Annotated in this window: 101 protein-coding genes, 1 tRNA gene, 1 other RNA gene and 5 pseudogenes (2 of these 108 cut by a window edge); 42 read left to right on the forward strand and 66 right to left on the reverse strand. The window is 59.1% G+C overall.

The features are described from left to right. The 25 genes from EL199_RS01180 to pcnB form a co-directional block, all read right to left on the reverse strand. Positions 1–804, reverse strand: partial view of an alpha-D-glucose phosphate-specific phosphoglucomutase gene (locus tag EL199_RS01180; protein ID WP_004141122.1) — the 5' portion only. It extends 819 nt beyond the left edge of the window; the window shows 804 of its 1,623 coding nt (coding positions 1–804); it begins with the start codon at positions 802–804; the stop codon falls past the left edge of the window. A 133-nt stretch (positions 805–937) separates the two neighbouring features. After that, on the reverse strand, positions 938–1,804 hold the full coding sequence (gene gluQRS, locus EL199_RS01185) for a tRNA glutamyl-Q(34) synthetase GluQRS (RefSeq protein ID WP_169306928.1): 867 nt from the start codon (positions 1,802–1,804) through the stop codon (positions 938–940). 89 nt (positions 1,805–1,893) lie between these two features. Beyond that, entirely contained in the window at positions 1,894–3,663 is a 1,770-nt protein-coding gene (cysI, locus tag EL199_RS01190; RefSeq protein ID WP_004141120.1) for an assimilatory sulfite reductase (NADPH) hemoprotein subunit, read from the reverse strand. 44 nt (positions 3,664–3,707) lie between these two features. After that, positions 3,708–3,953 (reverse strand): hypothetical protein, encoded by a 246-nt coding sequence (locus EL199_RS01195; protein WP_004141119.1) that lies wholly within the window; start codon positions 3,951–3,953, stop codon positions 3,708–3,710. Between the two features lie 12 nt (positions 3,954–3,965). Continuing rightward, complete coding sequence (locus EL199_RS01200) at positions 3,966–5,357, reverse strand: YeiH family protein (RefSeq protein WP_004141118.1); 1,392 nt, start codon at positions 5,355–5,357, stop codon at positions 3,966–3,968. Between the two features lie 177 nt (positions 5,358–5,534). After that, positions 5,535–7,292: an assimilatory sulfite reductase (NADPH) flavoprotein subunit gene (locus tag EL199_RS01205; protein ID WP_004141116.1), complete on the reverse strand. Its 1,758-nt coding sequence runs from the start codon at positions 7,290–7,292 to the stop codon at positions 5,535–5,537. A 166-nt stretch (positions 7,293–7,458) separates the two neighbouring features. Further along, complete coding sequence (gene cysG / locus EL199_RS01210; RefSeq protein ID WP_004141114.1) at positions 7,459–8,847, reverse strand: siroheme synthase CysG; 1,389 nt, start codon at positions 8,845–8,847, stop codon at positions 7,459–7,461. A 145-nt stretch (positions 8,848–8,992) separates the two neighbouring features. Next, a complete protein-coding gene (locus tag EL199_RS01215; protein WP_004141113.1) occupies positions 8,993–9,970 on the reverse strand; it encodes a zinc ABC transporter substrate-binding protein in 978 nt (325 codons plus the stop codon). Between the two features lie 167 nt (positions 9,971–10,137). Next, positions 10,138–10,839 carry an ABC transporter ATP-binding protein gene (locus EL199_RS01220; RefSeq protein WP_004141112.1) on the reverse strand — a complete coding sequence of 234 codons (702 nt, stop codon included), beginning with the start codon at positions 10,837–10,839 and terminating at the stop codon, positions 10,138–10,140. Positions 10,840–10,842: 3 nt separating this feature from the next. Further along, positions 10,843–12,090, reverse strand: a complete 1,248-nt coding sequence (locus EL199_RS01225) for a lipoprotein-releasing ABC transporter permease subunit (protein ID WP_004141111.1) — start codon at positions 12,088–12,090, stop codon at positions 10,843–10,845. 3 nt (positions 12,091–12,093) lie between these two features. Next, positions 12,094–12,351, reverse strand: a complete 258-nt coding sequence (grxC, locus tag EL199_RS01230; protein ID WP_004141110.1) for a glutaredoxin 3 — start codon at positions 12,349–12,351, stop codon at positions 12,094–12,096. A 10-nt stretch (positions 12,352–12,361) separates the two neighbouring features. Continuing rightward, a complete protein-coding gene (locus EL199_RS01235; RefSeq protein ID WP_004141109.1) occupies positions 12,362–12,781 on the reverse strand; it encodes a rhodanese-like domain-containing protein in 420 nt (139 codons plus the stop codon). Between the two features lie 327 nt (positions 12,782–13,108). Then, positions 13,109–14,545 carry a PepSY-associated TM helix domain-containing protein gene (locus EL199_RS01240; RefSeq protein ID WP_004141108.1) on the reverse strand — a complete coding sequence of 479 codons (1,437 nt, stop codon included), beginning with the start codon at positions 14,543–14,545 and terminating at the stop codon, positions 13,109–13,111. After that, the gene (locus EL199_RS01245; protein ID WP_004141105.1) at positions 14,542–15,090 is read right to left on the reverse strand and encodes a hypothetical protein; all 549 of its coding nucleotides are present in this window, start codon (positions 15,088–15,090) and stop codon (positions 14,542–14,544) included. Before EL199_RS01245 ends, EL199_RS01240 begins: the two co-directional genes overlap by 4 nt. Before the next feature lie 75 nt (positions 15,091–15,165). Beyond that, the gene (locus tag EL199_RS01250) at positions 15,166–16,140 is read right to left on the reverse strand and encodes an Acg family FMN-binding oxidoreductase (RefSeq protein WP_004141103.1); all 975 of its coding nucleotides are present in this window, start codon (positions 16,138–16,140) and stop codon (positions 15,166–15,168) included. A gap of 174 nt (positions 16,141–16,314) precedes the next feature. Beyond that, entirely contained in the window at positions 16,315–18,477 is a 2,163-nt protein-coding gene (locus EL199_RS01255) for a TonB-dependent siderophore receptor (protein ID WP_004141100.1), read from the reverse strand. An 88-nt stretch (positions 18,478–18,565) separates the two neighbouring features. Continuing rightward, on the reverse strand, positions 18,566–19,057 hold the full coding sequence (locus EL199_RS01260) for a TPM domain-containing protein (protein WP_004141099.1): 492 nt from the start codon (positions 19,055–19,057) through the stop codon (positions 18,566–18,568). A gap of 146 nt (positions 19,058–19,203) precedes the next feature. Then, a complete protein-coding gene (gene nrdD, locus EL199_RS01265) occupies positions 19,204–21,012 on the reverse strand; it encodes an anaerobic ribonucleoside-triphosphate reductase (protein ID WP_004141097.1) in 1,809 nt (602 codons plus the stop codon). A 4-nt stretch (positions 21,013–21,016) separates the two neighbouring features. Continuing rightward, positions 21,017–21,466, reverse strand: a complete 450-nt coding sequence (nrdG, locus tag EL199_RS01270) for an anaerobic ribonucleoside-triphosphate reductase activating protein (RefSeq protein WP_004141095.1) — start codon at positions 21,464–21,466, stop codon at positions 21,017–21,019. 241 nt (positions 21,467–21,707) lie between these two features. Continuing rightward, positions 21,708–21,889: non-coding RNA, 6S RNA (gene ssrS, locus EL199_RS01275), on the reverse strand. 360 nt (positions 21,890–22,249) lie between these two features. Next, positions 22,250–22,342 (reverse strand) — tRNA-Ser (locus EL199_RS01280). Between the two features lie 51 nt (positions 22,343–22,393). Then, positions 22,394–22,585 carry a carbon storage regulator CsrA gene (csrA, locus tag EL199_RS01285; protein ID WP_004141086.1) on the reverse strand — a complete coding sequence of 64 codons (192 nt, stop codon included), beginning with the start codon at positions 22,583–22,585 and terminating at the stop codon, positions 22,394–22,396. A 625-nt stretch (positions 22,586–23,210) separates the two neighbouring features. After that, the gene (locus EL199_RS01290; RefSeq protein WP_004141083.1) at positions 23,211–23,438 is read right to left on the reverse strand and encodes a hypothetical protein; all 228 of its coding nucleotides are present in this window, start codon (positions 23,436–23,438) and stop codon (positions 23,211–23,213) included. Further along, positions 23,428–23,943 carry a 2-amino-4-hydroxy-6-hydroxymethyldihydropteridine diphosphokinase gene (gene folK, locus EL199_RS01295; protein WP_004141081.1) on the reverse strand — a complete coding sequence of 172 codons (516 nt, stop codon included), beginning with the start codon at positions 23,941–23,943 and terminating at the stop codon, positions 23,428–23,430. Before folK ends, EL199_RS01290 begins: the two co-directional genes overlap by 11 nt. Before the next feature lie 39 nt (positions 23,944–23,982). After that, the gene (pcnB, locus tag EL199_RS01300) at positions 23,983–25,317 is read right to left on the reverse strand and encodes a polynucleotide adenylyltransferase PcnB (RefSeq protein ID WP_004141079.1); all 1,335 of its coding nucleotides are present in this window, start codon (positions 25,315–25,317) and stop codon (positions 23,983–23,985) included. A 236-nt stretch (positions 25,318–25,553) separates the two neighbouring features. Between pcnB and EL199_RS01305 the strand changes: the two genes are divergently transcribed. Next, the gene (locus tag EL199_RS01305) at positions 25,554–26,324 is read left to right on the forward strand and encodes a formate/nitrite transporter family protein (RefSeq protein WP_004141072.1); all 771 of its coding nucleotides are present in this window, start codon (positions 25,554–25,556) and stop codon (positions 26,322–26,324) included. On the opposite strand, the gene EL199_RS01310 is transcribed toward EL199_RS01305, so the two are convergent. The 4 genes from EL199_RS01310 to xseA all read right to left on the reverse strand — a co-directional run bounded on the left by EL199_RS01310 (position 26,321) and on the right by xseA (position 29,996). Further along, positions 26,321–27,202, reverse strand: a complete 882-nt coding sequence (locus EL199_RS01310; protein ID WP_040355147.1) for a DMT family transporter — start codon at positions 27,200–27,202, stop codon at positions 26,321–26,323. The two genes, EL199_RS01305 and EL199_RS01310, sit on opposite strands and share 4 nt — an antisense overlap. Positions 27,203–27,384: 182 nt before the next feature. Further along, entirely contained in the window at positions 27,385–28,182 is a 798-nt protein-coding gene (locus EL199_RS01315) for a DUF4198 domain-containing protein (RefSeq protein WP_004141068.1), read from the reverse strand. Between the two features lie 12 nt (positions 28,183–28,194). Beyond that, positions 28,195–28,713 (reverse strand): DUF2271 domain-containing protein, encoded by a 519-nt coding sequence (locus tag EL199_RS01320; RefSeq protein WP_004141066.1) that lies wholly within the window; start codon positions 28,711–28,713, stop codon positions 28,195–28,197. An 80-nt stretch (positions 28,714–28,793) separates the two neighbouring features. Continuing rightward, a complete protein-coding gene (xseA, locus tag EL199_RS01325; protein WP_004141065.1) occupies positions 28,794–29,996 on the reverse strand; it encodes an exodeoxyribonuclease VII large subunit in 1,203 nt (400 codons plus the stop codon). Positions 29,997–30,061: 65 nt separating this feature from the next. On the opposite strand from xseA, the gene EL199_RS12760 reads away from it, so the two are divergent. Continuing rightward, on the forward strand, positions 30,062–30,223 hold the full coding sequence (locus EL199_RS12760; RefSeq protein ID WP_004141063.1) for a hypothetical protein: 162 nt from the start codon (positions 30,062–30,064) through the stop codon (positions 30,221–30,223). Between the two features lie 48 nt (positions 30,224–30,271). Here the strand turns inward: EL199_RS12760 and tatC are convergent, their stop codons facing one another. The 7 genes from tatC to fumC all read right to left on the reverse strand — a co-directional run bounded on the left by tatC (position 30,272) and on the right by fumC (position 37,693). After that, positions 30,272–31,045 (reverse strand): twin-arginine translocase subunit TatC, encoded by a 774-nt coding sequence (tatC, locus tag EL199_RS01330; protein ID WP_004141061.1) that lies wholly within the window; start codon positions 31,043–31,045, stop codon positions 30,272–30,274. Positions 31,046–31,305: 260 nt separating this feature from the next. Continuing rightward, positions 31,306–31,740, reverse strand: coding sequence for a Sec-independent protein translocase protein TatB (gene tatB / locus EL199_RS01335; RefSeq protein WP_004141059.1), 435 nt, complete (start codon positions 31,738–31,740; stop codon positions 31,306–31,308). Between the two features lie 9 nt (positions 31,741–31,749). Further along, on the reverse strand, positions 31,750–31,983 hold the full coding sequence (locus tag EL199_RS01340; RefSeq protein WP_004141058.1) for a Sec-independent protein translocase subunit TatA: 234 nt from the start codon (positions 31,981–31,983) through the stop codon (positions 31,750–31,752). 151 nt (positions 31,984–32,134) lie between these two features. Beyond that, positions 32,135–34,222: a phosphate acetyltransferase gene (gene pta, locus EL199_RS01345; RefSeq protein WP_040355142.1), complete on the reverse strand. Its 2,088-nt coding sequence runs from the start codon at positions 34,220–34,222 to the stop codon at positions 32,135–32,137. A 10-nt stretch (positions 34,223–34,232) separates the two neighbouring features. Then, positions 34,233–35,417, reverse strand: coding sequence for an acetate/propionate family kinase (locus EL199_RS01350; RefSeq protein ID WP_004141055.1), 1,185 nt, complete (start codon positions 35,415–35,417; stop codon positions 34,233–34,235). Between the two features lie 276 nt (positions 35,418–35,693). After that, the gene (locus EL199_RS01355) at positions 35,694–36,245 is read right to left on the reverse strand and encodes a hypothetical protein (RefSeq protein ID WP_004141053.1); all 552 of its coding nucleotides are present in this window, start codon (positions 36,243–36,245) and stop codon (positions 35,694–35,696) included. 59 nt (positions 36,246–36,304) lie between these two features. Then, positions 36,305–37,693: a class II fumarate hydratase gene (fumC, locus tag EL199_RS01360; RefSeq protein ID WP_004141050.1), complete on the reverse strand. Its 1,389-nt coding sequence runs from the start codon at positions 37,691–37,693 to the stop codon at positions 36,305–36,307. 116 nt (positions 37,694–37,809) lie between these two features. On the opposite strand from fumC, the gene rapZ reads away from it, so the two are divergent. After that, positions 37,810–38,667, forward strand: a complete 858-nt coding sequence (gene rapZ, locus EL199_RS01365; RefSeq protein ID WP_040355138.1) for an RNase adapter RapZ — start codon at positions 37,810–37,812, stop codon at positions 38,665–38,667. Positions 38,668–38,712: 45 nt separating this feature from the next. On the opposite strand, the gene EL199_RS01370 is transcribed toward rapZ, so the two are convergent. Next, positions 38,713–39,687, reverse strand: coding sequence for an IS30 family transposase (locus EL199_RS01370; RefSeq protein ID WP_126315954.1), 975 nt, complete (start codon positions 39,685–39,687; stop codon positions 38,713–38,715). 126 nt (positions 39,688–39,813) lie between these two features. Between EL199_RS01370 and grxB the strand changes: the two genes are divergently transcribed. After that, positions 39,814–40,461, forward strand: coding sequence for a glutaredoxin 2 (gene grxB, locus EL199_RS01375; protein ID WP_040355344.1), 648 nt, complete (start codon positions 39,814–39,816; stop codon positions 40,459–40,461). 82 nt (positions 40,462–40,543) lie between these two features. Here grxB and EL199_RS01380 read toward each other — a convergent pair. Together EL199_RS01380 and ffh are read right to left on the reverse strand one after the other, a co-directional pair. Continuing rightward, a pseudogene (locus EL199_RS01380) lies at positions 40,544–40,786 on the reverse strand (TonB-denpendent receptor); the annotation flags it as partial. A gap of 91 nt (positions 40,787–40,877) precedes the next feature. Continuing rightward, positions 40,878–42,239 (reverse strand): signal recognition particle protein, encoded by a 1,362-nt coding sequence (gene ffh, locus EL199_RS01385; protein WP_004141043.1) that lies wholly within the window; start codon positions 42,237–42,239, stop codon positions 40,878–40,880. A 74-nt stretch (positions 42,240–42,313) separates the two neighbouring features. Here ffh and EL199_RS01390 point away from each other — a divergent pair, with 74 nt between their 5' ends. Beyond that, entirely contained in the window at positions 42,314–43,108 is a 795-nt protein-coding gene (locus EL199_RS01390) for a cytochrome C assembly family protein (RefSeq protein ID WP_004141042.1), read from the forward strand. A 9-nt stretch (positions 43,109–43,117) separates the two neighbouring features. Further along, complete coding sequence (locus tag EL199_RS01395) at positions 43,118–44,410, forward strand: HlyC/CorC family transporter (RefSeq protein WP_004141041.1); 1,293 nt, start codon at positions 43,118–43,120, stop codon at positions 44,408–44,410. A gap of 212 nt (positions 44,411–44,622) precedes the next feature. On the opposite strand, the gene ettA is transcribed toward EL199_RS01395, so the two are convergent. The 3 genes from ettA to EL199_RS01410 all read right to left on the reverse strand — a co-directional run bounded on the left by ettA (position 44,623) and on the right by EL199_RS01410 (position 48,101). Continuing rightward, positions 44,623–46,287: an energy-dependent translational throttle protein EttA gene (ettA, locus tag EL199_RS01400; protein ID WP_004141031.1), complete on the reverse strand. Its 1,665-nt coding sequence runs from the start codon at positions 46,285–46,287 to the stop codon at positions 44,623–44,625. A 185-nt stretch (positions 46,288–46,472) separates the two neighbouring features. Next, on the reverse strand, positions 46,473–47,138 hold the full coding sequence (locus EL199_RS01405; RefSeq protein ID WP_004141028.1) for a type 1 glutamine amidotransferase domain-containing protein: 666 nt from the start codon (positions 47,136–47,138) through the stop codon (positions 46,473–46,475). Positions 47,139–47,162: 24 nt separating this feature from the next. Beyond that, positions 47,163–48,101: an MBL fold metallo-hydrolase gene (locus EL199_RS01410; protein WP_004141024.1), complete on the reverse strand. Its 939-nt coding sequence runs from the start codon at positions 48,099–48,101 to the stop codon at positions 47,163–47,165. A gap of 88 nt (positions 48,102–48,189) precedes the next feature. Between EL199_RS01410 and EL199_RS01415 the strand changes: the two genes are divergently transcribed. The 9 genes from EL199_RS01415 to EL199_RS01455 all read left to right on the forward strand — a co-directional run bounded on the left by EL199_RS01415 (position 48,190) and on the right by EL199_RS01455 (position 57,084). After that, a complete protein-coding gene (locus EL199_RS01415; protein WP_004141022.1) occupies positions 48,190–49,101 on the forward strand; it encodes a LysR family transcriptional regulator in 912 nt (303 codons plus the stop codon). Between the two features lie 374 nt (positions 49,102–49,475). Continuing rightward, positions 49,476–50,045 (forward strand): XAC2610-related protein, encoded by a 570-nt coding sequence (locus EL199_RS01420; RefSeq protein WP_004141020.1) that lies wholly within the window; start codon positions 49,476–49,478, stop codon positions 50,043–50,045. Between the two features lie 191 nt (positions 50,046–50,236). Beyond that, positions 50,237–51,085, forward strand: a complete 849-nt coding sequence (gene ubiA / locus EL199_RS01425; RefSeq protein WP_004141016.1) for a 4-hydroxybenzoate octaprenyltransferase — start codon at positions 50,237–50,239, stop codon at positions 51,083–51,085. 45 nt (positions 51,086–51,130) lie between these two features. After that, positions 51,131–51,946 carry a Cof-type HAD-IIB family hydrolase gene (locus EL199_RS01430; RefSeq protein WP_040355341.1) on the forward strand — a complete coding sequence of 272 codons (816 nt, stop codon included), beginning with the start codon at positions 51,131–51,133 and terminating at the stop codon, positions 51,944–51,946. A 76-nt stretch (positions 51,947–52,022) separates the two neighbouring features. Then, the gene (miaB, locus tag EL199_RS01435; RefSeq protein ID WP_004141013.1) at positions 52,023–53,393 is read left to right on the forward strand and encodes a tRNA (N6-isopentenyl adenosine(37)-C2)-methylthiotransferase MiaB; all 1,371 of its coding nucleotides are present in this window, start codon (positions 52,023–52,025) and stop codon (positions 53,391–53,393) included. 4 nt (positions 53,394–53,397) lie between these two features. Then, positions 53,398–54,384 (forward strand): PhoH family protein, encoded by a 987-nt coding sequence (locus EL199_RS01440; RefSeq protein ID WP_004141012.1) that lies wholly within the window; start codon positions 53,398–53,400, stop codon positions 54,382–54,384. Beyond that, positions 54,381–54,866 carry an rRNA maturation RNase YbeY gene (ybeY, locus tag EL199_RS01445; protein WP_004141010.1) on the forward strand — a complete coding sequence of 162 codons (486 nt, stop codon included), beginning with the start codon at positions 54,381–54,383 and terminating at the stop codon, positions 54,864–54,866. The genes EL199_RS01440 and ybeY overlap by 4 nt, the downstream gene beginning before the upstream one ends. 2 nt (positions 54,867–54,868) lie before the next feature. Continuing rightward, the gene (locus EL199_RS01450; RefSeq protein ID WP_004141009.1) at positions 54,869–55,756 is read left to right on the forward strand and encodes a DUF808 domain-containing protein; all 888 of its coding nucleotides are present in this window, start codon (positions 54,869–54,871) and stop codon (positions 55,754–55,756) included. A gap of 137 nt (positions 55,757–55,893) precedes the next feature. Then, on the forward strand, positions 55,894–57,084 hold the full coding sequence (locus EL199_RS01455) for a transferrin-binding protein-like solute binding protein (RefSeq protein ID WP_232008322.1): 1,191 nt from the start codon (positions 55,894–55,896) through the stop codon (positions 57,082–57,084). A gap of 58 nt (positions 57,085–57,142) precedes the next feature. On the opposite strand, the gene yhbY is transcribed toward EL199_RS01455, so the two are convergent. After that, positions 57,143–57,439 (reverse strand): ribosome assembly RNA-binding protein YhbY, encoded by a 297-nt coding sequence (yhbY, locus tag EL199_RS01460; RefSeq protein ID WP_004141006.1) that lies wholly within the window; start codon positions 57,437–57,439, stop codon positions 57,143–57,145. 37 nt (positions 57,440–57,476) lie between these two features. On the opposite strand from yhbY, the gene rlmE reads away from it, so the two are divergent. The 3 genes from rlmE to folP are packed head-to-tail and all read left to right on the forward strand — an operon-like array spanning position 57,477 to position 60,872. Continuing rightward, positions 57,477–58,103 carry a 23S rRNA (uridine(2552)-2'-O)-methyltransferase RlmE gene (gene rlmE / locus EL199_RS01465; RefSeq protein WP_004141004.1) on the forward strand — a complete coding sequence of 209 codons (627 nt, stop codon included), beginning with the start codon at positions 57,477–57,479 and terminating at the stop codon, positions 58,101–58,103. A gap of 25 nt (positions 58,104–58,128) precedes the next feature. Next, positions 58,129–60,042: an ATP-dependent zinc metalloprotease FtsH gene (gene ftsH, locus EL199_RS01470; protein ID WP_004141002.1), complete on the forward strand. Its 1,914-nt coding sequence runs from the start codon at positions 58,129–58,131 to the stop codon at positions 60,040–60,042. Beyond that, on the forward strand, positions 60,042–60,872 hold the full coding sequence (gene folP / locus EL199_RS01475; RefSeq protein WP_004141001.1) for a dihydropteroate synthase: 831 nt from the start codon (positions 60,042–60,044) through the stop codon (positions 60,870–60,872). Before ftsH ends, folP begins: the two co-directional genes overlap by 1 nt. Positions 60,873–61,027: 155 nt before the next feature. Here the strand turns inward: folP and EL199_RS01480 are convergent, their stop codons facing one another. From EL199_RS01480 to EL199_RS13445, 8 genes and pseudogenes are all read right to left on the reverse strand, one after another. Further along, a complete protein-coding gene (locus tag EL199_RS01480; RefSeq protein WP_004140999.1) occupies positions 61,028–61,276 on the reverse strand; it encodes a hypothetical protein in 249 nt (82 codons plus the stop codon). A gap of 76 nt (positions 61,277–61,352) precedes the next feature. Further along, a pseudogene (locus EL199_RS01485) lies at positions 61,353–61,703 on the reverse strand (pseudouridine synthase); the annotation flags it as partial. A 64-nt stretch (positions 61,704–61,767) separates the two neighbouring features. Then, positions 61,768–62,181 carry a DUF302 domain-containing protein gene (locus tag EL199_RS01490; RefSeq protein ID WP_345921044.1) on the reverse strand — a complete coding sequence of 138 codons (414 nt, stop codon included), beginning with the start codon at positions 62,179–62,181 and terminating at the stop codon, positions 61,768–61,770. Positions 62,182–62,243: 62 nt separating this feature from the next. Next, complete coding sequence (locus EL199_RS01495; RefSeq protein WP_004140994.1) at positions 62,244–63,407, reverse strand: M20 metallopeptidase family protein; 1,164 nt, start codon at positions 63,405–63,407, stop codon at positions 62,244–62,246. A 16-nt stretch (positions 63,408–63,423) separates the two neighbouring features. Then, positions 63,424–64,950: an AbgT family transporter gene (locus EL199_RS01500; RefSeq protein ID WP_004140993.1), complete on the reverse strand. Its 1,527-nt coding sequence runs from the start codon at positions 64,948–64,950 to the stop codon at positions 63,424–63,426. 407 nt (positions 64,951–65,357) lie between these two features. Further along, positions 65,358–66,269: a DMT family transporter gene (locus EL199_RS01505; RefSeq protein WP_004140991.1), complete on the reverse strand. Its 912-nt coding sequence runs from the start codon at positions 66,267–66,269 to the stop codon at positions 65,358–65,360. Between the two features lie 487 nt (positions 66,270–66,756). After that, complete coding sequence (locus EL199_RS01510; protein WP_040355333.1) at positions 66,757–67,305, reverse strand: vWA domain-containing protein; 549 nt, start codon at positions 67,303–67,305, stop codon at positions 66,757–66,759. Between the two features lie 19 nt (positions 67,306–67,324). Then, positions 67,325–67,870, reverse strand: coding sequence for a tetratricopeptide repeat protein (locus EL199_RS13445; protein ID WP_197719348.1), 546 nt, complete (start codon positions 67,868–67,870; stop codon positions 67,325–67,327). A gap of 112 nt (positions 67,871–67,982) precedes the next feature. Between EL199_RS13445 and EL199_RS13135 the strand changes: the two are divergent. Then, positions 67,983–68,858: pseudogene (locus tag EL199_RS13135) on the forward strand (IS256 family transposase, variant Zn-binding type); the annotation flags it as partial. 180 nt (positions 68,859–69,038) lie between these two features. Here EL199_RS13135 and EL199_RS01535 read toward each other — a convergent pair. Genes EL199_RS01535 through ltnD form a run of 6 tightly spaced genes read right to left on the reverse strand, consistent with a single transcriptional unit; the run spans position 69,039 to position 75,091 of the window. Next, entirely contained in the window at positions 69,039–70,565 is a 1,527-nt protein-coding gene (locus tag EL199_RS01535) for a GntP family permease (protein WP_004140980.1), read from the reverse strand. Between the two features lie 3 nt (positions 70,566–70,568). Further along, positions 70,569–71,516 carry a D-erythronate dehydrogenase gene (denD, locus tag EL199_RS01540; protein ID WP_004140979.1) on the reverse strand — a complete coding sequence of 316 codons (948 nt, stop codon included), beginning with the start codon at positions 71,514–71,516 and terminating at the stop codon, positions 70,569–70,571. An 18-nt stretch (positions 71,517–71,534) separates the two neighbouring features. Then, positions 71,535–72,311 (reverse strand): 2-oxo-tetronate isomerase, encoded by a 777-nt coding sequence (gene otnI / locus EL199_RS01545; protein ID WP_004140976.1) that lies wholly within the window; start codon positions 72,309–72,311, stop codon positions 71,535–71,537. Positions 72,312–72,313: 2 nt separating this feature from the next. Next, on the reverse strand, positions 72,314–72,946 hold the full coding sequence (gene otnC / locus EL199_RS01550; protein WP_004140974.1) for a 3-oxo-tetronate 4-phosphate decarboxylase: 633 nt from the start codon (positions 72,944–72,946) through the stop codon (positions 72,314–72,316). Beyond that, positions 72,943–74,193, reverse strand: a complete 1,251-nt coding sequence (gene otnK, locus EL199_RS01555; protein WP_004140973.1) for a 3-oxo-tetronate kinase — start codon at positions 74,191–74,193, stop codon at positions 72,943–72,945. Before otnK ends, otnC begins: the two co-directional genes overlap by 4 nt. A 1-nt stretch (position 74,194) precedes the next feature. Further along, the gene (ltnD, locus tag EL199_RS01560; protein WP_004140972.1) at positions 74,195–75,091 is read right to left on the reverse strand and encodes an L-threonate dehydrogenase; all 897 of its coding nucleotides are present in this window, start codon (positions 75,089–75,091) and stop codon (positions 74,195–74,197) included. Between the two features lie 381 nt (positions 75,092–75,472). On the opposite strand from ltnD, the gene EL199_RS01565 reads away from it, so the two are divergent. From EL199_RS01565 to EL199_RS01600, 8 genes are all read left to right on the forward strand, one after another. Beyond that, positions 75,473–76,447, forward strand: coding sequence for a peptidoglycan-binding domain-containing protein (locus tag EL199_RS01565; protein WP_004140971.1), 975 nt, complete (start codon positions 75,473–75,475; stop codon positions 76,445–76,447). Between the two features lie 48 nt (positions 76,448–76,495). Next, positions 76,496–77,602, forward strand: coding sequence for a tRNA guanosine(34) transglycosylase Tgt (tgt, locus tag EL199_RS01570; RefSeq protein ID WP_004140970.1), 1,107 nt, complete (start codon positions 76,496–76,498; stop codon positions 77,600–77,602). Between the two features lie 46 nt (positions 77,603–77,648). Continuing rightward, on the forward strand, positions 77,649–78,065 hold the full coding sequence (gene yajC / locus EL199_RS01575; protein ID WP_004140969.1) for a preprotein translocase subunit YajC: 417 nt from the start codon (positions 77,649–77,651) through the stop codon (positions 78,063–78,065). A 65-nt stretch (positions 78,066–78,130) separates the two neighbouring features. Continuing rightward, entirely contained in the window at positions 78,131–79,990 is a 1,860-nt protein-coding gene (secD, locus tag EL199_RS01580) for a protein translocase subunit SecD (protein WP_004140968.1), read from the forward strand. A 9-nt stretch (positions 79,991–79,999) separates the two neighbouring features. Further along, positions 80,000–80,920 (forward strand): protein translocase subunit SecF, encoded by a 921-nt coding sequence (gene secF, locus EL199_RS01585; RefSeq protein WP_004140967.1) that lies wholly within the window; start codon positions 80,000–80,002, stop codon positions 80,918–80,920. 125 nt (positions 80,921–81,045) lie between these two features. Continuing rightward, positions 81,046–81,927, forward strand: coding sequence for a DMT family transporter (locus EL199_RS01590; RefSeq protein WP_004140966.1), 882 nt, complete (start codon positions 81,046–81,048; stop codon positions 81,925–81,927). Beyond that, entirely contained in the window at positions 81,924–82,742 is an 819-nt protein-coding gene (murI, locus tag EL199_RS01595) for a glutamate racemase (protein ID WP_004140965.1), read from the forward strand. The genes EL199_RS01590 and murI overlap by 4 nt, the downstream gene beginning before the upstream one ends. A 122-nt stretch (positions 82,743–82,864) precedes the next feature. Beyond that, a complete protein-coding gene (locus EL199_RS01600) occupies positions 82,865–83,455 on the forward strand; it encodes a Slam-dependent surface lipoprotein (RefSeq protein ID WP_004140963.1) in 591 nt (196 codons plus the stop codon). A gap of 351 nt (positions 83,456–83,806) precedes the next feature. Here the strand turns inward: EL199_RS01600 and EL199_RS01605 are convergent, their stop codons facing one another. From EL199_RS01605 to EL199_RS01615, 3 genes are all read right to left on the reverse strand, one after another. Then, complete coding sequence (locus EL199_RS01605; RefSeq protein WP_004140962.1) at positions 83,807–84,577, reverse strand: FKBP-type peptidyl-prolyl cis-trans isomerase; 771 nt, start codon at positions 84,575–84,577, stop codon at positions 83,807–83,809. A 73-nt stretch (positions 84,578–84,650) separates the two neighbouring features. After that, complete coding sequence (locus EL199_RS01610) at positions 84,651–85,139, reverse strand: hypothetical protein (protein WP_004140960.1); 489 nt, start codon at positions 85,137–85,139, stop codon at positions 84,651–84,653. Continuing rightward, entirely contained in the window at positions 85,136–85,579 is a 444-nt protein-coding gene (locus tag EL199_RS01615) for a universal stress protein (RefSeq protein ID WP_004140958.1), read from the reverse strand. The genes EL199_RS01610 and EL199_RS01615 overlap by 4 nt, the downstream gene beginning before the upstream one ends. A 392-nt stretch (positions 85,580–85,971) precedes the next feature. On the opposite strand from EL199_RS01615, the gene EL199_RS01620 reads away from it, so the two are divergent. The 4 genes from EL199_RS01620 (at position 85,972) to tfpZ (ending at position 91,507) form a co-directional block, all read left to right on the forward strand. Beyond that, positions 85,972–86,412, forward strand: a complete 441-nt coding sequence (locus EL199_RS01620) for a pilin (protein WP_004140956.1) — start codon at positions 85,972–85,974, stop codon at positions 86,410–86,412. 75 nt (positions 86,413–86,487) lie between these two features. Then, complete coding sequence (locus tag EL199_RS01625) at positions 86,488–86,931, forward strand: pilin (protein WP_004140954.1); 444 nt, start codon at positions 86,488–86,490, stop codon at positions 86,929–86,931. 63 nt (positions 86,932–86,994) lie between these two features. Further along, complete coding sequence (locus tag EL199_RS01630; RefSeq protein ID WP_081447822.1) at positions 86,995–90,795, forward strand: fused MFS/spermidine synthase; 3,801 nt, start codon at positions 86,995–86,997, stop codon at positions 90,793–90,795. Then, complete coding sequence (gene tfpZ / locus EL199_RS01635; protein WP_004140948.1) at positions 90,785–91,507, forward strand: TfpX/TfpZ family type IV pilin accessory protein; 723 nt, start codon at positions 90,785–90,787, stop codon at positions 91,505–91,507. Before EL199_RS01630 ends, tfpZ begins: the two co-directional genes overlap by 11 nt. A gap of 4 nt (positions 91,508–91,511) precedes the next feature. Here the strand turns inward: tfpZ and rlmKL are convergent, their stop codons facing one another. Both rlmKL and upp read right to left on the reverse strand, forming a co-directional pair. Beyond that, positions 91,512–93,677, reverse strand: a complete 2,166-nt coding sequence (rlmKL, locus tag EL199_RS01640; RefSeq protein WP_004140946.1) for a bifunctional 23S rRNA (guanine(2069)-N(7))-methyltransferase RlmK/23S rRNA (guanine(2445)-N(2))-methyltransferase RlmL — start codon at positions 93,675–93,677, stop codon at positions 91,512–91,514. A gap of 79 nt (positions 93,678–93,756) precedes the next feature. Beyond that, complete coding sequence (gene upp, locus EL199_RS01645; RefSeq protein ID WP_040355129.1) at positions 93,757–94,389, reverse strand: uracil phosphoribosyltransferase; 633 nt, start codon at positions 94,387–94,389, stop codon at positions 93,757–93,759. Between the two features lie 66 nt (positions 94,390–94,455). Here upp and EL199_RS12935 point away from each other — a divergent pair, with 66 nt between their 5' ends. From EL199_RS12935 to rhuM (EL199_RS01660), 3 genes are read left to right on the forward strand one after another with little or no spacing between them, the layout of a single operon-like run. Then, positions 94,456–95,781: a J domain-containing protein gene (locus EL199_RS12935; protein WP_004140942.1), complete on the forward strand. Its 1,326-nt coding sequence runs from the start codon at positions 94,456–94,458 to the stop codon at positions 95,779–95,781. 13 nt (positions 95,782–95,794) lie between these two features. After that, entirely contained in the window at positions 95,795–96,244 is a 450-nt protein-coding gene (locus EL199_RS01655; protein ID WP_126315958.1) for a DNA polymerase III subunit chi, read from the forward strand. A gap of 20 nt (positions 96,245–96,264) precedes the next feature. After that, positions 96,265–97,251, forward strand: coding sequence for a virulence protein RhuM/Fic/DOC family protein (gene rhuM, locus EL199_RS01660; RefSeq protein ID WP_004140939.1), 987 nt, complete (start codon positions 96,265–96,267; stop codon positions 97,249–97,251). A gap of 66 nt (positions 97,252–97,317) precedes the next feature. Here rhuM (EL199_RS01660) and EL199_RS01665 read toward each other — a convergent pair whose 3' ends face one another. Further along, a complete protein-coding gene (locus tag EL199_RS01665) occupies positions 97,318–98,784 on the reverse strand; it encodes a DUF4139 domain-containing protein (protein WP_004140937.1) in 1,467 nt (488 codons plus the stop codon). A gap of 167 nt (positions 98,785–98,951) precedes the next feature. On the opposite strand from EL199_RS01665, the gene EL199_RS01670 reads away from it, so the two are divergent. Continuing rightward, positions 98,952–99,371 carry a PepSY domain-containing protein gene (locus tag EL199_RS01670; RefSeq protein ID WP_004140935.1) on the forward strand — a complete coding sequence of 140 codons (420 nt, stop codon included), beginning with the start codon at positions 98,952–98,954 and terminating at the stop codon, positions 99,369–99,371. Between the two features lie 256 nt (positions 99,372–99,627). Continuing rightward, positions 99,628–100,884, forward strand: coding sequence for an NRAMP family divalent metal transporter (locus EL199_RS01675; RefSeq protein WP_004140933.1), 1,257 nt, complete (start codon positions 99,628–99,630; stop codon positions 100,882–100,884). Between the two features lie 60 nt (positions 100,885–100,944). Here the strand turns inward: EL199_RS01675 and rhuM (EL199_RS01680) are convergent. The 3 genes and pseudogenes from rhuM (EL199_RS01680) to EL199_RS01690 form a co-directional block, all read right to left on the reverse strand. Further along, a pseudogene (gene rhuM / locus EL199_RS01680) lies at positions 100,945–101,459 on the reverse strand (RhuM family protein); the annotation flags it as partial. Positions 101,460–101,916: 457 nt separating this feature from the next. Continuing rightward, a complete protein-coding gene (locus EL199_RS01685) occupies positions 101,917–102,948 on the reverse strand; it encodes a putative phage abortive infection protein (RefSeq protein ID WP_004140928.1) in 1,032 nt (343 codons plus the stop codon). Between the two features lie 283 nt (positions 102,949–103,231). Further along, entirely contained in the window at positions 103,232–105,481 is a 2,250-nt protein-coding gene (locus tag EL199_RS01690; protein WP_040355127.1) for a Tex family protein, read from the reverse strand. A 96-nt stretch (positions 105,482–105,577) separates the two neighbouring features. On the opposite strand from EL199_RS01690, the pseudogene bioB reads away from it, so the two are divergent. From bioB to EL199_RS01720, 6 genes and pseudogenes are all read left to right on the forward strand, one after another. Then, positions 105,578–106,519: pseudogene (gene bioB, locus EL199_RS01695) on the forward strand (biotin synthase BioB); the annotation flags it as partial. 113 nt (positions 106,520–106,632) lie between these two features. Further along, a complete protein-coding gene (hemW, locus tag EL199_RS01700) occupies positions 106,633–107,763 on the forward strand; it encodes a radical SAM family heme chaperone HemW (protein WP_004140921.1) in 1,131 nt (376 codons plus the stop codon). A 276-nt stretch (positions 107,764–108,039) separates the two neighbouring features. Next, a complete protein-coding gene (gene nhaC, locus EL199_RS01705) occupies positions 108,040–109,506 on the forward strand; it encodes a Na+/H+ antiporter NhaC (protein ID WP_004140920.1) in 1,467 nt (488 codons plus the stop codon). 11 nt (positions 109,507–109,517) lie between these two features. Continuing rightward, positions 109,518–110,774: a sarcosine oxidase subunit beta family protein gene (locus tag EL199_RS01710; RefSeq protein WP_040355125.1), complete on the forward strand. Its 1,257-nt coding sequence runs from the start codon at positions 109,518–109,520 to the stop codon at positions 110,772–110,774. Between the two features lie 9 nt (positions 110,775–110,783). Further along, entirely contained in the window at positions 110,784–111,077 is a 294-nt protein-coding gene (locus EL199_RS01715; RefSeq protein WP_004140916.1) for a sarcosine oxidase subunit delta, read from the forward strand. Next, positions 111,074–113,965: the 5' portion of a sarcosine oxidase subunit alpha family protein gene (locus EL199_RS01720; RefSeq protein WP_004140913.1), read on the forward strand. Its footprint extends 108 nt past the window's final position; only the first 2,892 of its 3,000 coding nucleotides appear in the window; the start codon lies at positions 111,074–111,076; its stop codon lies beyond the right edge, outside the window. Before EL199_RS01715 ends, EL199_RS01720 begins: the two co-directional genes overlap by 4 nt.

Genomic DNA, 113,965 nt, shown 5'->3' on the forward strand with positions numbered 1-113,965 from the left:
CGCTTCATCGGCCGCCATTGCCGCTTTCAATTCATCAATATGCGCCGGGGACGGATCGGGATGGCCGCCGCCAAAATCGGGGAGCGGCTTGGTGTTGAGCAGGTATTTCTGCGGCAGGCCGAGGCGGTGGGCAAACACCTCCACCGCATACGGGCCGGTCGCGGCGTGCATCGCATCAAACACAAAGGGATGCTTGGCGATATGCGCGCGAATCGCCGGGAAATCAAACAGCGTTTCCATCAAATCCGCATAATCGGCGGTGCTGCTGATGACGCGCACCTCGGTGTCGCCGATGCGGTAACTGCCCGCCTTGTCGAGCGGCGGCAGTTCCACCGCGGCAATCGTGTACTCCGTCAAGGACTTGGACACGGCATAAGCGGCTTCGGTGGCATGCTCCGGCGCGGGTTGCCCGGCGGCGAGGTTAAACTTGATGCCAAAATCGCCGTCCTTGCCGCCCGGGTTGTGGCTGGCGGACAAAATAATGCCGAAATCCGCCTGATAGTGGCGGATGACGTGCGAAGCGGCAGGCGTGGACAAGAGGCCGTTTTCGCCGAGCAACACCAGTTTCGCGCCCTGCGCCACCGCCATTTTCAGCACAATGGCAACCGCTTCATCGCAGTAATAGCGGCCATCGCCACCGAGGACGAGCGTCTTGCCCGCCACTCCGCCGAGCGAGGTGAAAATCGACTGGATAAAACTCTCGGTGTAGTGCGGTTGCTGATAATGTGGCACCGGCTTGCGCAGCCCGGAAGTTCCCGGACGCTGGTCGGTGAATGTGGCGAATTTTATCGTCTTGATTTCCATACAAATACCTCATCAGTGGTTAGTGGGTTTACCGTATTTTAACGCTAACCCTGTGTATTTGGTATCGGTGATTTCACACGTTAATGTGGATTGCTGTGGATGACTGAAAGTACGCCATTAACTGGGAAAACGGCTATCGCACCGGTACGCGCCAGCGCCGCACCGCCTCCTCCAACAGCGCATCTACCGGCATCGTATCGCTAAAGCCGCTATCGTCCTGCTGCAAATGGCGCAAGGCGGCGCGCAGATTGGCGGCGGGCGTCGCGTCGTCAAGCGCGGGGGCGTGATTTTGCTTGCTCAACTTGCTGCCGTCGGCATTTAACACCAGCGGGAGATGCAAATAACGCGGCGGCGGCAAGCCGAGCATATCCTGCAACACCAGATGAATGGCGGTCGCCGCCACCAAATCCTGACCGCGCACCACATCCGTCACCCCTTGCAAACCGTCATCGACGACCACCGCCAGCGCATAGGCAATATCACCATCGCGGCGGCGCAGCACCGGGTCGCCAATCTCGCGCGCAAGCACAAAGCGGCATTCGCCCAACCAGCGGTCGGCAAACGCCACCGTCTCCTCCGGCAGGCGCAGGCGAATCGCCGCATCATCCGGCGCGAGCGAATCCAGCACCCTGCCACGACAACAGCCGGGATAGACCAGCCCCAAAGCGCCCATCTGCGCCTGCGCGTGCCAATACTTGCGGCTGCAATCGCAAGGGTAGAGATGCGGGCGCAACTGCGCGAGCGCCGCCTGATAATCGGCGAGATGCGCCGATTGCACGCGGATTTCGCCGTCATGATGCAGGCCGTGCGCGCGCAGCGATTGCAACTGCGCCGCGATGTAGTCGGTGCGGCTGCGCGTGCGGTCAACATCCTCCACGCGCAACAGCCAGCGCCCGCCATGCGCGCGGGCATCAAGATAACTGCCAAGCGCCGCCACCAGCGAGCCGAGATGCAAGGGGCCGCTGGGCGTCGGCGCAAAGCGGCCAATGTAGGGTTTCATGTTCATCGCGGCTTTGTACCACATTGGCGCCGATTGGCGTAGGGCGGATGCGATTCCCCGTTCTGCCGCCTATTGCCGCGATGCGCCCCTCATGCCGCCCAGAAGTCGCGCGGTGCGTCCAGCACGGGCAAGACGATGCCGCGGCGGATGGCGTAGTCGCCGAAGCCTTCGTTCGCCTCACGTTCGCGCGCCCAGGCGCCGATCCAGTCGTCGAGGATGGCAAGGATTTCCGCCTCGGTGATGTTTTCTTTGTACAAACGCGGGATGCGTGTGCCTTCGCGGTTGCCACCGGCGAAGAGGTTGTAACGGCCGACGGCTTTGCCAACCAGGCCGATTTCGGCGAGCATCGCCCGGCCGCAGCCGTTCGGGCAACCGGTGACGCGCAGGATGATGTGTTCGTCGGGGATGCCGTGTTTTGCAAGGAGCGCGTCCACTTGGTCGATGAAGCCGGGGAGGAAGCGCTCGGCTTCTGCCATTGCCAGCGGGCAGGTGGGCAGCGCCACGCATGCCATGCTGTTTTCCCGCTGTTTGCTGGTTTTTGGGTCAATCAGCCCGTGTTCGCGCGCGATGGTCTCGATGCGTTTTTTGTCGCGCGGCGGCACGCCGGCGACGATGAGGTTCTGGTTGGCGGTCAGGCGGAAGTCGCCTTTGTGGATTTCCGCGATTTTGCGCAGGCCGGTTTTGAGTTGTTTGCCGCCCGGCTGGTCGGTGATGCGGCCGTTTTCGATGAATAAGGTCAGGTGCCAGTTGCCTTCTTCGCCTTTGACCCAGCCGATGCGGTCGCCCCGGGTGGTGAATTTGTAGGGGCGGATGGGCGCGAACTTTATGCCCATGCGTTTTTCGACTTCTGCCTTGAAGTTTTCGACGCCGACGCGCTCTAGGGTGTAGCGGGTGCGCGCGTGTTTGCGGTCGCTTCTGTCGCCCCAGTCGCGCTGGGTGGTGACGACGGCTTCGGCGCAGTGCAGGGTGTGGCTGAGCGGCACGTAGCCGAATTCGTAGGATTTGTTGGGGAAGGTGGTGGTGTTGCCGTGTTCGCTGGAGAGGCCGCCGCCGACCAGCACGTTAAAGCCGACGAGGTGGCCATCTTCTTCGATGGCGACGAAGCCGAGGTCGTTGGAGTGGATATCGACTTCGTTGTCCGGCGGGATGACGACGGCGGTTTTGAATTTGCGCGGCAGGTAGGTTTTGCCGAGGATGGGCTCGACGTCGTCGGCGATTTCTTTGTTGAGCGGTTTCGGCGGCTCGCTGGAAAAGACTTTTTCGCCATCAAGCCAGATGTCGGCATAGGCGCTGGTGCGCGGCAGCAGTTGCATGCTGATTTTTTTCGCCCATTCGTAGGCCTCTTTGTGCAGGCTGCTTTCTACCGGGTTGGTGGTGCAGAGGACGTTGCGGTTCACATCGCTCGCGGTGGCGATTGAGTCCAGTCCCAGCCGGTGCAGCCATTGGTGCATCGGCTTGACGTCGGGTTTCAACACGCCGTGGTACTGGAAGGTCTGGCGGTTGGTGAGGCGGATGGAGCCGTAGAGGGTGTGCTCGCTCGCAAATTGGTCGATGCCCAGCCATTGTTTGGGCTGGATGATGCCGCCGGGCAGGCGGCAGCGCAGCATCATGCTTTTCAGCGGTTCAAGTTTTTGTGCGCCGCGTTCGGCGCGGATATCGCGGTCGTCCTGCTCGTACATGCCGTGGAAACGGATGAGCTGGAAGTTGTCGCCCTTGAAACTGCCGGTGATGCCGTCGGTGAGGTCGTGGCTGATGGTACCGTGCAGGTAGTCGCTTTGGTCTTTGAGGCGTTCGTTGTCGGAAGGTTTGCCGGTCATGATGGTTTTCCTTTGTTTGTAGGGTGGGTCTTGACCCACCATAATGAAATTTATGGGGTTTGCGGTGGGGCAAGCCCCACCCTACGTTATAAAAATCCCCAGGCGCGCTGGTATTCGATGCGGATTTGGTAATCGCGGTCGGTGAAACCGGCGGCGCGCAGTTGTTGCTTAAGCGTGCTGCCTTCGCCGTCGTGGCTGACCGCCTGCCAGCCGCCGCGTTTTTCGGCAATGGCGAAGGCATGGGCGGCAAGCCATTCCCGCAGCGTGCCGTTGCGCGGGTCGTGCGGCGGGTGGGTGCTATTGACGCTGATTTGGATATTGACCAAGTGCATCGCGCTTCCTTGTTATGCGCCCAGGCTGCGCCAGTAGGCGTCAAATACATGGTTGGAGAGCCAGTAGCCCAGCGGCAGGTTGATGGCGACGCCGACCGCGAAGGCGAAGAAGGGCTTGAGGCCAACCGCCGCCAGTTCGCGGAAGCGCGTGGTCAGGCCGATGCTGAGGAAAGTCAGGGTGAAGAACCAGCCGCGCAGCTCCTTCAGCGTTTTCAACGCTTCGGCGCTGTAGGCCTTGCCCGCGTCGGCGTTGAGCACGCTGATGACGGCGGTGGTCAGCAATGAGGCGATGAAAAAGCCGAGGATGAATTTGGGGAAGCGTTGCCAGATTTCGCGGCGGTCGATGCGCTCGCTTTGCGCCGCGCTTTGCCGCTCCCAGACGGTCACGGCGAGGATGGCGACGAGAAACGCCCAGATGCCGACGAACATGTCGCGCCCGACCACCTTCATCAGGGTGAAGGCTTCGGTGGCGGCTTCATGGCCGATGGCTTCGGCAGCGGCAAAACCGGCGGCGTCGGCAAATTCGGACGTGCCAATCCAGGCACCGGCGACACCCGGATGCAGGCCGAGGGCGCGGCTGGCAGCGGGCAGGACGAAAATCATCACCACCGCCCAGACGATAACGAGGGAAATCGCCATGGAAACGTGCGCCTTCTCCGCGCGGCAGGCGCCGCCGATAGCAATCGAGCCGGAAACGCCGCAGATGGAGCCGCCCGCGCCGAGGGTTGCGGCAAAGCGACGGTCAAGACCAAACAGGCGGGTGGCGGCGAAATAAATGCTGGCAAACGTTACCACCGAGACAATCAGCGCCTGGCCGATGGCAGCGGGACCGGCGCGCAGAATGATGGTAAACGGCAGCGTCGCGCCCATCAGCACGATGCCGGTTTTCACATAATATTCCGTGCGCAGCGCCTCGCTGAACCACGCGGGCAACGACAGCGTATTGCCGATGACTAGCCCGACAAACAGCGCCACCAGCGGCGTTTCCAGCTGCGCGCCCTTGACGGCGGCGTTGGCGCTGATGATGAGGACGGCGACGGCAAGCAAATACAGCGCGACAAAACCGCGCAGGAAGCGGCGCGTGTCATAGCCGAGACTGCGCGCGCCGAGGCTGAGCGTGCTGGCGAGCAGCAAAAAGAGGCCGAGCGCGCCGGGCAATTTCGCCGGCAGCTTGGCGGTAAGTTCGGCGGGCGTTTTCCAGCCGGGCGCGGAAAAGGTGAAATAGGGCAGCACGCCGCTCTTGTTCACGAGAAACAGGACGGTAGCGGCGACGACCAGCCCGAGGCCGATGATAATCGCCCAGCTGTCTTCCTTTTTGAACCAGACCGGCGGCGGCGCGCGGCGCGCGGTTTTTGCCGCTTGGTCTTCTGTGTGCAGCCCGTCGAGGGCGAGGGTGTTACTCATGGGAATCTCCTGTGGTAGTTGTTTGCAGGGATTCGCATGATAGGGACGGCGCCAGGGCGTGTGAAATGCGCGTTTTGCCTGGCGTTATTCGTTTTTGCTATGAGGGGCGGGGGGTTTACATACAGGGTAGCGGCTACCCCGTATGTCAATAAAAAACCGGGCGACTGCCCGGTTCGTTCAGTAAACATCCCGCTGATAGCGCCGCGCCTGGCGCAGTTCGTCGAGATAATCGGCGGCGGCGTCCGCGTCCATGCCGCCCTCGCCGGCGATGATGTCAAGCAGCGCGCGCTCAACGTCTTTCGCCATGCGCGCCGCGTCGCCGCAGACGTACACATAGGCGCCGTCCTTGAGCCATTGCCACACACTCGCCGCTTCTTCGCGCAGTTTGTCCTGCACGTACACTTTCTCCGCCTGGTCGCGCGACCACGCCAGGCTGTAGCGGTGCAGGAAGCCGTCTTTCTGCCAGCCCTGCCATTCGGTCTGGTAGAGGAAGTCTTCGGTGAAGTGCGGGTTGCCGAACACCAGCCAGTTTTTCCCCGGCGCCTCACGGGCGACGCGCGCCTGCATGAAGGCGCGGAAGGGGGCGATGCCGGTGCCGTTGCCTATCATGATGATGGCGGCCTGCGGGTCGTCCGGCAGGCGGAAATTCGGGTTGGGCTCGACAAATACGTGCGCCGCGCCGTCTTCGGGCAGGCGCTCGCCGAGGTAGCCCGAGGCCGCGCCGCTGTAGGCTTTGCCGTCGTGTTCGTAGTGCAGCACGCCGACGGTGAGATGCACTTCTTCGCCCACTTCTTCCGGCGCCGACGCTATCGAGTAGAGGCGCGGCGTCAGCGGGCGCAAGAGCGTCAGCAGTTGTTCCGCCGTGATGGCCGCAGGATAGCGGGCGACGATGGCGTCTAGCGGCGTGTTTGCGGCGTATGGCGCGGCGCCGTGCGTGGCGATTTCCGCGTCCAAATCGGCGCTCTTGGCAAGCGCGGCGTATCCCTGCACGAACTGCGGCGTGTTCTGCGAGATTTCGCGCTCGCGGATGAGCTGTTCACGCAGGGTTTTGCCGTCAATGACGGTCACGCCGTCCAGTTTTAGCGCGGCGAGGATGGCATCAACGCGCGCCGGGTCGTTTTCGCACCAGACGCCGAGCGCGTCGCCCGCCTGATAATTGATGCCGGAACCGGCGAGGTCAAGCTCGATATGGCGCACGTCTTTCGTGGAATGCCGTCCGGTGATTTTCTGCCGCGCCAACAGCGGCGCGGTAAACGGGTGGTCGCGGTCGTATGCCGCGGGCGTGGCAGGGGCGGCAGCGGTTGGCGTGCGCGGGGCGGCGGGTTGCAGTGCGGCAAGGCGCGGCACGAGGTCGGCTATCCACGCCGCTGCCGTCGCCTGGTAATCCACATCGCAATCGGCGCGCGGCGCGAGGCGTTCGCCGCCCAGCTCGGCCAGACGCGTGTCAAAATCCTTGCCCGCCTGGCAGAAATCGGGATAGCTGCTGTCGCCCAGCCCGCAGACGGCAAAGCGCAGCGCGGGCAGCGGCGGCGCTTTTTTGCCAAAGAGCAGGCGGTGCAGGCTGAGCGCTTCTTCCGGCGGCTCGCCCTCGCCCTGGGTGGAGGTCACGAGCAGCAGCACTTGTTCGTCGGCGATGGTTTTCGGTTTGTAATCGGCGGCGCTGATGCGTTTGGCGTTAATGCCCTGTTCTGCCAGCGCGGCGTGCAGTTTGTCCGCGACTTCGCGCGCGTGTCCGGTCTGCGAGGCGGAAAGGACAGTTACGGCAAGCGGCGGCGGCGCGGGTTCTGCGCTGGCTGCGCTGGTGACATCGGTGGCAGCAACGGTAGGCAGCGCACCGCCGTCCGCCCGCGCCCAGCAATAGCCGGAGAGCCAGGCGAGTTGCAGCGGCGAGAGGCTATCGAGCGCGGCGGTGAGGTCGGCCGGAATGGGGGTCATGATGAGGGTTCCTTTTTTTGTGTTGGTCAGGGGAAATGTGGGGCTGATTTATAAAACGCCCTCCCCCTGTGGGGAGGGTTGGGTTAGCGTTTGAATCCCCCTCCCCTGCGAAGCGGGGGAGGGGGTTTTGAGAAATCCCCCACGGGGGAGGGCGATGCGGCTGTATTTATGCCGCCTGTTCTTCGCGTGCGTCGAACCATGCCAGTTGCGCGTGCAGCGCCACCGTTTCGCCGATGACCAGCAGCGCCGGTGTCGGCGCTTCATGAGCCAGTTCGGCAAGGCGCGCCAGCGTGCCAACGCGCACCTGCTGTTCGGCGCATGTGCCGCGGCTGATGACCGCCACCGGCGTGTTGGCGGCGCGGCCGTGCGCCAGCAGTTGCCGTTGCAGGGTCGCGGCGGTGAGCGTACCCATGTAAACCACGAGCGTGTGCCGCCGTTGCGCCAGCGTCGGCCAGTGCAGGTCGCGGTCGCCTTTGCCGTGGCCGGTGATGAAGGTCACGGCTTGGGCGTGGTCGCGGTGGGTGAGCGGGATGCCAGCGTAGGCGGTCGCGCCGAGGGCGGCGGTGATGCCGGGGATGACGCGGCAGGGAATGCCCGCCGCCTGCAAGGCCTGCGCCTCCTCGCCGCCACGGCCAAAGACGAAGGGGTCGCCGCCTTTCAGGCGCACTACCCGCAGTCCGGCGCGCGCGTGGCGGATGAGCAGGTCATGAATTTCGCCTTGCGCGACCTGCGCCGCGCCAGCGCGTTTGCCGACGCTGATTTGTGTCGCGTCCTTGCGGATGAGGGCGCGGATGTCGTCAGAAACCAGCGCGTCGTAGAAAACCACATCCGCCGCTTGCAAGGCTTGCAGGGCGTGAAGGGTGAGCAGTCCGGCATCGCCCGGCCCGGCGCCGACCAGCGTGACTTCGCCGCGCAGCGCCGGTTGTGCCGCCAGCTGGCGCGCGATTTCCGCCTCCGCTTCCGCCAGGCGGTTCTGCGCGACCAGGGTGTCGAAGCGGCTGGCAAAGAGGCGTTCCCAGAAACGGCGGCGCGCTTCCGTCCCCTGCACCGCCGCCTTGACCCGCGCCCGCCAGCGTCCGGCAAGTGTCGCCAACGTGCCGCTGTGACGCGGCAGCAGCAGCTCGATTTGCTGGCGCCAATGGCGGGCAAGCACCGGTGCCGTTCCCGCGCTGGAAATGGCAACCTGCAACGGCGCGCGGTCTATCACCGCTGGCACGATATACGAGCAGCAATGCGGTGTATCGACCACATTGCACAATTTGCCCGCCGCTTCCGCCGCCGCGAAAACGCGCGCGTTCAACTCGCTATCGCTGGTGGCGGCGACGACGAGAAAGACGCCGTCGGTCTGCGCCGGTGCAAATGCCGCGCCGAGGTATGTGATGCGTCCGGCGGCGAGCCAGTCCTGAAAGACGGGCGAGAGTTCACGCGCGACCACGCGCAGCCGCGCCCCGGCGCGCAAGAGGTCTTCGGCCTTGCGCGCGGCGATGTGTCCGGCACCCACCAACAGCACCGGGCGGTTGTTCAGGTCGGCAAACAGCGGAAAATGACGGCTCATGATGCAATCTCCTGATAATAAAGCGCCGCATGATAGGGAGGCCGCCTGCGCCTGTGAAATGCGCGTTCGCTCTGGCGTTATGCGTTTTTGGCATAAAAAAGCCCGCACGGTGGCGGGCAAGGTGTGTGTTACTGCTGTGCGGGTATCAGGGTTTGAGGCAACCGCTGAGGCTATCGGCGAGCTGGTGCAGCAACTGGCCGTACATCGTCTTGCCGGGGGCGAGGTCAGCGCCAACCGGATCGAGTACCGCGGTTTTCACTTTGCCGTCCGCCGCCAGTTTGGTGACGATTTTCGCCGGGAATTGCGGCTCGCTAAAGAGGCAGACGACTTTGTTGTCGGCAATCATCTGGTGCAGTTCGCCGATGCGTTTCGCGCCCGGTTCGTGTTCGGGATCGACGCGCACGGTGCCGACGGCATTGAGGTCGTAGTCTTTTTCAAAGTATTGGTAGGCATCGTGGAAGACCATGAACGGCCGTTTTTGCACCGCTTGCAGTTGCGCGGCAAGGTCGCTTTTCAGCGCGTCCAAAGCGGCGGCGGCCTGGGCGGCGTTGTCTTTGTATTTGGCGGCGTTGGCGCTATCGACTGCGGCCAATTCTTCCGCGACTTGATTGAGCAGCAGCTTGCTGCGCGCCACGCTCAACCACAGGTGCGCGTCGTAAGTGCCGTGGTGGTGACCGTGATGGTCATGGCCGTGTTCATGATCGTGATCGTGATGGGCATCGCCGTGGTCGTGGTCATGGTGTTCATGATCGTGGTCATCATCATCGTCGTCGCCTTCTTCCCACATGCCGCCGTGGCGGGTCGGCAGCGGGTAGAGGTTGGGCAGCCCTGCCCATTCAACGGCGTGTTCTTTTTTGCTTTTTTCCAAAAGCGGCGGCATGAAGGTTTCGAGTTCGTGGCTGACGTACACGACGACATCCGCTTCGGCGACGCTTTTCGCATCCGCCGGTTTCATTTGGTAGCCATGCGGCGAGCCCTGTTTGATGAGCAGTTCGGGTTCGCCGACGCCATCCATCACTTGCGCCACCAGCGAATGCAGCGGCTTGATGGTGGCGACGACTTTCGGCGCGGCGAAGGCTTGGCAGGAAACGCCCACGAGTGCGGCCAGCAGGATTTTTTTCATGTTCGGTTCTCCGGTTTTGCGTGAGTTTTAGCGGAAGGCCTGCCCGGTTTTCCGTCGCAGGTCTGGTTTGCGACGCAACAGGATACGCCTCTTGCAATGGGGTAACGGTTTTTTTGTATCTAGCGCTGTTATGAAAAGAAAAATCCCCGCACACAGCGGGGATTTTTTTAGGCGGTTTTTGCCTCTGGCGGGGTTTCACTCAGTTTGCCACTGACGAGGTAGAGGCAGCGGTCCATTTGCCGCGCGAGGTTCATGTCGTGGGTGACGATGATCATCGCGCCGTGCTGTTCGCCGATGAGGTTTTTCATCAGGGCAAAGGCGTGCGCGGCGTTTTCCTGGTCGAGGTTGCCGGTGGGTTCGTCGGCAAGCAGGCAATCAGGGCGGTTTACCAGCGCGCGCGCGATTGCCGCCCGCTGCCGTTCGCCGCCGGAGAGTTCCGCCGGGCGGTGGTTCAGCCGTTCTTTCAGGCCGACGGCGGCCAGCAGTTCGCTCGCGCGTGCCAGCGCTTTTTGCGGGCGGTCGCCGCGGATTAAGAGCGGCATGGCGACGTTTTCCACCGCGCTGAATTCGGGCAGCAGGTGGTGAAATTGGTAGACAAATCCCATGTGCTGGTTGCGCAGGCGGGTGCGGCGGGTGTCGCTGGCCTGGCTGAGATTGGTGCCGCAGAGGGTGATTTCGCCTTGTTGCGGTGTGTCCAGCCCGGCGAGGATGTGCAGCAGGGTGCTTTTGCCGGTGCCGGAGGCGCCGACAACGGCGACGGTTTCGCCGCGCGCCAGGGCAAGGTCGGTGCCGCTCAGGATGGTGAGGCTTTCGCCTTTGCTTTGGTAGGCGAAGTGCAGGTTGGTCGCGGTCAGGACGTGATCGGTCATGGTTTACTCGTGGGAGAGGGCGCGGGCGGGTTCGGTGCGGGCGGCCATCAGCGCCGGAATGACGGAGAACAGCAGGGTCAGGATGAGGGTGACGATGCTGATGCCGCTGATGACGGCAGGGTCGATTTTCGCCGGCAGTTCGTTGATGAAGTACATTTGCGCGGGCAGGGCGTAGCCGGTGTGGCGCTCCAGGAATGCCATGATGGCCGGGACGTTCACCGCGATGAGGATGCCGAGACCGACGCCCAGTACGGTACCGAAGGCGCCGAAGGTCAGCCCTTGTGTCAGGAAGATTTGCCCGATTTGGCGGCGGGTCATGCCCATGGTGCGCAGGATGGCGATGTCGCGCCGTTTTTCGGTGACGACCATGTACATCGAGGAGAGCAGGCCAAAGGCTGCGACCATGACGATGAGGCAGAGGATGATGAACATCGCGTTCTTCTCGGTCTGCACCGCGCTGAAGTAGGAGGCGTTGTCCACGCTCCAGTCGCTCGCATACACGCCGTAGGGCAGTTGCGGCGTCAGGCGTTCGCGCACCAGCGGCGCCTGCATCGGGTCGTGCAGCATGATGTGGTAGCCGGTAACGCCTTCGGGCAGTTGTAGCAGTTTGGCGGCATCCTGGTAATTGACCAGCGCCACGCCGTTGTCGAAGGAGTAGTGTCCGCTGCTAAAGGTGCCGACGAGGGTGAAGCGTTTGATGCGCGGCAAGAGGCCGGCGGCGCTCGCCGTCACTTGCGGCACGATGATGGTGACTTTGTCGCCGACTTTGGCGTTGATTTTTTCGGCCAGCACCTGGCCGAGGATGAGGTTGAAATGCCCCGCTTCCAGTTGGCCGCTGATTTCCGGGTCGATTTTGGCAAAAGTCTGCGACACTTTGCCTTCTTCTGCCGGATCAACGCCTTGCAGGACGACGCCCTGGAAGTGTTCGCTGTCGCCAATCAGCCCCTGCCCCTGCACGTAAGGCGCGTAGGCGATGAGTTCGGGGATGTTGGCGAGATACGGCGCGGGGTCAAATTCGGGCGGGATGACACCGGTGCCGTCGCTGCTGCGCAGCATGGCGTGCGAGGTCATGGAGAGCATTTTGTCGCGCACTTGTGTCACCACGCCGTTCATCACGGAGAGGACGACGATGAGCGCGGCGATGCCGATGGTGATGCCGATGATGGCGAGAATGGCGTTCAACCCGATGAAGCGGGCGCCGCTGCGCGCGTAGCTGTAGCGCAGGCCGATTTTGGAAGGCAGGATTTGCATGGCTTAACCCGCGAGCAGCGCGTCGAGTTTGCCCGCTGCTTCCAGCGCGTGCAGGTCATCGCAGCCGCCGACGTGCGTGTCGCCAATAAAAATCTGCGGCACGGTTTTGCGACCATTGGCGCGGGCGATCATCTCCTCGCGCCGCTCGGGTTCGCGGCTGATGTCGATGCCTTCGTAGGCGACGCCCTTGGCGGTAAGCAACTGGTGCGCGCGCTGGCAGTAGGGGCAGGTCGGCTTGTAATACATGGTGACGGCTTGCATGGCGCACTCCTTATTTGCTGACGACGGGCAGGTTTTCGGCGAGCCAGCCGTTGATGCCGCCGTCCAAAATATAAATGGCTTCAAAACCGCCATCGCGCAGGGTTTTCGCCGCCGCTGCGGTGTTCAGGCCGTTGTGGTCATAAATCACCAGCGGACGGTTCTTGGCGGCGCGGATTTTGCTGACGTGGTCGTGCAGTTCGGCAAGCGGCATATTCTTCGCGCCCGCGATGTGTCCCTGGCGGAAATCTTGGGCGCTGCGCAGGTCGATAAAGGCGCCGTTGTCGTTGGCCAGCACGGCGGCGCGGGCGTTGCTCACTTTTTCGCCGGCGGCGTTGCGCCCTTGCAGCTCGAAATAGATGATGCCGCCGATGGCCGCAAACAGCATGAGAAAGAGAAAAATGTTGTCGAGGAAAAATTGTCCGAAGCTCATCTGAGGGTTCCGTAGGCTGTGGAAAAGGCGGCGATTATACTGGCGTTTGCGCCGCTTGTGGTGTTTGTCTTGGCTAACGGGCGGTAATGGTTTTAGCGCCTTAATATTCCCCCTCCCCCGCAGGGCGAAGCGCGCAGCGGGCGGGTACCCATGCAAAATGCGTCCGCATTTTGCATGGGGCCCGGGGAGGGGGTGGGCGATGTTGTTGTTGAATCGAAATTCCGGTTTTTCAATTGATTGCTGCCCTCACCCCAACCCCTCTCTCGCTACGCGAGCAATGCTTGTCCCAGAGGGAGAGGGGCTTATCCACGGAAATGCAAACAGCCCCTAGCGGGCTTTTCGGGCAAACGGATACAAGGTGAGCGCGAGCAGGAGCGCCGTGGCATCCACCGGCAACAACAACCGTGGCACAAACGGCAGCCATCCCACCACGGCCAGTCCGGTCGTCGCCGGTATGGCGCAGAGCAGCGCGATAGAGACGCAAAGCAGCGCGGCCGTCGCCCCCGCCCCGCGTCGCAGCGCGTACGCATTGGCGGCGAGAAACGGCAGATAGTAGCTGGCGTGTGCCAGTGTTTCTGCAGCAAGCGGCAGCAGCGGCTGAAAGCGTGCGGTGAGCAGCATTGTCGCCATGCCGCAGATAGCGCCGCAGCTGGTGCCGACGGTCAGCGCCGCCAGCAGCCGCACGTCGCACCGCTCGCCGCGTGCGCGTTTGTCGAGCCAGAGCAGGTTGCCCGTGTAAAACAGCACCGCTCCCGCAAGCGCCAGCACGAAATATAGCCAGCGCAGCGGGTAGCCGCCGTAGTTGCCGAAGTGCAACGCGGCGAAGGCGTCGCTGGCGCCGTGATAAAAACTGCCGCCGCTGTTGCGGTAGCGCAGCGCGCCGCCGTAGGGGTTGAGCGCCACATACAGTCTGCGCCCGCCGGTGGCTGTCCCGCCGAGAACCACGACTAGCGCTTCCGCACGGTCATCGAGCGCATCGAAAACCATGCGCTCCGCCTGCAAGGCGGGGGCGAACGCCTGCGCACGGGCAAGCAGCGTGGCGGGAGGCAGCAGTTCGCCCTGCCCTGCGGCTTCTGCGACGTCCGTTTCCGCGGCGGGCGACAGCGCCCGCATCGCCTGCTCCAGCGGCGCATAGAAAACGAACACGGCGGTCGTGATGGCGATCACCAGATGAAACGGCAACGCGGTGAGGCCGAGCAGGTTGTGCAAATCCAGACAGGCGCGACGGCGGCCGCCTTCGGGGCGCAAGGCGAAAAGCTGCCGCTTGAAGCGCGGCAACAGCAGCACCGTGCCGGAAATGAGCGCCAGCGCATACAAGACGGCGACCACACCCATCGTGTAACCGCCCACCGCGCCGGGAATGCCCGCCGTGCGGTGCAAATCGTCCAGCACCTCGCCCAAGGCCGGAAGGGGCGCGCTAAAACGGCGCCATTGTCCGTTGGCATCCCGCGTCGCCCAGAACTGTTCCCCGTCCCGCTCCCAGGAGAGCGGCGCGGGGGCATCCGCCGTCGTGCGCAGATGCAGGGTGAATGTCGTCGTGATTTCAGGATGCGCCGCCATGTAATCCAGCAACTGCGCCTGCTGTCGCGCATCGGGCGCGGGCATGACCGACGGCGGCGGTGGCGCTGCCCAGCGGTTCAAGTCGTCGAGAAACAGCGTCAGCGCGCCCGCGAGAAAACAGACGATGAGAAAGAGCGCGCTCACCACGCCGCACCAGGTGTGCAGCGGCAAATGCGTTTTCAGCAGATGGCTCGCGACTTTCATGCCGTCAAGCCGAAAAACAGCGCCGCCAGCAGATTGGCGCAAAACAGCAGCCGCCAGGCGCTACGCGCATTGCGCAGGAAATACACGCCGCCGCAGAGCGCCAGCCAGGAAATGCCGACCATCCACACAAAAAACGCGCCCGCCTCCCCGCGCATGGCGGGCGGCAGGGCGCGCAAAAACGGCAGCCAGCAAAAAAGCGCCAACGGCAATCCCAGACAAAGCGCGGCCAGCGCCCTGCCCCAGCCGTCCGGACGCGCGGCGCCGCCCAACAGCCATTCACGCCAGGCAAAACGCCGCATCAATGCGAGCAGCGGCAAGACACCCAGACCAACCAGCACGGCGGCGATGGCGACCAACACGCCGTAACCGCCAAAACGCGACACCCACAGCAGCAGCGCTGCCAACGCCGCCCGCCACGCCATATCGCCCGCGTAGCGCCACGGTAACGGCGCGGGCAAAAGGCGCTGTTGCGGTGCGGCGAGGTAGCCGTAAAACGCGGCGAGGAAGCTGAAAAACAGCGCGAGGGCGGTGATGGCGGCAAGCATGGCAATGTTCGTTGAGATGATTACGGGGTTGTGCTTTTCCGTTGTCGCGCTGCGGGCGGTTTCTGCCCCGTGCGGTTACGACGCTTCCCGGATGACCGCTTCTACCGGCTTGCGTTTGGCATAAGGCAGCGGCGCGGCGTAGCCCAGGCGGAGCAGCAACTGCGGGTATTGGCCGCCCAAGGCGAGTTCGCGGCCAAGGCGGGCGCGCAGCTCTGCCACTTCGCACGGCTGGTTGAGCCAGGCGCTGGCAATGCCCTGTTCGGTCAGGAGCAGCAGCAGGCGTTGCAGCACGCCGCCTGCGGCAATCCACGCGGGGATGGTGTCGTCATCGGTCGCAAGCAGCAGCAGGTGCGAGGCGGAAGCGATTTTTTTGCCGTCGGCCTTGTTCTGCGCGTTCGCCTTCAGCGCGAGCCGGATAATCGGTTTGGTCATCCACGCGGGCAGGTTGGGCGCGCCCATCACCGCGTAACTCAGGCCGTCCAGGGTGCGCTCGCTGTGCGCCTTGTTGAAGCGAATCCAGGAGAGCAACTCGCGCTTGAAGGCTTCGTCGCCCAACTGGGCGCGGTTGCCGTCCATGACCAATTCCGTAAGTTGCGCGAATTGCGGCGCGTTTTTGTCCCAGACGCGCAGACGCACGGTGTCGTCGCTTTGTGCGGCGGCGAGTATGCCGTCCAGCAGCGCCTGCGGAATGTTGCGGCCGTCGTAACGCGCGCGGTTGGTCTGCCGCAGCGGAATCTGTGCGAACAGCGGATCCAGCTGCGCGCCGGGCTGTTTGTCGAGGCGGACGGTAATTGTGCCTGCCGCGCTGACTGCGGTCGTGGTCGCATAGCCGTAATGGTTGGCGGCAATGCGCAGGTTTTCCGCAGCGCAGCCCAGGCTGATAAAGAGTTCACGGTCGTCGGGATCCACCACCGGCAGGCGTTTGCTGAAATCGGGCGTAATCGTGATGGCATCCGCGCCAAGGGTAAAAAACCACGGCTGGGTGTTATGCCCGGAAGGGGCTTTGCTCGCATATTCGACCATCGCGTGGAAATCATTTTGCAGCGTCATGTTTTTCTCCGGTTGGGATGATATGGACGCAGTGTAGCACCACCCGCTTTTCGCGTGGCAGTCCTTTGCCCGCACGGTAAGAAACGATGCTTCAATATTTAGGGCATGTTTGCAATTTGAATTTCCCTCCCCTGCGAAGCGGGGGAGGGGGATGTATCAATTGTCAACGCGCCCCTAGAATTCGTATCGGAATGTCGCCATCACATGACGCGGCGCGCCGAAACTTAACGCATCGGGAATGGTTTTGTATTTCTGGTCAAAGAGGTTGTTGGCATTGAGGGTAAAGCGCAGGTTTTTTGTCGGCCGGTATTGCGCCATGAGGTCCACGGTGGCATAGGATTTTTGTGTGTTGGCAACAATTCCGACGGAATCATCAATCTCGCTTTTGGCAAAGATTTTACTCTGCCAGTTAATGCCGCCACCGATCGTCCATTGTTCATTCACGTCATAGCTGGAGAATGCTTTGAATAAATGCAGCGGGGCATCGGTTTTCAGGCGCGCGCCTGTGCGGTCTTCAATTTTAGTACGGGTATAGGAAGCGTCCACGCGCCAGTCCGGTAGCGGTTCGCCGGAAAGGGTCAGCTCCCAGCCACGCCCTTTGGTGTTGTCTTCGGCGCGGTAGTAGTCCGAGCCGTCGGCGTGTTCGCCCGCTTTGACGGCAAGGTTGTCCTTGCGCACTTCAAATACCGCTGCCGAAGCATTCAGGCGGTCATCCAGCCATGCGCCTTTGACGCCCAATTCGTAAGTCGCGCCTTTTTCTGGATCCAGCGGGTTGTGGTTTATGTCCTCATTGTCCTGCGGCTGGAAAATGGTGCTGTAATTGGCATAGGCGGTGAGGTTGTTGGTGAAATCGTAGGTCAGCCCCAGATAGGGGGTGAAAACGCCGTTTTCTTTACGCACCCGCGGAATGTAGTCATTGCGGAAATCGTATCCGGTTCTTTTCCAGTTGGTGAGACGCGCTCCGGCAAGTAATGCCCAATCGTCATTGAGATGGATGCGGGTCGCGCCATACAGGGAAGTGGTTTGTTTTTTATTGGTGCCGTAACCCAGTAATTCGTTTTCCGGCCGCTCAATTTTGCCATCGCGTACAAAGGCGAAAAGGTCATCCACGGGGTCATCGGCGCGGGTATCGTATTTGGCGTTTTTGCCATCGCGGTAGTCGTTATGGCTGATGCCCATCTGGAATTCGTGCTGGCGGCTAAAGAGCGGGTATTTTCCATCAAGGTGCATATCGAAGGCGTGCTCTGTCGGATGGAAGTTTTCTTTGATGGTGACGAGTTGCGCGCTGCCGTCGGCTTTAACGTCGTAACTGCCGCCGATGCCGTAGTGGTTGTCGGCCTTGCTGAAGCGGTAGCTATAGGCGGCGCTGAGTTTCCAGTCGTCATTAAAATCGTGTTCCAGTCGGGTAAAGACTTCGCTGCGACGCCGCTTGCTGTATGACCATTCCGCGGCGTTGTTGTCGCGCGGTTGCATCAAGAGCAGACGGTAGCCGCTGTCTGCATCGCCATACCAGGAGGAGAAGGAGCCGGGCGTCGAGTGTTTGCTGTGTACGTCGCTCAGTTGCAGCCCTGCGCTGACCATCGTCTGCGGGGTGAGGTCGTATTCGAGTATGCCGTAGAGGGTTTTGCCATCTTGCCGGGCGCGGCGCTGCCACAGGCCGCCGCGGTCGTAGATGGCAACCGCGCGACCACGCAGGCTGCCGTTGTGGTTCAAGGCGCCATTGCCATCGAAAACGGTGCGGTAATGTCCCCATGTTCCCGCGCCAACATCAATGCTGAAATGCGGCTCGGCGGTCGGGCGTTTGCGCTGCATCTGGATATTGCCGCCCGGATCGCCGATGCCGTTTCTCAAGCCGGTCGAACCGCGCACGACGCTCGCCGATTCGTAAACGGCGCTGTCGGTATTGTGCAGGGACAGGCCGTAACCGGAGCCGTCGCCGCTGGCGTCAAGTCCGTCGATATTGACATTGTCAATGCGGTATCCGCGGGAGATGTAGTAGTGATAGCCGTCGGCGCTGTTTCCATATTTCTGGAAATAGATGCCAGGGGCGTGCGCAATAACTTCACTCACGCTATTAAGTTGTTGCTCTTCCATGCGCTTTTGCGTCATGACGGAAATGGACTGCGGCGTTTCGCGTAGGGTGAGGTCCAGTCCGGTAGCCGAGATGCTGGCGGGGATGGTGTAGTTGGTTTCCAGCGACCGCTCGGCATTGACGACGACCGGCGCCAACGTCGCAGGCTCGCCCGATGCCGCGAAGGCGGCAGGCGCAAGCATGGCGAGGGAAGTCAGGCTGATGAGCGGTTTGCGGGACAGGTGGGCGGGGAAGGGTTGGCGCATGGGGAACTCCGGCTGTGAATGTAATTGCGAATAAATCTTAACATTCCAGCCATCATGCCTGCCGCTTTTTTATCGCACCCCCGCCGGTTTATTCGATGATGACGGGGTTGTCGGGAAGTTCGTTGCCGTGCGGATCGTCGGGTTTGCCAAAGTGTTGGCGCAAGAGCGCGGCGCTGTCGGCGATGAGGCTGTCCAGCGCGGCGACTTCGCCGCCCGCCTTGAATTGGCGCAGGGTGCGTGCGGCAAGGTCGTCCCAGATGTTCTGCGGGATGACCGCCAGCACGCCGCTATCTGCGAGGATGTATAGCTGCGATGCGGCGAGGTTGAGATAAATCAACACCGCGCTGCGGTCTTCTGTATTCCACAGGCCGAGGGTGGAGAAGTGGCGCTCGGCCCGTGTTTGTAGCGGGGTGTCGCCAGGCAGCGGGCGGCGTTCGATGACCAGGCGCAGTTCGCCGCCGTGACCGCGTTCGCCATTTTTCACCGCAGTGGTGAGGGCGGCGATGGCGCGTTCGTCCAGCCAGCGACTATCCGCGCCGAAAAAGCGGTTTTTCAGGTTGTGCAGGAGGTCTTTGAACATGACGGTTTCCGGTAAGGGTGAAAACGGGATTATGGGGGCAGGTTGGCGGTTTTCACAGGGGCATTGCCGTCGCGTTGGTCATCCTCATGTCGGATGAGGCTTTGGGTGGATTGTTATTAAAAAGCGGGGCAAGAACCCCGCTTTTTTCATGCCGCCGCGTCTTTTTCACTTTCGGCGCGGTGGCGGTGGTAGTGACGCAGGGCGTGTTCGGCACGCCGGCCGGCGCTGAAGGCGGAGACGCGCTTCAGGTAGCCGATGACGCGCGTGCCGTAGTCGATGTTGCGCGAGCCGCAGGCGCTGCATGCTGTCAGCGTGCGTTTGTCAATGTGTTCGCAGTCGTTGCAGATGGTGATGCGCACGTTGATGCAGAAGTAGTTGCAGCCGGTGTGCGCCGCGATGTCCAGCAGTTTGCGGTAGCCTTCCCGGCTCAGCGCTTCGTCCAGGTTCAGGTGCAGCGCCGAGCCGCCGTCCAGCCAGTCGATGAGTTCGCGTCCGTGCAGGATGAATTTGTCGAGCGCGTTGGTGCGCTGGTCGTCTTCCACCAGGTAGAAGTAGGAGTTGTAGCAGTCGCGCGGCACGCGGTAGCCGTCGCGTTTGTCCCAGGCAGCGTTTTTCACGCCGAGGTTTTCTGCCGGCACGAATTCGGTGTTGTAGCGCACGCCGTAGTGCGCGTTCGCCCGCTGGTTGGCGTGGTAGATGGTTTTCAGTTTTTCTTGGACGAAGGCGAGGTAGGCGGGGTTGTTGCCGACGGTGATGCCCTGGGATTCTGCCGCTTCTGCCATGCCGTTGATGCCGATGGTCAGGTATTGTTTGTCGAGGGTGATGAAGCCGGCGTCGTACACGGTGAGCATGCCGGCGGCAAGGTAGTCTTCCATCAGCTTGCGGTAGGCGTACTGGTAGCGGTGGATTTTTTCGACTTCGGTGAGGAGGTCGCGGCCGTCCTGCACGAGGCGGTTCATGTTGATGGTGATGACGTTAATCGAGCCGGTGGCCACGCCGCCCGCGCCGAGGCTGTAGGAGAAGGTGCGGTCTTCGATGGCGTTGCGCAGGCGGCAGCAGGAGGCGAGCGAGTCGGGGTTGTCGGATTGGTAGATGAAGAAGGCGTTGCCCGCCGCGAGTTCGCCCGCGATGTGGTCGGCGAAGGCGCTGTCTTTGCAGCGGCGGTTTTCGGTGAGCATGGCGACGGTGACGACCGGGAAGGTGAGGATGGCGCGCTTGCGCTCGGCGTTGAACCATTTGAGGAAGTAGTTTTGCAGCGCGGCGACGCTCTGCCAGTCCGGGCGGCTGAAGTCGGGGAAGACGAAGTCGCCGAACATGGCGTGGAAGTAGTGCTGGTCGTAGATGGAGATGTTCCAGAAGGCGCTCTGGTAGCCGCGCGCGGCGGCGGGCTGGTTGAGCGCATAGACGACGTGTTGCAGGTGGTTGGCGATGTCCTTTTCATGCGTGCGCAGGTAGTCGTCGCCATAGTCCTTGCGCGCGAAGTAGTCAAAATAGGTGAGGAATTCGACGGTGGCGACCGCCCCGGCAAACTGCGCGCTGACGGCGAAAACGAAGTTCACGAATGAACCGCAGAAGGAGGCGAGATGCTTGGGCGCGCGCGACTCGCCGCCGAGTTTGGTCAGGCCGTCGCGCAGGAAGGGGTACATCGAGACGGAGACGCAGTAGGGCTTGAGGCTGGTTTCGTCATGCACGTAGATTTCGTGCGCCTCTATCTGGCGGACGTATTCGGCAGCGGTCGCCTCGCCAAACAGCTCGCGGATTTTGCGGCTGACCTGGGCGCGGTTTACCTGAATCATCAGGTCTTTCATCAGCTCGGATTCCAGTGTTGCCATGTTTTTCTGGGTGACGTTGGCGTTGGCGTCCAGTTTGGAACCGTCGGCGGCGTTGTGCGCACGCACATAGTCATCCATAAAGTCCAGTTTCTGCTGAATTTGTTCGGCTGTGAGTCGTAGCATTTCATCATCTCCAGAATAAATGATTGAGCACTGCGCCGTCGGCAGTGCGGATAAAGCGCTGGTTGGTGTCAGGGCAATCCAGTCCGCCGCGCTCGCGACGCCAGGCACCGGTCTTCACAAACGTCAGCTCCGGCAACAACGCGGCAGGCGCTTCCTCCAGACCGGTGTAGAGGCAGGTTTTCAGCCCTGCCGCCCGCGCCGTGCGCAGACAATCCAGCAGCGCCGCCGTCTGCCATTCGCCGCCGAAAAACAGCACGCAAGAAAGCAAACCGGCGTAATCGCCAAGGCGCCGCTGCAAATACGCGGGTGACAGCGCCCTGCCCTGCCGCGCGTTCCAGGTATCGGCGCTGTGGCAACCGGGACAACGCAACGGGCAGCCCGCGATGGTATAAGCCAGCGAGACCTCGTGCGGCACCTCCTGCCAGACCACATCTTCCCGAACAAACCGCAGCATGATAAGCGCTCCTGAAAAAGTTGAACCGCATGAAAGCAAACATCGCTCTCATGCAGAAAACGCAATATATGGTAGTGTCATGAGACAAACAACACAATATATATGGTTTTATATTTCGTTAAACGCCTGTGTACCATTGATAAAAATGCATAAAAAAACGACGCCAAAGGGCGTCGCGCAAACCGGGCGGCCATCTGCCGCAGAAACGAAAAAGGCAAGGCGCAAAGCCTTGCCAGAAAACAGCATAACCGCGAAAGCCGCTTAACCTAATGCCCTTGAACCGCAGGGTTCAAGTGGGTGCCTCAACAACCTTTTGGGCTTCTCACCGGAAGTGAGCATGCTCACCCAGATGCGTCTGACACCCAAGGCAAGATGTAATTAGGGTCAAGGGGTCTGTAGGAAACGCCTGCCCCGCAGTTATGCCTTGCAGACACTATAGCGCTGCGTTGTGTCGCTGTAAAGCGGATTTTGTGCAGAACATTAAGGCGTAACTTTCGCTGCACACACGCCATTTTCAGACGTCGTCAAAAGCCTGTCGCCCGCTTTTTCCGCTATAAAATCCGCACCGGAATTTCAGAAAATGCCGCAATCATCGTAATTCCTGCAGGCACGATAAGACCTGAAACTACCTAGAAGAAACGCCCTCTTGCAAAGAAGACGAAATTTTCATTATTTTCATAATATTATGATTCTTCGGTCAGATATTTTCAGATTCGGATCATTACCCGCACATTTCGTCCGAGCAAAATAAAAACCACCTTTTCAGGTGGTTTTTTTATTGGGTGGCGGAGAGAGGGGGATTCGAACCCCCGATAGGGCTATAAACCCTATACTCCCTTAGCAGGGGAGCGCCTTCAGCCTCTCGGCCATCTCTCCACAAGGAAGTGGCGCATTATACGGATTTTCATCCTACTGTAAAGCGACTTTTCACTCGTTACCAGAGTGATTCCCGGGGTTGTCGCCCATCAATCGTTGATAGATTTCTTCGCGGTGTACGGCGATGTGGTCGGGCGCCTTGATTCCCAATCTCACCTGGTTTCCCTTGACCGCCAATACGGTGACTTCAATATCATCATCAATAATGATGGTTTCCCCTACCCTGCGGGTAAGTATTAACATAACAATGCTCCTGGATCTTTTCGTAATTCTCTTTTTTATGCATGAAAATCATACATTTGCATGGCTTTCGCCCCAGATGCTGTTATTTTCATACCAGGCTTTGTGAATGGCTCTACCGCTAGCATCCACGCTGCCTGTCCGTTTGTGTCCGTATGAAGTTTTTTCAGCGATGTTTGCCTCAGGACACCGCTGCTACATCTTGTTTTATGCCGTTGTCAGCGGCATGGGTCTTTTCTTCCTGGGACTTCTGTTGCAGCTCATTGTTCTGCAATGGAAGTTTTTTCACAAGATGTTTTTCCTCATATTTACACAATAATCCACACTACTAGGAGGCGGATTTGACGTGTGTCAACTCGTTTGAAGAGGCCGCTCTATTGTAAGCAAAAAGTTTTCCTCTTCCAAACGGATTTGGAAATTTATCCGTATATTATGAACTTTTAATTTTACTTCAATGCGTTATTCAGAGGTTTTCTTCTGCTGTTTATGTGTTTTTTCACGGCTTATCGTGATTCACAGGAGGCTGTGGTTATTTACACAAGGGTTGTGAAGGTTGATGTGAACTTTATCGTGTTCAAGAATTTAGGCGCGAAACCCGCTTGTGTTACGGTTTTCGCGCCTGCTCCTTTTAGTCGTCGTCGCGGTATTCGTCGTCGTAACCGTAGTCGTCAAGGTTATCGCGCTCGTCACCTTCGTCATCGTAGTACCAACCATCTTCGCCGCTGCGTTCAAGGTTGTCCCAGTCGTCTTCGTAGTCTTCGGCGTTTTCTTCGTCTTCCATTTCTTGCCACTCACGTTCGAGCTCGGCTTCGCGGTCGAAGTTTTCGTCGTCGTAATCGTCGTCTTCAGGGTGCATGGTTGTCTCCAGAGGTTGCGGTTTGCCAGTCGGGATGAGCGACGGGCTGGATGTTGGCGTCTTGGCAACGGGCAAGGTGGGCGCGCACGGTCTGCCCGCCAAGGCGCAATTCGGGATTAAGATCGGCAAGCGGACGCAAGACGAAGGCGCGTTCGCAGATGCCGGGGTGTGGCAGGGTAAGGCGCGGATGGTCAAGGTGCAAGTCGTCGTAGGCAAGCAGGTCAAGATCGAGGGTGCGCGGCGCGTTTTTAAAGGGGCGCTCGCGGCCTTGTTGTTGTTCTACGCTTTGCAGGAGGTCAAGCAGCGCCAGCGGCGCGAGGTCGCTGCGGTAGCGGATGACGGCGTTGATGAAATCCGGCTGCGCGGTGTAACCCCAAGGCGGGGTACGGTAGAGCGCTGATGCGCCGCGCTCATCGAGGTGCGTGGCGAGGTTTTGGCGCGCCCGCAGGAGCTGGGCGATGGGGTCGCCTTGGTTGCTGCCGTAGGCGATCCAGATGGTGTGCATGGCTTGTTCTATTTGATATATGTCCTGCGGAAGCGAGGCTTAATCGCGCTTTTTCCGCCGGTTGCTGTTACGGCTGCGGCGTTTGCGCGGGGCGGCAGCGCTTTCTTCGTCTTCGCTTTGTTCGGCGCAGTATTGTTCGACGTCGGCGGCGGTGTCCGGGTCTTGCTGGAGGGCTGTCCACAGTTCAACGAGGTCGGCGAGGTCTTCGCCGGCGCCTTGGCGCACGAGGAGGAAGTCGTAGGCGGCACGGAAACGCGGATGGGCGAGGACGCTGTGCATTTTGCGGATGTTGCCGCGTGCTGCTTGTTCCAGGCGGGCCTGCAGCGCCCAAATTTCGCGGATCATGCCGCGCAGGCGCACCGGGATGGCAACGCGCTCGCTGGCGGCGATATGGACGAGGTCAATGGCTTCGTGCATGGCGCTGTGCCAGTTGTCGCGCTCTTTGAGCAGGCCGCGGTATTGCAGTTGGTACACCGGCCAGAGGATGGCCGCCAGCAGGAAGGCGATAGTGACGGGTTTGTCGGCGGCGATGCGTTCGTCAGTGTTGGCGAGCGCGATGCGCATCATGTTTTTGGCGTATTGGGCGTAGGCGGCGTGCGGGTAGTGGATGGTTTTTTCGGCGTCGGGAAAGAGCGCTTCAAAGAGGCCGTGTTGTTGCAGGACGTCAAAGCAGGTTTGACCGTAGCCGCTCATAAAGAGTTTTTGTACTTCGTCAAAGAGGCGGGCGGCGGGGACGGCGCGCAGGTTGTCGCGACAGGCGACGATGGCGGCTTCGGTATCGGCTTCAAGCGGCATGTTGAGTTTGGCGGAGAAGCGGGCGGCGCGCAGCATGCGCACCGGGTCTTCGGTGTAACGCGCCACGGGGTCGCCGATGATGCGGATGATGCGGCGGTTGATGTCATCCAGCGCGCCGACGTAGTCGCGGATTTCGTCGTTTTTGCTGTCGTAGTAGAGGGCGTTGATGGTGAAATCGCGACGGACGACATCATCTTCGAGGGTGCCGTAGTGGTTGTCTTCGAGGACAGAGCCGTAGCTGTCGGTGCGGGCTTCGCGCTCCGGCGGGGCGCGAAAGGTGGCGACTTCAATGATGTAGCGGCCAAAGTGGATATGCGCTAGGCGAAAACGGCGGCCGATAAGGCGACAGTTGCGGAAAATGCTGGCGATTTGTTCGGGACGGGCGTTGGTGGCGATGTCGAAGTCTTTCGGCTGTTTGCCGAGCAGCAGGTCGCGGATGCATCCGCCGACGAGATAGGCTTCGAATCCGGCTTCGTCCAGTTGGCGCAGGATTTTCAGGGCGCGAGGGTCAATTTGTTGTTCATCAATAGGGTGTTCGCCGTGTTTGCGAACCACGGGCGATGTTGCGGCTAGTTGCATGCCGTCCTCTTTTTTGTTGTTCGGGGCGCGCTGCCATGTGGCGCGGGGTCGATGCGACGGATTCCCTGTCGCGTGCTGCGTCTGCCAGTCGTTGGGCAGGCGCTTTTATGGCGGGCGCGCATTGTATCCTGTTACACAAGTCTAAATCCAGACGCGCTGCGGGATGCAATGTTTGCTGCGGCGGCGATACAATGCGCGCCGTCTTTAAACCTTTTTTATAAATAAAGGAGTCATACATGGCCGGCAGCGTCCTCGAACCCAAAGAAATCCTCGAATACAGCGCCCATAAAGGCACGGCGAAAGCGGAAAACCGCGCTGACCGCCTGGCAGTCCTCGGTTTCCTTGGCGGCGCCTTCATCTCGGTCGGCTACCTCGCCTACGTGCGCATCGTCGCCGCCATGCCGCACGAACTGGCGGGACTGGGCAAACTGCTCGGCGCGGCGGTGTTCCCGGTCGGCCTCGTCTGCATTCTGTTGGGCGGCGGCGAACTCATCACCGGCAACATGATGGCACTGCCTGTCGCCTGGCTGAAGCGGCGCATCAGCCTGCGCCAATGGGCGCGCAACTGGGCGATAGTAACGGCGACCAACGTCCTCGGCGCCTTCTTCGTCGCCTGGTTCTTCGGCCACTACGTCGGTCTCACCGAAGGCGCGGTCTTCGCCGAAACCCTCGAAGTCGCACAAGGCAAAGTGAATGCCGGTTTCGGGCAGGCAGTCGTCTCCGGCATTGGCTGCAACTGGCTGGTCTGCATGGGGCTTTGGCTCTGCTACGGCGCAGACACCTTCAGCGGCAAAATCCTCGGCACCTGGTTTCCGGTGATGGTCTTCGTTGCCATCGGCTTTCAGCACGTCGTCGCCAACATGTTCGTCATCCCTGCGGCTATCTGGGGCGGCGGCGACATCACCTGGGCACAGTTCGGCGAAAACATGATCGCGGTGTACCTCGGCAACGTCCTCGGCGGCACGGTCATGGTCGGCGCGCTCTACTACGCCGCCTACCGCGACTAACGTCGCTTGACCGAACCCAGATAAATCGCCACCAGCGTCAGCGCCGCGCCGCCCCATTGCAGCGCTGACACCGGCTTGCCCAACCAGAACGCATCCAAAAACAGTGCCGCGACCGGCTCGGCCAACAAAAACAGCCCCGTCAGCGCCAGCGACAGGCGCGGAATGGCGAAAGCAATCAGCCCCCACGCCAAACACTGCATCACCAGCCCGTACACCAAAATCAGCCCGACTGCCTGCGCGCTGCGTGGCAGCAGCGCCTCGCCCGCAAGGAGCGCCACCGGCAGCGCGCTTGCCGCGCCGCACACACTCAAAATCAACATCAGCGGCAGCAGCGCCACCGGCGCAAACGTATGTACCTTGCGGATGGACGCCATGGACAGCGCCAGCATCGCCCCCGAAACCACCCCGCTCAGAAGCCCCCATGCCGCGCGGTCATTCTGCGCAAATTCCGGGCTGGCAATCAGCGCCACGCCGATAACCGCCAATACCAGACTTGCCATCTGCCAACCGCCGGGGCGTTCGCCGAAAAACAGCAGACCAATCGCGGCGAGAAAAAATATCTGCAAGCTGTTGAGCAGCGTCGAGATTCCTGGGCCGACCGCATGAATACTCTCGTGCCATAGCGCCAAATCCAGATTCAAAAACACCCCGGCCGCGGCGGCAAACCACCAGCAGCGACGGTTGTGCGGAAAAGGCGAACGCCGCCACCACGCCAGCAGGGCAAACGCCAGCGCGCCGACCAGCAGCCGCCAAAAAGACATGGCGAAACTGCCAAGCGGCACAAAGACGATAATCAGGCTGCCCAGTCCAAAAAGCACGCAACCGAGTACCAGTCCGGCCATCGCCCAGCGGTCGCCCCGCGGTAAAACTTGCGACATAAACACCTCTCACATCTCCGAATATTCCACCATACCACGTTCACGCGGGGATTCTGCATCGCTATTGCGGCAGGGGTACTACCATCGTCAAGGCAGCGCCACCGCAAAGGGGCGCAGAATACGGCGGACATTAAAAAAAAAGCCACCCTGACGGGTGGCTTGCTTTTGGGAGAAGCGGTGCCTTAGAGCGGCAGGACTTCCAGCCCGGCGTCGTATTCGAGGACGTGAGGCGCGTCCTTGACGATGTCGCTGGGCACTTCGTGTTCGATGGAAAGCCAGTACATGCCCGCGCCCGGCCAGTCGATGGTGATGAGGCCGTCGGCGTCGCTTTTGAGTTCGATGAAGTCGTGCGTGCGGTAGCGCATGCCGTCTTTCGCGAGGCGCACGCGCGCGTTGGCCAGCGGCTTGCCGTCATAAACGGCGCGGAATTTGGCGGTTTCGCCCGCGTAGAGTTCGTTCGGGTGGGTCAGGTATTCGAGATCCAGCCCCTTGGCAGCAGGCTTGAGCACTTCTGCCGTCGGCTCGCCGAGGGTGACGAAGGTCTCGGTATTGAGCGTCCGCTGTTTGTATTTTTCGCGCTTCTTGTCCGCCATCGGGTTTTCTTTTTGGTATTTTTCCGGGCTGCCGCGCCAGCGCACGCTTTTGCCGCCGTCGTCGTAGTTGAACTGGATATAGTGCAGTTCGTCGGTGAAGCGGTGCGTGCCTTGTTGGGTCAGCTTGGCGTCGTAGCTGGTGCGCAGTTTGCCGGCCATCAGGTTTTCTTTTTCGATTTCTTTGCCGTCTGGCGCGTAGGCGTGCAGGTTTTCTGCCGGACGGCCGCGGTGGTTGACGTCAAAGGGGAAATCGGAGGCGCCGTTGTCGATGGTGACGTAGTCTTTTTCGCCGGAAAGCTGGGTGGAGCTCGGACGTATCCAGACGTTGTGCGCGCTGGCGACGCTGCTGGCGATGAGGATGAGCGCGGCGAGATGGGTGCGTTTCATGGGAAGCTCCTGTTACGGGGTGATGGTGAGGGTGATGTCGCCAAGTTCGCTCTTGCCGCTGGCTTTGGCTTCTGTTTTGGCTTTGACTGGCAGGCTGAAGGGAATGCTGACCGCTTCAATGCCGCCTTCTTCGCGCACGGCTTCAATCATCAGGGTATAGCTGCCGTCTTTGAGTTTGGCGAGACGCGGGTCGTCGGACTTGATTTCGATGTTGTGTTTGCCCGGTTTTTGCGTGGCGCCGGTGATGGCATCGGGCAATGGCTTCAGGCTGCGGCCGCCCTTGCGCCACCAATTGCGCAGTTCTTTCAGGTATTTGAGGCCTTCCTGCGGGTTGTCGTCTTTGCCCTTGATGAAGTACCACAGGCTCAGGTGTTCGACCAGCTTTTTGTCGCTGTCTTCCACCCAAACGGCGACGTAGGGGCGGTGGTATTCGTTGCTTTTGATGTCGGGGATGGTGACTTCTATGTTGAAGTCCGCTGCCTGGACGCTGGTGGCGAGCAGCAGCGCTGCGGTGAGGAGGGTTTTTTTCATGATTTTTCCTGTGGGTGAATGGAGGCGCGATGATAGTTTGTTTGGGAATGGTTCGCAATATTCGGCAGATTTTTGTGCCGTCAATTTTTGCTGCGGCGATTGACGGTGCAGTGCAGGCGGCCGCTGGCGAGGCGAACGCTGATTTTGTCGCCGGGCTGGACGGCATCGCTGCGCGCGAGGGTTTTGCCTTCGGCGTTGTAGGCCAGCGCGTAGCCGCGTTGCAGGACGTTGAGCGGGCTCAGGTGGTGCAGGTGTTGCATCAGTGCGCTCAACCGCGTTTGTTCGCGCTGCCAGCGGCGGTGGGCGGCGGCATGCAGGCGTTCGCCGAGCTGGTCGGCGCGTTGTTGTGCGGTGCGGATTTGCCGCTGCGGGTTTTGTTGGTGCAGGCGGTGTGCGAGGGTTTGCTGGCGCTGTTGCGCGTTTTGCAGACGGCGGCGGGTTGCGCCATGCAGCTGCTCCTTGAGGCGGGCGAGGTGCTGAAAGCTGCTGCCGAGGTCGGGGCAACTGTGCGCGGCGGCGGCTGTCGGCGTCGGTGCGCGCAGGTCGGCGGCAAGGTCGGCCAGCGTCACGTCGGTTTCGTGGCCAACACCGCTGATGATGGGGATGGCGCTCGCGGCAATGGCGCGGATGAGGTTGGGGTCGTTGTACGCCCACAGATCTTCGAGGCTGCCGCCGCCGCGGATGAGCAGCAGCGTGTCGCATTCGCCGCGGCGGTTGGCAGTCTCGATTTGCCGGATGAGTTGCGCCGGTGCCTGTTCGCCCTGGACGAGCGAGGGGTAGATGATGACGCCGACCAGCGGGTTGCGGCGGCGCAGGGTGGTGAGGGCATCGTGGATGGCGGCGCCGCTCGCGCTGGTGATGATGCCGATTTGTCGCGGCGCGGGCGGGATGGGGCGCTTGCGCGCGGCATCGAAACAACCTTCGGCGGCGAGCATGTCGCGGCGGCGTTTGAGTTCAGCTTCGAGCGCGCCGATGCCCGCCGCTTCAATCTGGTCGAGGACGAGCTGGTAGTTGCCGCGCGGCTCATAGAGGGTGGCGCGGCCATGCACGCGCACCGCGAGGCCGTTGGCCAGTTCGCGCGCAGGCAGGCTGAGGCGGTAGCTGTTGCCCTTGAACAGCGCACAGGCGACTTGCGCCGCATCATCCTTGAGGGTGAAGTAAAGATGACCGGAAGCGGGGCGGCTCAAATTGCTGATTTCGCCTTCGACCCAGATATCGCGGTAATCACTTTCAAGTTGGGCGCGGATGCGGGCGTTTAGCTGGCTGACGGTGTAGGTGATCATGGCGGTGGCTGCGGAAATGCGGGGCGGCATTATACTGCGCCCTATCGCAACCACCCGCGCCAACCATGCCCCGCCCGCTGTTTACCGCCAACCGCCAGTCCGCCAACACCCTCATCTGGCGGCGTTACGACCCCTTCCGCCCTTACCGCCTGCTACTCTGGCTCATCGCTGCACCGCCCGCCCCGTCGCCCGCCTGCTCCCTGCCGAATGACACGCCTACCCGATAATGCCCGCCAGACGATGAATAGCTCCTTTTTTGTCCTATCCGCCGGATTTTAAGAGCCGCTTTGGCTCTCCTCCGCCTCGCGTTTGGCGAGCAGGCGTTTGCCGATGTACAGCCCCGCTTCAAAGAGGATGAGCATGGGGACGGCGAGCAGGGTTTGCGAGATGGCGTCCGGCGGGGTGAGCAGCATGCCGATGGTAAATGCGGCGAGGATGATATAGGGGCGTTTTTTGGAAAGGGTTTCCGGGTGGACGATGCCGAGCATGATGAAGATGACGGTCGCGACCGGTACTTCAAACGCCGCGCCGAAGGCGATGAACATCGTCAGGCTGAGGTTCATGTATTGGGTGATGTCCGGTTTGTATTCGACGCCTTTGAGTTCGATGCCAGCGAGGAAGCTAAAGAGTATCGGCAGGATGACGAAGTAGGCAAAGAGTACGCCGGTGTAAAAGAGCACGGTGGAGGAGATGAGGATGGGGCGCACCAGCCGTTTTTCGTGGCGGTACATCCCCGGCGCGACGAATGCCCACACTTGGTAGAGTATCCACGGGATGGTAAAGAGGCAGGCGAGAAAGAGGCAGACTTTGATCGGCGTGAGGAAGATGTCGATGCCGTCGTAGGCGAGCATGGTCTGGCCGGGCAGCATGTTGTTCAGCACGGGCAGGGCGAAGGTTTCGTACACGCGGTTACGGAATGGCAGCAGCAGGATGAATACGCCGCCGAGGGCGTAAATGATGCGCAGCAGGCGAGTGCGCAGTTCGATGAGGTGCTCGACGATGGGCATTTCCGGGTCGTCGTTTTCCGGGGTGTTGGGGTTTTGGCTCATGGGTCGTGGATGGTGTTTGGGGATTCTGCCGTTTACTACACTTGAGCGCTCAGGGTGTATGTATAGCAATCCCCCGAAAGCCTCATACGGTGTTGCGCCGCCTGACCGGGCACCCATAAAAATGGCGAAGCCATTTTTATGGGAAACCCGCGCCGTACAACCACGTACTGTCTTCGGCGGCGCTCCTTGTCTGAGGCTTTCGGTGTATCGCTATAAACGGGGGCCGTATAAACCGTTGGGGTTTGCGGACAAGAAGCGCTTTATTTTTCCGGTTCTTTTTCGGGCGGTTCGGGCGCTGCGGCGTCCGTCGTCACGGCTGTTTTTTCTGTTGGACGCGGCGGCTCGACGCCGGTGTCGGCTTCGGCTTCGCCGTCTTCCGGGGTGTAGCCGTCGTAGGCGTGTTCGAGGTCGGTTTTGATGTCGTCACCGAGGGCGCGGGCCCCTTTGTCCAGGTCCATGATGTCCTGGTTGAGTTGGTTGATGTGCGCTTTCATGTCGGCTTCGTGCAGGATTTTGCGCATGTCGTCCAAATCCAGCTCGCGTTCGATGTCGGCGCGCACGTCACTGAAGGCGCGGCGGATTTTGCGCACGGTGATGACCGCGGTGCGCACGACTTCGGGCAGGCGCTGCGGCCCGATGACAACCACGCCGATGACGCCCAGGACGACGAGTTCGGAGAATCCGATGTCAAACACGGCCTGGCCTTATTTGGTTTTTTCTTCTTCGCGCCGCGCTTCGCCTTCGATGATGCGGGTATCGGCAGCGTCGGTTTTTTGGTGTTCGAGTTTGTCGGCGGGTTTTTCTTCGTCTTTCATCGCGTTTTTGAAGCCTTTGATGGCTTGGCCGAGGTCGGCGCCAACGTTACCGAGTTTTTTGGTGCCAAAGATGGCGACGACGATGATGAGGACGATGAGGAGTTGGATTGGGCTGATTCCCATAGGGGTTCCTTGCGGTTTGCGGTATTTGATTTTATGGAGATGGTGTCATGTGCCGCTGCGGCGTTTTGCCCTCACCCCAACCCCTCTCCCAAAGGGAGAGGGGCTTTTGCACGAGGATGTTTGGGAAAACACGGGTTATGACGAGGGGCTTTCAGGAATGTGCCGCTTGGACGGCGGTGATGGCGATGGTGTAGACGATGTCATCGACCAGCGCGCCGCGCGAGAGGTCGTTCACCGGTTTGCGCATGCCTTGTAGTACCGGGCCCATCGAGATGGCGTTGGCAGAGCGCTGCACCGCTTTGTAGGTGGTGTTGCCGGTGTTGAGGTCGGGGAAGATGAAGACGCTTGCCTGTCCGGCGACCGGGCTGTTCGGCGCTTTTTGTTTGCCGACGGATTCGACGGCGGCGGCGTCGTATTGTAGCGGGCCATCGACGAGGATGTCCGGCCGCAGTTCGCGCACTTTGGCAGTCGCTTCTTTGACTTTTTCGACGTCCGCGCCGGAGCCGGAGCTGCCGGTGGAGTAGGAAATCATCGCCACGCGTGGCTCAATGCCGAAGGCTTTGGCGCTGTCGTTCGACTGGATGGCGATTTGCGCGAGTTCGTCCGCGGTCGGGTTGGGGACGATGGCACAGTCGCCATAGACCAGCACTTGGTCGGGCAGGCACATGAAAAAGACGGAAGACACCATGCTGGCGCCGGGGGCGGTTTTGATGATTTGCAGCGGCGGGCGGATGGTGTTGGCAGTGGTGTGTACCGCGCCCGAGACGAGGCCATCGACTTCGCCCGCTTCGAGCATCATGGTGCCGAGCATGACGCCGTCTTCGAGCGCTTCGCGCGCCTGGTCTTCGGTCATGCCTTTGGCTTTGCGCAACTCTACCAAGCGGGCGACGTATTTTTCGCGCACGGCGGCGGGGTCGATGATGGTGATGTTATCACCCAGTGTGACGCCTTGTTGTGCGGCAACGGCCTGTACGCTTTCGGGTTTGGCGAGCAGGACGCAGCGCGCCATGCCGCGTTCGGCGCAGATGCTGGCGGCGACTACGGTGCGCGGTTCGTCGCCTTCGGGCAGGACGATGGTTTTTTGTGCGGCAATCGCCCGCTGCACGATTTGGTAACGGAAGGCGGCGGGCGAGAGGCTGACGCTGCGCGCGGCGCTGAGGTAGCCTGCGAACCAGTCGTCTTTGATGCCGTCGGCGAAGTATTCTTTGGTCTCGCGGATGCGCTGTTCGTCATCGACCGGGATGTAGCGGTTGAATTTTTCGATGAGTTTGCTGATTTCCCAGCTGCTGGTGCCGAGGTGCAACACCGGCAGTTTGGCTTCTTCGATCAGCGGTTTGCACAGGTTCATGACGACGTCGGAGGCGGGCAGCGGCCCGGTGAGGACGAGGCAGGCGAGGTTGTTGCCTGCTTTGGCGGAGATGGTGGTTGCCATCAGCGCGTCGTCGCGGTCGGCGGGGAGGAAGATGCAGTAGCCGGGGCGGAGGAAGTCGGCGGCGTTGGCCGGGGTGCGCGCAAAGAGGACGTAATCGAGGATGCGGCGCGTGCTGCTTTCGCCTTCAAAGAGGACGGTGGCATCGAGGTGTTGTTGCAGGTCGCTGACGCGCGGCGCGGCGATTTCCGGACGGCTGCTGATGACGCCGAGCAGTTTGAAGTTGGCGTTGAAGGCTTTGCTGTTTTCGATTTCGGCGCGGCTGAGCGCGCCGGCGCCGTCGGCGTAGTTCACAATCGCGCCGAGCAGGTGGCCTTTTTCGTAACCGCCGAAGGCGTTGGCAGCGAAGTCGAGGCGGTTTTCCAGACGGGCGATGCTGGAGACGCGCGCGTCGGAAAGGAGGATGACGTCTGCGCCGAGCGCGCGGGCGATTTGCCGGTTGCATTCGCCGGCGTAGGGGACGTTCGGCGTTTCCAGCAGGCCTTCCATGATGACGACGTCGGCATCGCCTTTGGCCGCTTCAAAGTTCTGGATGACGGTTTCCATCAGTTCGTCGAGATTGTCCGCATCCAGCGCCTGTTGCACCGCTTCGGGGCGGATGACCAGCGCGTCATCGCCGACGGCGCGCGAGGAGTGCAGCAGCACGGCGCGGCTGTGATCGACGTCCTGGCTTTCGACGTCATATTGCATCACCGGTTTGTGGAAGCCGACCTTGACGCCCTTGCGGTCAAGGGCGTGGTAGAGGCCGAGAACGGTAGAAGTCAGGCCGATGCCGGGGTGGGTGGCGACGACGAGGATTGCTTTTGCCATGTCGCCCTCCTTACGCGCTGAGCGCATCGGTATCGCGGGCAATCATCAGCTCCTCATTGGTAGCGATGACCCACACCGGCTTGCTGCCCGCGGCGGCGATATTGCCTTCCTTGCCGCGGAAGGTTTCATGGTTCTTCGCGCTATCGAGTTTGAAGCCGAGATATTCGAGCAGGGCGATGGTTTTCTCGCGCACCAGCGAGGAGTTTTCGCCGATACCGCCGGTGAAGACGATAGCATCAGCACCGCCGAGACCGACCATCTGCGCGGCGATGTGCTTGGCGAGGCGGTAGCAATAGACCTCCATGGTGCGGATGGCCGCTGCGTCGCCCTTGGCATAGGCTTCTTCCACGGTGCGGCAGTCGTTGGACATGCCGGAGAGACCAAGCAGGCCGGACTGTTTCCACAGCATGTCATCCACTTCTTTCGGGCTCATGCCCATTTGCCCGGTAAGGATGCCGAAGATGGCGGGATCGACATCGCCGGAACGGGTACCGTGTACCACGCCTTCCAGCGGGGTCAGACCCATCGTGGTATCCACAGAATGGTCGAAATCCACGGCAGCGACGGAGGCGCCGTTACCGAGGTGGGCGACGACGGCTTTCGGCTTGGCGATGCCGAGTTTTTCCGGCAACTGGCTGGCGATGTAGCGGTAAGAGGTGCCGTGGAAACCGTAGCGGCGGATTTTGTTGTCGGTGTAGAGCTTGTACGGCAACGCGTAGAGGAAGGCGCGCTGCGGCATGTGCTGGTGGAAGGCGGTATCGAAGACGACGACCTGTTTCAGGTTGGGGAAGGCTTCGCGCGCGGCGTCAATACCGGTGACGTGCGCCGGGTTGTGCAACGGGGCAAGGCGGATGCAGTCCACAATCTTGTTGCGCACATCGTCATCCACGAGGACGGATTCGGCGAAATATTCGCCGCCATGCACGATGCGGTGGCCGACTGCCTTGATTTTGTCCATCAGGCCTTCTTTTTTCAGCGCGGCGACGATGACGTGCAGCGCTTCCTGGTGCGTGCCGGGGTCAAGCTGCTGCTCGGTTTTGCCGCCTGCGGCGGTCTTGATGGTGATATTGCCGACCCCGCCAACGCCCAGACGTTCGGCCAGGCCTTTGAGCGGCTCCTCGCCGTTTTCCGGGTTGATGACGGAGAATTTCAGGCTGGAAGAGCCACAGTTCAGAACAAAAATATAGTGCGACATGAAAGATTTCCTGTTGGATAAAAAGCGGCGCGATTTTAACAAAAAAGCGGGGCAAGCGGGCGGCGGCAGGGGAGATGCTGTAGTGGCGCGGGTTAAGCGTCAGTAGGGTGACAAAAAGTGTCGTAGAACGTCACCAAGATTGAGAGGCGTGACTGTCATGAGGATGCGTCAAGATGGCCGCTATTGCCGCGGCGATGCGGTGTACGTGTTGCCAGCGACGCGACGGCGCAGATGGTGCAAAAAAATGTCAGGCGCATCTCCCTACGCAAGTGCGATTTAGCGACACTCTTTTGCCTCTTCGATTTTAATGGGGGTACTGTTACCATCCGTAATATCACTAATCATGATAGAACATTGTTTTTCATACCCATCAACAATCCATTCAGAATCAGCAGTAAAATCATAGTCATGATTTTTTTCTGGAACAAATGTTGCCGCCAAAAAACAGATGGCCGTATAACCCGGCGTTTGCACCTGTATTAGCGTAATGGGTTCATTAGCACGTACGTAGAATTCAGCAAATCTCTTCTTGTTGCGATGAGAATTAGGATCCGGCATTCCAGGAATTATTCTCCCATCATAATCATGCGTATCAGAAAAACCGCCAAGTACGGATGCGGTACGCTTCCAATCGATACAGTCAGATCCAACGGTTGCCCGCACCTTATAAGTAGATGAAATTACACGAACACGGGCACGGTCACCATCTACAGGTTCTTCCATCTTGGTGAATTGTGCTTTGAAGGGACCTATAATCTTGTCTGTATAGGCGCACCCCTCCAACAACATCAGTGCTGCCATGAGCAGATAAATCTTTTTTATCTTCATCCTATACTTCTTTCCTTAAATCAAAGCGCCGCAATGCGGCGCTTTCTTTATGCCAAATGTTATTTCGGATGCACCATGTCGGCAGGCACCACCAGCGCGTCAAATTCTTCGCCGGAGAGCAGGCCGAGTTCTATCGCCGTTTCGCGCAGCGATTTGTCGTTTTTATAGGCGGTTTTGGCGACTTTTGCCGCGTTTTCGTAGCCGATTTTGCGGTTGAGCGCCGTTACCAGCATCAGCGAGTGATGCAGGAAGTAGTCGATTTTTTCCGGCACGGGCTCAATGCCGACGGCGCAGTGGTCGTTGAAGCTGTTGCAGGCGTCGCCCAAGAGGCGCACGGATTGCAGCAGGTTGTAGGCAATCACCGGCATATAGACGTTCAGCTCGAAGTTGCCGGAGGCGCCCGCCATGTTGATGGTGACGTCGTTGCCGAAAACCTGGCAGCAGACCATGGACAGCGCTTCGCATTGGGTCGGGTTCACTTTGCCGGGCATGATGGAGGAGCCGGGCTCGTTTTCCGGGATTTTGATTTCGCCCAGGCCGCAACGCGGGCCGCTGGCGAGCCAACGCACGTCGTTGGCGATTTTGTTGAGGCTGGCGGCAAGCGTTTTCAGCGCGCCGGAGGCGAAGACGGCAGCATCGCGTCCGCCGAGCGCTTCGAATTTGTTAGGCGCGGTGACAAAGGGCAGGCCGGAGAGTTGCGCCAGTTGTGCCGCGGCTTTGACGGCGAAGTCGGGGTGACTGTTGAGGCCGGTGCCGACGGCGGTGCCGCCGAGCGGCAGTTCGTAGAGGTATTTGAGCGCGTCTTGCAGGCGGGCGAGGCCGTGGTCAAGCTGGGCAACGTAGCCGGAGAATTCTTGGCCGAGGGTGAGCGGGGTGGCGTCTTGCAGGTGGGTGCGGCCGATTTTGACGATGGGTTCAAAGGCTTTGGCTTTGGCGGCGAGGGTGTCGCGCAGTTTTTGTACTGCCGGAATCAGCAGGTGGTTGATTTCTTGTGCGGCGGCGACGTGTATCGCGGTCGGGAAGCTGTCGTTGGTGGATTGAGCGTGGTTCACGTGGTCGTTCGGATGCACTGGCTTGTAGGCGGCAAGCCCGGTACCGGCCAGTTCGTTGGCGCGGTTCGCCAGCACTTCGTTCATGTTCATGTTGGACTGTGTGCCGGAGCCGGTCTGCCAGACGACGAGCGGGAACTGGCCGTCCAGTTTGCCACCCAGCACGTCATCGGCGGCGCGGACGATGAGGTCGGCCTGTTCTTGCTGGATGCGGCTGAGGCCGGCGTTGGTCAGCGCGGCGGCTTTTTTCACCAGCGCCATGGCGTAGATGAGCGGGCGCGGCAGGGTTTCGCCGCCGATTTTGAAGTTCTGGTAGCTGCGCTGGGTTTGCGCGCCCCAGTAGGCTTCGGACGGAACTTGAACGTCGCCCATGGTGTCGTGTTCGGTGCGTGTTGTCATGATGTTTACCTCGTGTTGACGTGTGAAAAAGTGTGGCAATTATAACACCGCCGCCCGTGCAAACCCCGCCGGATGCGCCTAAAATGGCGCTTCAACCCCCAGGAAAGGAAACCACCATGCTCATCATCACCGGCCTGGCCGGCGCAGGCAAAACCATCGCGCTGGACACCCTCGAAGACCTCGGCTATTACTGCATCGACAATCTGCCAAGCGCGCTGCTTGCCAGCCTCGTGCGCGATTTTGCGCCGAAACAGGCGCAGCCGGTGGCGGTGGCGATGGACTCGCGCAACGCCGTCGATCTCGCCGCCCTGCCGGAGAAAATCCGCGAACTGCGCCAGCAGGCGGAGATTCAAATCCTTTTCCTCACCGCCGATACCGACGTCCTCGTGCGCCGCTACAGCGAAACGCGCCGCCCGCACCCGTTGCACATCCGCGCCGAAAGCGCGCGCGCCCTGCCGGAAGCCATCGAATACGAACGCCATCTGCTCAATCCCCTGATGAACCTCGCCGACATCATCCTCGATACCAGCGGTTACAGCGTCTATCAGCTCAAAGACCGCCTGCGCACCGTTCTCGGCGACGCCGCGCCGGCGCTCATCATCACCCTGCAATCCTTTGGCTTCAAACACGGCACGCCGGTCAATGCCGATTTCCTCTTTGACGTGCGCTTTCTGCCCAACCCCTACTGGGATGCGGCCATTCGCGCCTACAGCGGTAGCGACGCGCCGGTCATCGCCTTCCTCGAACAATACGACGAACCGCGCCGCTTCGTTGCCGACACCGCCGCCTACCTGAAAAACTGGCTGCCCGCCTTCGTCCAAGGCAGCAACCGCGCTTACCTCACCGTTGGCATCGGTTGCACCGGCGGCCAGCACCGTAGCGTGTACGTTACCGAACAAATCGCCGCCCTGCTCAAACCGGATTTCCCCGGGCTGCACGTCGAACACCGCGACCGCAAGAGCCATTCCTCATAACCCGCTTACATACACATCGAGCGCTCAGCTGTATGTGGCGAATTGTCAAACCAAGTGCAACGCCTTGTCAAAATGTACTTCATAAGGCGTTCTCCACTGCAAACACTTGCGCGGGCGGTTATTCAATGCCAGCACCGCCTTTTCAATGTAATCATCTGGATATTGCGCAATATCCTGATGCTTCGGAAAATATTCACGCAACAAGCCGTTGGTGTTCTCGTTCGTGCCGCGTTGCCACGGCTGGTACGGCGGCGGAATGTATATTTTTATCCCCAACGCCTCCGCCACCACCGCATGCCGCGCAAATTCCTTGCCCCGGTCTGGCGTGATGCTGAGCACCGTCTGCTCGCGCAAGGCTTCAATCATCGCCGCATTCACGCCGTCCGCCGTCTTCTTCTCCAGCCGAACGCACCGCAGATAGCGGCTTTTGCGGTCAACCAACGTCAGCAACACCGCACCACCCACCACGCCTGCAACGGTATCGGCTTCCCAGTCGCCCATGCGCTCCCGCGCCTGTGCCTCTGGCGGACGCTCCGACAGCGCATGCTCAACCGGGAAGTTATCACGTGTCGGCTCGCCCTTGCGCCGCCGCTTCTTGCCACGGTGGCGCAGCCTTTGCTTGCCGCTTATCACCCAGTCGGGGTCATTGAAACGCTTGGCGTAGATACCGCGGTAGATAGTCGCGTAGCTGATGGCGTGCGTGCGGCCTTCGTGGCGCAAGCGGTACTGAATCTGCTCCGGCGACCAGTGCAGTTTCAGAAACCTCTCCTTGACCAGGGCAAAAAGTTCCGGGTCATCAAGTTTACGCTTGCGGCGGCAGAGCTTACGCCTGCTGTCGTATTTCTCCTGCGCCTTGCTGGCGTCGTAGTTTTCGCCAGCGCTATTGCGCTTCAGTTCGCGCAAGATGGTGCATCTGTGACGCTTCAACATGGTGGCAATAGCAGCGGGGCAATGACCTTGGTTGAACAAAGTCATTATGCAACCCCGCTCAATGGGCGTAATATGACTGTAGGCATCCATTTTCGGTCTCCTGCAATGTTTTGATGTTTTTTGCAGTATCGCTTATGGATGTCTTTTTTGTAGCTGTTGCACTTGAATTGTAAATTCGCCGTATAAATCCAACCCCTAGCCGGAGACACTTGAATGATGAGACTCTACCACTACGACCACTGCCCCTTCTGCGTCCGCGCCCGCATGATTATCGGCCTGCGCGGGCTCAACGTCGAACAAATCCCGCTCGCCAACGACGACGAAGAGACCCCCATCGGTCTCGTTGGCAAAAAAATGGTGCCCATCCTGATAAAAGAAGACGGCACGGCGATGGGCGAAAGCCTTGACATCGTCCGCTACCTCGATGAATACGCGGGCAAAGAACGCCTGGACGAGACCATCCGCCCCGAAGTGCAAGCCTGGCTGAACCAGGTGAACGAATACAGCGGCAAACTGCTCTCGCCGCGCAGCATCCGCATCGGCCTGCCAGAATTTGCGACAGAATCCGCGTGCGCCTACTACACCGCGAAAAAAAGCGCGCAGTACGGCGATTTTGCGGAAAACCTCGCGCGCACGGACGAACTGCTCGCCCGCCTGCATGAAGACCTGCCCGCGCTGCTGCCGCTCATTACCAGCCCAGACCACCTCGGCGCGCGTCTTGGCTATGAAGACATCATCACCTTCCCCGTACTGCGCAACCTCACCATGGTCAAGGGTGTGCACTATCCGGCGGAAATCCGCCGCTATGTGGAGGCGATGAGCGCGCATAGCCGCGTGCCGCTTTTTGATGACCGCGCTATTTGAGCAGCGCCCACAAAAAACGCCGCAACCAGAGGCGTTTTTTTTGCGGTAGTTTTTCATTTATAGCGTTCAAGGCGCTATCCGGTTATTTGAAGTCGTAGCGCAGGGTCGCCATGATGCTGCGTTCGGCGCCGGGGATGTTGAAGGTGTTGGTGCTGCCGACGCGGGTGTAGTACTTGCGGTCAAAGAGGTTGTCCACGTTCATTTGCAGGTTGAGCTGCGGGGTGATGCGGTAGGCCGCCATCAGGTCAAAGGTGGCGTAACCGCCGCCGCGCACGCCCTGCGAGCTTTTGATGCCGCTCATCGCGTTCACTCCGCCGCCTATGGTCGCGTTTTGCTGTAGGCGGTTTCGTAGTGGTCGTTCTTTCATAAAAAACGCCCTCACGGGGAGGGCGTTTTTCTGCGGGCAAAAGCGATGTTTATTTGAACGGCAGTTTGCCCATCGGCAGTGCGCCTTTGCTCGCGCCGAGCATGCGCAGCATTTTGCTGCTGCGGAATTTTTTCATCTGCGTCTGCATTTCTTTGAATTGTTTGAGCAGGCGGTTCACTTCTGGCACGTCCACGCCCGCGCCCGCGGCGATGCGGCGTTTGCGCGAGCCTTTGATGATGTCCGGGTTGTGGCGCTCCTGCATGGTCATGGAGAGGATGATGGCTTCCTGGCGGCGGATTTTTTTCGGCGAGAGGTGTTGGTCTTTCACCGCCTGCGGGATGTTGCCCATGCCGGGGATTTTTTCCAGCATTTTGTCCATGTCGATGAGCTGCATTTGGTGCAGTTGTTCGCGGAAGTCGTCGAGGTCGAAGGTTTTGCCTTTCGCCATTTTGGTGGCGAGTTTGCGCGCTTTTTCTTCGTCCACCTGGTGTTCGAGGTCTTCGATGAGGCCGAGGACGTCGCCCATGCCGAGGATGCGCGAGGCGATGCGGTCGGGGTGGAAGGCTTCGAGCGCTTCGGTTTTTTCGCCGACGCCGAGGAATTTGATCGGTTTGCCGGTGATGTGGCGGATGGAGAGCGCCGCCCCGCCGCGCGCATCGCCGTCGATTTTGGTAAGGACAACACCGGTGAGCGGCAGTACGTCGTTGAAGGCTTTGGCGGTGTTGGCGGCATCCTGGCCGGTCATGCCGTCCACCACGAACAGGGTTTCTATCGGCTTCAGCTGCGCGTGCAGGGTGCGGATTTCGTCCATCAGCGCGTCGTCGATGTGCAGGCGGCCGGCGGTATCGACGATGAGGACGTCAAAGTATTGGCGTTTGGCAAAGTCGTAGGCGCGCGCGGTGATGTCCGCCGGTTTTTCGCTGGCATCGGACGGAATGAAGGTCGCGCCGACTTGTCCGGCCAGCGTTTTCAGCTGTTCTATCGCTGCCGGACGGTACACGTCAGCGGAAACGAGCGCGACTTTTTTCTTTTCGTTGATGAGTTTGCGCGCGAGTTTGGCACTCGATGTAGTTTTCCCCGAGCCTTGCAGACCCGCCATGAGGATGACCGCCGGCGGCTGGGTGGCGAGGTTGAGCGCGCTGTTTTCTTCGCCCATGATGCGGACGAGTTCGTTTTTGACGGTTTTGATAAAGGCCTGGTCGGGCGAGAGTTTGAGGCTGACTTCCTGGCCGATGGCGGCGTTTTTGATGGTCTCGATGACTTCTTTGACCACTGGCAGGGCGACGTCCGCCTCAATCAGCGCCATGCGCACGTCGCGCAGGGCCTGGGTGATGTTTTCTTCGGTGATGCGAGCCTGGCCGCGCAGTTTTTTGAAGGTTCCTTGCAAGCGTTCGCTAAGGTTGTCAAACATGGGCTTTCCTTTGGGCTGGTAACGTGAAATTTTGTTGTATTATAGCCGCCTTCCCATTTTTCGCAGGACGTTTTATGCAGCTTTGGCTGCCGCTGTTTACCATTTTTGCCTATATTGCCGCCGCCGCCGGTTTTGTCCGCGTGTACCGCAAGCCGCTGCGCCGCATCAACCCGCTGTGGGTGTTGGGCATTCTGGTCTGCGCCTGTCAGGGGCATGCGCTGTCGCTGATTGTCTCGCTCCAGGCCAATGGTCATCTCAATCTTTCGATTTTCAACATGGTGTCGGTGAACGCCTGGTTCGTCGCCTGTATTTCGGTTTTCTGGCTGTGGCGCGCCTCCATGGCGCTCGGCGGTGTGGTGATTTGTCTGGTCAGCGCTGTGGCCGTCGCCCTGCCGCTCGTTTTCGTCAGCGACAAGCCGTTCGCCCCGCATCTTTCGCCCGGCATGTGGTGGCATATTTTGACTTCCATCGCCGCCTGGACGTTCATCTCGCTCGCTTTCCTCCACGCCGCGCTCTATGGCTGGCTGTTCCGTCGCTTAAAACGCAAACAATTGAAAGACATTAGTGTTTCCTCGCTGGTCAGCCTCGAACGGGTGATGATGCTGCAGGCGGTCGCCGGTTTTATCCTGCTTGCCATCGCCCTGCTTACCGGCTGGATGTTTGTCGATGATCTCTTTGCGCAGCACCTCGTCCATAAAACCGTGCTGACGCTCCTCGCCTGGCTCGCCCTCGGCTGGATGCTCTTTTCCTATTACATCCGCGAACAACGCGGCCTCACGCTGGTGCTGGAAATGTGCGCCGCGTTCATCCTGCTGCTCACGGGTTATGTCCTGAGCAACGTCATTTTGCAATTTATCCTCAACCATTAAGGAGCTATCGTGGACAGCATTCCGCTAGGGCTGTTAATCCTCGCTTTAATCATCTGCCTCGCTTTCTCGGCGTTTTTTTCTGCCTCGGAAACCGCGATGATGTCGCTCAACCGCTACAAACTCAAACACCTCGCGGACGAAGGCAACAAGCGCGCCAAATGCGCCAGCCACCTGCTCAAACACACCGACCGCCTCATCGGCACCATCCTCCTCGGCAACAACTTCGTCAATATCGCCGCCACCTCGCTCGGCACCATCATCGGCCTGCGTCTTTACGGCGACCTTGGCGTGCTGCTCTCCACCATCATCTTGACCGTCGTCGTCCTCGTCTTCTCCGAAGTCGCGCCGAAAACGCTGGCCGCGACCAACGCACAACGCATCGCCCTGCCCGTCGCGCCGGTGCTTGCCTGGCTGGTGCGCATCTTCTCGCCGCTGGTGCGCCTCTTAAACGCCATTGTCCGCCTCATCCTGCGCCCGCTGGGCATCAAAACCGAAAACGCCGTCGAAGAAGCCTTAAGCAACGACGAACTGCGCAGCATCGTCCAGTCCAGCCAGAGCGGCGATGACGACGAAAACAGCGAACAGCAGGACATGCTGCTCAACGTCCTCGAACTTGAGGACGTCTCCGTCAGCGAAGCGATGGTACCGCGCAACGAACTCGAAGGCGTGGATCTGAACGACGACTGGGAAGACATCCTGCGGCAAATAACCGGCAGCCGCCACGGCCGCCTCGTCGCCTACCGTGACCACCTTGACCAGGCCGAAGGCATGCTGCACATCCGCGACATCATCCTGCCGCTGCGCGACAACAGCCTCGACAAAACCCGCCTGCAACAAGTGCTGCGCCCCTGCCACTTCGTCCCGGAAAGCACGCCGCTGCGCAAACAGCTGCTGCAATTCCGCCAGGCGAAAGCGCGCAGCGGCCTCGTCGTCGATGAATACGGCGACATTCAGGGGATGATTACCCTTGAAGACATCCTGACCCACATCGTCGGCGACATCGGCGACGAAGACACCGCCGACGCGCCGCCGGAAATCATCGAACAACAAGAAAATCTCTACACCGTTGAAGGCGGCATCCCGCTGCGCCAGTTAAACCGCGAACTCGGCCTGAAACTGCCGCTGGACGGCCCCAACACCCTTTCCGGCCTCATCATCGAAACGCTGGGCAACTTCCCCGAAGCGGGCACCGAAATCGAACTGCCCGGCTGTAGCGCGCGCGTGCTGGATTTTGCCGACGGCATCGTCTCTGCCGCCGAAATCCGGCTGAATGCGGACGCGGTGGCGGCGGAGGAAGACTGACGCGCCGCACCGACGAGATTTTGCATCGCAAATTTACATACACATCGAGGGATTATAGGGTGCGTCTTGGCACACCATTGATTAAGAAACAAATACTTACGCGACGGTACGCCGAGGCGCACCTATGGCGTTGTTTTCAGCCGCGCGCCTTGTCTAAAACTTTATGTGGATGACTAAAAAAACCGCCCTGAGGGCGGTTTTTTTTAGCGGGTTTATTGGATGCGCTTGTATTTGATGCGGTGCGGTTGGTCGGCTTCGTCGCCCAGGCGGCGTTTGCGGTCGGCTTCGTATTCGCTGTAGGTGCCGGGGAAGAATTCGACTTGCGAGTCGCCTTCAAAGGCGAGGATGTGCGTCGCCACGCGGTCGAGGAACCAGCGGTCGTGCGAGATGATGAGCGCCGAGCCGGGGAAGGCCAGGATGGCTTCTTCCAGCGCGCGCAGGGTTTCCACGTCCAGATCGTTGGTCGGCTCGTCCAAGAGCAGCACGTTGCCGCCGCTTTTTAAGAGTTTCGCCAGATGCAGGCGGTTGCGTTCGCCGCCGGAGAGGTCGCCGACGCGCTTCTGCTGGTCAGCGCCTTTGAAGTTGAAGCGGCCGAGGTAGGCGCGGCTGGGGATGGTGTAGTTGCCGACGATGATGTTGTCGAGGCCGTCCGAGACTTCTTCCCACACGGTTTTGTTGCCGTCCAGCGCGTCGCGCGATTGATCCACGAAGGCGATTTGTACGGTATCGCCGATTTCGATGGTGCCCGCGTCCGGCGTGTCTTTGCCGGCGAGGATGTTGAACAAGGTGGACTTGCCCGCGCCGTTCGGGCCGATGATGCCGAGGATGGCGCCGGTCGGCAGGTTGAAGCTGAGGTCTTCGTAGAGGGCTTTGTGCGCGTAGCCTTTGGCAAGGTGTTCGGCGATGATGACTTTGTCGCCGAGGCGCTCGCCCGGCGGGATGTAGATTTCCTGGGTTTCGGCGCGTTTTTGGAATTCTTTGCCGGAGAGTTCGTCGAAGCGGGCGAGGCGCGCCTTGTTTTTGCTGTGGCGGCCTTTGGGGTTGTTGCGCACCCATTCGAGTTCTTGTTTGAGGGCGCGGCGGTGCGCGGATTCTTGTTTTTCTTCTACAGCCAGGCGTTTTTCTTTTTGTTCCAGCCAGGAGGAGTAGTTGCCCTGGTAGGGGATGCCTTCGCCGCGGTCGAGTTCGAGGATCCAGCCAGCGACGTTGTCGAGGAAGTAGCGGTCGTGGGTAACGGCGACGACGGTGCCGGGGAAGTCGTGCAGGTAGCGCTCCAGCCAGGCGATGGATTCGGCGTCGAGGTGGTTGGTCGGTTCGTCCAAAAGCAGCATGTCCGGGTTGGAGAGGAGCAGGCGGCAGAGGGCAACGCGGCGTTTTTCGCCACCGGAGAGTGTCGCGATTGGTTGTTCCCACGGCGGCAGGCGCAGCGCGTCGGCGGCGATTTCCATGCGGCGTTCGTTATCATGCCCGCCGCCCGCGGCCAGTTTGTTTTCCAGCTCGGCTTGTTTGGCGGCAAGCGCGTCAAAATCCGCTTCCGGGTCGGCGTAGGCGGCGTAAACGGCATCGAGTTCCGCTTGCACGTCTTTCATGTCGCTCATCGCTTCTTCGACGACTTCGCGCACGCTTTTTTCGGGGTCAAGCTGCGGCTCTTGTGGCAGGTAACCGATGCTGATGCCGGGCTGCGGCCGCGCCTCGCCCTGGATGTCGGTATCCACGCCCGCCATGATTTTCAGCAGGGTGGATTTGCCCGCGCCGTTCAAGCCGAGGATGCCGATTTTCGCGCCGGGGAAGAAGGAGAGGGAGATGTCTTTGAGGATGAAGCGACCACCGGGGACGACTTTGCTCACCCGGTTCATGGTAAATACGTATTGGCTCATTGGTTTTTGTTTTCGTGATGAAGGGGGGCGCTATTCTATGGGAATCTTTTTCTGGTGTCCTGGTTATGACGCGTTTGTTTGTTTATGTGCGCCTGAGGCGGGAAGACAGCGGACAGCGTCAATGCGGCGGAAAACCCCGCTGCCGTCGTAACGGGAGCGGGGTTTTTTGGCGCGCTGCGGTGTTGTTAGCGCAGTAGCGACAGCATCGCCCGGGCGACGCCGCGTGCCGAGGCGGGGTTTTGTCCGCTGACCAGTCGTTCGCTAATCACGACTTGGGCTTGGAAGTTCGCCGCGGGCAGGTGGGTGGCGCCGCGTTCTTGCAAGGCGTCGGCGAGGAGGAACGGCACGGTGTCGTAGAGGCCGACGGCGCGTTCTTCGTCGTTGGTAAAGGCGGCGACTTGTTTGTTTTCTATCAGGTAGCGGCCGTTTGCCAGGCGGATGTTGAGCAGTCCCGCCGGGCCGTGGCAGACGGCGCCGACAACGCCGCCGTTGTCGTAGATGCGGGCGGCAATGGCGTCCAGCGCCGGGCTGTGCGGCAGGTCCCACATGGTGGCGTGGCCGCCCGCGTAGTAGATGGCGGCGTAGTCGTCGGCGTTGATGTCGGCGGGGGCGAGGGTGTTTTCGGTTTGTGCGCGCAGGGCGGCGTCGTTCCAGAAGGCGGCGTTGTCGGGGTCGCTCAGGTCGAGTCCGTCCACGTGGGTTTTGCCACCTTTGGGGCTGGCGAAGTCGATCTGGTATCCGGCGTCGCGCAGGATGTAGTAGGGGTGGCTGACTTCTGAGAGGTAGTAGCCGCTCGGTGCATCGCCTTTGCGGTCGTGGCTGGTGAGGATGAAGAGGATGCGTTTGTTCATTGTTTTTTTCCGTGGTGGTGGGGGTTATTGCGGGGTGTATTCGACCGGGCGCCAGCGGTAGGCGCGGCCGTCGTTGTCTTTGTTGACGCGGCCGATGCCGGGGTAGGGCAGGTGCGCACCAGCGACGGTCAGGTGTTGTTCGGCGGCTTGTTGCATCAGGCGTTGGCGCGAGGCGATGCCTGCGGCGGGGTCGTAGTCGAAGCTGTAGGCAGCATCAGGGCGGGCGAATTGTACTGAGGGGAAGTGAACGAGGTCGCCCCAGACCAAGAGCGCCGCGCCTTGTTCGTTGTTAAAGAGGAAGGCGCTGTGGCCGATGGTGTGACCGTTGGCGTTCACCGCTTTGGCAGTGAGCGGCAGGGTGTCGCCGTCGGTGAAGGTTTTGAGTTTGCCTGCTTTTTCGTAGGGGGCGAGGGCGGCGCGCGCTTGGTCGAAGAGGAAGTGGACGGCTTCGGGCAGTTTGGCTTTTTCGGCGTCGCTGTGCCAGTAGCGGTTTTCGGCGGCGTTTATCCAGACGGTGGCGTTGGGGTAGGTGGCGCTGCCGTCGGCGTTGATGAGGCCGCAGAGGTGGTCGGAATGGCCGTGTGTCAGCAGGATGTTTTTGATGTCGGCGGCGTTGATACCGGCAGCGGCCAGCGCTTCTGGCACTTGGCCGAGTTTGTCGGGTTTGGTGGCGAAGCAGTCGGCGGTGCCGCTGTCCACCAGTACTTTTTCGCCGCCGCGTTCGATGAGAAAGGCGTTGACCGAGGCCAGTATGCCGCCTTCGTCTTCGTTGGCGCTGCTGTCGGCGAGGAGTTTGGCCACGTCTTCGGCCGGGATGTTTTTGATGTCGCCGCGCGGCAGGTGCAGCGTGCCGTCAAAGAGGGTGGTAACGCGCAAGTCGCCGATTTGTTGGCGGTAGTAAGCGGGCGCTGCGTCGGCACAGGCAGCGGCCAGGGCGAGCGCCAGTAGGAGGGTTTTTTTCATCGGGTTTTCTCCATGGTTGGGGGATGCGCATTGTGCGGGCTTTGTTTTATGCTAAAAAGCCGCGTAATCGACCAGGAGTTTCCCTGATATGAACCCAATTCTTCCCGATGATCTCGCTGTGTTTTTGCAGACGGTGCAATGCGGCAGCTTTTCTGCCGCCGCGCGTGCTTTGAATGTGGCGCCGAAGGTGGCGAGCAAGCAGGTGGCGCGGCTGGAAGCGGCGCTGGGGGTGGCTCTTTTTACCCGTAACACCCGCAATTTGCGCCTCACCGACGAGGGTGAGGCGTTACGCGACAAGGCGCGCAGCGTGCTGGACGGATTGGCGGAGATGCGCGAGTTGGCGCAGGGCGCAGACGGGATGCGCGGCATGATTCGTTTGACCGCACCAGCGCCGTTCGGGCGCAAGTATGTTGCCGCCGCCGTTGCCGATTTCAGCCGCCGCTATCCGCAGGTGGGATTTTCCCTGTGTTTGTCGGACGAGGTCTGCAATTTGTTTGCCGGGAATTTTGATTTGGCCATCCGCATGGGCGAGTTGGCCGATTCGCGCCTGATTGCGCGGCGGATTGCCGTCAATCGCCGTATTTTGGTGGCGTCTCCGGCGTATTTGGCGGAGTACGGCTGTCCGCAGTCGCCCGCCGAGCTGAGCGAACACCGCTGTTTGCGTTTTGCCTATCCGGGGCTTGCCGCCGACAGTTGGACGCTGCGAAACGGCGACGCGGAAGCGGTGGTGCGGGTAAGCCCGCATTTGAGCAGCGACAGCGGCGAGGTGCTGCACGCTTGGTGTATGGCGGGTTTGGGCATTTCTCTGCGCGAAACGTGGGATGTGTGCGAGGCGCTGGAAAACGGCAGTCTGCGCCGCGTCCTGCCCGATTGGCAAACGCCGCCGGGTGGCATCAGCATCGTGCGGGTGCGACGCGAACCGACGCCGCAGCGCATCCTGCGCTTCAGCGAATTTCTCATTGCGCGTTGGCAAAAAGCACCGTGGGAACGCGCGGGTTAACGTCCGCCGCGATAACTATCAGTAGTGTCATCGCTTTTTGCGTTGGTTGGAATGGGAGCGCTATTCTATGGGAAACTTTTTCCGGTGTCCTTGCTATGAAATGTTTGGCTTTTGTCCGTGTCTGCGGCGGACTTGCCGGGCGCTGATGTTTTGCCGCAATCGCCGGATTTGTTTGCATATACCTAGGTCGCTACCCTTGTATATTGTTTGGACGTCCGCAGGGCGAAGTCCGCAACAGGGCGGGTTGTATTGTAAACAGCTCTTGGGACGTATCGCAGTAAAATTAAGGCAGCCTGAAAACGGAATAGACTTTTTCAGGCTATCTTACCGCGAAGCGCCGCTTCGCCATTCCAATCCCAAATAAAGGATCTTCCATGAAACACATTATCCCCGCCCTGCTCCTTGCCGCCTCCGTCCCTGCTTTTGCCGCCGACAGCGCGGTATCCACCACCGATGCGGCGCCCGTCGCCACCTATACCGTCCCCACGCCCGCCGGTTTTCCCTTTGCCGTCGAAACCCAAATCCTCCCCGACGACACCTACCAGGTGAAAATCACCGACCAGAAAACCGGCAAAGTGCAAATCATTGAAGAGATCATCGACTTCGGTCCGCTTAAAGAAAAAATCAGCGGCCTGGTCAACATCCAGGACTACAACGGCGACGGCCACCCCGACATCGCCGTGCGCATCGTCGGCGCCTACACCCAGTCTGCCGACGAACTGTACCTCTTCAATCCCGCCACACGGCAGTTTCAAACACCGCCCGACGGACAAGGCATCGCCATCGACGGCAACGTCGAAGTCATCCGCAAGGGCTGCATCCGTGTCGAATACAAAAGCAGCATCATGGATTACGACGAGGAAGACTACTGCTGGAAAAACGGCGGCTGGGAGATGCTCCGCCTCAAAAACACCAACGCACACAAAAAGCCGAAAGGCAAATGATTGCAGGCAACCTGAAAAACCGCCGCCGCATCATGGCGCCGGGGCGCTTGTCCACAAGGCGCCCCGCAGTTTTCCCCGAATCGCTGTGGGCAAAACGCGGATTGGTGGCTGCGACCAAAAGCGGTGTCTCCTTTTTGTGTTGGCAATGAAGGGCGCTATGCTATGGAAATCTTTATTCCGGTGTCTTTGCTATGAAATGTTTGGCTTTTGTCCGCCTGATGCGGCTGGATCGCCCGGTGGGTACGTTGCTCCTCACCTGGAGCAGTTTGTGGGGGCTGTGGCTGGCAGGCGCGGGACGGCCGCCGGCGTTTGTCACGGCGGTGATTTTGCTCGGCACGCTGTCGATGCGCTCCGCCGGCTGTGTTTTCAACGACCTTGCCGACCGCAATTTTGACGGCCATGTCGAGCGCACCCGCAACCGTCCGCTTGCCAGCGGCGCGGTCAGCGTATTTGAAGCGGTGCTGTTGGGCGTCGTGCTGCTCGCCGTGAGCTTCGCCCTGGTGTGGCTGCTCAATTGGCAAAGCGTGCTGCTCGCCGTCGCCTGCGCGGCGGTGGCGCTGTTTTATCCGCTGTGCAAGCGTTTTTTCCTCCTGCCGCAGCTTGTTTTGGGCGTGGCGTTTGCCAGTCCGATTTTGATGGCACAGACGGCGATTTTGGGGCGGGTAACGCTCGCCGGTTTTCTGCTCTTTCTAGCAAGCGTCTTCTGGGCGCTGGTCTATGACACCTATTACGCGCTGGTCGATCGCGACGATGATGTGAAAATCGGCCTTTATTCCAGCGCCATCACCGCACGCGGTCGCGAACACCGCTTTTTGGCGGCGATGGCGGCGGCGGTTCTCGCTTTTTTGTTGTTGGCGGGGCTGGCAGCGGGGCTGAATGGCTGGTATTTCCTGGGGCTTGTCATCGCCGCGCTGCTTTTTTTGTATGAGTTGTGGGATACGCGCCATCTTGAGCGCGAGCGCTGTTTCCGCGCTTTTGTGCATAACAACTGGGTCGGCGCGGCGGTGCTGCTCGGGCTGGTGTTGGCGTTTTTGCCGTAACGCTACGAAGCCGCTGATTCGATGAAGGTTAAAAATGAGGTTTTTATGAATCCCCCTCGCGCTGTTTTTTTCGATATTGACCGCACGCTTTACGACCATCGCCGCGATTTTGTTTCGCCCGCCAGTCTTGCGGCCATCGCTGCCTTGCGCACGCGTGGCATTGTTCCGGCGATTGCCACCGGGCGCGGTTATGCCGCCTTGCCGCCGCGCATCGCGCAGTTGGTGGCGGCAGGCGAGATGGATTTGGTCATTTCCTGTAACGGGCAGTACAACCGCTACGGCGCGCGCGTGCTGTCCGAACATCCTTTGCCGGTTGCCGATATTGCCTCGCTGATTGCCGCTTTCCGCGCCCGCGACTGGGAATACACGTTCGTCTCCGAGCACCACATGGCGGCGGGGCGTTCGCGCGGCAGCAGTCACCGCGTGTTGCAGGGGTATCCGTGCTACACGGTCGCGCCCGATTATTACCGCGAACACGCGGTGCATCAGCTGGTTGTGCTTGCGCCGGAGGCGGAGGAAGCGGCGTTACAGGCGATTCTCGCCGAGCACGGCGGGCGTTACCGCGCGGTGCGCAGTCATGCCAGCGCGGTGGATGTGTTTCATGCCGACGGCAGCAAGGCGCGCGGCATTAGGGACGCCTGCGCCGCGCTCGGTTTTACCCCGCAGGAGACGTTGGCGTTTGGCGACGGCTTGAACGATGTGGAGATGTTTACTGCCGTCGGCGCGGGCATTGCCATGGGTGACGCCTGCGAGGCGCTCAAGGCGGTCGCGACGCATGTGACCGGCTCGCTGGAGGAAGATGGCATCGCCCGTGCGCTGGTGGATTTGGGCGTGCTTGCGGCGCGGGATGTCGGGCTGTAGGCCGCCGTCTGCGCGGTATGGATTGCACCGGCGAAGCGGCTATAATGCGCGCCGTTTTCTAATCTTCATATAAATCATGACGCAACTGCTAAAACACGTTTATATCGAGACGCATGGCTGCCAGATGAACGAATACGATTCATCGAAAATGCTCGCCGTGCTCAAAGTGTCGCACGGCATCACGCCGGTCGATACGCCGGAGGAGGCGGATATCCTTCTGCTCAACACCTGCTCCATCCGCGAAAAGGCGCAGGAAAAAGTCTTTTCGCAAATCGGCCGCTGGAAACCGCTCAAGGACGCCAAACCGCACGTGATTATTGCGGTCGGCGGTTGCGTCGCCTCGCAGGAAGGCGAGGAGCTGCGCCGCCGCGCGCCTGCGGTCGATGTGGTTTTCGGGCCGCAGACGCTGCACCGCCTGCCCAACCTCATCAGCGAGGCGCAGGAAAAACGCGACGGCGTGGTCGATGTGTCCTTCCCGGAAATCGAGAAATTTGACCACCTGCCCGAACCGCGCGCCGAAGGGCCGACCGCGTTTGTTTCCGTCATGGAAGGCTGCTCCAAATACTGCACCTTCTGCGTCGTGCCGTACACGCGCGGCGAGGAAGTCAGCCGCCCGTTTGACGACGTCATCGCCGAATGCGCCTCGCTTGCCGCGCAGGGCGTGCGCGAAATCAACCTGCTCGGCCAGAACGTGAACGCCTACCGCGGCGCGCTCTTTGACGGCGGCACCGCCGACCTGGCGCTGCTCATCGAATACGTCGCCGCCATTGACGGCATTGACCGCGTGCGCTTCACTACCTCGCATCCGGTGGAATTCACCGACAATCTGATTGAAGTCTATCGCCGCGTGCCGCAGCTGGTCAGCCATTTGCACCTGCCGGTGCAGAGCGGCTCGGACAAAGTGCTGGCGCTGATGAAACGCGGCCACAAGGCGGCGCAGTACAAGGAAAAACTGGCGCGGTTGCGCGAAATTCGCCCCAACATCAGCTTCTCCTCCGACTTCATCGTCGGCTTCCCCGGCGAAGAAGACGCCGATTTCGAGGCGACGATGCAGTTGATTGAAGACGTCTTCTACGACACCTCCTTCAGCTTCATTTACAGCCCGCGCCCCGGCACCCCGGCGGCGGCCATGCCCGACCGCATCCCGATGGACGTGAAAAAGGCGCGGCTTGCCCGCTTGCAGGCGCGCATCTTGCAGATGGCCGCGCAGATTTCCGCCGACATGGTCGGCAGCGAGCAGTGGGTGCTGGTCGACGGCGTCTCCAAAAAGAACGACAAAGAAGTCTGCGGACGCACCGAGAACAACCGCGTCGTCAATTTCCAGGCGCCGCACGCACTCATTGGCCGCTTCGCCAAAGTGCAAATCACCGCCGCCTATAAAAACTCGTTGCGTGGCCGCCTGATAGAAGCAGAAAGCCAGCGCGCCCCGCAGCGTTACAGCGCATAAATCCATGAGTGAAAAACATACTTTGGCCTTCCAGCTCGCCCCGCAAGACCAGACCCGCCTCGGCGAGCTGGTCGGGCAGCTAAACGCGCATTTGCGCCTGATTGAAGAACAACTGCACGTGCAGATTGGCAACCGCGGGCATCTCTTTCAAGTGGAGGGCGACGAGGGACGCTGCGCCCAGGCACGTTTCGTCATCGAAAACCTCTACGCCCAGACCGGCAGCGGCGTGCTGAACGCCGACGACGTCCACCTCGCCCTGCGCGATGCCGGCGCGACCCTTGCCGGAGAAATCGCCGCGCGCGACGAGGGCAAGGACATCCGCATCGAAACACGGCGCGGCACCATCAGCGGGCGCGGTTCCAACCAGCGCCGTTACCTGCGCCGCATCTTTGAGCACGCTGTCAATTTCGGCATCGGCCCGGCCGGTACCGGCAAGACCTATCTCGCCGTCGCCGCCGCCGTTTCCTATCTCGCCGAAGACAAAGTGCGCAAACTGGTGCTGGTGCGCCCGGCGGTGGAAGCGGGCGAACGCCTCGGCTTCCTTCCCGGCGACATGACGCAAAAGGTTGACCCCTACCTGCGCCCGCTCTACGACGCGCTGAACGACATGCTCGGCGGCGAGCGGGTCGCCAAACTGATGGAGCGCGGCGTTATCGAAATCGCGCCGCTCGCCTTCATGCGCGGCCGCACCCTGAACGACGCCTTCATCATCCTTGATGAGGCGCAAAACACCACCGTTGAGCAGATGAAAATGTTTCTGACCCGCCTCGGTTTCGGCTCGACGGCGGTCATCACCGGCGACGCGACACAAATCGACCTGCCGAAAGGCACAATGAGCGGCCTGAAACACGCCGCGCGCATCCTCGAAGGCGTGGACGGCATCTCCTTCACCCGCTTTGCCGCGCAGGACGTAGTGCGCCACCCGCTGGTGCAGCGCATCGTTGAAGCCTACGCCGCCGCCGAACAACCAACAGACCATCCGACAACATGAGCCTGACTATCGACTACCAGACCGAAGAACTCGGCAACGACGAACGTTTCCCGAGTGAAAAACGCCTGCAACGCTGGCTGGAAACCGCGCGCGCAACACTTGCCATCGAAGAAGCGCTGGAACTGACCATCCGCCTCGTTGATAACGACGAAATGCAGGAATTAAACCGCGAATACCGCGGCAAGGACTACCCGACCAACGTCCTCTCCTTCCCCTGCGATTGGGACTTGCCGGAAGAACCGCGCCTCTTGGGCGACGTGGTCATCGCCGCCGCCGTCGTCAACCGCGAAGCCAAAGAACAGAAAAAAACGATGGAAGCGCACTGGGCGCACATCGTCATTCACGGCTTCCTGCACCTTCTCGGCTACGACCACATCGAAGACGCCGACGCGGAAAAAATGGAAAACACCGAGCGCAACATCCTCGCCCAGCTGGGCTACGCCGACCCCTACGCGGAAACACCCGCACCGGTTGAGAGCTGAGCATGGCTGCCGGATTCTTTGCACTCCTGGACGACGTCGCCTCCCTGCTGGATGACGTCGCGGCGATGACCAAAGTCGCCACCAAAAAAACCGCAGGCGTGCTTGGCGACGATTTGGCGCTCAATGCCAACCAGCTCACCGGCATCCAGGCAAGCCGCGAACTGCCGATTATCTGGGCGGTAAGCAAAGGCTCGCTGCTTAACAAGGCGATTATCGTCCCCGCAGCCTTTCTCCTGAGCGCCTTTCTGCCCGCCGCCGTGCCGCTGGTACTGATGATTGGCGGCGCCTACCTGTGCTACGAAGGCGTCGAAAAAATCCTGCACCGCCTGCTGCATCGCGGCGAAGAACACGCGGCTGAAACCGCTGATAACCGCGACCCGGCGCAAGTCGAACAAGAAAAAATCCGCGCCGCCATCCGCACCGACTTCATCCTCTCGCTGGAAATCATCGTCATCGCGCTGGCGAGCTTCGTCGGCAAACCGCTCCTGATCCAAATCCTCGGCCTGATTGCCGTCGCGCTGATTCTCACCGCGGCGGTGTACGGCGTGGTCGCGCTGATTGTGAAAATGGACGACCTCGGCCTCTACTGGGCGGCGCGACAAAACCGCCTGCTGCAAATGGCGGGGCGGGCGCTGCTGTGGTTTGCGCCGAAACTGCTGAAAGCGCTGTCGGTAGCGGGCACGGCGGCAATGTTTATCGTCGGCGGCCATCTCTGGGTCGAAAACATCGCTTCATTGCACCATCTGGCGCAACACTGGACGCAAGGCTTGGGCGGATTTAGCGCCTGGTGGGTCGATGCCGCGTTCTCCGTCGGCGTGGGTAGCATCGTTGGCCTTGCGCTCTATGCGGGCGTTGTTGTCGTGCAAAAACTCCTTAAACGTCAATGCTAAAGCGGATACTGTCGCGCATGTGCAACAGCGCCGGTGAAAGTGCTTGCTTTTCGGTTACGATAATGTATGATTGTTCACCTTAACGGAAGTTAATCCCTTTTAACCAAACCTCTATGGAGATACCTATGCAACGGAAAATGATGAAACCGCAATGGATGCTGTCCATGCTTAGCATCGCCTTGCTCAGCGCCTGCGGTAGCGACACCATCGTCGGTGAAGATCACCACATCGGCTTCCTGACCCCGCCGGCCAGTCAGGATGGTAAAGAAGACGAGAAAAAAGGCACGCCGCCGAAACAAATCGACAGAACCGATCCCGCGATTAACCGCTTCCTCACCGAGGGGCAGGATGGTATTGGTCAGCAACTGAGCCCGACCGTCGTCTCCGTGGATAACAACAGCAACGGTAAAATTGACAATACCGACCGCCTCGCTTTTGACCAACCGGGTATCGTTAGTGAAATTTGTGCGAAGAGCAAATGTAAAGGACTAATAACGAATAATAATAACGGAAATAATAACAATAATAACAATAATAACAATAATGATGACGACAAAACTGATCCAATGATGATGTTGGACGTCAATAGCGTCTATCACACCATTTTCTCTTTTGGCACTATCGATGGTAACTCTGAAATTCCGAAAGATGCCGGTATCAGCAAAATTACCCGCAAACGTGTCAATGGCGAATTACAGGATTACGGTGGCTCTATCGGTCGCGAATTCAACGAAGTGTTGCTCTTTGCGAACCCGGTACTGGTACAAAACAAACAGCAATATCTGTCCTCTTATATGCGTAGCCCTGCTGCCGCGGGTTGGAGCTATCAAACTTTCGGCAGCTTCTTCGGCGGCGCCAACGGTGGCTATCTGAAAAACCGCCGTGACGTATTGCTCGGTTATCAAAGCATTGGTCGTCCGACCAAAGCCAGTGAAATGCCGACTCGTGACGGCGCAGATTACACCGGTATCACCCATGCTTACTACAACTCGGCGCAAGTCACCGCGCATAACAAAATCCATGCCGATTTTGGCGCACGTACCTTGAGCTATGAAACGACGGATACTTCTGTCCTGCACACCTTCGGCGCATTTGGCCACGTGATTGAAGATCGCCCTGACCTCAACCTGAACGGTGCGGCTTCTTGGGCAGAAGGCACGGCTGATTTCAATGGTACGATGAAAGCGGCTAATGGTCTCTCTGGTGAAATGAAAGGCCGTTTCTATGGCCCGGCTGCTGAAGAAATTGGTGGTGTCTATGGTCTGAGCGGTCAAGATACTAACGGCGAAGCGGTTCACTATGTGGGCGGTTTCGGCGGCAGACGTTAATCGTTCTGCGCATAAAGAAAAAGGCGGGATTTCCCGCCTTTTTTGTATTTCCGTGAATTCAATCTTTAGGCAAGACAATCTTCGCCTGCTCCGCATTGCGGCGATAAAACACGGCAATATGGCCAATCTTCTGCACGAATTCGGCGTGATGCGTTTGCGCAATATGGTCAATCATTTCTGCCTGAATATCGTCGGCAATATTGCCGAGCTTGACCTTGATGAGCTCGTGACTGTCCAGGGCGCGATTGACTTCCCGATCGACCCCTTCGCTAATCCCGTTGGCACCGATTAACACCACGGGATGAAGATGATGCGCCTGAGCTTTCAAAAAACGGATTTGGTTTTTGCTTAACATTTTTATATCCTGTTGAATTTCCGCGTATGGTAAGACAATGGCACGCAGCAAAACAAGTCAGCGCTGGCTGAAAGAACATTTCAACGATATTTATGTGCAGAAGGCGCAGCAGGAGGGTTACCGCTCGCGCGCCGTGTACAAACTGATGGAAATTCAGGAAAAAGACCGCCTGATTCGCCCCGGCATGGTGGTGGTGGAGCTTGGCGCGGCGCCGGGCGGCTGGTCGCAGTATGTGGCGCAATGTCTCGGCGGGCGCGGGCGGATGATTGCGCTCGATATTTTGCCGATGGACGCGCTGCCAGACGTCACTTTCATTCTGGGCGACTTCCGCGAGCAGGCGGTGTTGGACGCGCTTTATGCGGAGCTTGGCGACAGCGCGGTCAATCTTGTGATTTCCGATATGGCCCCCAATACTAGCGGGGTACGCAGTGTGGATCAGGCGAAAAGCATGTATTTGGTGGAGCTCGCGCTGGACTTCGCGCAAAGCCGCCTTGCAGCGGGTGGAGATTTCTTAACAAAGATTTTCCACGGTCCCGGTTTTGATACACTACTGCGCTCTTTGAAAAGCCAATTTTTGACTGTGCAGACGCGCAAGCCCGAAGCCTCGCGCGCGCGCAGTCAGGAAACGTATCTGCTGGCACGCGGGTTCAAACGCCAGCATTAAATATGAGGATAACATTTTGAACGATATGCGGAAATCATTACTGGTCTGGGGCGGGCTCATCCTGCTGTTCCTGTTGCTCGTCGGCGAGATGGGCAAATTCGGCACATCCAGCAGCGCGCGCGAGGTCAGCTATTCGCAGTTCCTTGACCGCGTGGATAACGGCGAGGTGCAAAGTGCGGCGATTGACCTGCAAAATGCGCGCATCAGCTTCACCGACCGCAGCGGCGCGCGCTTTACCACCAACAACCCGGAGGCGACTGACACCCGCGCTCTCATCGGCGACCTGCGCGCCAACAAGGTAAACATCAGCAGCGAGCCGCTGGAAAAAGAAAGCCTCTTTACCCGTATCCTCGTTAATTTGCTGCCGATTTTGCTGCTCATCGGGCTCTTTATGTTCACTACCCGCCAGATTCAGGGCGGTGGCAAGGGCGGCGCGTTTTCCTTTGGCAAAAGCCGCGCCCGCCTGATTCCGGAAGACAAAATCAAGGTAACCTTTGCCGACGTTGCTGGCGCCGATGAGGCGAAAGCAGACGTGGTCGAAATGGTCGAATTTCTGCGCGACCCGAGCAAATTCAGCCGCCTCGGCGGACAAATTCCGCGCGGCCTGCTCATGGTCGGCCCGCCCGGCACCGGTAAAACCCTGCTGGCGCGCGCCATTGCTGGCGAGGCGAAAGTGCCGTTTTTCACCATTTCCGGCTCGGATTTTGTGGAAATGTTCGTCGGCGTCGGCGCCTCGCGCGTGCGCGACATGTTTGAAGAAGCGAAAAAACACGCGCCCTGCATCATCTTTATCGACGAAATCGACGCCGTCGGTCGCCAACGAGGCGCGGGTCTCGGCGGCGGACACGACGAACGCGAACAGACACTAAACCAGCTGCTCGTCGAAATGGACGGCTTTGAAGGCAACGAAGGCGTCATCGTCATCGCCGCCACCAACCGCCCGGACGTCCTCGACCCCGCGTTGCTGCGCCCCGGCCGTTTTGACCGCCAGGTCGTCGTCGGCCTGCCTGACCTCAAAGGGCGTGAACAAATCCTCAAAGTGCATATGCGCAAAAAACCGTTCGACGACGCCGTCAAACCGTTTGACATCGCGCGCGGTACGCCCGGATTCTCCGGCGCCGATCTCGCCAACCTCACCAACGAAGCGGCGCTCTTTGCCGCGCGGCGCAACCGGCAGAAAATCACCATGCAGGATTTGGAAGACGCCAAAGATAAAATCATGATGGGCGCCGAGCGCCGCTCGATGGTGATGAGCGACAAAGAAAAAGAAATGACCGCCTACCACGAAGCGGGACACTGCATCGTCGGCCGCATCGTGCCGGAGCACGACCCGGTGTACAAAGTCACTATCATCCCGCGTGGCCGCGCCCTTGGCGTCACCATGTTCCTGCCCGAACAAGACCGCTACAGCTACTCCAAACGCCGCCTCGAAAGCCAAATCGCCACCCTCTACGGTGGCCGCATCGCCGAAGCGCTCATCTACGGCGAAGACCAAGTCTCCACCGGCGCCTCGAACGACATCGAACGCGCCACCGCCATCGCGCGCAGCATGGTCACCCGCTGGGGACTGTCGGAAAAACTGGGGCCGCTCGCTTATGGCGAAGAAGAAGGTGAAGTCTTCCTCGGCCGCTCGGTGACGCAGCACAAAAACGTCTCCGATGAAACCGCGCACAACATCGACACCGAAATCCGCGACATCATCGAGCGCAACTACGCCCGTGCCGAAAAAATCCTGAAAGACAACATGGATATCCTGCACAGCATGACCGAAGCGCTGATCAAATACGAAACCATCGACGAAGGCCAGATTGACGACCTGATGGCGCGTCGCCCGGTACGCGACCCTGCCGACTGGGACGGCCCGACGGACAACAAACCGCAGAGCCACCACGACGACTTCTCGCTCGATGGCCACGACAAACCGGCGGAGCAACACTGATGCGTTGCGGCCGCTTCACGCTCGACCTGAGCCATACCAACCTGATGGGCGTGCTGAACAGCACGCCCGATTCATTTTCCGACGGCGGCGCCTGGCTTGACCCAGCCCGCGCCATCGCCCACGCGCGACACATGATTGCCGCAGGCGCGGACATTCTCGACATCGGCGCCGAATCCACCCGTCCCGGCGCGCGCGAAGTCCCGGCAGACGAAGAAATCGCCCGCCTCACCCCCATCGTGCAAGCGCTGGTTGCCGACGGCCAGCGCCCCGTCTCCATCGACAGCAAAAAAACCGCGGTGATGGCGGCGATGCTCGAACTGGGCGTGGACCTCATCAACGACGTCCACGGCCTCGAAGACGACGGCGCGCTGGCGCTGCTCGCCCGCTACCCGAACGTCGCCATCTGCCTGATGCACATGCGCGGCATGCCCGACACCATGCAGGACAACACCGACTACGCCGACGTCGTCGCCGAAGTGGATGCCTACCTGCAAGCGCGCGTCGCCGCCTGCCTTGCGGCGGGGATCGCCGCCGAGCGCCTCATCCTCGACCCCGGCTTTGGCTTTGGCAAAACCCCGGCGCAAAACATGGCGCTGGTACGCGAATGCCGCCGCTTCAAACACGGACGTTACCCGGTGCTGCTTGGCGTCTCGCGCAAATCCACCATCGGCCACTACCTTGGCGACGCCCCGGTTGGCGAACGCCTGCACGGCAGCGTAACCCTCGCCGCGCTCGCCGCCTGGCAGGGCGCGGACATCGTGCGCGTCCACGACGTCGCCGCCACCCGCGACGCCTTGCGCATCACCACTGCCTTGCGCGCGCCGGGCTAACGCATTGTGAATGTTATTCAAGCAGGATAACGGTGCTACAAACCATCGTGGCTATAAGAGAAAACCCGCATAACTGCGGGTTTTCTTTTCGGCGTAATGGACAAAATAGGTGTTTTTTTCGAGACGTAACGCTCTAATGGACAAAATAGGTGTTTTTAGGCCGTCTCCTTTGCGAAATAATTTTTTATAAACCGTGGCTTACTATCCTTTTTCAAGCCCCGATGGCACCGCAAAAGCTGCTTCATTTCGCTGAATTTTCCTTCCAGCAAATTGGTCGTATTTGGGATGCACAGCTCGGAAAAACGCTCGCAGGTAAACAACCATGGCAGATGCCGTTTCAGGCTGTTGTAGGCGGTGCGCAGGCGCTTATGTGTGTAGTGTGAGTGGCCTGTTTTCTCGTTCACACTGCGTTCGTTCAGGAAGGCGGCGTACTGCTCGTACCAGCGCTTGAGTGCCGCTTCAAACGCCGCCTGAGTGCACTTCGGCGGGCAGCGTCTTGCGCGCCGTCTGCGCCTTCTTGTCCTTCAGCCACACCCCGGCGCGCAACTGTACGAGTGCCGCTTCATCCGCCTCACCTTCCACCTGCACCCAGTAGCGCTTCGCCAGCTTGAAACGCGGGTCGGCGATACGCGCCTGCAAGCGGCCATCGTCGGTGAGCACGACCAGTCCCTCGCTGTCAAAATCCAGCAGTCCCGCCGGATAGACGTTCGGCACATCCACATAATCGGCGAGCGTCGCCCGCCCGGATTTGTCGGTGAACTGGCATAGCACGTTAAACGGCTTGTTCAGCAAAATCAGCATTATCCCTCCGCACAAAAAAACGGGCGGCATTGTACGCTGCCGCCCGCCAAGCGGGATAAATCCCGGCCCCGCCAAGCGGGGCATTTTCTGGGTTTTACGGTTGCACGGCGACGGTCGCGCGTATCAGTTTTTCCGCGTTAGCGAGGGTGTTTTCCACGGCGCTGTACGGGGTGTTGCTGCGCGCTACCACTTGTTCGGCACTGTTCAGCAGCACCTGCACTTTGCCGTCGTTCTCGGTAATAAGCACTTTCAGCGGCAGTTGCAGGGCGAGGGTCGGGTCGTTTTGCATCAGCGGCGTACCGGCTTTGGGCGAACCGTAGATGAGGACAGTCGCGGGCTGCATGTCGAGTCCTGCCTCTTTCGCCGCCGCCTGATGGTCGATGCGGGCGAAGAGGGTCATGCCTTTTTCCTGGATGGCGGTTTCCAGGGCGGTGACGGTGGCGGCGAAGTCGTAACGGCTGTCAATGGTCAGCGGTGCGTTTTGTGCGAGGGCGGCAGTGGCAAGCATGGGCAGGGTGAGAAGGAAACGGCGGATGAGGGTCATGGGGGTTCCTGTGATTGGCATGGGGGTTAAATCTGTGACTTGAAGCGGACACTGTTCATGCCGACGTCAATCATCATTTGCAGGCCGATGGCGAAGCTGCGTTCGTCCAGACCAAATTTGGGGTGATGATGCGGGTAGTCGAAGTTAGGCGCGCCAGAGCCGATCACGGCGTAGGTGGCAGGAGCGCAGCGGGCGAAGGCGCTGAAGTCTTCGCCGCCCATCATGCCCGGCAGGCTGACGATGTGTTCTGCGCCGAAGCGGGCGGTGGCGAGTTCGCGCACGATGGCGGTTTTCGCCGGATCGTTCCAGGTGACGTCGTAGCCGATTTGGTAATCCAGTTCGTAGCTCGCGCCGTTTGCCGCGCAGAGGTTTTTGATGAGGTCTTCGATGGCTTTGCGCGCAAACTGGCGGTGTTCTTCGCTGGTGGTACGGACGCTGCCGACGAGTTCGGCGCTGTCGGGGATGACGTTCTGCGCGTGGCCGGCGCGGAAGACGGTGTTGGAGATGACCAAGGCATCGTGCGGCGAGACGCGGCGGGCGACGATGCTTTGCAGCAGGGTGACGAACTGGGCGCCGATAACGACGGGGTCAATGCTGCCTTCGGGCATGGCGGCGTGTCCGCCTTTGCCGCGTATGGTGAGGTAGTAGGCGTCGGTATTGGCGCTAGCCATGCCGTCTTTGATGTCAAGGATGCCAACGGGCGAGGTGGAAAAGAGGTGCTGGCCGTAGATGAAGTCGAAATCGTCGAAGTAGCCGGTGGCGACCATTTCCCGCGCACCGCCGGGCAGTTTTTCTTCGGCGTGCTGGAAGATGGCGTGGATTTCGCCGCTAAGTTGGTCGTAGTGATCATCAAAATAGCGGCAGGCGGCCATCAGGATGGCGGTGTGTCCGTCGTGACCGCAGGCGTGCATTTTGCCGTCGTTCACCGAGCGGAAGGGCAGGTCGTCGCGCTCTTCCTGGATGGGCAGAGCATCTATGTCGGCGCGCAGACCGATTTTGGCGCCGGGTTTGCCGGTGGCAAAGACGACGACGACGCTGGTCGGGGTCAGGCGTTCGATGCGGCTTGCGTGTTTGAGTTTGCCCATTTCTTCGGCAATGAAGCGGCTGGTTTCCACTTCTTCGAAGGAGAGTTCAGGGTGCTGGTGCAGGTGACGGCGCCATGCGGTGAGTTGTTGCAGGTATGGTTCCATGGTGGTTTTCCTGGGTTTAGAGGTAAATGAAGCCGCCTGGGCCGAGTTGCCAGTTCATCAGGTACCAGCCGATAAGCAGCAGGGTCCAGAAGAAGGCAAAGGCGATGGTGTAGGGCATGAGGGCGGCGATGAGGGTGCCCATGCCGATGTTTTTGCTGTAACGCTGTGCGTAGGAGAGAAGCAGCGGCATGTAGGGCATCATTGGGGTGATGGGGTTGGTGATGGAGTCGCCGACGCGGTAGATCATTTGGGTGAAGGCAGGGTGGTAGCCAAGCAGCATCATCATTGGCACGAAAATGGGGGCAAGGATGGCCCATTTGGCCGAGGCGCTGCCAATAAGCATGTTGATGCCCGCCGAGAGGGCAACGATACCAAGGATAAGGGTGATGCCGTTCTGCCCTTCCAGCAGTGCCGCGCCCTTGATGGCGATGATGATGCCGAGGTTGCTCCAGTTGAAGAAGGCGAGCATTTGCGCAGCGAAGAAGACGATAACAATGTAGGTGCCCATGTTTGCCATGGAGTCGCCCATCATGCGCGATATGTCTCGCCCGTTTTTGGCAGTGCCGGCGACGAAGGCATAGACCAGGCCGGGGAAGAAGAAGAGCAGGGCAATGATGAAGACAATGCCGTTCATCAGGGGGGATTTTTCAATGAGGCTGCCGGTCTCGGCGTTGCGCAGCAGCGCGCCTTCCGGCACGGTGAGGATGAGCAGCAGGACGAGCAGGGCGAGCAGGGTGTAATTCGCTGCGCGCATGGCCTTGCGTTCGCTGGGGCTGACGCTGCCATCATCATTTGTTACCACGCCGGCTTCCGGGGTGTACTGCCCCATGCGCGGCAGGAGGATTTTGCCCGTTACCCACCAGGCGACCACGAGCAGCAGGAAGGTGGAGGCAGCGATGAAGTAGTAGTTCATCGCGGCATTGAGCGGCACTTTGTCGTCAATCAGGGCGGCAGCGGGTTGGGTGAAGGTCAGCGCGAGAACGTCGGTGAGGCCGACGGTGAGGTTGGCGGCAAATCCGCCGAGACAGGCAGCGTAGGCGCAGACCATGCCGGCGATGGGGTGATAGCCCATGCGCAGAAAGAGCAGCGCGGCGATCGGCGGCAGGACGATGATGGCGGCATCGGCGGCCATGTTGCCCATGATGCCGACGAAGATGATGACGGGGATGAGCAGGTTGGCGGGGGCGCGGGCGACAGCGACTTTCATCAGCGTTTCGAACCAGCCGGATTTTTCCGCGACGCCGACGCCGATCATGGCAGCGAGGACGACGCCGAGCGGCGGGAAGCTGGCAAAGTTTTTCACTGCATCTTCGATGATGCGCACGATGTTTTCGCGGTTCAGCAGGTTGACGGCGGTGATGGTTTTGCCGTCGGCAGGGTTTGTGGCGGTTACGCCCGCCAGCGCACACAGCCAGGAGGCGATGAGGATGATGGCGCAGAGGATGATGAAGATGAAGACCGGGTCGGGCAGTTTGTTGCCCGCCTTTTCCACACCGTCAAGGAAACGGGTGAAGAGACTGCGCCGGGACGTACTGACTGTCATGGGATACCTCTTTGTTTTTCATGGGGTTTATCGGATTGTTACCGCTGATTCATCCGGATAAGACAGCGTAGCATGCTTCTCAGGGTTGAAAAAAGATTTTTTAGTGAGGAATGGATAATTCTTGGTTTTTTATGCTTGTTTTTGTTCTTCTTGTGGTTTTATATTCTTTGTTTATGCGGGAAAAGAATGAATCTGCTTAACCGCAGCATTTGTCTCGCTTGGCGACGAGTCCAGGTTTTATCTTGCTTGGCGACGGGCCCAGCATTTATCCCGCTTACGGCGAATCCAGTGTTTATCTCGCTTGGCGGCGAACCCAGCGTTTGTCTCGCTTAGCGACGAGCCCAGGTTTTACCTCGCTTGGCGGTGTTTTTCTCCCGGCATACGGGCGAGCGGAATATGGGCAGCCTTCAGCCCCGTCGTCCCGCGTAATTCATCAGCAGCATTCCGGAGACAACCATGACCCCGCCTGCAAGCAGCGAGACATGCAGCGGTTCGTGCAGCCACAGTGCGGCGATGCCGATTCCAAAGACGGGCACAAGCGCCATGTATGCCGAGGCAGTGCCGACTCCGAGGTGGCGGATGCCATCGAAATACCACAGGTAGCAGAGCATGGTTGCACCCACTGCCATTGCCACGAGGATACCCCAGGTTGGCATGGGTATGCGCCAGACGTCCTGCCAGAAGGTATCACCGTCAAAGACAAGTGCCAGGGCGAACAGCATGAGTGCACCGATGAAGACGGTTACGGTGGTGGTGGTCAGCGGGCTGATGCCGCGCAAAAGGATGCGACCAATGAGGGCGTAACCCGTCCAGCAGAGGACAGTGGTTAGAAGTAGGTATTCACCAGTGCCAACACCGCCTGCGAAGACCGCAAGCGGGTAACCTCGCGTGATGGCAGTCAGCGCACCCAGTACGGCAAGCGCCATGCCACAGCAGATGCCGCCATTGAGCTTTTCTTTGAACAACCATGCCGCAAGCAGCAGGGACGGCACCGGATTGAGGGCAACGATGGTCGCCGCTTTGCCCGCCGGAACATGTTTCAGCGCCAGCATGAAGAAAATGGCGTAGGCACAAATGCCACAGGCCGCTGCTGCCATGAGCCCCAGCCATTGCCGTATGTGCAGCGCCCTGAGCGGCCCCCGTCCTTCCCTGATGAGCAGCCAGAGGGTAAGCGGCGCGGCTGCAAGCAGGAAGCGCAGCGCGGCGGCAGTGAGAGGCGGCAGGGTTTGCACAACGATTCTGCCCCAAGACCAGTTCGCCCCCCACAGTAATGCCATCGCGACGAGTTGCGCGTGGTAACGGGTGTTGGCGGGCATCATGGGTAGTAGTGCGCCAGTTGCGTCAGCGCACCTGACCAGGCGCGGTTAACGATGGATTCAGAAAGGTAATGGGCAAGGAAAGTTAGGGTTTTCATGAGCGTTCTTGGTGCAAATCTGGCGCGCAGCATACAGCCCCATGCACCCGGCGAACAATACGCACATCCGCGCAAGCCATCTGCCCCAAGAAAAGCATCGGTACCCACCCATCGCAATAATTAAAGAATATCCGCTATAGCTAATTAACTTATTTTTTCATACGATATTTACGCCAATTTTTCCGCATTTGCGCAATATTCAGGAAAAATTTGTATGAAGGATTAAGAGCATTGGCTATACCAGTTCAAAACTTTTGACTTAGCTTTTCACTATATTCGCTATGGTTTTGTATGACCCTGCATACTTTTCAGGCCTCCACCGAAGAAGTAATGGCGGTCAGTTGATGTGAAACCCTGCTGTTTCGGTTCTTTATTCTTGTTACCAAGGAATTTTAGAGAGACGAGGATACCCACCGGATACAATCTTTTATCTGCCTTGCTTCGTCGTCAGCCAGGGAGATAACAAGGTCAGTAAGTTGTTTAAGCACTGCTACATCGGCTTTCGCACCTGCAACACAGACGGCAATATTGGTAAATTCCAGGGCTTTGATGATAGGAACCGTAGCGTTGTAAACGAATGGGTCGCTAGGTGTTCCATCGGTGAAGATAAAAAGGATGGGTTTGTAGTCGCTTCGCTGTGCTTTGTTTGCAGCAATCCGATCGCGTCTAACCGCTCGCACGACACATTCGAGCGCCGCCCCGAGACAGCTTGCTCCGCCGCTGGTGAATGCTGGTACGACAACGTCCATAAGCGGTGTTGGCGGCAATACTTCTTTGGCATGGGTGTTGTAGGTGATGATGCTTAGATAAACACTTTCCAACGCATATGGATCTTGACGCATGGCTGAAATCAATACTTGTACACAGGAGCGGAGTGCTTCGAGTGCTTCGCGCATGGAGCCGGAGGTATCGACACAGATATAGATGGGTAAGCGTCGCATGGATGTGCCTTTTTGCTGGTTATTTATTGCCATACGCTTTTGAGATGCCGTCCAGTTCTTTCAGCATTTTCTCGGCGGGGGCGAAGTTTTGGGCTGCGGATTTTTCCAACCATTCACGCTGTTTGTCGAAGTCGCGCGGTACACCCTTGCCAAGTCCGTAAGCTATGGCGATGTTGTATTGGGCGAAGGCCTCGTTTTGTGCCGCTGCTTTTTTAAACCATTCCAGCGCTTTTTTGTCGTCATGCGGAACGCCATTTTTACCGTAGGTGTATAGAAGACCCATGCCGGTTTGCGCAGGTGGGAAGCCCTGTTTTGCTGCTTTCTCCCACCATTCACGGGCTTTGCTGTCATCCCTTTCTATGCCTCTACCCTGGGCATACAAGAGGCCGAGTAGGTATTGGGCTGTAGCATGATTTTGTGCAGCGGCTTTCTCATACCATTCTCGTGCTTTGCCGTAGTCCTGGGATACACCACCACCTTCTTTGTAAAGCGTACCAAGGGTGGTTTGTGCTCTGGCATCACCTGCCTGTGCCGCAGCTTGTATTTGCTGGCGTAATGGACAAATTTCATGCTAAAAATCGCTGTAGCCCTTATGCTGCAAGGCTTTACGCGAGGTCAAAACCTTTGAACACAAAAAATGCTTTTTCTGCGGCTCCAAACAGGTCAAGAAAAACGGGCATCGTGATAACGGGAAACAGCAATACCATTGCGGCTCCTGTAAGCGCCAATTCATAGGGGGCCAACGCCTTAATCCCAACACCCTTTGGCAGCGCTACAGCGAAGGCAAGCAAAGCGCCGCACAGCTTGCCGCGCAGTACGGATGCAGCATCAAAACCATCCGTCGCCACCTCGCCAAAGCCGCTACACAGGCCGAATGCACGCTGCCACAGGCGCCTGTTAACCTCGTCATGGACACCACCTATTTCGGTCGAAAATGGGGCGTCATGGTTCTCTACGACGCTCGCAGCAAGCGAGCCTTGACAGTGACGGCAATCGAGCGGGAAACCAATGCGCTCTACACGCAGGCGGTCGCTGCATTGCGAGAGAAAGATGTTGTGATACAAAGCATTATCTGTGATGGCAAAAGCGGTTTGCTGGGCTCTTTTCCGGACATTCCCGTGCAGATGTGCCAGTTTCACCAAATCAAAATCATCGTGCGCCACCTGACCAGGAAGCCTAAAAGCCCAGCAGCACAGGCGCTGCGGGTCCTGTCATTGACCCTGACGGAGAGCACTCAGGCGGCGTTTGAAGCGGCACTCAAGCGCTGGTACGAGCAGTACGCCGTCTTCCTGAATGAACGCAGTGTGAACGAGAAAACAGGCCACTCACACTACACGCATAAGCGCCTGTGCGCCGCCTACAACAGCCTGAAACGGCATCTGCCATGGTTGTTTACCTGTGAGTGTTTTCCCGACCTGGGTATCCCGAATACAACCAATTTGCTGGAAGGAAAATTCAGCGAAATGAAGCAGCTTTTGCGGTGTCATCGGGGCTTGAAAAAGGATAGTAAGCTACGGTTTATAAAAGATTATTTCACAAAGGAGACGGCCTAAAAACACCTATTTTGTCCATTACGCCTGTTCTTGCGGCGGTGGGTAATCAGCAGCAAGGGCGGGGACGAGGGCGAGCAGCAGGAGCAGTCCGCTTAGGATTTTGCCGAGACGGTGCGGTTGGTTCATGGGGTTCTCCGTTTTTGCAGCGAAAAGCCCCGCACGGGGCGGGGCTTTGGCGGGTTATTTCGCGTTCAGTTGCCGGTTCATGTGCATGACGTAGGCCATGACGAGACCCAGGATGACAAGCGGCAGCAGCGGATCGACGATGGAGCCTCCTTTGCCGAAGACGAGGTTGGCTAGGGCAACGAGGGCGCCACCAATACCCCAGGCGATGGTGGTCGGGATGGACCAGACGATCATCTGCGTTTTGACTTCGGCGATGCCCATCATGCGGTTCACCACCCAAAACAGGCTGTCGTTGAAGTAGCCGAAGAAGAGCGAGCCCATGGTCGCGGCGTTGGCGGCCATCAGCATGTTGATGCCCTCAATTTCGGCGAGAATCGGCATGGAGATGGATGCACCGGCAATCATCGCCACCGTGCCGGAGCCCTGGATAAAGCGCATCAGGGTGGCGACGATGAAGGGAATCATGATGGGCGAGAACGGCAGGTGGTTGGCGATGTGTTCTGCCAATTCCTTGCCTGCACCGCTGTCACGCAGGATAGCGCCGAGCGCGCCGCCTGCGCCGGTAACGAGCAGGATAATGCCCGCGCTGGTGACGCCTTCTTCGAGATAAATGGCGGTTTCGCGCGCGCTGGTTTTCGGCAGCAAGGTATAGACGGCAATCAGCACGCTGATGGCCAAGGCGACGATCGGGTGGCCGATGAAGGCGACGGTCTGGTAGAGGCCGCCCGCCTGGAAGGCTTGCAGCGCCGCTTCGTCAGTCATCGTGGTCTTGGCGACGATATCGACAATGGCCTTGATGAAGATGAGGGCAATCGGCAGCACGATGGGCAGGAGCGAGAGGAACAGGCTCGGCAGTTTTTTCGCTTCCTGTTGTTCGATGTAGGTATCGAGTTTGTCGCGCAGTTCGTCGTCGCTGAAGGCTTCGCGGTTGAAGTCGGGGTAGCGTTTGGCGAGCCATTGGGCATAGAGCACCATGCCGAGCACGCAAGGTACGGCGAAGCACATGCCGGAGAGCAGCATGGCACCGAGGTCAACGCCGAAAATGCCGGCGACGCCGAGCGGGCCAGGGGTCGGCGGCACGGTGTGGTGGGTAACCACGAGGCCACCGGCCAAGGCGACGCCGAGGGTCAGCAGCGAGCGTTTGCTGTTTTTGGCAAGCGCCTTGGCGACCGGGTAGAGAACGACGAAGGCGGAATCAACGAAGATGGGGATACTGACGATGTAGCCGGTTATCGCCAGCGCCCATTCTTCTTTTTTCTCGCCGAGGAAGCGGATGAAGCTGAATGCCATTTTTTCGGCAGCGCCGGAGACTTCGAGGATACGCCCCATCATCACGCCGAGACCGATAACGATACCGATGCTACCGAGGGTACCGCCGAAGCCTTTGCTGATGGCGGCGATGGTGTCGGTCGCGCTCAGCCCGCCGAAGATGCCGGCGATGGAGGCGGCAATGAGCATGGCGATGAAGGCATGGACGCGGGTACGCAGCACGAGGTAGATGAGGACGAAAATGGCGATGAGCAGGCCGACGATGGACATCGGCAAGCCAAAGAGGGTCGCGGCAGGAGTTGCGGTTTCCATGGTTTATTTCCTCAGGTCTTTTTCAATGAACTGGCGGATGACGCTCTGGAAGTCGCTGTCCACGCGGAAGCCCGCTTTCAGCGCAGTGCTGTTGTCAATCGCGGCCGGCCAGCTGGCAACGATGGCGTTGATGCCTTCATCAAATTGCGGTTTGACGCGGGCGAGGATGTCTTTACCCGCGATGGCGGCAAGGTCGTCCAGCATTTGCTGCACACTGATGGTGAAGCCGGGCAGGTTGATGACGTGCCAGTCGCGCGGCGGCAGGGACGGCATGGTGAGCGCGTGGATGAAGTTGGCAACCACAGTATCCGGGCTTGCCAGCCACAGGCGCAAGTCGGACGAAACGGGCAAGACGGCGTCTTCGCCTTGCAGCGGTTCGCGCATGATGCCGCTGACGAAGGAAGACGCGGCCTTGTTCGGCTTGCCGGGACGAATGCAGACGGTCGGCAGGCGCAATGCGATACCGTCGGCAAAACCCTTGCGGCTGTAGTCGTTAATCAGCAATTCGCACATGCCTTTTTGTGTGCCATAGGTTGATTGCGGGGTGACGGCGGTGCTGTCCTGGATGACCTCCGGCAGTTTGCCGCCAAAGACGGCAAGCGAGCTGGAGAAGATGAAGCGGATGCCCGGCTTGGTGTGGCGGATGGCTTCGAGCAGGTTGCGCGTGGCGAGGAAGTTGATTTCATAACCGAGGTCGGGTTCGGCTTCGGCGTGGCTGCTGACGATGGCAGCGAGATGGAAGACGGCATCGGTTTCTGGCGTGATGATGTCGCCGAGATGCGCGGGGTCACGCAAGTCCATTTCGATGCAGCGGGCGCGTGCGTCGCCATTGGGCGCGGTCGGCTTGATGACATCCACCAGCGTGAGCTGGGCGTCCGGCCGTTCGGCAAGCAGGGTTTTGGCAAGACGCTGGCCGAGGAAGCCTGCGCCGCCGGTGATGACGATATTCATAGGAATGACCTCGTGTGATTATTGGTAGGGTTTGAACCAGTCAAGTCCGTCTTCGGTCTTGCCGCGCGGTTTGTATTCACAGCCGATGTAGCCGCGATAGCCGAGGCGGTCGAGCAGGGCGAAGATGTAGGGGTAGTTCACTTCGCCTTCGTCCGGCTCGAAACGGGTCGGCACGGCGGCAATCTGAATGTGGCCGATGCGTGGGAACATCGCTTCAGTCATCGCGGATAGCTGCCCGTCCACGTTCTGCGCGTGGTAGTAGTCGAACTGGATGTAGACGTTGTCGCGTGCGACTGCTTCCACCGCAGCAAGCGTGTCGTACTGGCTTTTCAGCAGGTAATTTGGCTTCACCTGTGGGCTGAGCGCTTCAAGGGCGATGTTGATGCCGTGCGGGCGGAATTGTTCTGCGGCGTAGCGGACGTTTTCGACAAAGGTATTGAAGTAGTCTTCACGGCGCGCGCCTGCCGGCACGACACCGGCCATCACGTGCACGGTCGGGCATGCCAACGCAATGGCATATTGCAGTGCCTGGTCGATATCGCGACGGGCATCGGCTTCGCGACCGGGCAGGGCGGCAAGCCCCCATTCGCCCGCTGCGGTGTCGCCTGCTGCGGTGTTGAACAGCACCTGCTTCAAGCCGTGCTGATCGAGCAGCGCTTTCAACTCGGCGGCGGGATAGCCATACGGCCACAGGTATTCAACATAGCGGAATCCGGCAGCGGCGGCTGCGGCGAAACGCTCCGGGAAGGGGCGCTCGGTGAACATCATGGTGAGGTTGGCTGCAAATTTGGGCATGGTTATTTCCCCCGGTTTTTGAGATCGTCAATTTCCGCGGCGGTGAGATAGCGGATATCTGCACCGCGCAGGATGAAAAAGAGTTTTGCGGTTTCTTCCAGCTCCTCGCTGTTATCCACCGCGTCGGTGAGGTCACTCCCGGTCACCACCACGCCATGATTGGCAAGCAAAAAGGCGCGGCCATCAAGGGCGCGCGCTTCCAGTTCGCGGGCAATATCCGGGTGGCCTGGGCGGTAATAAGGAATGACCGGCAGCGCGCCGACGCGCATCACGTAATACGGCGTAAACGGGCGCAGGGCATTGGCGCTGTCGAGGTTTTGCAGGCAGGACAGCGCGGTGAGGTAGGTAGAGTGCAGATGGACAATGGCGTTGCAGGCGGGGTTTTTACGATACAGCGCGAGGTGAAAGACGGATTCCTTGCTCGGCTTGTCGCCAGTGAGCAGGTTGCCGTCGCCATCAAGGACGGAAAGACGCTCTGCCGTGAGGCGTCCCAGCGAAGAACCGGTCGGGGTAACGAGGAAGCGCTCCCCCTCAAGACGACAGGAGAGGTTACCCGCACCGCCCACGCTGTAGCCGCGCTCGAACAGCGATTTTGCCAGCGCGACCATCTGTTGCTTTTGCTCAAGTTCGGTCATGCGAACATCCCCTGCGCATGGGCGAAAAAGTCTTCGCTGCCGAAGTTGCCGGATTTGAGCGCGAGATAAAGGTCGTCGTCGAGGACGCGCAGCCACGGCACACCAGGGGCGATTTGCCGCCCGATGTGGAAACCGTCCACGCCAAGATGCTGCACGACGATGCTGGAAGTCTCGCCGCCCGCGTTGATGAAATTGCGCACGCCATGCGCTTTCAGCTTGACGGCGAGCGCGGCAAACGTCTGCTCAATGGCATGGCTGGCTTTTTCCACGCCAAAGCGCTGCTGAATCGCCTTGAGTTCGTCCGGTGGCACGGTGGCATAAAGAAGCGGTGCGTATTCGCCGCCTAGATGCGCGACTGCCCACTGGTAGAGTTCTTCAATATAGGCGTCGCCTTCATGAATACAGCGTTCGGCTTCCACGAAGCGGGTCGGGGCGATGGCCTGATACGCGGCAACCTGCTTGTTGGTCATCACCGAACACGAGCCGGAAAGCGCGACGGTCAGCGCCTTGTGTGGCACAAAGGCATCGCTGCCTTTTTTGCCACCGGACAGACGCGCTGCCACATAAGCACCCAAGCCAGAGCCGCCGGTAAGCAACTTCAAATCAGCGCAGGCTTCGGCAAGCACCGCAAGCTGCGCGTTATCGACACTATCCACTACCGCGTAACGGTAGCCATCGCGGCGCAGTTCAGCGAAGCGCTCGCGTACCCGCGCCGCCCCTTGCGCGACATCCGGGCAGGCCACCAAACCGGTCTTGCCGCGACTTTGCGCGTCCATCAGGCGGATGAGGCTCGCATCCGTCATCGGCGTAATCGGGTGGTTGCGCATGCCTGATTCATTCAACAGCACTTCACCAACGAACAAATAGCCGTTAAAAATGGTGCGGCCATTGACTGGCAGCGCAGGGGAAATGACGGTGAAATCCTCGCCAAGCGCGTCCAGCAGCGCATCGGTTACCGGGCCGATATTGCCCTGTGCGGTGCTGTCGAAAGTCGAGCAATATTTGAAATAAAACTGGCGACAATCCTGCGCACGCAACCAATCCAGCGCGGCAAGCGATTGGGCGATGGCTTCATCGACCGGATTGGAGCGCGATTTCAGACTAATCACCACCGCGTCCACGCCGTCCGGCAGCGGGCGCTGCGGAATACCGTTCATCTGTACGGTGCGCAGGCCGTTTTCCACGAGGAAACTGGCGATGTCGCTCGCGCCGGTGAAATCATCCGCAATAATGCCAAGCTGAATCATCTCAACCTCCCTTCTTCGGCAGCTCAATGCCGCTGAAAATCTTGATGACGGCGCTATCGTCTTCCTTGCCATAACCGGCGTTGCTCGCCTCGGTGAACATATTGAAGGCAGTGGAAGCCAGCGGTAACGGGAAATGCAGCGCCTTGCCGGTATCGGTGACCAGACCCAAATCTTTCACAAAAATATCGACCATCGACAGCGGCGCGTAATCCCCTTCGACCACATGCTTCATGCGGTTTTCAAACATCCACGAATTGCCAGCGGCATGGGTGACCACGTCGTACATCAAATCCAGCGGAATGCCCGCTTTGGCAGCAAGCGCCATCGCCTCCGCCCCGGCGGCAATATGTACCCCGGCCAGCAGCTGGTGGATGATTTTCACCGTTGCGCCGAGACCAATCTCCGTGCCACAGCGGTACACCTTGCCCGCAGCGGCATCAAGCACCGGTTGCAGGCGGGCAAACGCCTCATCGCTGCCGGCAGCCATCACCGTCATCTCACCAGCAGCCGCTTTCGCCGCCCCACCGGATACCGGCGCGTCCAGCATGATGAGACCACGTGCGGCAAGTGCTTCGCCAAAACGCTTGGCATCCTGCGCGGCGATGGTGGAAGAAACCATCACCGCCGTACCTGGTTTCAACTTGTCGGCAAGTGCATCATCACCAAAAAGCACTGCTTCCACCTGCTTGGCATTAACCACCAGCAACACCACGGCGTTCAGCTTGTCAGCAAACCTTTCCGCCGAAGCTGCAACATCTTTTGCGCCCGCTGCTTGCAACGTGGCAAGTGCCTGCGGATTCAAATCCACGCCATAAGTATCAAGCCCGGCGCGCACGCAAGACTGCGCCACACCCATCCCCATCGCGCCCAAGCCGATGACTGCTACTGCATACGTCATGATGAACCTCTCGTCATGTGTGAAAAACGAGAGCGATATTAAAACTGCATCTGTGGCAAATCAACCATTTCAACGTTAAATGGCGTGGAATGTTGTGGTTTACTGTTTTTTTAAGTGATTTTTCTGGTGGTTTGTCACTCTTACGACATATGCGGATTCCGCATGGGCATGCTGTGAAGCACCAAGAACATATCAAGAGTTATGTATAGAGTGACGCATTCGTTACCCGATTGGATTTTCTGGCGACAAATCCCACATTTTTTGCAGGAATTGTTTGCCGTCTGTCTGCGGGTTGCGCTAAAGTATGTGACGATTTTTGGACGGCTATCTAGTTCAAAACGTCAACTTTTAATGTGAATCCTCGTAACCAGGAGATTTTGAATGATGAAACGTAAGATTTCTGTGCTGCTGACTTCCGTGGCGATTGCCGCTCTGGCTCAAGCACAAGATGACAACGCCGCCCAGGAAGCGGCTGCTCAGGCACCTGCCGACAGCGTTGCCCTGACTGTTCCGCAAGTAAAACCGGGCGAGTGCCAGGCGCTGGTAGTCGTTCCTGCCAAGTTCGAGCCGCGTACCGAGCAGGTCGTCATCAAGGATGCCGCCAAGTCCTACGAGATTGTTCCCGCTGAATACGAGTGGACGGAAGAGCAGGTCGTGATCAAACCCGCCAGCAAGAAGCTGGAAATCGTCCCCGCCGTGTTCGAAACGGTCGAGGAGCAAATTGAGGTTGAGCCGGCGATAACCACGCAAGAAGTCATCCCGCCGCAATATACGGAAGTGAAGGAAGAAGTGGTTGCCAAACCCGCCTACATGACCGCGCGTAGCGAAGGCCCGGCGCGCACGTTCTCATCCGCTGGCGAAGCGCTGCGTATGGTTGAGGTTCCCGCCCAGATGGAAACCATCACCAAGCAGACCGTGCAGGAAGAAGCCCGCCTGAACCCGACCCAGGTTGAAGCCAAGTTCGAGACGGTGAAGAAGCAGAAACTGGTGAGCGAGGAAACTACCCGCGAAATCGAAGTCCCGGCCGAATACAAGACCATCAAGGTCAAGAAGCTGGTGAAGGAAGCGGAGCAACGCGAGAAGGAAATCCCGGCCGAGTATGCGGAAGTGACCAAGTTCGAGAAGGTCGCCGATGCGCAGGTACGTTGGGAAAGCGTGCTGTGTAACGACAGCGTGAACAGCAAAACCATCGAAGCGGTTCAGGCCGCGCTGAAGAAGGAAGGCTACAAGGTTTCCGTTGATGGCGCGTTGGGTCCTGGAACCATGAAGGCGCTGGAAGCCTATCAGCGCAAGCATAACCTCGGCGTGGGCGGTGTTACCCGCGAAACGCTGCAGGCGATGGGCATCGAGCAGTAATCCTGCCGCCACTCATTACAAGGAAGGCGCAAGCCTTCCTTTTTTGTCATGCAATACCAGCTTTTTACGCAAGACGGCAGCGCGCGGCGCGGCCGCATTACTTTCCCCAACGGGCAGACGGTGGAAACGCCGGTGTTCATGCCGGTCGGCACCCTCGGCACGGTCAAGGGGCTTGCGCCGGAGGAGTTGCACGCCATGGGCGCGGAAATCATCCTCGGCAATACCTTCCACCTGATGCTACGCCCCGGCGAGGACATCGTCGCCGCGCATGGCGGTCTGCATCAGTTCATGCACTGGGACAAGCCGATTCTCACCGATTCTGGCGGTTTTCAAGTGTTCAGCCTTGCCAAAATCCGTAAATTGACCGAGGAAGGCGCGCGTTTCCGTTCGCCGGTTGATGGCAGCGAGGTGTTTCTCTCGCCGGAGCGCTCGATGCAGGTGCAGCGCGCGCTCAATTCCAATATCGTCATGCAGCTCGATGAATGCACGCCCTACCCGGCGACGCATGAAGAGGCGGAGAAGTCCATGCGCCTCTCGCTGCGCTGGGCGGCGCGCTCAAAGGCGGCGCACGCGGGCAATCCGAACCATCTTTTTGGCATCGTGCAGGGCGGCATCTATCCCGATTTGCGCCGCGAATCGGCGGAGGGGCTGGTCGCGCTTGACCTGCCCGGTTATGCCGTTGGCGGTCTGGCGGTCGGCGAGCCGCTGGAAATGCGCAATGCGACGCTGGAGCACACCCTGCCGCATCTGCCCGTGACCAAGCCGCGTTACCTGATGGGCGTCGGTAAGCCGGAGGATATTGTCGAAGGCGTGCGCCGTGGCGTTGATATGTTTGATTGCGTCATGCCAACGCGCAACGCGCGCAATGCTTACCTTTTCACCCGCTTCGGCACGCTGAAGCTGCGCAATACCATCCACAAGCGCGACCTGCGTCCGATTGAGGAGGGTTGTGATTGCTACACTTGCCGCCATTACAGTCGCGCTTACCTGCACCATCTCGACAAATGCAACGAGATGCTCGGCGCGCGGTTGAACACCATCCATAACCTGCGCTACTACATCCGCCTCATGCACGACATGCGCGCGGCGATAGAGCAGGGGCGCTTCGCCAGCTTTGCTGACGACTTTTATGCCATGCGGCGCCAAGGCGCATAAGCTATAATGCCGCGCTTTCATTAACCTATTTCGAGAGGAAACAACCATGCTATTCATCCAGGACGCTTACGCACAAGCCGCCCCGCAAGCCGGAGGCGGTGCCAGTTCCATCATCATGATGGTGCTGCTCATCGGCGTGATGTGGTTCTTCATGTTCCGTCCGCAGCAAAAGAAAATGAAAGAGCACCAGCTACTGATTTCCAGCCTGAAAAAAGGCGACGAAGTGATGACCAACGGCGGCATCATGGGGCGCATCATGGATCTGGACAACTTCGCCGTTGATCTGGAGATCGCGAAAAATACCGTCATTCGCGTACAGCGCGGCGTGGTCGTGCAAATCCTGCCGAAAGGCTCGCTCAAAGCGGCGCTGGGCAGCAACAAGGCCGCCAACGACGATAAGGCGGACAAAGCCGAAGCCAAAAACGAAAAGAACGAAGCGGAAGACGACGCCGACAAAGCCTAAACTTCCCCGCAGGCTGCCGCAGGGCAGCCTTTTCACTTTAGTCCCCAAGCCATCGGAACCCCACCATGAACAGAGCCTTCGCCGGCTGGAAATACGCCCTCATCATCGCCATCACCCTATTGGGTGCGCTGCTTGCGCTGCCCAACTGGTTCGGCAAAAGCCCGACCGTGCAAATGCAATTTGTCTCGCCGGAAGCCGCCACCGCAGCGGCACAGGAAGTCACCACACAACTGCACGCCGCCAACATCGAGCCGAGCCGCTGGAAAGTGGACGGCCAGAACCTCAACCTCTTCTTCCCGCAGACCGACGTGCAAATCCAGGCGCGCGACCTGCTCACCGGCAAATACCCGGACAACGCCATCTCGGTAAACCTCCTGCCGAACACGCCGCAATGGCTGCAATCCATGGGCCTCTCGCCGATGAACCTCGGCCTTGACCTGCGCGGCGGTATCTCCTTCCTCCTGCAAGTTGACAGCAACGAACTGTTCACGCGCAAATCGGCAGAGCTGATTGACATCGCCACCTCCACCACCGAAAAAAACAACATCCCGATGCAGGGCGCGGAAGCCGCCCAAAACGGCGGCGTCATCCTCAGCTTTGCCAGCGACGGCGACCGCGAACGCGCGCTGGACGAACTGCGCACCCTGCTGCCGCCAGGCCTCGAACAAGTGAACCTCGAAGAAAACGGCCAGTACCGCGTCCGCCTGCAATACAGCGAACAGGGCATCAGCGAACTCAAACGCCGCGCCGCCGACCAGAACCGCCAACGCATGACCAGCCGGGTGAACAGCCTCGGCGTTGCCGAACCCTCGATTCAAGTCGTCGGTGACGACCGCCTCCTCATCCAGCTGCCGGGCATCCAGGACGTCGCCAAAGCCAAAGAAATGCTCGGCTCCACCGCCACGCTCGAATTCTACATCGTGGACGAACAAGGCGACCTCGCCCAGGCAGTACGCATGAAACGCGCGCCCTTTGGCAGCAAACTCGCCTACTTTGAAGACGGCTCGCCCATCCTCCTCAAGCGCAAAGTCGTGCTGAGCGGCGAACACATCATAGACGCCGCCGTAAACCCGGCAAGCCAACAAGGCATCGCGGTGGACGTCGTCCTTGACTCCGCCGGTGGCGCGCAAATGGCGCAAGTCACCCGCGAAAACCTGAAAAAACCGATGGCGACCATCTATGTCGAATACGTCCCCGTCACCAAAAACGACGAAAACGGCAACCCGGTCACCACCGTCGAAAAACACGAAACCGTGGTGAACTCCGCCACCATCCAGAGCCAATTTGCCGACCGCTTCCAAATCACCGGCGTCACCCCGCTCTCGCGCGCGCAAAAACTCGCTGCGACCCTGCGCGCTGGCTCCCTCGTCGCCCCGGTGTACATCATCGAAGAACGCACCATCGGCCCGAACGCGGGGAAAAAGAACATCGACCAGGGCGTGAACGCTTCGCTCCTTGGCCTCGCCTTCATCGTCATCTTCATGCTCATCTACTACCGCAAACTGGGGCTGTACGCCAACCTTGCCCTCGTGGTGAACCTCGTCCTGCTCTTGGCGCTGATGTCGCTTTTGGGCGCGACCCTGACCCTGCCGGGCATCGCCGGTATCGTGCTGACGCTGGGCATGGCGGTAGATGCCAACGTCCTCATCTACGAACGCATCCGCGAAGAAGTACACGAACACATCGAAATCCACCAGGCGGTGCGCATGGGCTTTGCCAACGCCCTCTCCACCATCGTGGACGCCAACATCACCACCCTCATCGTTGCGGTGCTGCTGTTCAGCTTCGGCGCGGGCCCGATCAAAGGCTTTGCCGTCACCCTCTCGCTCGGCATCCTCACCACCATGTTCACCGCCATCTTCGTCACCCGCGCGCTGGTCGAATACCTCACCCTGCGCAAGCCGAACCCGAAGATCAACCTCTGAGGCGACCCCATGCAAATCAAACTCCCCTACATTCCCTTCATGAACTACAGTCGGCAGGGACTCTGGTTCTCCACCGTGCTGACCATCGCCGCCGTGCTGCTCATTATCTTCCGCGGCTTCAACTTCGGCCTCGAATTCACCGGCGGCGCGACCATCGAAATGCAATACGCCCAAGCGGCGGACATCGGCCACGTGCGCAGCGTCGTCGAAAAAATCGTGCCGGATGCGGGCGTCGTCCAATACGGCTCCTCGCGCGACGTCCAAATCCGCTTCGCCGAACAAGAAGGCGCGAACATCGACCAGACCATGAGCGACATGGTCAGCGCGCTGCAAGCCGACGCACCCGACGCCAAACTCACCGGCCAATCCAAAGTCGGCGGCCAATACAAAGAAGAACTCGTCAGCAAAGGCCTGCTCGCCATCGGCCTCGCCTGCATCGGCATGATCATCTACCTCGGCCTGCGCTTCGAATGGAAATTCGCCCTTGGCGCCGTGCTGGCGCAGCTGCACGACGTCATCATCACCGCCGGCGTCTTCTCACTCATGGGCTGGACATTCGACCTGAACGTGCTGGCGGCACTGCTCGCCATCCTCGGCTACTCGGTGAACGACACCGTCGTCGTCTACGACCGCATCCGCGAAAACTTCCGCAAACTGCCCGCAGTCACGCCGAAAGACGTCATCGACACCTCCATCAACCAGACCCTCGCGCGCACCATGGTAACGAGCTTCACCACCCTGCTCTCCGTCATTGCGCTGGCGCTCTTTGGCGGCACCATCCTCGCCGGCTTCTCCATCGCGATGATCATCGGCATCATCTTTGGCACCTACTCCTCCATCTTCGTCGCCAGCGCCATCGTTTACCGCATGGGCGTCAAACACGAAGACCTGATGCCGCGCGCCCAAAAACCCATCGACGACCTGCCGTAACACCAAGCCACCTCCCCCATGGGGGGCTGGGGTGGGGCAGCAAACCAGTCGCACAGCGACAAAACCCATTTACATACACCTGAGCGCTTAACGTGTATGTAAAACCCAACCCTCCACCACAAACCATGCCCCGCTTCCATATCGGCCACGCCGCGCTGCTCCTCACCGCGGCACTCTTTGGCATCGCCTTCATCTTCCAGCGCCACAGCGCCACCGCCGTCAGCGCGCTTATCTTCATGAGCTGGCGACTGCCCGTCTCGGCCGCCTTCCTCCTCGCCATCCTCGCCCTGTGCCGCCGCCCCGCCTGGGGACACTGGCTGCGCGACGGCATCTGCTGCGGCATCCTCCTCTTTCTCGGCATGTACAGCCAACAATGGGGACTGGAGCACACTACCGCAGGCAAATCCGGCTTCATCACCAGCCTCTACGTCATCCTCGTGCCGCTCCTCGCCCTCCTCGGCGGCGAGCGCCTCGGCAAAACACTCATCCTCGCCACCCTGCTCGCCTTCGCCGGGCTGACTTGCTTCGCCGCCATCCACAGCGACAGCGCCGCGCTCAACTGGAACGCGGGCGACAGCGCCACCCTCGCCAGCGCCTTCATCTGGGCGCTCTACGTCAACTACTACGGCATCGCCGTGCGCCGCAGCGAACTGCTCACACTCACCACCGTACAAATCACCGTCGCCGCACTCCTCACCCTGCCCGCCGCCCTCGCCACAGAAGGCGCGGGCGCGCTCACCGACCCGGCGCTGCTCAACTACAGCAAATGGGACATCCTCTACACCGCCGTCGCCTCCTCCGGCATCGCCTTCTTCCTGCAAGGCTGGGCGCAGCGGCACGTCGCCGCCACCCCGACCGCCATCATCCTCTCCATGGAAAGCATCTTCGCCCTCGCCGCCGGCTGGCTCATCCTCGACGAACCCGTAACCCTGCTGATGCTCACCGGCTGCGCCCTGCTCTTCGCGGCGATGACCATCGCCCAACTCGAACCTGGCAAAACCCCATGACCAACCCCGAAACCCTGCAAAACCGCCCCATCGGCGTCTTCGACAGCGGCGTCGGCGGCCTCACCGTCGTCCGCGCCCTGATGGAACGCCTGCCGCTCGAACACCTCATCTACTACGGCGACACCGCCCGCGTCCCCTACGGCGTCAAATCACGCGCCACCATCGAAACCTACAGTGCGCAAATCGTTGAATACCTCCTCGCGCAGCGCGTCAAAGCGCTGGTCATCGCCTGCAACACCATCGCCGCCGTCGCGGGAGACAGCATCCGCGCCCAGGCCCGCGGCCTGCCGGTGCTGGACGTCATCACCGCCGGCGCGCAGGCCGCCTTGCAAACCAGCCAAAACCACCACATCGCCGTCATCGCCACCAACACCACCGTCAACAGCAACGCCTACGCCCGCGCCATCCACGCGCATGACCCGCAGGCGCGCGTGCAGTCACAAGCCTGCCCGCTCTTGGTGCCGCTCGTGGAAGAAGGCTGGCTGGAGCACGACGTCACCCGCCTCACCGTGCGCGAATACCTGAAACCCATCCTCGCCGACGACGCCGACACACTCGTCCTCGGCTGCACCCACTACCCGCTACTCAAACCGCTGCTGCGGGAAGAAGCCCCGCGCCTCGCGCTAGTCGATTCCGCCACCACCACCGCCGCACACACCGCCCAAGCGCTGACCGCCGCCGGCCTCCTGCGCCAAAGCGGCGACAGCGCCCACTACCGCTACTGCGTCAGCGACATCCCGCTACGCTTCCGCGCCATCGGCGAGCGCTTCCTCGGCCGCAGCATTGATGACCTCGAAACCGTGCGCCTGGGGTGAACAACATCTTGTAGCACGCTTGCAACAAAATGACCAAATCCCCACGAACTTCTACAACAAAGCGCGCCATAATGCCGCCGCGCACCAGAGCGCTCATTTCACGACTCAAGAGGAATCCAGCGATGAAAAACATTCTGCTCTCTACTGCTGTTGTCAGCCTGCTCGCCGCTTGTGGCGGATCTGGCGCCAGCGACACCATCACCCCGGACGATGTCCACATTGACCTGTCCAAAGAAAAAAAAGGCAGCGTCGTCATTAACACCCCGAACGGCAGGTTGCGCGGCTACAACCAGTACGCCTCTTTTTACGGCGTCTGGGTGGATGACAACAAAGCGAAAAGAGAACTGCGCTACCGTGGCGACAAAACAGTGAACGTCCCGCAAAGTGGCAAGGCGGTTTACCACGGTAACGCCGTACGTTGGGATACCGTCAAGGATCAGGTTCTGACTAATGGCGAAAGCACCCTGAATGTGGACTTCGGCGAGCGTACCGTTGATGGAAAAATCATCTTTAAAGGTTTCCGTCGTGACATCACCCTGGAAGAGGGTGCACTGCGTGGCGCGGAATACAAAGGCACCGCAAGTGTCGTCGGTGACAGCAAAGGTCGCTACGAAGGCGCGCTTTACGGCGAAAACGCTCAAGAAACCGCCGGGCAAGTCGTCTTCCCCAACGACAGCAGCCTCAATACCTCTTTCGGCGGTACACGCGACTAACAAGGGCGCAAACGCCAAAAACCGGATGCCCGAGGCATCCGGTTTTTTTATGCCCGCATGACTGCTGCACCCTGTGGGCAAAACTGACGCAGAAGGACAAAAACCGCACGATGCGCTATCGCTGAAGCAGACAGAACGGCAGACGCATTGCGTCAGTCACCGTATGAGAGAACGGCGAAAAAGGGACGCTTTACCATCAACCGGATATTTGACGCCATAAAGAGTGGCTGAGCGCACCGCTTCCGGCAAGCGGTAGGGCGGGACCTGCCCCACCGCGACTATCAAGACATTCATCGTCTAACAAAAAACGGCACCCATTGCGGGTGCCGTTGCGATGCGGTAGCAGGACGCTTACTTCTTCGCTTCTTCTTTCTTGGCTTCTTCGGGTTTGGCTTCTGCCTTGGCATCAGCGGGCTTTTCCTCTGCTTTCGCAGCTTCGCCCACTTTGATCAGCTCAACGTCAAAAGTCAGCGTGGCATTCGGCGGAATGCTCGGCGGTGCGCCAGTTTCGCCGTAAGCGAGGGTGGACGGAATATAGAGAGTATATTTGCTGCCCTCGTTCATCAGCTGCAGGCCTTCGACCCAGCCGGGGATGACATCAGTGACCTTGAACGTCACCGGCTCTTTGCGCTCGTAGGAGCTGTCAAAGACGGTGCCATCCAGCAGACGGCCTTCGTAGTGGACAGTCACGCTGTCGCTTTTTGTCGGTTTGGCGCCTTTGCCTTCTTTCTCGACCTTATATTGCAGGCCGGTAGCGGTAGTCTTCACGCCGTCTTTCTTGCCGTTTTCATCGAGGAATTTCTTGCCCGCTTCGGCGTTGGCGGCGATTTCTTTCTCAAATTGCGCCTGCATTTCTTTCATGCGCGCTTCGGCGAAGGATTTCATGGTTTGATCCATCTCTTCGCGCTTCATCGCCAGCTCTTTGCCTTCGGCAGCGTCTTTCAGGCCAGCGACGATGGCGTCGAGGTTGATGTTTTTCGTGCCGATTTCTTTGACGGTCGTGCCCATATCAACGCCGAGCGCGTAGCCGACTTTGTCAGCATCCGTCTTGAGATCGGCAGCCTGGACGCTGCCAACGACGGCAGCAATAGCGGCAGTAAGCAAGATTTTACGGTTTGTCATTCAGTTCTCTCCTTGGAAAGATTAGGTTGAAAAAGCGGGACGCAGTATGCCACAAGCGGCACCGCTGCGGGTTTTACGGGTGGGTAATTCTTTGACGGTCGCCATCAATCAAGCCGCGACGTTGCAACCAGGCGATAGCATCGGCGGCGTCACCTTCCAGCCAGGCATAAACACTACCTTCGCGGTAACTATAGCCCCAAATGGTCATGTCACGCAGCATCTGCTCGCGCCCCACATCCGGTAGGGCTTCAGCGAGCAGAATCTGCAAAAAATTGACGGCGCATTCTTCGAGAACAGTACCGCCTGCGTCAGTGTGCAACTTGGCGCGGCGCGCCTCGTCCATACAAATCCAGTGCCCTGCTTCATGCAGGGCGGAATGCGTCGGCGTGTCCGGGCGAATATAAAGAGAGTCCAGCACCAAACCCGCTTCCGGCGCGCCCCAATAACTGCCGGGAATATCCGCGCCATCCGGCAGCATCACCACCTTCAGACCATACTCGCCGAGCAGGGCTTGCAGTGCGGGCAGACTAATTTCTGCGCAGAGCTGGACGTTTTGCGTCATACCGGCTCGCCGAGTTTGACGACCAGCACATCGCAATTCACACCAGGCAGGATGTCATCCGCCGTCGCGCCCAAAAGCGAGGCCAGGCCGGTGCGCACATGGCGGCCGATAACCACGAGATCCGGCTTGATTTTCTCGCAATAATCGAGAATGCCGCGGCGGGTAGAAAGCGCCGTCTCAACGTGAGCGTCGTCGGCGACGATCTTGTGCCGCGCCAGCAGCTGCTGCAACTTCTCACGCGCGCCAGAGATAATTTCATCCTCATTACTGATGGGGATAATCGGCACAATCTCATAGCCCGCGGTGAGGACGGTTTCCTCCATCACGTGCAGCACACGCAGCTTCGCATCCGTGCCTTCCAACATACATTTGGCACGACTGGCGACGATGTCGCTGTCTTCACGCAAATCGGTCACAAGCAAAACATTCTTATAGCGCATGGGGTTCTCCTGTCGGTTGAAAAACGCACCTCTATACAAGGCACAGCCTTACTTTACCATAACTGGCCTGTAGCGGCGGCGCGACAATACCGGCGATATACGCTCCCAAACGCACTATTTCGTCTGAAAACGACGCAAGACGTCGTGAATCGACAAAACCGACGGAAAACGGCAAGCCCCGCGTCCAAAAAACGGGGCGCGCGTGGCCCAAAAATCCCGCAAAGAATCCCGCTTTCCCGGTGCATAACAAAAAAACGAAGTGTAACCTAATGAAAACAAAAAAAATTATAACCATGGCACAGCCAAAGCATATACCTTCGCAACAGCAAACGCTGTTACAACCCGCAGCGAATGCTGTAATTCAAACCCGAAAACCTAATGGAGTAAATCTCATGAAAAAATTGCAAAAAGGCTTCACCCTCATCGAGCTGATGATCGTTATCGCCATTATCGGTATTCTGGCTGCTATCGCTCTGCCGGCCTACCAAGATTATATCGCACGTTCACAAATGACCGAAGGTTTTAACCTTGCTGGTGGCCAAAAAGGTGCCCTGAGCGAATTCTACGCTGACAAAGGCAGATGGCCTTCTAACAATACTGAAGCAGGTATTGCTGCAGCAAGCCAAATTACTGGCAAATATGTTGCTAACGTTGCTGTTAATGCTAGTCAAATTACAGCCACGATGAAATCTTCTGAAATTTCTAAGGGCATTCAAGGTAAAACAATTACCTTGACTGGTACTGTAGCAGGTAACCCGCAGGATCAAGGTTCATATCAGTGGGCTTGCGAATCTAACGCTTCTGCTAAATATCTTCCTGCTTCTTGCCGTTAATATTAGCGGTTCGCAGAATCAAAGAAGCCACACTTTGTGTGGCTTCTTTTGGTTTGTATAAAATAGACTAGATACATGGGTGTTAAAGTGAAAAGAAATATACAGCAAGGCTTTACGCTGATTGAGTTGATGGTCGTGATTGCTATTATTGGGGTGTTGGCTGCTATTGCACTTCCCGCTTATCAAATTTATGTTACGCGGGCGCAAATGGGCGAAGCTTTCAATTTAGTGGATGCGCAAAAGAACGCGGTTGTTGAAACTCGAACCAATAAAGGGGACTGGCCATCTAATAACACAGAAGCAGGTATGGGCGACCCTACTAAAATCAGCGGAAAATATGTTGAAAAAGTAGAAGTGACTAGCGGTGGTGTTATTACGGCTACAATGAAATCGTCTGGAATAGCGGCTACAATACAACATAAAACGTTAACGCTTACTCCTACAGAGACCAATGGTTCATACACTTGGGAATGCAGTTCTAACGTTGGTAAAATGTATCTTCCTGCAGTATGCAGGTAATAACCTGAATCTACATCCATCCTCCATAAGGATGGATGTTTTTTATTATCGAGGACAGTAAAAATGCGACATTTAAAATTATGGACGGTCATTTCAATATTTTTAGGTATTTCATCCTTATGGGCTAAATTTTTATTTTTCAACAAAATTACCATACCAAGTTTCTTTTCAGGTGATTTATTTTTAACGTTGAATAATTTAGGAGCCTATTTTGGAGCTTCCGCCATGATTGTTTGGTTGGGTGGAGTTACGGTCATTTCTGACAAAATAATGACAATAGGCCTAATTATAGGTGGATTGACTTTGTCTTTTATTTTAACGGGAGAGTTGAACGAATCTTCACCAGGAGCATTATTATTAATAGCATTTTGGCCGATAGGTATTATTTCTTTACTGTCTTGTTTATATTATTGTAAGCCGGTAGCGGCTATTTTTGGTTATAAACCTTCAGTGCAAGAAAAGGAATATGTTAAGAATTACTTTTTTTTAACGGTTATTACATTGTCGTTGGGAATGGCGACGCATTCCGCCCTAGATATTGTTTCTGTTATCTTGCCGGAAACTATTGATTTTGATCTTTATAGAATAGATACTGCCTATTGGGGATTTACTGAAAATTTCTACCGTTCATTTCAGATGACGACCCCTGTTATTTTTCAGACTTTAGTATATGTAGCATACTCCCTTCTGACTATAGCGCTCTTTGCATCTACAGGGTTAGTTATACGTGACAAAAGATCTGAGCAGCTCAACATTTTAAGGGTTTTAGTCGTTCCTTTTATACTTGCTTTCCCTTTGTATTGTTTAAGCCCCGTCGCTGGCCCTATTGTGACATTTAATGGATATTATCCAGATGAAATGTCAGTATTGGAAGGGATTGGATATGGCGTTAACCCTGTTATACCTTCTCCTCGAAATGGAATGCCTTCTTTGCACTTTACTGGCGCCGCTCTAATTATGTTAGTTACTGCATGCCTGTCGCGAAAACATTTTTTCTGGGCAGCTTGCATTTTTACTTTCTTGACTTGTGTGGCAACACTAGGTCTTGGCGAGCATTATTTTATAGACTTAGTAGTTGCTGCTCCTTTTTTAATGTCTTTGGGTACTGCACTTATCAATCCTCCTGGATGGAATTTTTATAGACGTTTGGACTGGTGGATATGCACTTTGCTGTTTATTTGTTGGGAACTCCTATTTTGGAGTGTCAATACTCGCGTTTTTATGATAAATTTTCCGTTATTTGTGCAACTCTTCTCACTAATAACTATAAGCGTAACTATTTGGTGCTTTTCTAATTTCTTGCGGCTAGTTTGGCATCTTCCACCACCAGCTACAGAGAGAAGAGAAGTCACGAACGAAGAAAATATTGCAACAAAGCCTCAAACTCAAGAAAAACAGGAGTCAATGCGCTGGGTCTATGGTTTGTTTGTCTGTTCTGGCTTTGCCGGACTGCTCTACGAAGTGGTCTTTGCCAAACACCTAGGCATCATCTTCGGTGGCACCGCACTTGCGGCTTACACCGTGATGGCGACTTATATGGGCGGGATGGCTCTCGGTGCCTGGCTCGGTGGAATCATTGCCGAGCGCGTGCGCACCCCGCTCAAGTGGTATGCGCTCTTTGAAGCGGCGATCGGAGTGTATGCGCTGGCAACGCCTACGCTGTTCAAACTGATTGAGCACATTTACATTGCGCTGGCTAGCGACGTGCGTCCCGACGCGCCCATACTTACCTTCTGGCGGGTGGCACTCGGTGCGCTGGTGCTTGGCATTCCGACCCTGCTGATGGGAACGACGCTGCCGATCATGTTCAAATTCCTGCGCGGCTATCTCAGCAACCGTGGTCGCATCATCTCCCGCCTTTATACCGCCAACATCATTGGCGCCGCCTTTGGTGCCCTCGCCGGAGCGTATCTCGTGCTGCCGACTTTCGGTCTGCTCAGTTCGACCCGTTTGGCAGCGATGCTCAGCTTGATGATTGCGCTCTATGCGCTGGATCGCTTAAAAGCGTTGCATACTACAGAAAACAACGCAGCCACCGCGCCTGTCGCAATACAAACAACAGAAAGTGATGATGAGGAGGAGGAAAGCGGTTATGCCTCCCTTCCGCCACAGGATGCCGGACAGCGCCGCCGTCTCGGACTCGCCGCTTTGCTGCTGGTTACTGTCGGCGGTGTGGTCAGTCTCGCGCTGGAAATCGTCAATATGCACATGCTGGCGATCATCGCCGGCAACAGTGTCTATGCCTTCGGCCTGATGCTGGCCACTTTCCTTCTTGGTCTCGGTTTGGGTTCGGCCTGCTATGGCAAACTGCGCCATCTACTCACTGACCCAGCAGTTGCTACCATCGCACAACTGGGCATCTTCTTCAGCATCGTCATCTCTGCCTTCCAGTGGGACGGGCTTTCCAACTATTTCGCCAGTTTTGGCTTCATGCAGCAATACCATCACTTCGGCTTTGGCGCGCGTGAGCTAATCCGTGGCAGCGTCTGCGCCATTATCATGCTGCCGCCGGCGTTTTTCATTGGATTGGGCTACCCGGCGACAATGGCGTTGGCAACGGCGTGGTTGAAAAGCCGTGGAGAAGCGGCAGGCTTGGGTATCGCCAGCCTGTGCAACACGCTGGGCAATATTGCAGGCGTCCTGTTGGCAGGCTTTGTTTTCCTCAACTGGCTCGGCTCAAACCGCCTGCTTTTCGGGCTAGCAATCCTCTCGTTGTTACTGGCGCTGTACATGATGTGGGCAGGGCGTGTAGCCTGGGCGCTGCTCTTTAAGCAACACCACGGCAGACAGCGTATTGCTGCGGCCATAACGGCGCTTGCCATTGCCGCAGCGTTGTGGAGTTATCCGGCGCAATGGAACCTGACAGCGATTGCTACCGGAGCAAATGTGTACTTCGTTCCTTCAGGACGTGGTGACGTGATAGATGCGCAGGAAAGCATCCAGGGCGGGCTGACAACAGTAAATATGGCCATAGTGCCCGACGACGGTAAGGAAATCACCATGTTAACCCTACTGACCAACGGCAAATTCCAGGGCAATAATTCTCTTGAAACGGCTGCTCAACGAGGAGTTGCAGAAGCGCCGCTATTGCATCAACCCAAACGTGATGACGTACTAGTAATTGGTTATGGTACGGGGCATTCGGCCCAGGTGTTATATGAGGCTGGTTTTGCTCACATGGATATTGCCGAACTGTCGTCAGATATTGTCGCCTTAGCTGACCGCTACTTTGGTGACATTAACAACAAAGTCTCGCAACAGCCAAATGTCAGTATGTACTATACCGACGGGCGCAACTACCTGCTGACGCAGAACAAACGTTACGACCTGATCAGTATGGAGTTGAGCAGTATCTGGTTTGCGGGGACAGCGAACCTCTATAACCGTGAATTCTACCGGCTGGCGAAAGCACGGCTGCAAGAAGATGGCGTGCTGCAACAATGGGTGCAACTGCACCATATGCAGCCGATGGATCTGCTTTACATTTTGAATACTCTGCACCAGGAATTTCGTTACGTTTGGCTATATGTCGTTGGCGGGCAGGGTGTGCTGGTGGCGAGTGATTCGGTCGATGCGATGGGGCTTTACCATCTCGATGGTAGCGTCGTAAGCGATGCGCAGCCACTAAATGCTGAAGCACAAGCCTTACAGGACAGCATGCTGTTGGAGCCTAAAGATGTGGACTATCTGGCGCAGAAATTGCGCGTACCGCAGTTTTTTGTCTCAACGGATAACAATCTCTATCTGGAATATTCAACTCCAAAAGGCAATGCACTGCCAGATGAGGTATTTACTTCAAATATTGAAATGCTGGAAAATTTACATAATGAACGCATAGAGCGAGAGAAGCAACATGACATTTAGACGGCGCTATTTTCTAAGTCATTTGATTTTTTCTATCTTGGTTGGCTGCTTGACAGCAGCCATCGTTTATAAAATCTGGTATCCCGGTGTGCTTGCAAAAGCCATCGGGGTCTCGCATATTTTTCTATTATTATTATGTATTGACGTTACGGTCGGCCCTATTCTAACCCTCTTTCTTGCCAAAGAGGGGAAAAAAGGGTTATGGTTCGATCTAATGACAGTTATAATTCTTCAATTTATTGCGCTTGTTTATGGTATCTGGCATATTGCGGAAGGGCGCCCTGTATGGCAAACCATCAATATCTATCGTGTAGAACTGGTCAAAGCGATAGATATGGATTACACCAATGCCAGAGACCCTTTTGCGCATACACCTTGGGGCAGCCCAAAATGGGCTATGGTACGCCCGGCCAAGGACAAGCAAGAATCGTCTGATTGGTTGTGGCAAGAATTGGAAAAAAGGAAATCTCCAGTACAGCGTGCAGAACTCTACCAGCCCATTGAAGGACACTGGCAGGAAATTGCACATGAGATTCGTCCATTGGCAGATCTGGGAAAATTCAATCCGCAGGAACAGGTTGATGCTGTTCTGCAAGAATATCCTGAAGCTGATGGCTTCTTGCCGATGATGGGCGGCGATCTGGATATGACGGTTTTGCTCTCGAATAAGGAGCAGAAAATTCTGAAAGTGGTTGATTTACGACCGTGGTAGCCAATTATTTTTGGCTCAAAATCTGAAAATCTGTTTTCGCCGTGATTTTCCACGCTTTGTGGATATTCGGGCGGCGGGCGTAGTCAAAGTCGATGGTCGCGGCGCTGATGTCTTCGCAGTGGTAGCGCTCGGCGATTGCCGGGTCGAGTTTGAAACCGCGGTAGTTGTTGGAGAAATAGAGCGTGCCGCCGGGCGCAAGGCGCCGCATGCAGCGCTCTATGAGGGTGACGTGGTTGCGCTGTACGTCGAATACGCGCTGTTCTTTTTTGGTGTTAGAGAAGGTCGGCGGGTCGCAGAGGATGAGGTCGTACTGGCTGTCGCCTTCAGCAAGCCATGCCATCACGTCTGCCTTGATGAGGCGGTGGCGGCTGTCCAATTCGTTCGCGTCGAAGTTGCGGTGCGCCCAGTCGAGGTAGGTTTGTGATAAATCGACGCTGGTGGTGTGCGCCGCGCCGCCCAGTGCCGCCTGGACGCTGGCGCTGGCGGTGTAGCAGAAGAGGTTAAGGAAGCGTTTGTCCCGCGCCTCGCCGTAGATGCGGCGGCGCAGCGGGCGGTGGTCGAGGAAGAGGCCGGTGTCGAGGTAGTCGTGCAGGTTCACAAGGAAGGTTGCCGCGCCTTCGCGCACCGGAAGGTACTCACCGCGCGCCGCCTGTTTTTGGTATTGGGCGCTGCCGCGCTGGCGTTCGCGGGTTTTCAGCACGAGGTGGGCGGCGGGGATTTCGAGGATTTGCGGGATGATGTGCAGCGCGTCCAGGAGGCGTTTGCGTGCTTTTTCCGGGGCGACGGTTTTCGGCGGCGCGTATTCTTGGACGTGGACGTGGTCGCCGTAGATGTCCACCGCAACGGCGTATTCGGGCATGTCTTGGTCGTACACGCGGTAGGCGTTGGTCTCGGCGGCTTCCGCCGCTTTTTGCGCGGCGCGGCGGTTTTTGCGCAGGCGGTTGGCGAGCATGCGCGCCTGTTCGTCCACCGGCGCGGCAGGGTCGTGCGTCTGCCCTTCGCTTTCGTGCTGTTCGCTGCGCAGGTAGAGGGCGATTTGGGTTTCGATGCCGCCGTTGTAGGCCTGGTAGGTTTTGTGGCGTTGCAGGCGCAGGCGTTTGAGGAGGTCGGGGTTGCTGCTGATAATCGCCATTTGCCAGTCAGCAGGGAAGGTTTTGTAGGCCGCGCCGAGGGCGTCGTAGGTGCCGACGAGTTCGCTCAGGGTGCCGAGGCGTTCGCCGTAGGGCGGGTTGGTGATGATGAGGCCGCGCGCGCCGTAGCCGGGCTGGGCGGTGAAGCGAGCAAGCTCGCGCCGCTCCAGGTGCAGGCAGTGGCCGAGGTCAAGGCGGGCGGCGTTGTCGCGTGCGGTGGCGAGTGTCGCGCCGTCTTGGTCGTAGCCCCAGATTTTCAGGTCGAGGCGGGAGAGTCCGGCTTCGCGCCGTGCGACGGCTTCTTCGTGGAGGCGCTTCCAGACTGCGGGTTTGTGACTTTGCCAGCGGGTGAAGCCGAATCGCGGGCGTTTGAGTGCGGGGGCGATGTCGGCGGCCATCAGTAGTGCTTCGAGCAGCAGGGTACCGCTGCCGCAGAGGGGGTCGATGAGGTTGTAGCCGTCGGCGGCGAGTTGCGGCCAGCCGGCGCGGTAGAGGAGTGTCGCCGCGAGGTGTTCTTTGATGGGCGCGGCGCCGTGCGCGAGGCGGTAGCCGCGCTGGTGCAGGCTGCCGCCGGAAAGGTCGAGGGCGAGGGTGAGGCGGCCTTTGCGCAGGTGGGCGTCGATGCTGATGTCGGGGTTTTTCGCGTCCACGTCCGGGCGGCGGTGCAGGGTGTCGCGCAGTTGGTCGGCGATGGCGTCTTTGACTTTGAGCGCGCCGAATTGGGTGTTGCGGATGCCCTGGCCGATGCCGTTGAAGTTGACGGCGAAGGTGCTGTCGGCGTCGATGTGTTCGTCCCACGCTACCGCGCGGGCGAGGGCGTAGATGTCGTCGGGGTTTGCGACTTCGCCTTCGGCGACAATCCAGAGGACGCGGCTCGCCACGCGCGACCAGAGGCAGAGGCGGTAGGCGACCTCAAGATCGCCCGTGCCGGAGACGACGGAGACGCCGAGGCGCGCGTTTTGCAGGCCGAGGCTTTCCGCTTCGGCGAGTAGGACTTGTTCGCTGCCTTTGGCACAGGGGAGGACGAGGGGGTGTTGCATGGGGTTCCTTGGGTGTGGGTAGGGTGGGTCTTGACCCGCCGTTTTGTTTTTTTTTTGGTGGGGCAAGCCCCACCCTACATTACTCAATCACCGTGCCGAAGATTTTGTCGCCCGCGTCGCCGAGGCCGGGGATGATGTAGCCGTTTTCGTTGAGGTGGCTGTCCAGCGCGGCGGCGTAGATGCGCACGTCGGGGTGGGCGTCGTTTACCAGTTTGACGCCTTCCGGTGCGGCAACCAGTACCAGCGCCTTGATGTCCTTGCAGCCTTTGCTTTTCAGCAGGCTGATGGTGGCGGCGAGGGAGCCACCGGTGGCCAGCATCGGGTCGATAATCCACGCCGGACGTTCGTCCATTTTGCTGGTGAATTTTTCGAAGTAGGAGACCGGTTGCAGGGTTTCTTCGTCGCGTTGCAGGCCGACGACGCTGATTTTTGCCGTCGGGATGAGATCCAGAACGCCGTCGAGCATGCCCAGTCCCGCGCGCAGGATCGGCACCACGGTCAGTGTTTTGCCGGCGATGCGCCGTCCGGTGATTTCGCCGCTCCAGCATTGCAGGGTGTAGGGCTCGCTCGGCAGTTCGCGGCTCGCTTCATAGGCCATCAGCCGCGCCAGTTCGCGTGTCAGCGTGCGGAAGCGGTAGGTGCTGCAGTCGGCCTCGCGCATCAGCGAGAGTTTGTGGGCGACCAGCGGGTGATCAATCACGGTGAGATTCATGGCAAACTCCAGTAACGAATAGTCGGCGACATTATATAGAATGCCGCCTTTTTTACGGGAACGAACATGGACTGCTGGCATATTCTCGGCATCGCGCCGACCCGCGACGAGGCCGTCATCAAGCGCGCCTATGCGCAACTCTTGAAGAAGCACCGCCCCGACCGCGACCCGGACGGCTTCATCCGCCTGCGCGAGGCTTATGAAACGGCGCTGGCGGGTGGCGAGCAGTACGGCACTTTCGCCCATGATGACGACGAACCCGCACCGCTTCTGGATGTGCGCACCATCCGCCGCAGCTGGCGGCAGGCCAGGGATGACGATGCCCTGCTGGCGCTGCTGCAAGCGCAAAGCGCGGCGCTGCCGACCATTGACGAGCAGCTTGATTTCCGCGACCTCATCGCCAGCTGGATTGAAGCGCGCGACCGCCCGCAGCGTTACCCGCAAAGCCTCATCTGGATTATCGAGAAATACCACCTGCTGCGCGGCCTGCCGGACGACGATCCCTTGCGTGCCGACTATCTGCGCGCCCTCATCCGCACTGGCGCGCGCGACAAGGTGCTGCGCGCGCTTGCCCGGCGCAGTCCGGAACTCGGCGGCTGGCTGGCGCTCGCGGGCTGGCGGCAACGGCTCGCCGGACTGGGCAACGTGTTCGTCATGGACGACCACCGCCTGATAGACCTCCAGCTCGCCCGCCTGCAAACCGCGCTGCACCTTGATGATGCGGCCATCACTGCCCTTTTCCCCGCCGCGCGTCGTCTGCAGGCGCGCCTGCGCCTGCCGCATCTCGCCCTTGCCGCAACGGCCGCGCTTTTTTATTGGCAGGGCTGGACGCAAACGGCGCTCTGTCTTGCCCTTATCCTCGCGCATGAACTGTGGTGGCGGGGCGCACTCGCCATTCAGCACGAAAAGCCGCTGCCCGCCACGCCTGCCGCGCTTTATGCCGGCATGATGGCCTGCTTCGCCGTGCTTGCCGCCTTCGCCCCGCCCGACTGGCGGCTGGCGGTTGCCGCCGTTGGCCTCCTGATGGCGCTGGCGGGCTTCAGCCGCGTCCCCGCCGACGACCCGTCGCGCCGCGACCGCTGCTACGGCGGCATCCTCCTTGGCATTGCGCTCAGCCTCGCCAACCCGGCGCCGTGGCTTGTCTGGTACTGGCTGCTGCCCTGCGGCGCCGACCTCGCCCGCCGTTACCGCGACTACGACCTCCGTTTTCTCGCCGTGTCGGCCGCCCTCTGCTACCTTACCTTCCTCGCCATGCTGGTGGTGGGCCTGTGGCCGCTGCGCCACGACGCGCCGCTCGCCTTCATCCTCGCCTGTTTCTTCATCGCCAACGCTGTCGCCTGGCATTTCTTGTTTGCGACACCGTCTGACGACCGCGAAGACCCCACCCCTTAACCCCATGCCCGCCATGCCGACCAAACCCACCGTCCGCTTCTACGTCCTGCCCGACGGCAGCGGCCTCGAAAACCGCCTCGAACTCGCCTGCAAACTCGCCGAAAAAGCCCAACAAGAGCGGCTAAAAACCCTCATCATCTGCGCTGACGAACACATGGCGGCACAACTCGACCACGCGCTGTGGCACTACCGCGCCGACAGTTTCCTCACCCATTGCCGCTCCGGCGACCCGCTCGAAGCCGAGGCGGCGGTACTGCTCGCCGTGCCACCGGAGCGCATCGCCCGCACGGACGTTCTCATCAACCTCAGCCAGGAAACCGCGCCCGACCTGCCGCGCGACTGCGCCCGCGTCTTTGAAATCGTCACCCCGCAGCCGGACGTGTTGCAAAGCACGCGCCGTCGCTACGCCGCCTACCGCGAACGCGAGCTGGAGCCGCAAACCCACCGCCTCGGCAAGCCCTGAAACCCGCGAAGGAGTCCCGCATGGAAAACCCCATCCACCTCTACACCTCTGACGACGGCCACGTCCGTCTGCAAGTCGCCCTTGAACAGGAAACCGTCTGGCTCAGTCTTGACCAGATGACGCTACTCTTTGAACGCGACAAATCCGTGATCTCACGGCACATTCGGAAAATTTTTGAAGAAGGCGAGCTGGAGCGCGCAGCAGTTGTTGCAAAAAATGCAACAACTGCCGCCGATGGCAAAACCTACCAGGTGGATTACTACAACCTCGACGTCATCATCTCCGTCGGCTACCGCGTCAAATCGCGGCGCGGCGTGCAATTCCGCCAGTGGGCGACCCAAACCCTGCGCCAGCATCTCGTGCAAGGCTACACCCTGCACGAAAAACGCCTGCAAGAGCGCGGCATCGAAATCGGGCAGGCGTTGGCGCTCCTGCAACAAACGCTTGCCAACCAGTCGCTGGTTAATGCGGAAGGCGCGGCGGTGCTTGCGGTGGTGCAGGACTACGCCAAAAGCTGGAGCCTGCTGCAAGGCTACGACGAACAAAACCTTGTCGCCGTCACCGCCCGACAGCACGACATGCGCCCGCTCGCCTTCGAGGACGTCCTCGCCGCCCTTGCCGAACTCAAAACCGCGCTCATCGCCAAAGGCGAGGCGACGGAACTGTTCGGCCAGCTGCGCGGCGACGGGCTTGCCTCCGCCATCGCCACCATCGAACAGGGCTTTGGCGACAGCTACTTCTACCCGAATATCGCCAGCCGCGCGGCGCACCTGCTCTATTTCGTCATCAAGAACCATCCGCTTGCCGACGGCAACAAGCGCAGCGGCGCCTTCCTTTTCCTCTGGTACCTGCGCCTGAACGCGCCCCTGCTCGGCAAGCCGGTGGAGCAGCTCATCACCGACAACACCCTGGTCGCCCTCGCCCTGCTCGTCGCCGAAAGCCTGCCCGCGCAAAAGGACCTCATTATCCGCCTTATCGAACACTTCATCCCGCTACGCGAGGGATAAATCCTGTTTCCGGACACAAAAAAACCGCCGCAGATTTCTGGGGCGGTTTTTTTACGGGATACGCGCTTAAAGTTTAATGCGCACTTTGTATTTCAATTCCACCTTGCCATCGGCCGGCACGGGAACTTGCCATTGCGCCAGATTGGCGCCGACTTTTTCATGCTTGAAGGTTTCTTCTTCAATGCTCCAGTCACCGGGAATCGGCTCGACGACTTTTACCGTGACTGCTTCTTTTTTGGCGTTGCTTAATTCGATGCTATACGTCGCCTCAAATTGTTCGCCGTTAATCAGTTTGCCCAGTTTGCCGTTATCGGTGCGCTTGGCATCAACCATTTTCCAGATGCCGTTCACGTCAAAGGCGCTGCCCAGTTTCAGTCGCACGGTGTCATTCTTCGCGGTGTGGTCGATGCGGTCTTCGCCAATAAATTGCGTGCGGTTGTCGCTGTCGTTTTTATAAACGCGGACGATACCTTTCGGCAAGGCGATGCCCAATTGGCTCGCTTCCTCGTTTTTGAATTCAACGAGAACATCCACCTTGCGCTTGTCGCCCAACTCCGGCGAGTCGCCACTTAGGCCGTTGTAATACCAGTATTCTGCGCCTTGCAGGCGGTATTCTTTATTGACCGGCACATTCGCGGCAGAAAGCAGCGACACCTGTTTTTTCTGATTGTTCTTCAGGGTAGTCGGGCGGTTCAGGGTATAGAGGTGGTATTCAAACAGTGATTCTTCCGCCATCGGCGCGGATTTTTCCAGCGCAGCGGCTGGTGCGGCAGCGCGCAGCATCATGCTGTCAAAATCCGGCTGTACACGCCCCACATCACCGGCGACCAGTTGCAGGGTGGCGTTGTCGTAGCTGGTGCCGCTTTGGTTGTCGAGCGTTACCCAGCCGGCGAGATTGACGGTTTTTTCATCGCTGGCGAGGCTCGCCACATAGTCCGCCTGCCAGGAAAAACCGCCGGTCAGGTAGGCAAGATCCACGGTCTGCTCGCCCGCCTGCCCGCTTTGCAAATCAACGGTCAGCGTCGGGCGGTCGCGCAGGTTGGCCGGCACGTCGCCATAAGCGAGGCGGACATTGGCGGGCAGGCCGGTTTCGATGCGGTCGGCGTATTGCAGCACCACGCCGTCGTTGTTGGCGAGCACCGTCGCCTCCTCGCGCGTTTCCTCGCCATTCGCCGGATTGGTGCGGATGGTGGTAACACGCTTGCCGACGTATTTGCCCAAGAGCGACTGCGCGCTCAGGAGGTCGTAATCAAAATTCTGCTCCAGCAGTTGCAGCGCCGCGCCGCTGCGCGCGACAAGGCTCGCCGTTTCCGGCATGATGCGCGCGGAAACATCGCGCAGGGCAATGCGGTTCGCCCCCGCATTCAGCGGCAATTTGCGCGCCTCGCGCACCAGGGCGAGATTGTCGTTATAAATGGTGACGGCGACCGCCTCGCGATCCTTGCCTTCGCTGACGGTTTCCGTGACTTCGGCAAAAGCGGCGTGGCTGGCGGCGAGGGCGAGCGCGGCAGCGATAGTGGTTTTACGGGGCATGATGACTCCTGATTGTTGGGAAAGGCCGCTACTTTATGAAGCGCGCGCTGACAGAATGATGACAATGCGGCAAGCGCGCCGCGGATGAGCAGTAATTCACCTTGTCGTCGCCTGTTGCTCATTTTGACAGCGCTACAATGCGCGCATCCCATAACCGGAGCAAGACGATGAAAAGACAATGGCTGCTAACGGCAATCGCCGTAACCGGATTGGCAATGGCCAGTCCGGCAGCACTGGCGAAAAAACACCGCACCATCAGCGAGGAAGAAGCGGCGATGATTGCCAATTCGGCGATTGGCGGGCGGGTGGTTGATGTCGATTACGAAAAACGCAAACATGGCCGCAGTTATTATGAAGTGGAAATCCGCAAGGACGGCCGCACCTATGAAGTCTATGTCGATGCCAAGACCGGACAATTACTGGACATGGGAGGCGAACGGGATCGCGACCGCGACGAAATAGAAGTCTATCCCGACTACCATAATGGCGGTGGTTATGACCCGCATGGCTATTACGGTTACTACGGCAATCACGGACATGGCGAAGGTTATTACGAAGATAACCGCGATGATGATGACGATGACTGAATCATTTTCCAGAATAAAAAACCGCGCCGAGGCGCGGTTTTTTAATGTCTTCCTCATAAAGCACGCACGACCACAAATCAGAAACAGGGTGGTGAAGTGCGGAACGCGGCGGTGGCCAACGTCTTCATCTAAAGAAAAACACCTACATCCGGTGAATTTTTAGGTAATTTACTCTCAAATATGAATTTACAGTTACCGCTTTGCACGAATATCGCTATAATCGCGACTTTTTCCACCAAACCGGAGACATCACTTCATGACATCCACCACATCCTCCACCTGGAAAAGCCGCTTCCGTGCGCTTGGGCCGGGTATCCTCATGGCGTCCGCGGCCGTCGGCGGCTCGCACCTCGTCGCCTCCACCCAGGCCGGTGCGCTCTACGGCTGGCAACTCGCGCTCATCATCGTGCTGACCAACCTCTTCAAATACCCGTTCTTCCGCTTCAGCGCGCACTACACCCTCGACAGCGGCAAAAGCCTGATCGAAGGCTACGCGGAAAAAAACCGCGTGTACCTCTGGATCTTCCTCATCATGTGCTTCCTTTCCTCGACCATCAGCACCGGCGCGGTCGCTCTGCTCACCGCAGTCATCATCAAAATCTCCATACCGGGACTTCCTCTCTCAAACAACGCCCTTTCGGTGCTGGTGATCGCTTCCTGCGTGCTAATTTTGCTGATGGGGCGCTACAAGGCGCTCGACCGCCTCTCCAAAATCATCGTCATCAGCCTGAGCATCACCACCATCGCCGCGGTCGCCATCGCCATCAATAAAGGCATGCAGATGCAAGAAGGCTTCATCGAACCCTCGCCGTGGAATCTTGCCGCGCTCGGCTTCATCATCGCCCTGATGGGCTGGATGCCCGCGCCGATAGAAATCGCTGCCATCAACTCGCTCTGGGTCACGGCGCGGCAGCGGCACGAGCCGGTCAGCTACCGCGACGGCATGTTCGACTTCGACGTCGGCTACATCACCAGCGCCGTGCTGGCCATCGTCTTCCTCGCCCTCGGCGTGTACGTGCAGTACGGCAACGGCGAAACCCTGGAAATCCAGAAAGGCGGGCTATATGTGGCGCAGCTCGTCGGCATGTACACCAAAACCATTGGCGAATGGGCGCGACCGCTGGTTGGCTTCATCGCCTTCGCCTGCATGTTCGGCACGACCATTACCGTCATTGACGGCTACTCGCGCGCAGTCGCCGAATCGGTGCGGCTGGTACAAGGTCGCGAATACTTCCGCACGCGCGAACTGTTCGCCTGGATACTGTGGACATCGGCCTCCGGCCTGGCACTGATTTTGTGGTTCAACAGCGCCCTCGCCGAACTGCTGAAATTCGCGATGATTTCCGCCTTCCTCGCTGCGCCCGTATTCGCCTGGCTCAATTACGGGCTGGTCAAACAAGACAAAAAACATAAACTCTCGCAGGTGATGAATCTATTGGCTATTGTCGGTCTGGTGTATTTAGTAGGTTTTGCCGTGTTATTTATACTGAACTTTGCCGGGATATTGGCTTGAGGTTAAATGTCCGGAATAAAAAATCCCCGCTGCGTGCGGGGATTTTTATTTATAGAAATCCTCTTCATCCACCTGTTTTTTGCTGATGTTGCCTGCGCCTTGCAATACTTCGAGGTCATTGAAAGTTAGAAATTGTTCCAGTTTTTCTTGCCAGTCGCGCAGAAATATTTGTTTTTGGCGTTTTGCCTGGTCTTCGGCGAAGTCCAGCCACATGGTTACGACGCGGTTCAGGTTGCTGATTTCTGTTTCGTTCAGGTAATTTTTGGCAACGGTAATGTCTTTTTTGCGGACTTCGTCGCCAGCGGTGTGGGTTAGTCCCATCATGGGTTTATTCGCATCGGCGCGGGCATGGATGATTTCGGCGGCGGTGTGTCCTGCGCAAGCGAAGTGCAGTTTGTTTTGTATAACTTTGAAGAATTGGGTGGTTTCTTTGTAGTCAGGCTGGTAGTCCGCCGCGAGGGTGAATATTTCGCGCATGCGCGGTAAACACGCTTTTCGCTGGCGCGGATGCCGCGGATGCGCTCCAGCAATTCTTCAAAGTAGTCGGGAGCGGCGACGGTGCCGACAGGCGGGTTGTGTGTGATGGGAGAACGCCACCAAGCGGCGTGGTTGCTGGATTGCGTAGAGACTTTGCCTGCAACGTCTCAAAAACGAAAAACCGTATTGCGCCGCGCAATGCCGCTCTTATCCCAAATGCAAAAAGCAGGCTGCGCCCGCTCGGCGGGCTGAAGCCCGCCCTACGCCCGCCAAGCGGGATAAATACTGGGCTCGTCAAGCGGCATCAGTGCTGGGCTCGTCAAGCGGGAATTTTTCCCTTCCCCCGTTTACGGGGGAAGGTGCCCGCAGGGCGGAAGGGGGGGATAAAGTTGCCAAGCGGCGTCGTTGCTGGGCTTTACCGCTTCCTCTCTTGCTTTTGAGACATTGCAGGCAACGTCTCTACATTTTTCTTTCTGCCATAGGCGCTGCCGTGCTATTTCAAAAGCTGCCAAGCGGCGCAATTCTTAGGCTGGTCATCAGCACTGTCATAATAGCTTAGATAAAAATGTTTTTCCCAAAAGCCGCTTTATCTATTGCCTGTCCTTGTGTTAAATAATCAACAAATCCTTTTTTAATATTATCATTTGATTCATTGGCAAAATTATTCTGAACGAAATCTGGTACATTAAAATGTTCAAAAAATTCCATTTTTTTTAATAAAAATGAATAGCTCTGGTCGTTATTTTTTTTACTCTCCCATCCTTTACTATTAAGAAGGATTATAAATAAAATATCTTCATTAATTAAGCTGCGCACTAATCCAGAATACTCTTTTTTTTCTGCGTTAGAAATCTTGTTACTTCTGTATATGTATTTTAAAATTCTGAATAGAATAATTAAATACGGCCTTATTATAGGATTCTTATTAATAATATGCTTTAAATGTTCTTCAAAATAACCTAAATTAGAATAGATTTTGTTGATCTTATTTTTTATATAATTTATGTCTATGTAATTATTTTCTTCCTTGTCTTTTTCAGATAAAATATAATAAAAATTCCTTATCTCTTCTAGGTTTTTATTTATTTTATCTAACTCTTCTGGTGTTAGACGTCCTCTTTTCTTTTTAGAACTGGAAGTTTTTTCAATATTTTCATTATTGTTAAGTATTTTTTGTATTTCTAGATATTTATCATATTTTTCTGGTTCTTCAAAAACAGATTTTCTATAAATATTAAATATGGATAAATTTATCTCGCGAATTTCAGTGGCAAAATTCTTTTGAGAAAGAAGTTTATTATGTTCATTTAGTAGTATGCAATATAATGTTTCAAACTCTTGGCTCTTCTGATTCCTATAGGTTAAGTAGCTAAAGTAGCATAAACCGGCAGCAGATATTGTTGTGCTTAAAGCAATACATATGTTCACTAAATCTATTTTATTATTTTTTATATAAAAGATATCTATTACAGGTGTGTCTATAAAAGTAAGAGGACTATTATTTAGTAATAATAAAATTAGGAAGATAAAAATAGAAAATAATGCTAATATTATTAGCAATAGAAGAATAAATTTTCCAATTTTCATGCGATTTCTCCTAGCGTTAAGTTTATTTCAGCCTCAATTTGGCAAATGCATCCTTTAATGCAGTATTCAATACTTTATTATACATCTGCAGCGCTTTTTTGCCGCTAGTCGTTGTTGGCGCTATTGAAGAGCGTGGGGAGGGCGATGCGTTTGTGTTCGGCTAAGTGACAATATGCCCTTGATGTAAAGAAAAGCCCGTTTTTTTGACATGTCGCGGCGGATATGTAAAAAAATCGGGTTTTTGTTTACATGAACGTTTTAATGGCTTGTTTTTTTACGGTAATTACCGCTTCAATTTAGCAAACGCATCCGCCATGGCCGTGTTGGTCATTTTTTCTTGTTTCTGCGGCGGGCGTTTATCGCCGCGCGGGCGGTCTTTTTTACCGCTTGCCGTCGCATCGTCGTCAAGGCGCATGGTGAGGGCAATGCGTTTGCGTTCGGCATCGACTTCCAGCACTTTCACTTTCACGACGTCGCCCGCTTTGACGATGTCGCGCGGGTCTTGTACGTAGCGGTCGGCAAGGGCAGAGATGTGGACGAGGCCGTCCTGATGCACGCCGATATCGACAAATGCGCCGAAGTTGGCGACGTTGGAGACGACGCCTTCGAGGATCATGCCCGGTTGTAGGTCGCTGATTTCGTGGACGCCTTCGGCAAATGTCGCGGTCTGGAATTCGCCGCGCGGGTCGCGGCCGGGTTTTTCGAGTTCGGCGAGGATGTCCATGATGGTCGGCAGGCCGAATTGGGCGGTGGTGTAGTCGCTGGCTTTGATTTGTCGGATGTGTTCGCGGTTGCCGATGAGTTCGGCGGCGGCGAGGTGTTTGTCGGCGAGCATTTTGGCGACCACGGGGTAGGCTTCGGGGTGCACGGCGCTGGCGTCCAGCGGTTCGCTGCCGCCGTGGATGCGCAGGAAGCCGGCGGCTTGTTCATAGGTTTTTTCGCCGAGGCGCGGTACTTTTAACAGGGTTTTGCGGTTATCGAACGCGCCGTTTTGGTCGCGCCAGGCGACGATGTTTTGTGCGAGCGTTTGGTTTAGACCGGAGATGCGGGCAAGCAGCGGCGCGGAGGCAGTGTTGACGTCCACGCCGACGGCGTTCACGCAGTCTTCGACGACGGCGTCCAGCGATTTGGCGAGCTGGCTTTGGTTGACGTCGTGTTGGTATTGGCCGACGCCGATGGATTTGGGGTCGATTTTGACGAGTTCGGCGAGCGGGTCTTGCAGGCGGCGGGCGATGGAGACGGCGCCGCGCAGGGAGACGTCCAGCTCTGGGAATTCTTTGGCGGCGAGTTCGGAGGCGGAGTAGATGGAGGCGCCCGCCTCGCTGACGACGATTTTGTGCAGTCCCATGTCTGGCAGTGCCTTGATGAGTTCGCCCGCGAGTTTGTCGGTTTCGCGGCTGGCGGTGCCGTTGCCGATGGCGATGAGTTTGACGCCGTGCTGTTTGATGAGGCGGGCAAGGGTGGCGAGCGCGTTGTTTTCTTGGTGCAGGTAGACGATGGCGGTGTCGAGCAGTTTGCCGGTGTCATCAACGACGGCGCTTTTCACGCCGTTGCGGTAGCCGGGGTCAAGCCCCAAGGTGGTGAGGCGGCCGGCGGGCGCGGCGAGCAGCAGGTCTTTGAGGTTGCGCGCAAAGACGGTGATGGCGTCGTTGTCGGCGGCTTCTTTAAGGCGGTTCAGCGCGTCCAGCTCCAGCGAGAGGTAGATTTTGGCGCGCCAGGCGAGGCGGACGCTGTCGCGCAGCCATTTGTGTTCGCCGATGCGGTAGTGCGCGGCGATGGTTTGTTCGTAGGCGCTGGCTTCGGTCGCAGGTGTTTCGTCCGGCTGGTATTTGAGGGCGAGTTGCAGCACGCCTTCGTTGCGCCCGCGCAGTACGGCGAGAGCGCGGTGGCTCGGCATGGCGCGGATGGCTTCGCGGTGGTCGAAGTAGTCTTTGTATTTTTCGCCTTCGCTTTCTTTGCCTTCGATGACTTGCGCGTGCAATTCGCCTTCTGCCCACAGTTTTTCACGCAGGGCGCCGATGAGTTCGGCGTTTTCGGCAAACTGTTCCATCAGGATGGCGCGCGCGCCGTCCAGCGCGGCTTTGGCGTCGGGGACGTTGTCGTTGGTGTAAGCGGCGGCGAGGGTTTCGATGTCTTGCGGCTGGTCGGCGAGGAGGGTGTCGGCGAGTGGTTGCAGGCCGTGCTCGCGGGCGATTTGTGCTTTGGTGCGGCGCTTGGGTTTGTAGGGCAGGTATAAGTCTTCCAACGCGGTTTTATTGTCGGCGGCGGCGATGGCGGCGCGCAGTTCTTCGGTGAGTTTTCCTTGTTCTTCAATGCTGTTCAGCACGGTTTCTTTGCGCGCTTCCAGCTCGCGCAGGTATTGCAGGCGCTCGGCGAGGGTGCGCAGTTGTGTGTCGTCCAGCCCGCCGGTCGCTTCTTTGCGGTAACGGGCGATGAAGGGGACGGTCGCGCCGTCGTCCAGGAGGTCAATAGCGGCGGTGATTTGTGCGGCGCTGGCGGCGAGTTCGGTGGCGAGGATTTGGGTGATGTTCATGGGGTTCCTTTTCCAGTCAGAAAAATCGTCTATGGGGCGATAAAAAATCAGGGGCGGCATTGTACACTTTGCACCCCTTCACCTCATGGCACCCCAATGACCCACTGGACCCTCGCCCAGGCGCAAGCCCTCTACGACCTGCCCTTCATGGAATTGCTCTACCAGGCGCAAACCGTACACCGCGCGCACCACGACCCGCAACAAATCCAAATCAGCACCCTGCTATCCATCAAAACCGGCGCCTGCCCGGAAGACTGCAAATACTGCCCGCAAAGCGCGCGTTACCACACCGGTGTCGCCCGCGAAGCGCTGTTGAAAATCGACGAAATCACGGCCGCCGCCGAACGCGCGCGCGAACAGGGCGCGACCCGCTTCTGCATGGGTGCGGCATGGCGTGACCCCAAAGAAAAAGACATGCCGTATCTCGTTGAAGTCGTGCGGCGGGTGAAAGCGCTGGGGCTCGAAACCTGCATGACCCTCGGCATGCTCGATGAAACCAAGGCGCAGACGCTTGCCGATGCGGGGCTGGACTACTACAACCACAACCTCGACACCAGCCGCCGCTACTACGGCGAAATCATCACCACCCGCAACTACGACGACCGCCTGCACACCCTGCAACACGTGCGCAACGCCGGCATGAAAATCTGCTCCGGCGGCATCCTCGGCATGGGCGAAGGCGAAGACGACCGCCTCGCCATGCTGGTCGAACTCGCCAACCTCGACCCGCCGCCGGAAAGCGTGCCGATTAACCAGCTGGTGCGCGTCAAAGGCACGCCGCTGGCGCAGGCGGACGACCTCGAACCCTTCGACTTCATCCGCGTCATCGCCGTCGCCCGCATCCTCATGCCGAAATCGGCGGTGCGCCTCTCCGCCGGGCGGGAAAGCATGAACGAACAAATGCAGGCGCTGTGCTTCATGGCGGGCGCCAACTCCATCTTCTACGGCTGCAAACTGCTGACCACCCCCAACCCCGAAGAAGACCGCGACGCCGCCCTCTTCGCCAAACTCGACCTCAACCCGCAAATGCGCGCAGCAGCAGAACCCGCACCACCAACCGCCGCCGTCGGCATGTACTACCCGCAGAAAAAAGCGGCGGTTAGCGACGCATAACCTGCCCTGCCCGGCTCGCCACGACAAACGACGCTCCCATGCCCATCCCGCAAAGCCTCTACATCCACATCCCCTGGTGCGTGCGCAAATGCCCGTACTGCGACTTCAACTCGCACGCGCTGCGCGGCGCCATTGACGAAGCAGGTTACGTCCGGCACCTCCTCGCTGACCTCGCGCACGACCTCGACCCGCGCCCGATAGAAAGCATCTTCATCGGCGGCGGCACACCGAGCCTCTTTAGCGCCGCAGCCATCGCCGCGCTGCTGGACGGCATCAACCGGCAAAGCCCGCTACCAGACACTTGCGAAATCACCCTGGAGGCCAACCCTGGCACCTTCGAACAGGCCAAATTCGCCGACTACCGCGCCGCAGGCGTCAATCGCCTGTCCATCGGCGTGCAGAGCTTCGACGCGGCGCAACTGCACGCGCTCGGCCGCATCCACAACCGCGACGAAGCCATCCGCGCCGTCGCCATCGCCGAAAAAGCGGGCTTTCAGCGCATCAATCTGGACCTGATGTTCGCTCTGCCCGGACAGGACGTCGCGGGTGCGCTTGCCGACCTCCGCCAAGCCACCGCGCTCGCCCCGGAGCACATCAGCTGGTACCAGCTCACGCTCGAACCAAACACCGCCTTCTACGCCAACCCGCCCGCACTGCCGGACAGCGACACACAAATCGACATCTACGAAGCGGGCAGCGCGCACCTCAGCGCGCATGGCTACCGCCAATACGAAACCTCCGCCTGGCGCGCGGGCGCCCCCTGCCGCCATAACCTCAACTACTGGCAATACGGCGACTACCTCGGCATTGGCGCAGGCGCGCACGGCAAACAGACGCGCGACGGCGTGATTAGCCGCAGCAGCAAATACCGCGCGCCGGGGGCGTACCAAAAAGCGGCGGGCAACGGCGAAAACCCCTACCGCGACCAGCGCTTCACCGTGCCGCGCGACGAACAACCCTTTGAAATCATGATGAACGCCCTGCGCCTCAAAGACGGCATCCCGACCGCTTACCTGCACGAGCGCAGCGCCCTCACCCTGGATGACCTGCGCCCGACGCTCGCACGCCTCATCGCGCAAGGCCTCATCGACCCCGCTATCGAGCAGCGCCTGAAAACCACCGAACGCGGCTTCGCCCTGCTCAATAACGTGCTGGATGCGTTTCTGTAAAACACGCGCCCGCCTGTGATTTTTCACTTTCTTTTTTGTGTTTTTGAGTGAATGTGCACGCTTTTTTCTTTTTCGCGGTTGATTGTAACGTCGAGTTAATGCATGATGCAGTTAAGGTCGCTTCAGCCTTTGCATGAAGTGACTGTGGGGGTGTCTTCTGCCATGCGGTTCTGACCCCGTCCGTTTCCCAGACCGCATCGCTTTCGGCATTCCCGCGCGGGGAATGCCGCCTGTTTGCCGCTTTCTCCGCCTCAATTTCAGTTTTCGGGAGGAAGTATGTTCAGTCAATTCAAAAACCGCGAAAGTTATCCGTTCTGGTTTGAGATGGCGCCGCTCTTGCTGACGGTCGCTTTGCTCATGGTGCAGTTCTTCGTTTTCAAGGATTACACGCCGCACGTACCGCTGGTCATCGGCATTTGTATCACCGGCATGTTTATGGCGCTCAAGGGGCGCAAATGGGCAGGCATGGAGAAGCATATGTACCGCGTGATGAAGGTCGCGCTGCCCACCACGGTGATTATTCTCTGCGTCGGCATGATGATTGCCGCTTCCATCGCCGCCGGCACGGTGCAGACGGTGCTGGTGTATGGGCTGTCGATTTTGAAGCCGACGGTGTTTCTGCCCGCAACCTGCATTTTGACGACGGTGGTCTCGCTCGCCACCGGGACTTCCTGGGGTACGGTCGGCACGGTCGGCCTTGCCATGGTCGGCATCGGTGAGGCGCTCGGCGTGCCGATGCACTGGACGGTCGGCGCGATTTGTTCGGGCTCGTTTTTCGGCGACAAGATGTCGCCGCTGTCGGATACGACGAATTTGTCGCCCGCGGTCGCGGGCACCGATATTTGGTCGCATATCAAGGCGATGCTGCCCAATACGATTCCCGCGTATGCGATTACTATCGTGGTGTACGCGCTGGTGAGTCTGCATTATGGCGGTGATGCGGGCGAGGGGTCGCTTGCCACGCGCGAGCTGTTCCGCCAGTTGATGATGGATCATTTCAGGATTGGCTGGATTACGCTGATTCCGGCGGCGGTGGTCATTTTCATGGGTTTCCGCAAGTATTCGGTGATGGGGACGCTTTGCACCGGGATTTTTCTCGCGGTGCTGCTCGCCGTGGTTTATCAGGGCGTGAAGTTGAGCGCGGTCTCGGATATTTTGATGAACGGCTTTAAGGCGCACACCGGGCAGGAGGCGATGGACAAGCTTCTGTCCAAGGGCGGGATTATGTCGATGACCTGGGTGATTACGATGATGATGCTCTCGCTCGCCTTCGTCGGCTGTCTGGAGGCCTACGGCACCTTCCGCGCGATCCTCGCCAAGCTCAATGTGTTGATTCGTTCGCGTTTTTCGCTGGTGGCGACCGCAGCCAGCGCGGTGCTGATTGTCGGGCTGGTCGCGGGCGAGATTTATACGTCGCTGGTGTTGCCCGGCCGCCTGATGAAGGGCAAGTTCGCCGAGATGGGCTACGACCGCGCCATTTTGTCGCGCACACTGGAGGATTGGGGCACGCTGGTCTCGCCGCTGATTCCCTGGAATAACGGCGGCGCGTTCGTCACCGCCACCCTCGGCCTGAGTACGTTTATTTATGCGCCGTTCGCTCTGTTCTGCTGGCTGTCGCCGCTGATTGGCCTGATTTATGCGGCGCTGGGCTGGTTTACGCCGAAAGACCCGCGCGGCCCGCAAACCCTCGCCGATGAGAACATGGAAGAAATCGCCGACGAAGTTGATGATTACATGGTATGAGCGGAGGGGTTATGCACACTGAACGTTATTCCTGGTGGAGTCTTTTCAAACACGGCCTGCGCCACAACCGCGACTGGCAACCCGCCTACCGCCGCGCGACACTTGCCGACAGCTACGACGTCATCATCATCGGCGGCGGCGGCCACGGCCTTGCCACCGCCTACTATCTGGCGAAAGAACACCGCCCCGGCCGCATTGCCGTCCTCGAACGCGGCTGGCTTGGCGGCGGCAACACCGCGCGCAACACCACCATCGTCCGCTCTAATTATCTTTGGAGCGAAGCGGCCGCGCTGTTTGAACACTCGCTGCGGCTGTGGGAAGGGCTGACTGCCGATCTTAATTTCAACGTGCTTTTCAGCCAGCGCGGCGTCTATAACCTCGGCCACACCCTGCAGGACATGCGCGACATCGAACGCCGCGCCAACGCCAACATCCTGCAAGGGGTGGACGTCGAAGTGGTCGATGCCAAGACCCTGCAAGAACGCATCCCGCTGCTTGATTGCTCTAGCCGCGCCCGTTACCCGGTGATGGGGGCGAGCTTCCAACCGCGCGGCGGCATCGCCCACCACGACGCGGTGGCGCGCGGCTTTGCCCGCGCCGCCAGCAACCTCGGCGTGGATTTGGTTGAAAACTGCGAAGTAACCGGGCTGGACATCGAAGGCGGACGTATCCGCGGCGTGCAAACCTCGCAAGGCTACGTCAAAGCCGACCGCGTCGGCTGCGTCGTCGCCGGCCATTCCGGCGTATTGGCAGGCATGGCGGGCTTGCGCCTGCCGCTGGAAAGCCACCCGCTGCAAGCGTTTGTCTCCGAATCCATGACCCGCTCCATAGACAGCGTCATCATGTCCAACGCCGTGCATGGCTACATCAGCCAGTCCGACAAAGGCGAATACGTCATCGGCGCCGGCATCGACAGCTACACCGGCTACGGCCAGCGCGGCAGCGAACACATCATCGAGCACACCGCCGCTGCCATCGTCGAAATGTTCCCCTCGCTCTCACGCGTGCGCATGAACCGCCAATGGGGCGGCATCGTCGATACCACTCCGGACGCCAGCCCCATCATCGGCAAAACGCCGATAGAAGGCTTCTACCTCAACTGCGGCTGGGGCACCGGCGGCTTCAAGGCCACCCCCGGCTCCGGCCACGTCTTCGCCCACACCATCGCCCACGACGAACCACACCCGCTCGCCCGCCCCTTTGCGCTCGCGCGCTTCAGTAGCGGTCATCTGATAGACGAACACGGCGCCGCCGCCGTTGCCCACTAGGAGAGAACCATGCTTGCCATCTACTGCCCGCACTGCGCGGACACCCGCAACGAAAGCGAATACCACCATGCCGGCGAAGCCTTCATCGTCCGCCCGGCAAACCCCGACACCATCAGCGACGAAGCCTGGGGCGACTACCTCTTTCACCGCAAAAACCCCAAAGGCTGGGTCTGGGAACAATGGATACACGGCGCCGGCTGCCGCAAAGTGCTGGTCGTCAAACGCCACAACGTCACCAACGCCATCGCCGCCAGCTACACCCTAAACGAAGCCAAACGCGCCTGGCGCGAGGAGGAAGCATGAGCGCCCGCCGCATCCACAAACCCGGCATCCGCGTCGATGCCAGCCAGCCCGTTACCTTCCAGTGGAACGGGCAAACCTGCCAAGGCCTTGCGGGCGACACCCTCGCCGCGGCGCTGCTTGCCAACGGCGTGCGCGTCGTCGGGCAAAGCTACAAATACGGGCGGCCGCGCGGCATCCTCGCCGCGGGCTGCGAAGAGCCGAACGCCCTCGTCCAGCTCGAAGACGGCGGCCATGCCACCCCCAACCAGAAAGCGACGCAAGTCGAACTCTACCCCGGCCTGAAAGCGCGCAGCAGCGCCATCCGGCGCAGCAAAAGCCTCATCGGTCGCCTGGCGCAGCGCTACATGCCGCCCGGCTTCTACAGCAAAACCTTCAAATGGCCGCAAAGCCTGTGGCCGCGCTACGAAAACGCCATCCGCGCCCTGGCCGGCTTTGGCGACGCACCTCGTAGCGCCGATCGCGAATGGTACGACCACCTGCACCACCACGTAGACGTGCTGGTCATCGGCGGCGGCCTCTGCGGACTGCTCGCCGCCGAAGCCAGCGCGCGTGCCGGCCTAAAAACCCTGCTCGTTGACGAACAAAACGAACCCGGCGGCTGGCTGATGAGCGAAGCGCAAACCCGCTTCGACGACCAGCCCGCGCACGAATACCGCGCCGCGCTGCTTGCCCGCATCAATACGCTGCCCAACCTTGAAATCCTCTCGCGTTGCGCCGCCGTCGCCGTGCACGACCACAACTACGTGCAAGCGCTCGAACAAAAACAAGACCACCTGCCGCCTGCCGCCCGCGACCCCGACCAGCCACGCCAGCGCCTGCACAAAATCCGCGCGCGACAAATCCTGCTCGCCAACGGCGGCATCGACCGCCCGCTCGTCTATGGCAACAACGACCTGCCCGGCGTCATGACCCTCGCCGCTGGCCAAACCTACCTCAACCGCTACGGCGTCCTCCCCGGCGAGAGCGTCCTCATCTGCGGCAGCCACGACGGCATCTACCACACCGCCGCCGACTACGCCGCCGCTGGCGCAAGCGTCACCGTCGCCGACATCCGCGCTGATGCCAAAGCACCTGCCGGACTTGCTGCCAATATCACCGTCCTGCCCGGCTACCACATCGCCGCAGTGCGCGGTCGCCAACAGGTCGAAGGCGCGCGCCTCTACCATCCCGGTAGCGGCGAAGCACGCGACATCGCCGTCGAAACCGTCCTCAGCAGCGGCGGTCTCAGCCCCAGCGTCCACCTCTACTGCCACGACACCCGCCGCCCCGACTGGAACGAAAGCGCACACGCCTTCACCGTACCGGACGACTACAGCCAAAGCCGCGACGGCATCGCCGGCATCGGCGCCGTCACCGGCCACTACCGCTGGACAGACGCGCTGGCACAAACCGCAGCCACCACCCGCGCCGCCCTCGCCGCACTCGGTGCGAGCGGCGACATCACCCTGCCGCGCATAGATGAGCCCCTAGAGACCAACCCGCCCGCCTTCATCGTCCGCCTACAAGACGGCAAGCCCGAAGGCACCGGCGCCAAAGCCTTCGTCGATTACCAAAACGACGTAACCGCTGCCGACATCGCCATCGCCGTGTCCGAAAACTACCAACACATCGAACACGTCAAACGCTACACCGCCTTCGGCTTCGGCACCGACCAGGGCAAACTGACCAGCGTCAACAGCATCCACCTCACCGCCGCCGCGCTCGGCGTCTCGCCCGCCGCGGTCAGCACCACCACCTACCGCCCGCCGTGGACACCCGTAACCTTCGGCGCACTCGCCGGCTACCGCCAGGGCAACACCTTCGAGCCGGAGCGCACCACCGCCCTGCACCCCTCGCACCAAGCGCGCGCTGCGGCAATGGAAGCCGTCGGCCAATGGTGGCGGCCGTGGTACTTCCCGCAGGCGGGCGAAGACCTGCACGCCGCCGTCGCCCGCGAAACCGCCGCGGTGCGCAGCCACGCAGGCGCGATAGATGCCAGCACCCTCGGCAAAATCCAAATCGACGGCAAAGACGCGCGCGAATTCCTAAACCGCGTCTATAGCAACGCCTGGAGCAAACTCGAACCCGGCAAATGCCGCTACGGCCTGATGCTGGATGAGAACGGCATGGTGATGGATGACGGCGTCACCGCCTGCATCCACGACAACCAGTTCTACATGACCACCACCACCGGCGGCGCGGCGCGCGTCCTCGACTGGCTCGAACGCTGGCACCAAATCGAATGGCCGGAGCTGGACGTCTGGCTGACCTCCGTTACCGACCACTGGGCGACCATCGCCGTTGTCGGGCCAGAGTCGCGCGCCATCCTGCAAAGCCTTTGTGATGACATCGACTTTGACCGCGACGCCTTCAAATTCATGGAATGGCGGGCGGGTACCGTCGCCGGCATCGCCGCGCGCGTCTTCCGCATCAGCTTCTCCGGCGAACTCGCCTACGAAATCAACGTTGCCGCCGGCTACGGCCGCCACATCTGGGAAGCCGTGATGGCAGCGGGCGCTGTCCCCTACGGCACCGAAACCATGCACGTCCTGCGCGCCGAAAAAGGCTTCATCATCGTCGGCCAAGACACCGATGCCACCCAAACCCCGTTTGACCTCGGCATGCCGTGGGCAGTGAACCTGAAAAAACCCTACAGCTTCCTCGGACAGCGCTCACTCGCGCGCAGCGACACCGCGCGCGCAGGACGCAAACAACTGGTGGGACTGCTCGCCGCCGACCCGCACACCGTCCTGCCCGAAGGCGCGCAAATCATCGCCACAGCCGACCCCGCCGTGCCGCGCGCCGGCAGCGACGACCCGCCGGTGGCAAGCCTCGGCTACATCACATCCAGCTACCACAGCGTCGCCCTCGGCCGCAGCATCGCCCTGGCAAACATCGAAAACGGCGCG

The organism is Cardiobacterium hominis, assembly GCF_900637305.1.
Taxonomy (GTDB): Bacteria; Pseudomonadota; Gammaproteobacteria; order Cardiobacteriales; family Cardiobacteriaceae; genus Cardiobacterium; species Cardiobacterium hominis.

What these genes read in the sequence shown, in the direction of transcription:
- rlmE (WP_004141004.1), top strand. Translation starts at nt 57,477, where the DNA reads ATGGCACGCAGCAAAACAAGTCAGCGCTGGCTGAAAGAACATTTCAAC.
- EL199_RS01355 (WP_004141053.1), bottom strand. Translation starts at nt 36,245, where the DNA reads ATGAAGATAAAAAAGATTTATCTGCTCATGGCAGCACTGATGTTGTTG.
- miaB (WP_004141013.1), top strand. Translation starts at nt 52,023, where the DNA reads ATGACGCAACTGCTAAAACACGTTTATATCGAGACGCATGGCTGCCAG.
- fumC (WP_004141050.1), bottom strand. Translation starts at nt 37,693, where the DNA reads ATGACAACACGCACCGAACACGACACCATGGGCGACGTTCAAGTTCCG.
- secD (WP_004140968.1), top strand. Translation starts at nt 78,131, where the DNA reads ATGAACAGAGCCTTCGCCGGCTGGAAATACGCCCTCATCATCGCCATC.
- EL199_RS01215 (WP_004141113.1), bottom strand. Translation starts at nt 9,970, where the DNA reads ATGAAAAAAATCCTGCTGGCCGCACTCGTGGGCGTTTCCTGCCAAGCC.
- EL199_RS01495 (WP_004140994.1), bottom strand. Translation starts at nt 63,407, where the DNA reads ATGGAACCATACCTGCAACAACTCACCGCATGGCGCCGTCACCTGCAC.
- EL199_RS01245 (WP_004141105.1), bottom strand. Translation starts at nt 15,090, where the DNA reads ATGCTTGCCGCCATCACCGCCCTCGCGCTGTTTTTCAGCTTCCTCGCC.
- EL199_RS01510 (WP_040355333.1), bottom strand. Translation starts at nt 67,305, where the DNA reads ATGCGACGCTTACCCATCTATATCTGTGTCGATACCTCCGGCTCCATG.
- nrdD (WP_004141097.1), bottom strand. Translation starts at nt 21,012, where the DNA reads ATGCTACGACTCACAGCCGAACAAATTCAGCAGAAACTGGACTTTATG.
- EL199_RS01315 (WP_004141068.1), bottom strand. Translation starts at nt 28,182, where the DNA reads ATGAAACGCACCCATCTCGCCGCGCTCATCCTCATCGCCAGCAGCGTC.
- EL199_RS01450 (WP_004141009.1), top strand. Translation starts at nt 54,869, where the DNA reads ATGGCTGCCGGATTCTTTGCACTCCTGGACGACGTCGCCTCCCTGCTG.
- EL199_RS01290 (WP_004141083.1), bottom strand. Translation starts at nt 23,438, where the DNA reads ATGCACCCTGAAGACGACGATTACGACGACGAAAACTTCGACCGCGAA.
- tfpZ (WP_004140948.1), top strand. Translation starts at nt 90,785, where the DNA reads ATGACATTTAGACGGCGCTATTTTCTAAGTCATTTGATTTTTTCTATC.
- EL199_RS01565 (WP_004140971.1), top strand. Translation starts at nt 75,473, where the DNA reads ATGATGAAACGTAAGATTTCTGTGCTGCTGACTTCCGTGGCGATTGCC.
- EL199_RS01240 (WP_004141108.1), bottom strand. Translation starts at nt 14,545, where the DNA reads ATGAAAGTCGCGAGCCATCTGCTGAAAACGCATTTGCCGCTGCACACC.
- grxC (WP_004141110.1), bottom strand. Translation starts at nt 12,351, where the DNA reads ATGCAAGCCGTCACCATGTATTACAAGCCGACCTGCCCCTACTGCCAG.
- EL199_RS01225 (WP_004141111.1), bottom strand. Translation starts at nt 12,090, where the DNA reads ATGCAAATCCTGCCTTCCAAAATCGGCCTGCGCTACAGCTACGCGCGC.
- yhbY (WP_004141006.1), bottom strand. Translation starts at nt 57,439, where the DNA reads ATGTTAAGCAAAAACCAAATCCGTTTTTTGAAAGCTCAGGCGCATCAT.
- EL199_RS12760 (WP_004141063.1), top strand. Translation starts at nt 30,062, where the DNA reads ATGCCCCGCCCGCTGTTTACCGCCAACCGCCAGTCCGCCAACACCCTC.
- EL199_RS01690 (WP_040355127.1), bottom strand. Translation starts at nt 105,481, where the DNA reads ATGAACATCACCCAAATCCTCGCCACCGAACTCGCCGCCAGCGCCGCA.
- ubiA (WP_004141016.1), top strand. Translation starts at nt 50,237, where the DNA reads ATGAAATGTTTGGCTTTTGTCCGCCTGATGCGGCTGGATCGCCCGGTG.
- EL199_RS01195 (WP_004141119.1), bottom strand. Translation starts at nt 3,953, where the DNA reads ATGCACTTGGTCAATATCCAAATCAGCGTCAATAGCACCCACCCGCCG.
- EL199_RS01455 (WP_232008322.1), top strand. Translation starts at nt 55,894, where the DNA reads ATGATGAAACCGCAATGGATGCTGTCCATGCTTAGCATCGCCTTGCTC.
- EL199_RS01430 (WP_040355341.1), top strand. Translation starts at nt 51,131, where the DNA reads ATGAATCCCCCTCGCGCTGTTTTTTTCGATATTGACCGCACGCTTTAC.
- EL199_RS01710 (WP_040355125.1), top strand. Translation starts at nt 109,518, where the DNA reads ATGCACACTGAACGTTATTCCTGGTGGAGTCTTTTCAAACACGGCCTG.
- EL199_RS01600 (WP_004140963.1), top strand. Translation starts at nt 82,865, where the DNA reads ATGAAAAACATTCTGCTCTCTACTGCTGTTGTCAGCCTGCTCGCCGCT.
- EL199_RS01500 (WP_004140993.1), bottom strand. Translation starts at nt 64,950, where the DNA reads ATGACAGTCAGTACGTCCCGGCGCAGTCTCTTCACCCGTTTCCTTGAC.
- xseA (WP_004141065.1), bottom strand. Translation starts at nt 29,996, where the DNA reads ATGATCACCTACACCGTCAGCCAGCTAAACGCCCGCATCCGCGCCCAA.
- EL199_RS01255 (WP_004141100.1), bottom strand. Translation starts at nt 18,477, where the DNA reads ATGCGCCAACCCTTCCCCGCCCACCTGTCCCGCAAACCGCTCATCAGC.
- ettA (WP_004141031.1), bottom strand. Translation starts at nt 46,287, where the DNA reads ATGAGCCAATACGTATTTACCATGAACCGGGTGAGCAAAGTCGTCCCC.
- EL199_RS01535 (WP_004140980.1), bottom strand. Translation starts at nt 70,565, where the DNA reads ATGGAAACCGCAACTCCTGCCGCGACCCTCTTTGGCTTGCCGATGTCC.
- EL199_RS01220 (WP_004141112.1), bottom strand. Translation starts at nt 10,839, where the DNA reads ATGACCGATCACGTCCTGACCGCGACCAACCTGCACTTCGCCTACCAA.
- EL199_RS01685 (WP_004140928.1), bottom strand. Translation starts at nt 102,948, where the DNA reads ATGAAAATTGGAAAATTTATTCTTCTATTGCTAATAATATTAGCATTA.
- rhuM (WP_004140939.1), top strand. Translation starts at nt 96,265, where the DNA reads ATGGAAAACCCCATCCACCTCTACACCTCTGACGACGGCCACGTCCGT.
- EL199_RS01605 (WP_004140962.1), bottom strand. Translation starts at nt 84,577, where the DNA reads ATGACAAACCGTAAAATCTTGCTTACTGCCGCTATTGCTGCCGTCGTT.
- ltnD (WP_004140972.1), bottom strand. Translation starts at nt 75,091, where the DNA reads ATGACGTATGCAGTAGCAGTCATCGGCTTGGGCGCGATGGGGATGGGT.
- ffh (WP_004141043.1), bottom strand. Translation starts at nt 42,239, where the DNA reads ATGTTTGACAACCTTAGCGAACGCTTGCAAGGAACCTTCAAAAAACTG.
- otnK (WP_004140973.1), bottom strand. Translation starts at nt 74,193, where the DNA reads ATGATTCAGCTTGGCATTATTGCGGATGATTTCACCGGCGCGAGCGAC.
- EL199_RS01620 (WP_004140956.1), top strand. Translation starts at nt 85,972, where the DNA reads ATGAAAAAATTGCAAAAAGGCTTCACCCTCATCGAGCTGATGATCGTT.
- cysG (WP_004141114.1), bottom strand. Translation starts at nt 8,847, where the DNA reads ATGAGCCGTCATTTTCCGCTGTTTGCCGACCTGAACAACCGCCCGGTG.
- EL199_RS01675 (WP_004140933.1), top strand. Translation starts at nt 99,628, where the DNA reads ATGACATCCACCACATCCTCCACCTGGAAAAGCCGCTTCCGTGCGCTT.
- EL199_RS01590 (WP_004140966.1), top strand. Translation starts at nt 81,046, where the DNA reads ATGCCCCGCTTCCATATCGGCCACGCCGCGCTGCTCCTCACCGCGGCA.
- nhaC (WP_004140920.1), top strand. Translation starts at nt 108,040, where the DNA reads ATGTTCAGTCAATTCAAAAACCGCGAAAGTTATCCGTTCTGGTTTGAG.
- EL199_RS01250 (WP_004141103.1), bottom strand. Translation starts at nt 16,140, where the DNA reads ATGACGCTGCAAAATGATTTCCACGCGATGGTCGAATATGCGAGCAAA.
- ftsH (WP_004141002.1), top strand. Translation starts at nt 58,129, where the DNA reads ATGCGGAAATCATTACTGGTCTGGGGCGGGCTCATCCTGCTGTTCCTG.
- rapZ (WP_040355138.1), top strand. Translation starts at nt 37,810, where the DNA reads ATGCTCATCATCACCGGCCTGGCCGGCGCAGGCAAAACCATCGCGCTG.
- denD (WP_004140979.1), bottom strand. Translation starts at nt 71,516, where the DNA reads ATGAATATCGTCATCACCGGCGGCGCAGGCTTCCTCGGCCAGCGTCTT.
- EL199_RS01340 (WP_004141058.1), bottom strand. Translation starts at nt 31,983, where the DNA reads ATGGGAATCAGCCCAATCCAACTCCTCATCGTCCTCATCATCGTCGTC.
- EL199_RS01440 (WP_004141012.1), top strand. Translation starts at nt 53,398, where the DNA reads ATGAGTGAAAAACATACTTTGGCCTTCCAGCTCGCCCCGCAAGACCAG.
- otnI (WP_004140976.1), bottom strand. Translation starts at nt 72,311, where the DNA reads ATGCCCAAATTTGCAGCCAACCTCACCATGATGTTCACCGAGCGCCCC.
- EL199_RS01490 (WP_345921044.1), bottom strand. Translation starts at nt 62,181, where the DNA reads ATGCTTGCCACTGCCGCCCTCGCACAAAACGCACCGCTGACCATTGAC.
- ybeY (WP_004141010.1), top strand. Translation starts at nt 54,381, where the DNA reads ATGAGCCTGACTATCGACTACCAGACCGAAGAACTCGGCAACGACGAA.
- EL199_RS01305 (WP_004141072.1), top strand. Translation starts at nt 25,554, where the DNA reads ATGGCCGGCAGCGTCCTCGAACCCAAAGAAATCCTCGAATACAGCGCC.
- EL199_RS01420 (WP_004141020.1), top strand. Translation starts at nt 49,476, where the DNA reads ATGAAACACATTATCCCCGCCCTGCTCCTTGCCGCCTCCGTCCCTGCT.
- EL199_RS01205 (WP_004141116.1), bottom strand. Translation starts at nt 7,292, where the DNA reads ATGACCCCCATTCCGGCCGACCTCACCGCCGCGCTCGATAGCCTCTCG.
- EL199_RS01715 (WP_004140916.1), top strand. Translation starts at nt 110,784, where the DNA reads ATGCTTGCCATCTACTGCCCGCACTGCGCGGACACCCGCAACGAAAGC.
- rlmKL (WP_004140946.1), bottom strand. Translation starts at nt 93,677, where the DNA reads ATGCAACACCCCCTCGTCCTCCCCTGTGCCAAAGGCAGCGAACAAGTC.
- EL199_RS01405 (WP_004141028.1), bottom strand. Translation starts at nt 47,138, where the DNA reads ATGAACAAACGCATCCTCTTCATCCTCACCAGCCACGACCGCAAAGGC.
- EL199_RS01320 (WP_004141066.1), bottom strand. Translation starts at nt 28,713, where the DNA reads ATGAAAAAAACCCTCCTCACCGCAGCGCTGCTGCTCGCCACCAGCGTC.
- EL199_RS01350 (WP_004141055.1), bottom strand. Translation starts at nt 35,417, where the DNA reads ATGTCGCACTATATTTTTGTTCTGAACTGTGGCTCTTCCAGCCTGAAA.
- EL199_RS01310 (WP_040355147.1), bottom strand. Translation starts at nt 27,202, where the DNA reads ATGTCGCAAGTTTTACCGCGGGGCGACCGCTGGGCGATGGCCGGACTG.
- nrdG (WP_004141095.1), bottom strand. Translation starts at nt 21,466, where the DNA reads ATGCTGCGGTTTGTTCGGGAAGATGTGGTCTGGCAGGAGGTGCCGCAC.
- EL199_RS01235 (WP_004141109.1), bottom strand. Translation starts at nt 12,781, where the DNA reads ATGAGCTTCGGACAATTTTTCCTCGACAACATTTTTCTCTTTCTCATG.
- murI (WP_004140965.1), top strand. Translation starts at nt 81,924, where the DNA reads ATGACCAACCCCGAAACCCTGCAAAACCGCCCCATCGGCGTCTTCGAC.
- grxB (WP_040355344.1), top strand. Translation starts at nt 39,814, where the DNA reads ATGAGACTCTACCACTACGACCACTGCCCCTTCTGCGTCCGCGCCCGC.
- tatC (WP_004141061.1), bottom strand. Translation starts at nt 31,045, where the DNA reads ATGAGCCAAAACCCCAACACCCCGGAAAACGACGACCCGGAAATGCCC.
- EL199_RS01260 (WP_004141099.1), bottom strand. Translation starts at nt 19,057, where the DNA reads ATGTTCAAAGACCTCCTGCACAACCTGAAAAACCGCTTTTTCGGCGCG.
- EL199_RS01410 (WP_004141024.1), bottom strand. Translation starts at nt 48,101, where the DNA reads ATGAAAAAAACCCTCCTACTGGCGCTCGCCCTGGCCGCTGCCTGTGCC.
- EL199_RS01505 (WP_004140991.1), bottom strand. Translation starts at nt 66,269, where the DNA reads ATGATGCCCGCCAACACCCGTTACCACGCGCAACTCGTCGCGATGGCA.
- EL199_RS01390 (WP_004141042.1), top strand. Translation starts at nt 42,314, where the DNA reads ATGCAGCTTTGGCTGCCGCTGTTTACCATTTTTGCCTATATTGCCGCC.
- EL199_RS01670 (WP_004140935.1), top strand. Translation starts at nt 98,952, where the DNA reads ATGAAAAGACAATGGCTGCTAACGGCAATCGCCGTAACCGGATTGGCA.
- secF (WP_004140967.1), top strand. Translation starts at nt 80,000, where the DNA reads ATGCAAATCAAACTCCCCTACATTCCCTTCATGAACTACAGTCGGCAG.
- EL199_RS01625 (WP_004140954.1), top strand. Translation starts at nt 86,488, where the DNA reads ATGGGTGTTAAAGTGAAAAGAAATATACAGCAAGGCTTTACGCTGATT.
- pta (WP_040355142.1), bottom strand. Translation starts at nt 34,222, where the DNA reads ATGGCAAAAGCAATCCTCGTCGTCGCCACCCACCCCGGCATCGGCCTG.
- EL199_RS01615 (WP_004140958.1), bottom strand. Translation starts at nt 85,579, where the DNA reads ATGCGCTATAAGAATGTTTTGCTTGTGACCGATTTGCGTGAAGACAGC.
- EL199_RS01415 (WP_004141022.1), top strand. Translation starts at nt 48,190, where the DNA reads ATGAACCCAATTCTTCCCGATGATCTCGCTGTGTTTTTGCAGACGGTG.
- otnC (WP_004140974.1), bottom strand. Translation starts at nt 72,946, where the DNA reads ATGACCGAACTTGAGCAAAAGCAACAGATGGTCGCGCTGGCAAAATCG.
- EL199_RS01200 (WP_004141118.1), bottom strand. Translation starts at nt 5,357, where the DNA reads ATGAGTAACACCCTCGCCCTCGACGGGCTGCACACAGAAGACCAAGCG.
- upp (WP_040355129.1), bottom strand. Translation starts at nt 94,389, where the DNA reads ATGAATCTCACCGTGATTGATCACCCGCTGGTCGCCCACAAACTCTCG.
- yajC (WP_004140969.1), top strand. Translation starts at nt 77,649, where the DNA reads ATGCTATTCATCCAGGACGCTTACGCACAAGCCGCCCCGCAAGCCGGA.
- EL199_RS01630 (WP_081447822.1), top strand. Translation starts at nt 86,995, where the DNA reads ATGCGACATTTAAAATTATGGACGGTCATTTCAATATTTTTAGGTATT.
- folK (WP_004141081.1), bottom strand. Translation starts at nt 23,943, where the DNA reads ATGCACACCATCTGGATCGCCTACGGCAGCAACCAAGGCGACCCCATC.
- gluQRS (WP_169306928.1), bottom strand. Translation starts at nt 1,804, where the DNA reads ATGAAACCCTACATTGGCCGCTTTGCGCCGACGCCCAGCGGCCCCTTG.
- csrA (WP_004141086.1), bottom strand. Translation starts at nt 22,585, where the DNA reads ATGTTAATACTTACCCGCAGGGTAGGGGAAACCATCATTATTGATGAT.
- pcnB (WP_004141079.1), bottom strand. Translation starts at nt 25,317, where the DNA reads ATGCAACTAGCCGCAACATCGCCCGTGGTTCGCAAACACGGCGAACAC.
- folP (WP_004141001.1), top strand. Translation starts at nt 60,042, where the DNA reads ATGCGTTGCGGCCGCTTCACGCTCGACCTGAGCCATACCAACCTGATG.
- EL199_RS12935 (WP_004140942.1), top strand. Translation starts at nt 94,456, where the DNA reads ATGGACTGCTGGCATATTCTCGGCATCGCGCCGACCCGCGACGAGGCC.
- cysI (WP_004141120.1), bottom strand. Translation starts at nt 3,663, where the DNA reads ATGGTGGGTCAAGACCCACCCTACAAACAAAGGAAAACCATCATGACC.
- EL199_RS01665 (WP_004140937.1), bottom strand. Translation starts at nt 98,784, where the DNA reads ATGCCCCGTAAAACCACTATCGCTGCCGCGCTCGCCCTCGCCGCCAGC.
- tgt (WP_004140970.1), top strand. Translation starts at nt 76,496, where the DNA reads ATGCAATACCAGCTTTTTACGCAAGACGGCAGCGCGCGGCGCGGCCGC.
- EL199_RS01655 (WP_126315958.1), top strand. Translation starts at nt 95,795, where the DNA reads ATGCCGACCAAACCCACCGTCCGCTTCTACGTCCTGCCCGACGGCAGC.
- EL199_RS01610 (WP_004140960.1), bottom strand. Translation starts at nt 85,139, where the DNA reads ATGACGCAAAACGTCCAGCTCTGCGCAGAAATTAGTCTGCCCGCACTG.
- hemW (WP_004140921.1), top strand. Translation starts at nt 106,633, where the DNA reads ATGCCCATCCCGCAAAGCCTCTACATCCACATCCCCTGGTGCGTGCGC.
- EL199_RS01370 (WP_126315954.1), bottom strand. Translation starts at nt 39,687, where the DNA reads ATGGATGCCTACAGTCATATTACGCCCATTGAGCGGGGTTGCATAATG.